Origin of the sequence: Jannaschia donghaensis, from assembly GCF_001403795.1 — a bacterium.
In the GTDB taxonomy this organism is placed as follows: Bacteria; Pseudomonadota; Alphaproteobacteria; order Rhodobacterales; family Rhodobacteraceae; genus Jannaschia; species Jannaschia donghaensis.
In genome coordinates, this window is the sequence record NZ_CXSU01000012.1 from 1,410,548 (window position 1) to 1,525,890 (window position 115,343).

Here is a 115,343-nt window from a genome sequence, read left to right on the forward strand (position 1 = left end):
GTGGCCCTCGGCGGGTCGATCTTGCTGACGTACGGCGCAGCGGCGCTTGACCTCGCCGATCCTGCGGCCTCGGTCTATCTGGCGACGGCATGGTCGCCGCTGTCGGTGATCGTGGGGGGGCTGTTGTTCGGATACGGCATGGCGATGGCGGGAAACTGCGGCTTCGGTGCCTTGGCCCGACTGGGGGGCGGCGACCTTCGCGCCTTCGTGATTGTCCTTGTCATGGGACTCTCCGCCTTTGCCGTCATGTCGGGTCCGTTCGCGGCCCTTCGCCTATCGCTTTTCCCGCTGGGAAACGTCGGTGAAAGCCAGGGCATCGCCCAAACGCTCTCCGCAATGACCGGCGCGTCGCCTGTGGCGATCGGGGGTTTGGCCGGTGTCGGCATCCTTCTGGTCTCTCTCGCCAATCTGGAATTCCTGCGGCAGCGCCGGTTGATCGCGGCGGGCGCGGCCGTGGCTGTTGCGATTGCGACCGGCTGGGTCGGCACCACCTATATCTCGACGACCGGGTTCGCCCCGGCCTCGGTCATCTCGCATACCTTCGCGGCACCGCTGGGCGGGACGATGCTGTGGCTGATGACCGCCAGCGGCACATCCATCGGGTTCGGCATCGGATCGGTGGGCGGCGTCCTGATCGGGGCCTTCGCCGGCAGCCTTCTGCGCGGCCACTTTCGCTGGGAAGCCTGCGAGGACCCCCGCGAATTGCGTCGCCAGATCGGGGGCGCGGTGCTGATGGGGGTCGGTGCCGTCCTTGCCTTGGGCTGCAGCGTCGGACAGGGATTGTCGGCCTTTTCGGTGCTGGCCTATTCCGCGCCGCTTGCGGCCGCGGCGATCATCCTTGGGGCAACCGTCGGTTTGCGGCAGTTGGTGACAGGGTTTCAAGTAGGCTGACGCCGGACCGAATGGGGCGCCGTCCCATTCTGAACGCGACGTCATCGAAGCACATCTAGACGCCCCCCGGACCTGGATCGTGCGCTTCGCCTTCGCAGTTTCGGCGACGTGCGATCCGGCAGCTTCCGATATGCGGGGGTAGGCCGTCGCTGCAAAGGGCCGACCGTCCTCGTCACGGATCCCCGACCCTCTCTTGACTGTCGTTGGTATGAAGGTCGCGACCTCTTGATGGCGGTGGCGCAAATTCGGCGGGACCGCCCGTTGCTTCGATAGAGGATCCAGCACCGGTGTTTTCCAGGACCGGGAACCGTTCGACACCGAAAATAGCATTCGCGCGCAAGCATTTGCATCGAGCCAGACTGAAAATCAGGAAGACCCCATCAATTATAAGGGCTGGCATAAATTGCCGGCGTCATGACCAGTCGGAGGTCGGCGACGGGACTTGACGCCGCGTCCGCTCCCGCCGGACACTGAGCTTCGTGACCCCCAACCCGGAGACCTCCCCATGAAAACGCTCGCCTTCGCACTTGCCCTGGTTCCCGCGTCGGTCGTCGCGGACCCGGCCCGGTATGAACTGGACCCTGCTCATACCACCGTCGCCTTCTTGGTCGACCACGTCGGCTATGCCGCGACGCTGGGCCTTTTCGCCCAGGTGGAGGGTGGATTTACCTACGACACAGACACACAGGCCCTGTCCGATGTGATCGTCACTGTTACCGCCGACAGCATCGAAACGCTCAATGACGCGCGCGACGAACATGTCCGTTCCGGCGATTTCCTCGACGTGGGGTCCCATCCGCAGATCGTGTTCACCGCCACAAACGGTGCACCCACGGACGCCACGACCGGTACAGTCGATGGGGCGTTGACGCTGTTGGGAAACACCCGCCCCCTGTCGCTGGACGTGACGCTCAACAAGGCGGACGCCTATCCTTTCGGACACAAGCGTTTCACCCTGGGCCTGACGGTCCGCGGCACCCTGAACCGCTCCGATTGGGGCATGGACTACGGCGTTGCGAATGGTCTGGTGGGCGACGAGGTGACGCTGATCATCGAAACCGAGGCGATGCGGATGGAGTGACGAGCCCCCCGTCAGCCTTTCACGGCACCCGCGATCAGGGCCGAAACGATCATCCGCTGCAGCGCCACGAAAACAGCCACGGCTGGCACCACCGCGATCAGGCAGGCGGCGGCCAGAAGTTGCGTAGTGGAGGCGGAGGTGGAGCCGGCGAAGTTGAAGATGGCAACGGAAATCGGCCAGTCGCCATCGCGTTCCAGCAGAATGAACGGCACCAGAAACTGCGACCAGTTCATCACCATCGCAAGGATGAACGCCGATGCGATACCGGGCCTGGCGAGCGGCAACGTGATGCGGGTCAGCACCTGAAGCCGAGACGCACCATCGACGAAGGCCACCTCCTCGATCTCGGCCGGGATGGCATCGAACGCCACCTTGAGCAGCCAGACCGCCAACGGCATCCCAAGCGCGCCATAGACCGCCACCACCGATGCATCGAGGTTGAGCAGCTCCAGCGCGCCCATCCAGCGATAGAGTGGGACGAGGATCACCAGCGGTGAAATCATCTGCACGGCCAGAATGCCGATCAACACCCCCTGCTTGCCGCGAAAATCCAACCGCGAACACGCATAGGCCGCCGGGATCGCCAGCACGACCGCAAGGCCACCGCCGAGCGCGGAGAGCTTCAGCCCGTTCCACAGGTAGGTCAGGAATGCAGGATCGGAGAGGATATAGGCGAAGTTGCCCAACGTCGGCTCGTGCGGGATCAGGCGCGCCGCCCCGCGAAACACCTCTGCCGGGGTGCGCAGCGACAGGCTGAGCAGCCAGACAAATGGGGTGGCAAAGAACACCGCCAGCAGGGCCAGCACGGCATAGGTCGCCAAATCGCCGACCCGCGCGCTCATGTCCGCCCCAGCCAGCCGTGGACCAATGCTGCAAGCGCTGCGCTGATCGTGAAAAGCAGCACCGCCAGAACGCTGCCCCCCGCCAGATCAAAATTGTAGAACACGGTGTTGAACGTGAAAAGCGCCAGCACTTCTGTCGCGCGCCCCGGTCCGCCCCCGGTCAGCGCCAGGATACTGTCGAAGGTGTTGAGCGTCTGGACCGTCACAAGCACCGTGTTCACCGCGATGGCCGTTCTAAGCAGAGGTAGCGTGATCGAGCGGAAGCTGCGCCACGCGCGCGCGCCGTCCAGCTGCGCCACTTCGTAAAGGGTGGGGTCGATGCCCCGGCGCGCGGCGTAGAAGACGATCATGGAAAAGGCCGTCCCCTGCCACAGGTTCGCGATCACCGCCGAGACCAGTGCCATCTGCGGGTCCGACAGCCAGGCCACCGGACCGAGCCCGACCCCGCCCAAAATGGAGTTCAGCGTGCCATAAGGTGCCTCGTCGAAGAGCATCTGCCAAATCAGACCGTTGGCGATGCCCGGCACGACCCAGGCCGCCAGGACCAACGTGCGAAACGCCGCCATGCCACGCAGCCCCCGCGCCTCCCCGCGCACGATCAGCAGGGCGATGGCCAGCCCAGCAACCTGCAGCGCGATCACGTTCACGGCCGTAAACACAAACGTCGTGCCCAGAACCTGCGGCAAGGCCGGATCGCCCAGCACCGCGCGAAACGCGTCCAGCGAATACCCGGACGCGCCCCGCACCAGCGTTGCATCGCTGAACGCCAACCGGACCACGTCGATGACCGGCACCAGATAGAACAGCGCCGTGAACGCGATGGCCGGCAGCAGCCACGGGAACGGCCGCCCGTCGGCGGGCGCGGGGCCGCGTGTCGTCACTGCCGGGCGTAGGCCGCGCGCGCTGCATCCCCGGCGGCATCAAGGGCGGCTTCGGGTGTCGCCGCGCCCGACAGAACGTCGCCCAGCAGGATCTGGATCTGGTTGGAAATCTCCGGATAGATCGCGGCACCGGGGCGCGCGACGCCGTTTTGCAGGGCTTGGGCGAACAGCTCGAACTCCGGTCCGTCGTAGGCGTCGTACTGATCGTAGAGCGCGGTGGAAGTCGGCAGCAGACCTTGGAGTGCATTGCCCGGACCGGCATAGATCTCCTTGGCGATCTGACCACACAGCGCCGCCTTTGCGGGGTCGTCCGTCATCGCCGCGATGGCCCAGCCGCCGGTGCCCGTAGCCCGCTGATCGACGGTCGGCCCCGGCAGTTCGGAGACGGCCCAGTTGGCGAAATCCTCGGGGGCGAGTGTCGTGCGCAGCTGCCCATACTGCCAGTTGCCACCCACGAACATCGACGCCGTGCCTGCGGCCGCCGCCGCGTTGAATGCGTCGTAATCGGTGATCGACGTCACCCGCTCAGGCGATGCGCCGCTGTCGACCAGATCCTGCACATAGGCGACGGCGGCGAGGAATTTCTCGCGGTTGTCGCCTTGATCGAACACCGGCGCGCCCTCCGCGTTCACCAGTGTGCCGCCTTGCGCCCAGAAGTTCGCCAGCCAGTCAAAGGCCGTCCCCTCCCACCTGCCGCCGTTGAAGAGCAGCCCCTCGCGCCCGGCCTCCACCGCCGTCAGGCCTGCGGCGCGCGCCTCCTCCCAAGTCTGGGGGGCATCGGGCACGACGGAGGTGTCGCGGTAGAGGACGCGCAGGTCGGTGAACCACCACCAGGCCAGCACGTCGCCCGCCTCGTTCACCACGGCGTCGCGCACATAGGGGAACAAGTCCGCCACCTCCGCGTCGGAGAAGACCGCGTTCATCGGGCGCAGCACGTCCGCGTCGCGGAACGTGGCCAACTGGCTGCTGTCGACCATCGCGCAATCGGGGCCGCGCCCGGCCTGCGCCTGTTGCAGCATCCGGGCCTGTTCCTGCCCGATGTTGCCGGTTTGCAGCTGCGTCTCAATCCGCCAGGCGGGGCGCGCCCGGATGAAATCGGAGAACAGCGCCTCGAACCCTTCCCGCGTGGCCGGGTCGCTGGAATAAAGGTCATAGGACGTCAGCCGGAACGTCAGGACGTTGGGCGCATCCGGCAGGCCCACGCGGGTGCGGGTGACCAGATCCTGCGCGGGGGACAATGTCGGGGCAAGCGCCATTGCGGCGGCGAGGGGAAGCAATTTCATGGGACGCTCCTGTCAGTCAGCGGTGTCTCGTAGATCGTCGTCAGCATGACGCGCAGGTCCTGCATCGGCAATGTCGCGCGGGCGGGGTCGGGCACCATGCCACGGGTGAAAAGCGCCTCTGGCAGACGGTTCAGCAGCCTGGGGTCGTCTGAAATGATGTGGATCGGCACGTCGGGCGAAGCGCCCTGCCCCGTCAACAGCGGCGCGGGTTGATGATCGCCCAGTACGATGAACAGCGCGCCGTCGCCGTCGCGCGCCACGTATTGCCCCATCACCTCCAGCGCGTAGTCCAGCGAAAGGGCGTATTGCGCCCGGATCGTATCGGGGTCCGACCAGACGACGCGGGGGGTGTCGCCCGCCCGGCGGGTGCCGTCGAAGACCGATCCGTCGCCGATATCGTCCCACGGCAGGATCTCCGGGAGGGGCGTCCACGGCGCGTGGGACGTGATGAGCGCGACTTCGACCATGTCGTCGCCCGGCCCCCGCAGCACCCGGTCCAGCACGGTCCAGGTGTACTGGTCCGGCATCGTCACCCATTCGAACGGCTGGCCGCGATAGCCCAATCTCGCGGCGTCCAGCGTGATGTCGTACCCGTACCAGGCGGCTTCGGGCCAATCGAGGGTGATCGCCGGCATGGCCGCCCCCACCGTCCACCCGGCCGCGCCGAACAGCCGGTTCAGGGAGGTGCGCTGCGAGGTCATCAGCCGATCGTAGCGGACCTGGTTGTCCACCCACAGACCCGACATCAGTGTTCCGTGGCTGAGCCAGCTTTGCCCGCCACGCGTCGGTGCCGCCAACCAGCCGCTGCGGGTCGACCATCCCGCTGCCGCCAGCCGATCCTCCACCGCCGCCAGACGCGGCAGGGCGGTGAGGGCGAATTCCGGATCCTCCAGAAACGATCGACCGTAGGATTCGACGAAAGCCAGGATCACATCGCGTCCCTGCAAGGCAGCGAAGGTCGGGGCCTGCTCCGACGCCGCACGCAGGTCTTCGGTGAACGCGGCCAGATCGTTGACGCCCGTTGCCATCCGCGTGACCTGCGCCGCCACCACCGGCGTCACCGCCAACGGGGCCCAGCCCGGCACCACGCTTGCCGCGCCCGCCAGCGCCAGCGCGCCCCCCGCCAGGCCCGCCCGCGCGACCGTGGGCACGCCGCGCAATCGCGTCAGGCACAACCACAGCACCCAGGCCACCCCTGTCACGGCCAGCACGACCGCCCCCACCGCCGCCGCCGCCTGCCCGCGCCCGATGCTCGACGCCAGAAGCGACCAGCCGGAGGTCAGCAGATGCAGGTCGAGCAGCGGATTGAACGGGCGGCTGAACGCCTGATACGTGCCCAGATCGGCGGCGCGCAGCACCATCAGAACGGTCGCCACCGCCACCAAGGTGCCGCGCAGCCAGCGGCCCGGCAGCAACGTCAGCGCCAGCAGGATCATCGGAAGTTCCCACGTGGGGCGCGCCAGCCGCGCAAGGCTCAGCCCCGCAGGATGCGACGGCATGACCAGGATAGCGTGCAGCAGCAGGATACCCGCCGCGGCCATGATCCAGACCCCGGCGCGCGTCATCCCGTACGTTCCGACACGGGCCAGACCCAGAAGATCAGCACCGGCAGAACCGACAGCATCATCGCCGCGCCGAACACGATGCCCGCCGCGATACCCGCCTGCGCGGTCGCCCCCGCGATAGGAAACAGCAACGCAGCCGCCCCCTCGCGCCAGCCCCAGCCGGCCACCGACAGTGGGATCAACATTGCCGTCAGGATCAGCGGCACCAGCAACAGCGTGGCTTGCGGACCCAAGGCCGTGCCAGTCGCCCGCGCGCAGGCAGCGAACGCCGCGACGTTAAGCAGTGCGGCCCCCAGCGACAGCGCGACCTGCGCCCCCGCGATGCGGCGCGTTGGCAGGCAGCGGCGCAGCAGATCCGCGATCCGGCCCCGACGCGCCGCGGCGAAGATGCCGGCGGCCAGCCCAATCCCTAACAGCACGGCGAAGATCAGACCGCGAAGCAGGCCCGGCGGCCAGTCAAACGCGCCGGGGGCGGCCAAGCCCCAGACCGCACCGGCCAGACCCACCACCAGCAGACCCACCTGACCCGCCACCCGCTCGATCACCACGGCCTGCGCCGCCGGCTTCCACCCTGTCCCGTCGCGCGACCGGACCGCACGGCTCGCATCGCCCAGCACACCGCCCGGCAGTGTTAGGTTCACGACCTGCCCGGTCAGATATTCCCGGATTGCCCAGCCCGCGCCGAACCGCAGGCCCAGGCACCGCGCCACCAATCGCCAGCGCAGCGCCATCAGAATCGTCTGACCCCAGAGACAGGCGAGCGCGACGCCGACCCACAGCGGATCGGCCCGCGTCAGCCGTGTGCCGATGTCGCCTGACCCGAAGGCCCAGAGCAACAGCCCGATCACGATGGCGGGAACTGCAAGGCGCAGCATATGCGTCATCGCCGCCGCGCCAACCAGCAGACGTCGACCGCGAACGACCAGACCAAGGCCAGCGTCGCCACCAGCGCCAAACCGCGCCCGAGACCGTCCGACACGACAGGTGCCAGCAGAGCCGTCAACACCCCGATCTGGACGACGCAGACGGCCTTGCGCCGCAAGCTGTCCGGCAATGTCGCGCCGAGCCAAGGCCAGATCAGCGTCGCTGCGACGAAGGCATAGCGCAGGCCCCCCAGGATCAGGATTTCGGGCCCGGCGCGACCCTGGACCAGCAGGATGCCCGCCAACACCGCGGCCAGCAGGGCGTCCACCTCCATATCGAAGCGCGCGCCGAAGGCCGAGGTCAGGCCCGCGCGCCGCGCCAGCCAGCCATCGACGCCGTCCAACGTCAGGGCCAAAGCGGCAAGCGCCAACAGCGACCATGCCGTCTGCGCGGGCACAGGCCCCGGCGGCCAGAGCGCTGCGGCCAGACCCGCCGTCAGCGCCAGGCGGATCAGGGTGACGATGTTGCATCCACCCGGTCGAACATGCGGATACCCCGCCGCCATTCCCGCCACCGCGATCGCCGCACCCACGACGAATACGGCCAGAGAGATCGCCGCGCCGGGTGCGGACATGGCCAGCGCCAGTCCGATCACGCCGGGCACGAGCATCGCCGCGACCGCAGCCAGCCAAGCCGCCGGACCGGCGTGTCGGGTGTTGATGTATCTGACCCAGTTCATGCGGCCCGTCCCCGCAATTCGACCCGGGCCGCCAAGGGCCGGTGGTCGGATGCCGCGTGGATCGCATCGGAATTCAGCGCCCGAGCATCGAACACGTCGGTCCCGTTGTCGGTAAGGATCCGATCAAGCGGCAGTAGGGGGCATCCGGCCGGAAACGTGCGCCGCACCGGCCCGGTCAGGTCCATCCCCATCATGGGCCGTGACAGAGCAATCCCACCCCAAGGCCGCCATTCGTTCAGATCGCCCAACAGGATCGTCTGCATCGGCGCGCGTCGCGCCAATACTTGCCCCACCGTGCGCAGTTGCACCGCGCGCAGCGCCTGTGCCAGCGACAGGTGGCATGACACGATGCGAAGGGGGTGCCCCGCGACCTCGACTTCGGCCAGAACGGCGGCGCGGGGACACCGGCCCGGCAACTCCAAGATGCGTCGGTCGCGCAGGGTCATCGCCGGATCCAGCAGAAGGATATTGCCCAGAAAACCGCCGCTTTGCGGGCCCCACCGCATATTGTCGCCATCGTGAACCGATTGCAGGCCGGTCATCCGACCCAATTCTTCCATGTTCAGAATAGCCTGGTGCGGGGCATCGTCCGAGTCCGCCTCTTGCAAGGCCAGGATGTCCGGCGCGGTCGGCACGATGGTGGATGCGATGGCGGCCATGGTTCGCGCGGCATTCAAATGCCCGTCCCGTCCGACGGATCGGTGCAGGTTCCACGTCACGCAGGCAAGGGACGAACGTTCCACCGAGTCATCCCTTCCCGTCTGCGACTTGGCGCGGCTGCACCGTTGTTTTCTTGGCTTTCGATTTAGAGCAGCGCCAAGGGGCGGCAATATCCACCCCGCACCGCGCGGCAGCCGCCGTGATCGCGCCGTCCCTGCGCAGCCGACGGGCAGAAGACATGCGGCGTCGTATCGTCATGCGCGATTGAAGGCGATGAAGCAGCGTTCGTTCCCGTCGACCGAGATACCTTGATACCTGCCACAGACGCGGGCCGGATCGTCCGCCGAAGAAACGCTTATGTAAGCGATTACAACATGAAGGAGGCCGAAGTTCAGAGCTGGATCAGCCATGGGCCTTCCCCGTTAGTGCAAAGCGACATCACGATCCACGCCACCAAACCATCCTTATATCGCGCGATCGGGGCATCTGGTTCTGGCGCGGCCTCAAGACTTGCAGGACGTGATACCTTCGCGTGATTTTCACCGATTGCCTGAACAGCGCGCCCGATGCCCGACGTGCGTTATGCCACCAGCATCTGCTTCTCCCTCAGCGCGCGATAGAGCCCGCCGTGCATCGTCATCAGCTCGGCCGGCGTGCCGTCCTCGACGATCCGACCCCGGTCGAAGACCAGGATCCGGTCCATGCGCTCCACGGTTGCCAAGCGGTGCGCGATCACCAGGGTCGTGCGCCCCTCCATCAGCCGCTCGGCCGCCTGCGCGACGCGCGCCTCCGCCTCGCTATCCAGGGACGAGGTCGCCTCGTCCATCACCAGGACGGGGGCATCGGACAGGAACGCCCTTGCGATGGCGACCCGTTGGCGTTCACCACCCGAAAGCTTCACCCCACGCTCGCCCACCGCCGTGCCGTAGCCTTTTGCCAGCCGGTCGATGAACTCCGCGGCCCCGGCCTTGTCGGCCGCGGCGCGGATTTCCGACATCGTCGCGCCGGGTTTGGCATAGGCCATATTTTCGGCCAGCGACCGGTGGAAGAGGATCGGCTCCTGCGGAACCAGCGCGATATGGGCACGTAATTCTGCCAAAGGGACCGACGCGATGTCGACGCCGTCCAGCGTGATCGCCCCTTCGGTCACTTCGTGCAGGCGTTGGATCAGCTTGACGAACGTAGTTTTCCCAGATCCCGAGCGCCCGACCAGCCCCACCTTTTGCCCGGCCGGAATGGCGACATGCAGATCGGTGAAAAGCGGCGTTTCTGCGCCTTCGTAGCCATAGGTTACGTGATCGAAGGAAAGCGCGGCGGCGCGGGGCGGCAGGCTGCGCGCCGGGGGGCGGGCCACGTCCATCTCGGCCGCATCCTCCATCAGTTCGACCATCTCCTCGGCGTCGTTCACGGCTTTCTGCAGATTGCGCACATGGTTGCCGATCTGACGAAGGTAGCCATCCAGCATGCCCAAGGCGGACACGGTGAACGCGATCTCTCCTGCGCCGGCGGCCCCCCGCGCAAAGGCCAGGAGTGCACCCCCAAGGACCAGCGCGCGCAGCAGCCAGAGGCTTGTATCCTGAACGAGGCCGGACCACGTTCCGCGCCGCCAGACGCGCCGGCTGCGGTGCGCCCATTTGCCGAGCACACGTGTCAGCCGTCTATCCTCGCGCGCTTCGGCGGCATGGGCCTTTACGACGGCGTTCGACGTGATGGCATCGGCCAGCGCGCCGGAAACACGGCTGTCCTGCGCATTGGCCAGGCGCGCTGCCGGAGCGACCCACCGGAGCGTCAGGAGAAGCGAGAGTGTCACGAAAACGATGGCCCCGAACAGAGCGACCAGTCCCACCTCGAGACGGAACGCAGTGAGCGTCGCGATCGTCCCGATCAGCACAAGCACGGAGGGCCCGAGTGCAAGCATAAGAAGGTCGCCCATGTCGTCGAGGGCCCAGGCCCCCCGCGTGATTTTGCGCACGGTGGAGCCTGCGAACGCGTTCGCATGCCAGCTTGCCGGCAGGCGCTGGACACGGGCGAAAGCCTCGGCCTCGACCTCCTGCATCGTCGGGATCGTGAGGTCGATGATGGCGAAATAACTGGCGATCTTGGTGACGATGGATAGCACACCAAGGATGAGCAGACCCCAGAAGGCCAGCCAGGGGGACGTGCCGTCGGCCACAGCGGCGACAAGCTGACCAGTCAGGACAGGGATCGAAACGTCTGCGCCGGTCGAAAGAAGTTGAAGCGCGACAATCGCCGCCAAACGGCCGGGCCGCCGGGCCCACCGCGTCGCCGCGAAAGAAAGGACGCGAGCGAACGCGCCGCGGGTCGGAGTATGAGGCATGAAACGTATCCCGGACGAATATCCGCGTCCTGCTAAGGGATGAGACGAAGCCAGGATCGAAGGACGCGATCGTGGCGTGCAATCTGACGGAGACGGCGGTGATCGCCCGTTTCCATCAGGGGGCGGCGACCCCGAAGCGGGGACCGCGGAAGAGTTCGAGAGTGATCGTCTTCATACTCGCCCTCCTTGCCCGGCGCGTGTCGTCTTGCGGAGACAATACTGGCCGCGGTCGCGGCAGGTCAACTCCAGTCCTTGGGATCGGCCGAAGCACGCAAGCACATTGGGTCGACAGTTGAACGCGCTTCCCGCTGCCGCAATGCAGTTTTGCCAAAATTCGAGAGGCCGGTGGGCTACCATGCCTTCGATTGCGATTTGCATCACCGGCGTCGATGCCGACGGCTTAGGGTTTTGGGCGTCGGCTTACTGCTCGACGCAGTACGTCTCTGGCACTCGGCCTTCGCCATGATCTGCGTATTCCGGTTCAGCCGAAAACGAGACCGCCATCGACGATGAGGTTTTGCCCCGTCACGGCACGGGCCCAGGGGCTGGCGAAGAAAAGGACGGCATCGGCAAGGTCTTCGGGCGTCGTGACCTGCCGCAACGGTGTATTTTGCGCGATCATGTCGAACACCGCATCCGGGGTGGCCGCACTCGCATCCGTCACACGCAGAAGTCCGCCCGACACCATATTGACGGTGATGCCCTTCGGCCCCAGTTCGGCGGCCGCCGTTCGGGTCAGGGCCAGAAGCGCAGATTTGGCCGCGGTGTAGTCGTGATAGGGAACGACCGGATTCTGCACAAGGTTGGAGCCGATCGTCACCACCCGACCGAACCCGTCGGCGGCCATCGTGTCCGTCGTGACGCGCAGCACGTTGAGCGCGCCGATGGCCGCCGTTTCGACCTGATGGGCGATGGCCGCGCCGTCCAGGGTCGCCAAGGTATCGCGCTCGTCGCCGTTGAAGGAATAGTCGGCCAGCGCGTTGTGCACGACTGTGGTGATCGGACCGAGCGTTTCGGTGATGGCACCGGCCATGGCGCGGACGGCGTCGGCGTCGCGTATGTCGGCTTCGAACGCGACGGCATTCGGGCCGATCTCGGCGGCCAGCGTCTCGGCCATGTCGCGGCTGCGGCGATAGTTGATCGCGACGCGCGCGCCTTCGCGTCCAAAGGCGCGCGCGATTGCGGCCCCGAGCCCCCGACAGCCGCCGGTGACGAGGACGGTTTGATGATCCAGAGGTAGAGTCATTCGAGGTTCTCCGTATGACGGGCGTGGAAATGATGGATGGGGCCGTGGCCGTGGCCGACCGACAGGTCGCCGGACGCGCGGATGGCGGCGGTGACGAATGCCTTGGCACCGCGCGCAGCGTCCTGCGGCGAGTGACCTGCGCCGATCAGGGTGGCGAGCGCGGAGGAAAGCGAGCATCCCGTGCCATGGGTGTTGCCTGTGTCGATGCGCGGCGCGGCCAGTTCCGTCACCCCATCCCGTGCGATCAACAAGTCGATCGCCGGCCCGGCAAGGTGCCCGCCCTTCAGCAGGACAGCCGTGGCCCCCATAGCCAGCAGGCGTGCCCCCTGATCACGCATCTGCCGGGGATCGACGACTTCGTCTTCGTCCAGCAGATCCGCCGCCTCGGGCAGATTGGGCGTCAGGATCGTGGCTTTCGGCACCAAAATGTCCCGCAAGGCGGCGACGGCGTCACGCGCCAGCAATCGGTCGCCCCCTTTGGCGACCATCACGGGGTCCAGCACAATCGGGGCCGCGATGCCGTCCAACGCCCTGGCGACGACATTGATGGTGGCAACATCGCCCAGCATCCCGATCTTGACCGCGTCGATGCGAATGTCGTCCCGGATGGCGGCGATTTGGTCTGCGATTATGTCAGGCGGCACGATCTGAACGGCACGCACACCGCGGGTGTTCTGCGCCGTCAACGCGGTGATCGCGGCCATCGCATAGCCAACGTTGGCGGAAATTGCCTTGATATCCGCCTGTATGCCCGCACCACCGGAAGGATCGGAGCCCGCGATCGAAAGGATGTTGGGGATCATGCCCTACTCCATTGGTCGACGATCGCGCGCGCCGCCGCTTCGGGATCGGACGCACGGGACACGGCCGAGACGACGGCCATCCCGGCGCATCCCGCCGTGCGAAGGGCGGGAGCGTCGACGGCGGTCAACCCGCCGATGGCGATGCACGGCAGATCCGTATCCCGCACGATGCGGGCAAGCTGATCGAACCCCAACGGTGTCGCATGATCCGCTTTCGAACGGGTCGCACGCACCGGCCCGACGCCCAGGTAATCGACGCAGCCCGGTGGAATTGCGGCAATCTGCGCGTGGTGTTCCACCGACAGGCCAAGCACCGCGTCGGGGCCGATCCGCGCCCGGATGGCGCGTGGATCGCCGTCGGTTTGACCGACATGCAGGCCGTGCGCCCCGACGGTTGGCGCAACCTCCACCCGGTCGTTGACGATCAGACGTGCGCCGAGGGGCACGATCCGTTCGGTCAATTCGCGCGCGAGAGCGGTGAAGGCGACGTCGTCCAGCGTCTTGTGGCGCAGCTGCACCCACCCGGCACCGCCCCGCACCGCCGCTTCGGCCTGATCGACGATGGAAAGCGCCGCCGTCGCATCGGTGATGAAACACAGGCGCGGTATCATGTCAGCGCGACCCGCGTCATCGCGTCCAACTCGGCCCCGGTCATCGCATAAAGCGCGTCGAGGAAAGCCGGCTGAAAACTGCCCGGACCGGACGCCGTCCGCCCGGCAATCTCCCCCGCGACACCGTAGTAAGCAAGGGCCGCAATGGTGCCCTCGAAGGCAGGGGTGGCCGCTGCGAAAGCACCGACCACGCCGGTCAGCGAACATCCCAGAGCAGTGATGCGCGGCATTATCGGATCGCCGTTCGATATATGCGCAGTCCGCGCCCCGTCCGTCACGAAATCCACCGGACCGGTAACCGCGACGACGGCCCCGGAGGCCCGCGCCAGGTCACGAGCCGCCCTTTGCGCCATCGCGACTTCATCGGCCGCATCTGCCCCGCGCCCGCGCGCGACCGCACCCGATAGGGCCAGGATCTCCGACGCGTTGCCGCGTATGACCGTGGGCGACAGGTCCAAAAGGCGCGCGCCGACATCCCGGCGCATCGCGGTCGCGCCGACCGCCACGGGATCGAGAACCCAGGGAATGTCACGTTCCACCGCCGCCCTGGCCGCCAGTGCCATACACTCCGCCCACTCGGCGTCGAGCGTTCCGATATTGATGGTAAGCGCGGCGGCGAGACCCGCGAACTCCGCCACCTCTCCGCGCGCATGAACCATCGCGGGCGACGCGCCAGCGGCCAGCATGACGTTGGCCATCACGTTCATGGCGACGTAATTCGTGATGTTCTGGACAAGCGGGGTCGCCGTGCGCATCGCGTCCAGATGCCGGGAGGGGTCGTTCATTCGCGTCTGTCCATATTCGGGCGGAGGACGCGATGCGGCACGGGAAAAACCGGCAGCCGACGCGCAACTTCCTCCGCCGGTATGAGCCGGGTCAGGTTCAGAGGGTACGTCTCAACCCGGCGGATGCCGGATGCCCCTGTTGCTTTAGCCGATCCTGTAGACGCTGCGATGAGGTGTCAATGGACCTTGTCGCGCGACTACGGCCGCGCTGCCCAGCACCCAGGAATGGCCCGAATGAAAGATGTGAAGGCTGGCTTGGGTTACGTCGTCATGGGTTTCGACTGGGCGGCAAGTAGGAGCCAAAGCAAATCCCAGAGGGATTGAGAACGAGGTGAATCGCCGGTCGGGAAAACGGGATGAATATCGAGGCGGCGATCTTCTTTGGTGTCCTCACATGGCAGGATGGGCTCGCGAGAGGATCGAAACGTTCAAGCCTCGCGCGGGTTGCCCGATCAAGATTGCCGCCGGCGAATATAACCTCGCCCTCGCCCTTCGACAGCACCTCCTCCACGGCGTCCGGACCGCGGGAACCGCCTGCCAGGCGCTTATCCACACCCATGACATCCGGCGCATGCCATTTTTGCAAACGTTATGGCTTCGGCCACAGTGGTCGCGGACGAGATGGCCCGCTTCCTCCGGTGCCATCTCCGGGTCCAGCGCAGTCAGGACGTTGTCTTCGACGACCAACACTTCGTGCATTCAAATGTCGCTTCGGATCTTCCACCGCACACTGCGGATACGCGTACAAGCAACCGGATCGTCCGATTTCAGCTGTCGAACAGCTCAGAGTTTTTCCACCGCTCGTCGGCTGAGATCGAGAAGCCGGCGTCGCTTGATCGATGCAAAGACCGGTCCGCGAAATTTCAACGGTTGTCCCAGAAGTCGGGCGGCATGTCATGAAGCTGCTGGGCGGCGGTATCATCGATCCAATCCTGCTGGTCGTCCATCGACCATGACGCGAATTCCGGTTGATCGGCCGCCATGGATCGCGCGCGGAGGAGTGCTTGCTGATACTTCAACTGCTCGATCGGCGCGTTGGGCACGATGGCATAAATGAACCTTGCACCCATCGCTGCAGCAATTTTGTCCATCTGGTTCAGCGACACGCCCCCGTCTTGCTCGCTCCGCTCCGCCTGATAGACCGCGTTGCGACTAACACCCTTGCGGATGGCGACCTGCTCCGCCGACATTCCAAGGGCGGTCCGCATGGCTGAAATCCAGCCTTTCTCGGGCGTTGGCGTATCCGCTACCTGTTCGGCAGTGCGGTCGAGCATGCGAGCTAGACGTCGGCGCTCGATGAAGTTCGGCATGAAGCATCCTTGGTCGTATTTCCGCCAACCTTGATGGCTACCTAGTTTCGACGGTACAGAATTACAACTATTTTTGCCTTCGCCAAAAATTTTGCACATATATAACTAAAAAATTACTCCATCCGTACTATATGAAATTGGAAGGAGATACGATGCTCGACCTGTTTTTGATCCCCGAAGCTGTACCGTTCTCGATTGCGCTGACGGTTGTTCTGGGCCTGTTCTTCCTGGAAGTCGTTGGACTGGTGCTGGGTGGCACTCTTCTGGGGCTCGGGGGGGAAAGTCCGGATATAGATGTCGATGCAGATTTCGACCTGACGGCTGACGTCGATCCGGGGGGCGTGACATCGGCAGACGTGCCCAATGACATGTCCGCTGCGCCGTCTGACATCTTGACGTGGATCGGCGCGCGCGACGTACCGGTCCTTATCTGGCTGGTGTCGTTTTTAACGATGTTCGGCCTGTTTGGCCTGTTAATCCAACTGCTGGCCATGACGACCATCGGCGCGCCGCTGTATACAGTGCTTGCGGTGATCATCGCCGCGATCCCCGCTCTGGCCGTTACACGAGTGATCGCGAATTGGGTCGCGCTTATCATGCCAAAGACAGAGACGAGCGCCATGCGCACGCGTTTCCTTGGCGGCCATCGGGGAACGATCACCCAAGGGACCGCCCGAAGGGGCCAACCGGCCGAGGTCAAGATCAAGGATCGACACCGCAACATCCACTACCTGCGGGTAGAGCCGTTGGAAGACGATGGCGTCTTCCCACAAGGCAGCGACGTCACGCTTATCCGAAAGCGTGGAGATAAGTTTTTCGTCATTTAACGGGCCGCGCGCGCGCAGCCTTCCACATCACGTCACAAGGATAATTCCATGGAGCTCATAAACATTCTGACCATCGCCGGCATCATCGTCGGCCTGCTGGTCTTCGTCGGCCTGATCATGGCTCGGCTCTATAAACGTGCGACACGCGAGACGAGCCTGGTCAAAACCGGGTCTGGCGGCAAACGGGTCATCATGGATGGCGGCACGATCGTGGTCCCGTTCTTGCACGAGATTGCCAAGGTCAACATGAAGACGCTTCGCCTCGAAGTCGCGCGGGTGAACGAACAATCGCTCATCACGAAAGACCGGATGCGCGTCGACGTCGGCGTGGAATTCTACGTCTCGGTCAATGCCACCGAAGACGGTATCTCGCGGGCCGCTCAGACTCTGGGCGACCGAACGTTCGACGTCGACCAGCTGCGCGAGATGATCGAGGGCAAGCTCATCGATGGTCTGCGTGCCGTTGCCGCCCAGATGACGATGGACGAACTGCATGAAAATCGGGCGAGCTTCGTCCAGGAGGTGCAGAACGCCATCTCCGAAGACCTGCTGAAAAACGGACTGGAACTGGAGGCCGTGTCGCTGACCGCTCTGGATCAGACCCCGTTCGAGTCGCTCGACGAGAACAACGCCTTTAACGCGGTCGGCATGCAGAAATTGGCCGCCGTAATCGCGACGTCGCGCAAACAGCGCGCTGAAATCACGGCAGAGGCCGATGTCTCGGTCGCCCGGTCCGAAATGGAAGCCGAAAAGCTGAAGTATCAGATCGACCGTGAGCAAAAAGAGGCTTCGATCCGACAGATTCAGGAGATCCAGACCCTTCAGGCGATGCAGGAAGCCGAGATCGCACGCAATCAGGAAGCCTCTGACCAGGCGAAAGATCAGGCGCGGATCGAACGTGAACGCGCCGTGCGAGCCTCGGAAATCGAGCGGGAGCGGACGATCCGAGAAGCCGAAATCGCCAAGGAACGCGAACTGGAAGTCGCCGATCAGGAGCGGCAGATCATCGTGGCCCGCAAATCGGAAGAAGAGAGCCAGGCCCGCGCGTCGGCCGACAACGCCCGAGCCGATGCCAAAAAGGCGTCGGAAGCGATCGAGACCGCCAGAGCCGTGGCAGAGGCGGAGCGCCTCAAGCGGATCTCTCTCATCGAAGCGGAGAAGGAAGCCGAGCGTCAGGCAACAGGGATTCGACTGGCGGCCGCTGCCGAAAAAGACGCAGCAAGCGATCGTGCGGCAGCCAAATTGGAAGAAGCGCAAGCAGATGCAAACGCGATGATCGTGAGGGCCGATGCCAAGAAGGCCGATTTGCTGGCGACGGCGGAAGGACAGACGGCGATCGCGAACTCCGAGAACGAATTGAGCGCAGAGATCATCGCGATGAAAATAAGGCTGGCCAGTCTGGAAGCCATGCCGTCGATCATCGCAGAAATGGTCCGGCCGGCCGAAAAAATCGACTCGATCAAGATCCATCAAGTTACCGGGATGGGTCGCGGAAGTGGTTCGGACGGGTCAGGTGTCGGCACAGGAACACCCGTCAATCAGGCGCTCGATTCCGTCCTTGGAATGGCGCTGCAGATGCCGGCGATGCAGGCTCTGGGCAAAGAGCTCGGGATCAGCTTGGAAAACGGCGTTGCGGGAGTTGCCGATGGGATTTTGAGCAAGCCAACTGCCACCGGTAATGGTCCGAGCGAACCAAGAAGAACGGAGAGTATGTCGGATTAGGCAAAGCGTCGGCAGACGCTGCAACGCTTGAATGATCCGATAAACGAATGAGTGCTGGGGCCCTTCCTTACACGAGGGCTCCGAAGCACGAAGTTCTGTTTGAGAGAAAGGGAGCAAGGCCAAAAGGTCCGACTCGAACCACTCGATTAAAAGATCTAACACGATCGCCTGCCAAGGTAATCCATGCTGAAGCGCATCTTTGCCGAAGCGGTCCTTCAGTCTTGGTAGCTTTGAGAGGCAGACGTAAAAGCTGGGTTGGGTGACAAAACGGACGTCCGTGCGATAGGCACGAGTGACGGCTGTCGGGAATGCTTCACAGTTAGAATATCTGATGTCAGCTATATCGAAGGTTAGAATGGACCGATGGAACCTCGAAGAAACCTATGAGACCGTAGCAGGTTCGGTTGCAGCCGGTTTCGCAGGTCAAGGCCCTGATCTGGTGCTGGCCCATGGTTGGCCTTGGTCTTCGTTTTCTTGGCATCGCGTCATCCCAAAGCTAGCGAAATCCTTCACCGTCCATTGGTACGATATGCCGGGCTACGGCAGGTCGGAAAAATCCAGCCACCAACGCACCTCTCTCGATGTCCAAGGTGAAGTATTCACCGAGATGATGGCGCATTGGGGCTTGTCGAAGCCGCGCGTTGTTGCCCACGATTTCGGCGGAGCGACAACGCTGAGGGCGCATCTGCTGCATGAATGCGAATTCGAGAAGTATGTGCTGATAAACGTGGTGGCGATGCGTCCCTGGGGATCAGAGTTCTTCGACCACATGGGCCAGCATGTCGAAGCGTTTCAGGGGTTGCCGCAACATATTCACAAGGCGCTCGTCACCGCATACATCCAAGGCGCTCTGGCCAACGACATACCCGAAGGCGATCTCGGCCCTTTGGTTGCGCCATGGCTTACAAAGGACGGTAGGCCAAGCTTTTATCGACAGTTCGCCCAAGCAGATGAGAAATACACCGCCGAGATTGAATCTCACTTTGGAGAGGTCCGTTGTCCTGTGAAGATTATCTGGGGAGAAGACGATCCATGGATACCGCTCGAAAGAGGCAGAGCTCTGCACAGGCTTATGCCCGAAGCAGAATTCACAATGATATCTGGCGCGGGCCACATGCCCCAGCTTGAGAAAGCCGCTGCGGTTTTACAAGAAGTGCTAGACTTCCTGCGATAATCCATAAGCGCAAAGGCCGCTATTCGGCTGCAACATGGCGTTGTGACCGAATGCTGTCGGGGATCGCAAAGCCGATCCGACATTTGGGAAACGGCTGAAGGGCACCAGGCGGTCATCATCTGGCGAGAGACCGTTTGCGGTGTCTATGTCCGGTCGCATCACGCTAGGGGGCGGATATCTGGCAGGTCGACACAAAGTCTGTTGACGGGCATGGCGAAGGTCGTCTCGCCGCCGATGTCCCAGTCGGAGAGCAAAGCGGCAAGATCGCCCAGCATCGCGTCCCGGGCATCATCGGTCAGGATGAATGCCGCGTAGAAAAAGCCCGCAGCTTCGCGCGCCACGAATTCTGCAGATCCCCGCAGTCGGACAACGTTGGTCTCAATGTTTATTTTCCCAAATGGGAAGGCTGTGCGGGCCAGGTCTACAAGGTCGTCCGCGCTGCGCACGCGGGGGTCGCCAAGTTCGATGCGGCCATAGGCGGGAAGCGCGGCCTGGACGTGGCCGTAGATCAGGTCGTGAACGGCCCGGTAGCCCGGTGCGGCATCCAGCGGGCCGTCGACAAGCGCGGCAAAGCGCCCGCCGGGTGCCAAGACGCGCGCGATCTCGTCCAGCACGGCTGCCACCGGGTCCATCAGGGTCAGCGCCCAATGGCAAAGCACTGCGTCGACCGACCCGTCCCCAAGATGATCAAGATGCTGTGCCCGCCCCTCGATGAGATCGGCCCGACCCTCGGGGAGCCGGGCGCGGGCCAGTGCCAGTTCGTCAGGCGACATGTCCACACCCAAAAGTCGCGCCCCTGAGGGCAGCCGCGCGTTCAGGATCGCCAGCAGCGCGCCGGACCCGCACGCCAGATCGAGCACGCTGCGATGGCGCTGGGGCGTAACCGCCTGGGCGAGCCATTCGTAGGTCGTCCGTCCCTCCGCGTCACGGCACTGCCCGGCGCAGGATTCCGTGAAGCCGGGATTTGCCCGGTGGACCGCGCGCAAATGGTCGCGCAGCGCGGCCGCATCGGGCGTTCCACCGCGCCCGACTGTGTCGGTCCACGAGGTCCGCAAAGAAGTATCGGTCATGTCGGGTCCTTCGGCGCGCGGCCGCCTAGCGTGTAACGGTGATCAGCCAGACGTCCTGAGGGAAGCGCCAGCCATCTGGATCGCGGCAGTCGGCGAGGTACGACGCAACCGGCTCGGTCGTGGTCATCGCCTCCAGCCCCGCGCGGTCGTCGAAGACGCAGCGTTGCAAATAGCCCTCGACCGCAGCGACATCGTCAGGTCCGGCAGCGCTATCGTAGCGCACGGTCTGCACCTCGGGGTCGCATCCCGTCTTGCGCAGCGCGTCGACGATGGCCTCGGCCGGGACGTAGGCCACGCCCTGAGGATCGAAGGCCGCCAGCCAGCGACGGTGGAATTCGATGTAGTGCCCGGCGGCCGCGCTGTGGGCGATCACGCCCAGCCCGCCCGGCGCGATGGCATCGACGAAGCGCGCCATCGCGTCGTCCAGCTCCGCCGCGGGCACGGCATAGAGCGCATGGGTCGCCCACACGATGTCATATCCCCCCTCGGGCGGCGCGAAGTCCTGAAGCGTGGTCTCGTGTTCGGCCACGACAATGAAGGGGGGCGGCAGGGCCGCGCGGGCTTCGGCCAGAGAAAATGCGGATGGGTCCAGAAGTGCGGTCTCGATCGGGCGGATGCTGGCCTCGGCCAGCCCGGCATGACGGACCAGCGCGTTGGGAAACTTGCCCGACCCGCAGGCCACGTCGAGAAGCCGCAGGGCCCGGTCCCCTGCCCGCGCCTGCGCGTCCTCAAAAAAGCTGCGCCAGTCCCGCGACTGCGCCAAATGACGATAATCGTCGGTGGCGAGGTGATAGAACGCGTCCATTCCGGCGCGTCCAGCTTCGGACCAATGCGCGTTCGACCGCGTCAGGATGTCGGTCATTGTGCGCCGTCCAACGGCACCGGCCAGCAGATCGGATTCAGCGGGCTTGCCGCGACCTCGCCCGGACCGACGCCCGGCATGAATTTTTGCCAGTCGCCCGACACCATGGTCGGCGCACCCACGATCCGCGCGCCATCGGCGTAATACGTGTTGGCCATCACGATCCGGCTTTGATCGGTGCGGTTGCGGGCAGCGGTGTGGAAGCTCAGGTTGTGGTGGAAACTGACTTCCCCCAACTCGAATGGCGTTTCATCGACGGCCACGCGGTTCTCGGCAAAGACCTTTGCGACGCCCTTATCGTAGCTCGTGCTCGATTTCTCAAAGGCCACGGCATCGACCAGGCGGTGGACGTCCAGCGGATAGGCGAAGGCCAGCGGCCCCATTGCCAACGGAATGGCCTGCGCGGGGGCCCAGGCGGTTACGACATCATTGGTATCGAGCGGGAAGTGGTGATCGTCGAAATGCCAAGGTGTTCGGCCGCATCCCGGCTGCTTTGAGAGCACATTGTCGTGGTAGAGCCGCACCGCCGGCACGCGCAGAAGCTCCGCGCAGATCTTCGCCACGCGGGGCGAAACGACGTAGGCGCGCAAAAGCGGATGGTCGGTCCAGATCATCTCGAGCGACAGAAACCGGTCGCGCACCCCACCGTCGGCACCCGCACCGAACACAGCCGTCAGCCGTTCGATCAGAAGCGCGCGCAGGCGCAGCACGGCACCGGGAGAGAAGACGTCCTTTAGCTTGATAAAGCCATTTGCCTGAAAGAAAGTGATGTCCGCGTCCGTCAGCACGTAGGGTTCGGCCAGTTCGGCCATCACGGTCGCGTCGTCGGGCAGCGGGATGTCGGGCAGCGGGGGGGCAACCTCGAAGGTCGTAATCTCACCTTCGTTGTCGGCAAGACTCACATACCAATCCCACCACGCTTGATTGTCTGCATCCCACGCGCCGCTGATGTCGGTATCGGACGATATGTCCGTCCCAGTATCGGGTCGGCCCGTGTGCCTGGCGGCGGCCATGTCTCTGGGTCCCTGCATCGCCGCCTCTCCTCATATCAATGACCATAGTTAGCGCGCTCGCGGATAAGGCAATTGCACGGTGCACTGTATCACTCACCTCGGGGTCATCCACCGTCGACGCACCCGTTTGACGGGACTAGCACGAGCAGGGCAAAACGCTCGTCTTCGTCGCGATGCAAAGGCTCGATCCGTCAATTCCGGTCTTGGGCCGGGCGGTCCGCGTCACACGCGTGTTTTTCCTTTTACAGACACGGTTCCGCTTTGAATTTTTCGGGCGCAATCAATAGTGCCCCCCCTCGTGGCGATCCGTGCCAAGGTAAGCCGGCGAAAGAATGCAGCGTGTCGACGACAGCAATCGGGCAGACGCGCTCGCAGGGCTTCCGACCTCCCAATCCGCTTTCCGCGCAGCCTTTTCAGCGTCAGAAAAGAAAGGTTTAGAGAAACCCGTAGTCCGGGACGACTGCCCAATTATGGTTCCAACGCATGTCGTTAATGGCTCAACTGGCACCCCGGTCGTCGACGTCTGGCTAGAGCGCGCGGCAGCCTGATTGAACGCTTTTTCTGTCACAACAATGGGGTCGCCAGGCGTTTGAAATGGCTCCTCCTCAGCCGCCTTCAGAGGAAGACAAACATCGGTGCCGCGTGCAGATCGATCGAAATGAACTGACAGTCGACCTGCGATGCGGCGCGGGGTCTTCCAAATGGCAGTATTGGTCCTTTTTTAAGGACGACCCGCAGCAGACCTTGGCCGCGGATCCCCATGTCGCGACGCAGCCTCCTTCAGTCAGACATTGACCGGCGAACCCGGCGACGGGGCTGACCCCGCATGAACTCGTCACCGCTCGGCAAGTCGATCGCGTAGGAATTATTGCCGCCGGGCTTCCACCCGAGAAGGCGGCCGGTGCCGTAGGCTATACCGCCGGGCATGCGGCCCGGTGCCTTGGAGCGCTTCGGTCGCCAGGCTGGGTGGTCCTCGAGGCTTCGAGATGTCCTGTACAGCTGTACGTTCCAGAGATCTTTATGGTCCTTCCTGCCGGACGTTATTGCGTGACTGCCGACAGATCGATCCGGAGGTGACGGATCGGCGACGTTCGGCGATCCCGCTCACGGAAACCACCTCGGATCGACCGCGCGGAATACGGCTCAATACCGGACGATTTCGGCATCATTTTCCTGACGCCCGACTGCGGCCGACCTAATCCGATCGCAACAACGTATCCATACGGTCCACGAATTCCGAACGCGAACGCCCCTTCGACCAGATGGCAGCCACATGTGGCGTTTGGCCGAACATCTTTTCCGACATCGCGATGCTGAGCAGAGGACCGAACACGACGTCGTGGACGGTCGTTTCGGGCAGGTCCCGGTGCGACCCAGCGGCGACGCAGGGCTGATATACATCCACCAATGTGGTCTGGAAGCGCGCGATAAAGTTGTCATGGAACCCTTCGGCGACCGCCGGAAAAGACTGTGCGGTCTCGGAGATGACGGTGGTCAATGCGCCGATCGAAGATCGCACCATCGCATCGTAGAACAGCCCAAGCGCGATGCGAAATCTGTCCGCAGGTGTTCCGTCCCCACGTTTCATCAAGTGGTCCACCTGCGCCAGCGATGCGGCCACGTCCGCCGAGAGCGCGGCGAGGAACAGCGCCTCCTTGGACGCGAAATGGTGGTAGAGCGACGCCTTGCGGATGCCCGCGGCTTTGGCGACCATGCTCATGGATGTGCCGGAATAACCGCGACTGAGGAATAATGCCAAAGCCTTCAGGGCGATGGCCTCGCGACGATCGTCCGGCATATCTTCATCGAAACGCGGCATTGACCCTCCAACATTTGGCCTAGTTCTTGACTCGGCTCCCGACCGTTCGGTAGGGCTCGCGGGAGCGTACGCCAGTCAAAGATATGGAGCAGTCGATGTCGAGACGAAATACCTTCGCGGCGATGTTCGTCATTGCGATCAGTTGGAGTTCTTTGACTGCGGTGGCCCAAAGCGATGTCACCCCGTCTGGAGATCCGGTCGCTCCGCGCGCGGTCCGCCTGATCGCACCGCTCGATGCCTCCGAGGCGAATTCGCGTCGCTTCTTTGGAAGGATCGCGGCCCGCGAGACCGTTTCGCTGTCTTTCGAGGTCGGCGGGCGCCTGGTGGATTTTCCCATCCTCGAAGGCAGTGCGGTCCCGAAGGGAAGCACCCTGGCCAGGCTTGACCAAGAGCCATTCGTTCGGGCGCAGGAACGTGCGGTCCTTGCATTGGAGCAAGCGGAGCGGGATGCGGAACGGGCTGGGACACTGGCGGCCTCGAACGTGACCTCCGAAGTACGCGCCCAGGATGCCCGCACCGCGCGCGACCTTGCCGACGTCGCCCTGCGCGATGCCCGCGAGGCCGTCGTCGATGCCGTCCTGACGGCACCCTTCGACGGGATCGTCGCCGCACGGATCGCCGAAACGTTTTCAAACGTCGAGCCGGGCCAGCCGATCCTGCGGCTCCACGACATGAGCCAGGTGCGCGTCGAGATCGAGGTGCCCGAGCGCGTTCTGCTGAACGTCGGTGACCCCGAGGCTATTTCCTTCTCCGGCACGTTGCCGAACAAGGTATCCGTTGATCTGAAACTGGTCGAGTTCGAGGCGCAGACCGGGCGCGTGGGTCAAAGTTTTCGCGTGGCGCTGGCCATCCCAGACGCGGCGGCGAGCGGACTGATCCCCGGATCGACGATGACGGTCGTCGCGCAGTTGCCACAGACGGACAGCGGCGCAATCCTGCCTCAGAGTGCAATTCTGGCCGAGGCCGGGGGCGGCTTCGAGGTTATGGTCTTCCGACCCGGCGAAGGAACCACTGGCACGATCGAGCGTCGGGCCGTCCGGGTCTTCGCCCCGCGCGGCAAGGCATTCGAAGTAGAAGGGCTGAAGCCGGGCGAGCGCATCGTCGCCGCCGGCGGACACCTTCTGCGCGATGGAGAGACGGTGCGCATCTACGACGGTCTGACGGTGGAGGAGCCGTGATGATCAAGGCCATCGCACGTTTGTCCGTCCAGCGCCCGCTCTATACCTGGATCATCATTCTGTTCGCCGCCCTGGGCGGCGCCTTCGGGTATCTCAACGTAGGCAAACTTGAGGACCCTCTCTTTACCCTGAAATCCGCGCTGGTCATCACGGCCTATCCCGGCGCAACCGCGGCGCAGGTGGCCATCGAAGTTTCCGAGCCGCTGGAGGCCGAAATTCAGCAGATGGGCGAGGTCAAGACGATCACGTCGCGCAACACCCCCGGCGTTTCGGTGATCGAGATCGAAATCGGGGATCAATACGATGGCGACGACCTGCCACAGATCTGGGACGACTTGCGCGACCGGGTGGAGAACGCACGCGGAATGCTTCCCGCCGGTGCGCTTGCCCCAACGGTCAATGATGACTTTGCAGATGTCTACGGCATCTACTACGCCGTCACCGCCCCCGGCTATTCCGACGACGATATCTGGGAAATCGCCTCCTTCCTGCGCCGCGAGGTGTTGACGGTCGACGGCGTGGCGAACGCGCAGCTTCTGGGCCTGCCCGAAGAAGCGATCTTCGTGGACATCGACAACCGCTTGTTGAGCAGCCTGGGCGTCCCGCCTGGCGCGATCCTCGGCGCGATTTCGACATCGACCGCAGTGGTGCCCACTGGCACGGCCGACCAGCCGGGCCGCGATCTCATCATCGAGGCCCCCCGCCCCGATGACAGCCTGGGAGAGATCGGGGCCCTGAGCCTCGGCGTGGACGGGGAAATCGTGAACTTGCGCGATTTCGCGGAGTTGTCGCGCGGGCGCATCGACAATCCGTCGCATATTGTACGCCACAATGGGGACGAAGCCTTTACCCTGGGCGTCGCGGGCCTGACCAGCCGTAACATCGTCGACGTCGGGCACGCCGTCGAAGATCGGTTGGCCGCCATCTCGTCGCAGTTGCCTGTCGGCGTCGAGATCGAGCCGATCTACGAACAGCATCAGGTCGTCGACGACGCTGCGGGCGAGTTCCTGCTGTCGCTGGCACTTTCGGTCGGCGTCGTGATCGGGGTTCTCCTGCTCTTTATGGGGTGGCGGGCGGCCGCCGTCGTTGGCCTGTCTCTTCTGTTGACGGTCACGGCGACATTTTTCGCGATGTACCTGTTCGATATCAAGGTGGAGCGGATCAGCCTCGGCGCGCTCATCATCGCGATGGGTATGCTCGTCGACAACGCGATCGTCGTAGCGGAGGGGATGCAACAGAAGATGCGCGGCGGGGTGTCGGCGGACCAGGCCGCCGAAGATGCCGCCGGCCGGACCGGACTGCCGCTTCTGGGGGCGACGGTCATCGGCATCATGGCTTTCGCGGGCATCGGCCTGAGCCCGGATGCCTCGGGCGAGTTTCTGTTCTCTCTCTTTGCGGTCATCGGCTTGTCGCTGATGCTTTCGTGGCTTTTTGCGGTGACTGTGACGCCGCTTCTAGGTCATTACTTTTTCGCCTCCGGCGGGCTGGAAGACGGGGCAGATGCTTATGGGGGCCCCGTATTCCAGGCGTATCGCGGCATCGTCCGTATGGCCCTGCGTGTTCGCTGGCTGGTGATCGCCGGGTTGATCGGGGTCACGGCGGCGTCGTTTTTCCTGTTCGGTCAGGTGACCCAGCAGTTCTTTCCACCCGCGTCCACGCCGCTCTTCTACGTCGAGTACAAAGCCGCGCAGGGTGGCTCCATTCACCAGACGGCCGACGATCTCGCCCGCGTGGAGGACTGGCTGTTGGCTCGCGACGATGTGTCGGACGTGACCATGAGCGCGGGGCGCGGTCTGTCCCGGTTCCTGCTCACCTATGCGCCCGAAAACCCGGAGCCGTCCTACGGAGAGCTCATCGTGCGGACGCCGACGGCCGAGCAGATTCCGAAGGTGCGCCAGCAGTTGGACCTCTTCGTGGCGGAGGCCTTGCCCTGGGCGACGGTCACCACCCGGCGGATCATCTACGGCCCCGCCGTACCGGCAGACATAGAAGCGCGGTTCTCCGGCCCCGATCCGGCGGTCCTGCGCCGTTTGTCACAGGAGGCGCTGGAGGTGCTGCGCACCGCGACGCCGAACCTGCACACGGAGACGATCGACTGGCATGAACGCGAAGCTGTCGTGCGCCCGACCTTTGCGACAGACAGGGCGCAGGCCATCGGTATCGCCCGCTCCGACATCGCGACCGGCATCGCGCTTGTCACCGATGGCATTCCCGCAGGGGTGTTGCGGGAACGCGACCGCCAGATCGACATCGTCGTCCGCAGCCAGTTGCCCGACGCGGACAGCCCCGCGAACGGGTCCAGCGCGCTGTTGGATCAGCCGATCTGGTCGCCGGCGACCGGAACCTATGTGCCGTTGGCTCAGGCTATCGACGGGTTCGAAGTGATCGCCCGCGACACCCTGCAATGGCGCCGCGACCGCCAGCCGACGATGACCGTCCAGGCGAATGTGATCGAAGGCCTGACGCCGCCCACTGTCTTCGCCGAAATCCGCGCGCCCATCGAAGCCATCGACCTGCCGGACGGCTACGCCCTGGAATGGGGCGGCGAATTCGAGAGCGCGGGCGAAGCGCAGCAGTCGTTGGGCCGCCAGATGCCGCTGAGCTTCGGGACGATGTTCCTCATCACGGTTCTGTTGTTCGGGGCATTGCGCCAGACGGCGGTCATCTGGACGATCGTGCCCATGGCCGTGAATGGGGCGGCGCTTGGCCTCTACTTCACGGGCCTCCCCTTCAGCTTCACCGCGCTGCTTGGGCTGCTCAGCCTCTCGGGGATGCTGATCAAGAACGCCATCGTTCTGGTTGAGGAAATCGACATTCAGAAGAGAGAGGGCCTGCCGCAATCGAAGGCCATCGTAGAGGCCTCCACCTCTCGCCTGCGCCCCGTCGTGCTGGCGGCGGCGACGACGATCCTCGGGATGGTCCCGCTTCTGTGGGATAGCTTCTTCGCGGCCATGGCGGTGACGATCATGGCGGGCCTCGGGTTTGCATCGATCCTGACACTGATCGGCGTGCCCGTTCTCTACCACACCTATCTGCGCGCCGAGCGGCGTGCGGAGAGTGCGGACGCCAAACGCCCACCTGACCACCCTGCGCAGCCTGAGCTTCCCCTCAAAGTCGCTGCGGAATAATTCCCACAAGGAGATCGGAATGAAAATCGACACCCTCCACGACCTCTACATTTTCGGCATTCAAGACAAGCGGACCGGCTGCGCCAGGACCTTCGACGGCATGAGGAGGATGCGCGATGCCGCGACCCACCCCGATGTCCGTGATCTGGTTGCGGGCGGTCTGGACGCGATGAACGGTGCGATGGAGATGTTCGACCGCATCCTCGACCGCCATGGCGCGCAGCCGTCGGAAACCGCGAACCAAGCTCTCCAATCGCTGGCCGAGGAAGCAACCGAGTGGGTGGATGGAAACTATGCAGACGACCGCCTGCGCGACCTCGCCATCGTCGAGAAGACGCGCAACATCGCCGCCTATCCCGACGCGGGCTTCACCGCGTTCCGCCAGCAAGCCAAGGCCCTCGGGTATCACGACGATGTGCGCGAATTGGGAGGTGAGAATAAGCCAGGAGGCGGAGATAACGACCAGGCCGCAATGATGGACCGGATCGAACGGGCCCTGCTCGAGGGCCTACGGTCTGCCGCCTGATCCCACATATGCGACCGACACGCGTTTGGCCGTCGCACGGCGGCACTGTTGAAGGAGATCCAAATGACGGGCTTCACCGAACAGAGCTTCGCGTTCCTCGAAAATCTCGCGGCGAACAATGACAGGGACTGGTTCCACGCCAACAAGGCGACGTTCCAAGAGAAGCTCGAAAGTCCTTTCTCGGACCTGCTCGACGCCCTGTCGAACCGGTTGGCTGATGCGCTCCGCCCCCTGTCGGGCGGCAAGTCCACGATGTTCCGAATGAACCGCGACGTGCGCTTCTCCGAGGACAAGTCGGCGTACAAGACCAATGTGTCGGGCCTGCTGACGCCATCGGGCACGAAGTCCGAGGGAGCGGGGCTCGTCTATCTGCACCTTGATGCAACCGGCGGGTTCGCCGCCGCCGGATACCACGCACTCAGCCCCAAACAGCTCCGCCCCATTCGCGAGGCGATGATCGAGCGGGCCAATGGGTTCGACAACGTGCTGAGCGTACTGAGCGATGCGGACAGGGTTTTGGAGGCGGAAGACGCGCTGACCGCCATGCCCAGGGGCTTTACGGATCACGCGGAGCATCGCCACGCCAATCATATCAAGCTCAAGTCGCTCATCGTGCGGCAAGACCTGCCGAAGGTCGCATGGACGTCCGGCGACGTGATGGACCGAGTGGAGGCTCTGGCACGGGACGCGATGCCGCTTCTGACCTTCGCGGAGCCCGCGCGGTGAATGCCACCGGATCGAGGACGCCAGCGGATGCGGATAGCGTCGAGCGGGTGGAAATTGCGTCCGAGCCTGCTCTGTGGGCCTGGCTCGAGGCGCATTATGAGCGAGACCGAGGCGTCTGGCTCGTGACATGGAAAGCCGCGCATCGGGACCGCTATTTGTCCCGCGATGCCGTACTGGACGCGCTGATTGCGTACGGATGGATCGACGGCCGGCGCATGAAGCTCGACGCCGATCGCACGATGCAACTCATCGCGCCGCGAAAGCAGCAGGCCTGGGCCGCGACCTACCGCGAGCGCGCCAATCGTTTGGAGACGGCGGGCCGGATGCGCGCGCCCGGACGCGCCGTTATCGCCCGCGACCGGGCCAGCGGGCTTTGGGACGCGATGGCCCATGTGGACGCGCTGGAGGATCCCGCCGATCTGATCCTTGCGCTGGAGGCACGGGACGCATGGCCGTGGTGGACGGATGCGGCCCCGTCCTACCGTCGCAACGTACTCCGCTGGATCGCGCAGGCGAAGGCCGACGCGACGAGGGCCAAGCGCGTAGCCATCGTCGCCGAGCACGCCGCGCGGGGCGAGAAGGTTCCCAATTATTGAAGCCAGACCCCTTCGGCAAAGACGGGCCGGCAGACAAGTCGCCGCCCCCGCTACGCACCATGACCAACTTCTCAAATGCAGATTGTTACCGTTTGCCCCCGACCCGAGGGCGGCAACAGGGCCGGTCACCTAGTGGATGCACGCCTGGCGTCCGTCCCGCGACGCGCGATGGATGATCTACGTTTGGATCTGTAGGGGCGGCGAGGGTTGGCCATTCTCGACCTCCATCCAAGGACGAGACGGCCGGAAGTCGAGCGTTCAGATGGCTGGAGCAGCATTTCGGGCGCGTGCGGCTGCACGCCGCAATCCTATACTTTCCGCGGCGTTTCGAAGAGGTTGACCTGTACGGAACGTTCGGGCGAGACGGTTCAACCGTCCTGATCGGATGCCCTTCGAGCCACTGGAACGTTTTACACTTGCGTCTAGAGGCTCTCGGAACAGCTTTCAGGACGTCATCATCATCAATGCAGCCGTCGGTTGATATTGCAGCTTTGGCCAATCTTGCTCGAAGCCGCCTTCCATGCGGCAGCGTATTAGCCGCGATGGTTGGCGGGCCGAAAATCTAGACAGACCATAGAGAACGGTCCTACGCGGCGCAGCAAACGTCAACTTCGGACCCGAACGTAGGCAATGTTGAAATTACCGCAGAGGTCCATTCGTGACAGAACATCGACATGCTCTGCGACACCGATTTTCATCCTGGAAAAGCTAAAGGCCAAGCGCACTAAGGCCTTTGTAATCGGCTGGCCTTGGCCCCTCCTCCCACAGAAACAGGCGGTCACTTTCGGCAATCGCGACATCGTTGATAGATGCATGGCGGACTGCCATGTAGCCGTCGGCGTCGAACTCCCAGTTCTCGTTCCCGTGCGCTCGAAACCACTGTCTGTTTTCGTCGTGGTATTCGTAGCAGAAGCGCACGGCGATCCGGCTATCGCTGTGCGCCCAGATTTCTTTTATCAATCTGTAGCCGCTCTCGATCGACCATTTCCGGATCAGGAAGGCCCGGACTTCGTCGCGTCCATTTATGAACTCCGACCGATTACGCCACCTCGTGTCAGGCGTGTAGGCCAGCGCCACCTTACCGGGGTCCCGCGTATTCCACGCGTCCTCTGCCATGCGAACCTTCTTGGCCGCGTCTTGAAAGCTGAACGGTGGCACTGGCATGCGCGTCATCGCGAATTACCAGCTATTGTAGCCAAGATACTTGCCCGACATCTCGACTTTGACCCGGTCGCCTTTGGGGTTCTCGATCCGAGTGACGGACATGTCGAAATCGATGGCGGACATGATGCCATCGCCAAACTTCTCTTGGATCAGGGCCTTGAGCGTCGGGCCGTAGACGCCGACGATTTCGTAGAAGCGATAGATACAGGGATCGGTCGGCACCGCTTGGGTCCAGATCTTGGTCGGACTTTCGACCAACAGGCTTTCCGCCTCCTGCGGCAGGCCCATGATACTGACCATCAGCTTGGCTTTTTCAGCCGGAAAGGCGTTCATGCCCATGGAGGCGGAGTGGGTCCATACGGGCGACATGCCGATTTTCTCCGCTATCTCTTCCCACGTTATGCCAGCCTGTTTCTTGGCCGACAGGATCATGGCGGTCGCGTCTTCCTTGGTCATCGTCGCGGTCATGCTCAGGTCTTTCATGTTGATCTCCTGCGGTCTCAGCTGTTGACGGCACGCAAGACCGTTTGGGTGTCCTCGGGGTCATCCGAGGGGGTTGTCTTGTCGATCCGTATGGTTGCGGGCTTGTTCATCTCTCCGGGCTGCATCGGCTGACCCGCCAGCTCTTTCGAGCGCTTGCCCAGGAACTGAACAAGGTGGTTGCGGATCGCGTAGTAATTCGGGTGCTCGACGATCTCGGTCCGACTGCGTGGCCTAGGAATCGTGATTTCGACGCTTTCGGCGACGCGGGCCTGCGGTCCGTTGGTCATCAGCAGGATGCGGTCGGCCAACAGGATCGCCTCGTCGATATCGTGGGTGATCATGAAGACGGTCTGCTCCATCTGGCCCCAGATTTTCAGAAGCTCGTCCTGGATCGTGCCCCGCGTGAGCGCATCTAGCGCACCGAATGGCTCGTCCAGGAGCAGCAACTTGGGGTGGTTGGCAAAGGCGCGTGCAATCGACACGCGCTGTCGCATCCCTCCTGACAGCTGACTGGTTTTGCGGTGGATTACGTCCCCGTCAAGTCCCACCATGGCGAGGAACTTCGTGGAGTGCGCCTCCACGTTGGCCTTGCTCCATTCCGGGTGACGCGCGGACACGCCGAAAGTGACGTTCTTGAGGGTCGTGAGCCAAGGCAACAGAGAGTAATTCTGGAACACCACCCCCCGATCGAGGCTCGGGCCCTTCACTTCCTGCCCGTCCATGATGACCGAGCCGGCGGTCGGGTCCGCAAGGCCGGCGAGAATGTTCATGATCGTGGATTTGCCGCAGCCGGAATGGCCCAGGATCACAACGAACTCGCCCTTCTCGACCCCGAAGGTGGCGTCTTCGAAGACCGTCATGTCTCCGCCTGCCCCGTCCGGAAAGCGCTGGGTGAGTTTCTCGATGCTCAGATACGGTTTCATGGACTTTCCCTTATTCGACGTAGGTGACGCGGCGTTGCAGGAAGCCGAACATCGCGTCGAGCATCATGCCGACAATGCCGATCATCAGGATGGAGAAGACGACGGAGGTCAGGTCGAGGTTGTTCCATTCGTTCCAGACGTAATATCCGATCCCGGTCCCACCGACGAGCATCTCGGCCGCGACGATGACCAGCCATGCGATACCGATCGAGATACGCATGCCCGTCACGATGGTCGGCGCGGCGGCAGGGAGGATCACGGTGAATGCCGTCTTGAGCGCGCCCAGTTCATGCGTGCGGGCCACATTGACCCAGTCGTCGCGAACGCCCGCCACACCAAAGGCCGTGTTGATGAGCATCGGCCAGATCGAGCAGATGAAGATCACGAAGATCGCCGACGCCTCGCTGTCGCCGATGATGAACAATGCCAAGGGCATCCAAGCCAGCGGCGAAATCGGACGCAGGACTTGGATGAAAGGATTGAGCGCCTTGTGAGCCACCGGCGACATGCCGATGAGGAACCCCAGCGGGATCGCCACGAGCGCGGCCAAGAAATAGCCAGTGAGCACGCGGTAGATGGAATACCCGATCTGAATGCCGATCCCCTTGTCGTTGGGGCCCGCGTCATAGAACGGGTCGCTGAGCTGCTCCCACGCCTTGGCGATCACGTCGCTTGGAAGCGGCACACCGGCCTTGGGCGCGCCGGCCCCGGTCAGTATCTCGTACTCGGTCAACTCTCCCACGGCCTTTTGCCCTGGGATCACGGCCTCCCATACGAGGAGGCCGACGACGAGCATCAGAACCGACAGCAGGGCGGCGCGTTGGTTCAGGGACAGGGACAGGGTGTACATCCCTTAGGCCTTCTTGATCGCAAAGCTGTCGACGTAGGCTTCGGGCGTCTCGGGATCGAAGGTCTTGCCCATGATCGTATGCGATTTGTAGGTGATGTCCGGCGCGTCGTAGCCCAGGTCTTCCATGACCTTTTTGCAATCCGCGGCCAAATAGACCCTTTCGGCCACGCCCTTATAATCCACGTCGCCCTCGATATAGCCCCACCGCTTCATCTGGGTCAGGATCCACACGCCCATCGAGTGCCAGGGAAACGGGTCGAAATCGATGCGATCGGGCACGCGTTTCACTTCGCCCAGACCGTCTGCATACGTTCCGGTGAGGACCTGCTCAATGACGGTAACGGGCTGGTTGAGATAATTCGTCGGCGCGATCGCCTCGGAGATTTCCTTGCGGTTTTCAGCGGCAGAGGCGTATTGCGTTGCGTCGATGATCGACTTGAGCAGCGCGCCCTAGGTGTTGGGCAGTTCGGTCGCGAAGGACAGCGGTGCGGCAAAGGCACAGCACGGATGACCTTCCCAGATGTCCTTGGTGAGGATGTGCAGAAAGCCGATGCCCTCGTAGACGGCGCGCTGGTTGAAGGGATCGGGTGACAGGTAGCCGTCGAGGTTGCCGGCCCGCAGGTTGGCGACCATTTCGGGCGGCGGCACGACGCGGATCTGGATATCGACATCGGGGTCCAGTCCGAATTCCGCCACGTAGTAGCGCAGCAGGAAATTGTGCATCGAGTACTCAAACGGCACGCCGAAGGTGAAGCCCTTCCACTGCTTGGGATCACGTTTGTCGAGATGCTCGTTGGAGAGCACGATCGCCTGGCCGTTGATGTTCTCGACCGCGGGCATGATGTAGGGTTCCGCGACCGATCCGGCACCCAGGGTCATGGCAAGGGGCATGGGCGTCAGCATATGGCTGGCGTCGTATTCACCGTTCAGCGATTTGTCGCGGGCCACGGCCCAACCGGCCGTCTTGATGACCTGCGCGTTCAGGCCATAGCGCTCGTAGAAGCCAAGCGGCTGCGCCATGATGATCGGGGTGGCGCAGGTGATCGGCACGAAGCCGATGTTCAGATCGGTTTTCTCGGGCGGGCCGAGATTATCGAGGATCGCGGCCTTGGCTTCGTTGAGCGGGAAGACCGACGCGAGGGCGGCGGCCATGGTCGAGCCCCCCATCATACCCATGAAGGACCGGCGACCGAGGTCGCTTTGCCCAAAGACCGAACGAACGATCGCGCTTTCGACGGCCCGCTCCAGCATACCTTCGGATGTTGAGAGGTCGATCTTGTCGTCGACGTCCGGCGTCACCGTCTTGCAGGTGTGACACCCACAGTCCGCTCCGTGACGCAGGTCGGTTTTTGAGGAGAATGGATCGCCGAGTGATTTCGTTGACATGCTGTGCTCCATCGTTGGTTGGATCGATGTTGCGTCGCGATATGACGCAAATGAAGAGACGTGCCGGAAAAACCATAATTTAGATTTTACAATTATTTTCGAGTGTTACGACGCATTCCCTAGATCAGTTTTTACGATATTTCGTAAATTACGATATTTCGTATTGTGCATAGCGCACCAATCGCGTGCGATCAGGCATGACCGACATCGATAATACTCATGATTCTGAACTGGCCGGCGCTTTCGGGCCGACCGTCCTGATTGACCTGGCCACCGATGAGATCCTTGCCGCGACGCCGGAAGCGCGCATCCTCTTTGCAGACAGCGCGTTGATCGGGTCCCGTTTCGCGCGGTTCGTCGCCAAGGGGATGCCGCATCTAGTCGTCTTCATTGCCGAAGTGCAGCATCGGGGCATGGCGTGGTCTCGCCGTATCACTTTTCAGACGGCCACTGGCGAGGCGCTGAATTGCGAAGTCACGGCCCGCGCGCTGTCACGCGATGGGCGCAAAATGCTGCTTATGCATGTGCTAGATCTTGCCAGACTTGAACGACACGCCACGCAGGCGGCTGCGGGCCACTTCTATGATGGCGGGTTGATCGAATGGCAAAGGGCCCAGACCTTCTTTTCCGATCTCGAACGGGAAAACCAGTTGATCCTGAATGCCGCCGGTGAAGGAATATACGGCGTCAACGCAGACGGTAAGACGACGTTCGTCAACCGCGCCGCACAAGAGATGCTCGGCTGGACCACCGAAGACCTGCTGGGTCGCGATATCCACGCCATGATCCATCACCACCACCTCAACGGCGAGCGCTATCCCTCCCACGAATGTCCGATCTATCAATCGTTCCGGTATCAACAGGTGAACCGGATCGAAGACGAGGTCTTCTGGCGGAAAGATGGCAAGCCGATCCGTGTGGAATATGTCTCGACCCCGATCTACGATGGACCCCAACTTGTCGGGGCCGTCGTGATCTTTCGCGACATCACAGAACGCTGGGAGAACGAACGCAAACTGCGCGAGGCGATGGATGAGGTCGCAGCCCTGCGGGACCAATTGGAAGAGGAAAACGCTTACCTTCAGGAAGCCATCAGCATCGAGCGCGCGCACCATGATATCATTGGACGATCTGACGCCGTTCGCCGCATCATCAAGCAAATCGAATTGGTGGCGCCCACCGATACCAGCGTCTTCATTCGCGGGGAAAACGGGGTCGGAAAGTCGCTCGTGGCTTCGGCCATTCACAATGACAGCACCCGCAAGCGCCGCCCGATGATCCACTTCAAGGCCGGGGCTATCACGCCAGAGAAGATTGAGAGCGAACTGCTGGGGCAAATGCGTGGTGCGTTTGCGGGTGCCCTGAAGGATCGGCCCGGAAAGTTGGAACTGGCCCATGGCGGGACGCTTTTCATCGACGAGATCTGTGACATTCCCATCGAACTTCAGGGTCATTTGCTGGATGCGATTCAGAACCGCGAGGTCACGCGTCTTGGGGATGATCGGGCCCGCAGCCTCGATCTGAGGTTGATTGCCTCGACCAGCCGCGATGTCGACCGGGAGATACAGGCCGGGCGATTGCGCCAGGACCTGCTTCTGCATCTCGGGGTGTTTCCCATCTATTGTTCGCCCCTGCGCCAGCGCACCGAAGATATCCCAATCCTGACAGCGCATCTGTTGCGTATCGCGTGCAAGAGGCTTGGCCGAAAAGTGCCAGTGATAACCGAAGGCGCGATGCGCAAGCTGCGCCACTACGATTGGCCCGGAAACGTCCGGGAATTGGCCAATGTGATCGAGCGCGGAGCAATCGTGTCGCAATCGGACAAGTTGCTGGTGGAAATCCAACAAGACGCGGCCTCTGCCGTTCGTGCAACATCAACACTTTTGACGGATGCCGATATCGAACAGATAACAATTACCAACACGATCGCCTGCATGAAAGAAGCCGGCGGGAGAGTTTCCGGAAAAACGGGTGCTGCGGCCCTATTGGGGATACGGCCAACGACGCTCTATTCACGGCTGAAGAAATTTGGCCTTAGCCAAGACGACTGGTAGGCCATCAAGTCTTTTATAAGTAGAGCCGATATGGTCATTCGGCATGTGTGGCCCAGAGCGTTGTCCAATATGAAATCCGCTGCTTTAGGCTCAGGACTCATAGCCAGAAAAGCACGGTAGCGGCGAAGGCGATGGCCGAGAGGAACACGGTTGGAGGTCTGTCGTAGCGGGTGGCCACGCGCCTCCAGTCCTTGAGGCGACCGAATATGATCTCGATCGTTGCCCGGCAGTGCATCGCGCAGCGATGTCACGAGAGGTGCGATTCCGTTTCCTGTAGCGTCGCTTTTCGTATTTGACGGGTTTGCCACGTGACTTTCGGCCGGGTGTGCAGGGCGTTATGCCCTTGTCCGCAAGGGCTTCGCGGAACCAATCTGCATCATACCCTCTGTCGCCCAAAAGCCAGTCTGCTGCTGGTAAACTGCTCACCAGAGCCCTTGCCCCAGTGTAGTCGCTGACCTCTCCGGCGGTCATGAAGAAGCGGATCGGACGTTCAACTGCATCCGTGACCGCATGCAGCTTCGTGTTCATCCCTCGGTTCGTCCGCCCTCCCTTTCAGGACATTTGCCGTGCAAATACCCTGCCGGGCAGTGATCAAACGACCACGCCCCCTTTTTCGACCGCAGACTGGAACCCGTGCGGTGCGCCTTAAGATAGGTGGCGTCCACTGCCCGGCAGGGCATCACGCAGTGATGTCCCGAGAGGGGATGGAGATCGTCCTGTTGTCAGAAGCTTCTGCTGGGAGCCCGTCCATGATCCTGGCAAATGCCCCCATGTCGCTCCACCGCTTCCACCGGTTGTAGAGGGTCTTGTGTGGGCCGTGCTCCTTGGGCGCATCGCGCAATCTCAAGCCATTGCGATTGATGAAGATAATTCCACCCAGGACACGCTGGTCGTCAACGCGTGGCACTCCATGGCTCTTCGGAAAGTACGGCCGGAGCCGCGCCACCTGAACGTCGCTCAGCCAACACAAGTCGCTCATGTCGTGCCCCGAAGTTTGGGAGCTTGAATCAGGCAGCCTCAGCAGCCGCAACCAAATCAATGGGTCCTGAGCCTAAGCGCTTGGGCCTCTCAAAAATCGGCTATGCAGACTTTGCTACCGTTTGGGTTAAGACGCCGAACGTCTGCTTTTCCAAGTGGGCGTACTCAAAGGAAAGTTCCGCCAGCCATGGTCCTGCCGTCGTAGACATTACCGTTCTTTGATCTTAGTTGTCACCTGCAGAACGAAGTGGGGTTTGGGCATGGATATGGACGTTCGCACACGTCACAACGTCCGCGCGACGGGACGGGGTTTGGATGCGCCGGCCATCGTGTTCGCGCATGGCTTCGGGTGCGATCAGAACATGTGGCGCTTCGTGGCACCCGCCTTCGAGGATCGCTTCCACGTCGTCCTCTTCGATCACATTGGCGCGGGCGGCTCCGATCTCTCGGCCTACGATCCCGAGCGCCACGCGAGCCTGGGCGGATATGCCGACGATGTCGTCCGGCTGATCGAGGGTCTCGGCCTGCGCGACGTCGCTTTCGTGGGACATTCCGTATCCGCGATGATCGGCGCGCTTGCCGCGAACCGATCGGAGGGTCTGATCGGCCGGCTGATTATGGTCGGTCCGAGCCCATGCTACATCGACGATGGAGACTACCGCGGCGGCTTCGCACAAAGCGAGATCGACGAGCTGCTCGAGGTACTCGATGCCAATCACATGGGCTGGTCCGCCGCGATGGCCCCCACGATCATGGGCAACGCGGACCGCCCCGAGTTGAGCGAGGAGCTGACCAATTCGTTCTGCCGCACCGATCCGGCCATCGCCAAGCAGTTCGCGCGCACGACATTCACCTCCGACAACCGGGCCGATCTCGAAGCCGTATCCGTACCCACGCTCGTGCTCCAATGCCGCGACGACGCGATCGCGAATGAGGAGGTGGGCCGGTTCGTCCACGAGCACATCGCCGGCAGCCAGTTCACGATGCTGGACGCGAGCGGTCATTGCCCGAACCTCTCCGCGCCCGAGGAGACGACAAAGGCCATCGCCGCCTTTGTCTGAGACCGTGGAGCCGGGCCAGGACGCCGAACCAGATCCGGCCGCGTTCTTCGACGACGCGCCCTGCGGGTTCCTGATCGTCGGGCCAGACTGGTCGATCCGGCGCGCGAACGCCCAACTCGAACAATGGATCGGCACGAGCCGGGGCGAGCTTGCCGGTCGTCATCTTCGCGATCTGCTCGACGTCGCCGGCCGCGTCTTTTTCGATACCCACTTCGCGCCGCTCGTGCGTCTTCAGGGTGCGTTCCACGAAGTCGCGCTCAACCTGAAGCGCGCCGACGGCTCCCGAATGCCTGCGCTGGTAAATGCCGCCGAACGGACGGGCGCGGACGGCGCGATCGAAGCCATGCTCGTGACCGTGTTCAACGCCAGTGACCGGCGCCGCTACGAGACCGAGCTTCTGGACGCGCGCAACGCCCTGCGCGAACTGAACGAGGACCTGGAGGACCGTGTACGCAAGGCCGTCAAGGCGCGTCTGGAAGCGGAGGATACGCTGCGCCAGGCGCAGAAGATGGAAGCGATCGGCAATCTATCGGGCGGCATCGCGCACGACTTCAACAATATCCTTCAGATTGTGTCCTCCAACCTGGGGCTCCTCTCCAAGCGCGTTCCGAAGGAAGGCGCGGACTTCCTGGCCAACGCACAGGCCGGCGTCGGGCGCGGCGCACAACTCGCGCAGCAGCTGCTCGCTATCGGGCGCCGGGGGCCGGTCGAGACGAAGGTCGTCGATGCAGTCGCTGTGATCGAGGGCATGCACGACCTTCTGGAGCGGACGCTCCGCTCCAGCACACGGACCTCATTCGACATCGCCCCCGGCGTGCTGCCGGTCGAGGTCGACGTCTCGCAGTTCGAGAACGCGGTCCTGAACTTGTGCATAAACGCCCGCGACGCGATGGAGGGCCTTGCAAATGGCGAGCTGTCCCTCGTCGTCCGGGATTGGCCGGCCGGCGCGACGGCCCTGCCCAAAGATCTCCACGGGCCGCATGTCGAGATCCGGGTCGTCGATACCGGCGCGGGGATGGACGCAGCGACGCTGGCGAAGGTGTTCGAGCCGTTCTTCACCACCAAATCCTCCGGCAAGGGGACCGGGCTGGGGCTTGCGATGGTCTATGGCTTCGCGCGTCAGTCGAGCGGTCAGGTCACGATCCAGAGCGCCGTGGGAGAGGGCACGGCAATCTCGGTCTGGCTGCCCCGGTCGCCCAAACCGCTGGACGGCGGGACCGTGCCGGAGCCCGTGCCCATCCGAGGGGGCGACGAGACCGTGCTTCTCGTGGAGGATGACGACGAAGTCCGCGAGGCGACGCGCTCCATTCTGGCCGATTTAGGGTACACGGTCCTTCTTGCGCAGAATGGGGCCGAGGCGCGGAGGTATCTGCGGGGTTCGGCGACTGTCGATCTGACGATCCTCGACCTCATTCTTCGCGACTCCGAAGATGGCATAGCGCTGATGCAGGAGTTCAAATCCAAGGCCAACGACGGCGGGCTTTTGCTGACGTCCGGGCAGGCGGACGCATTCGAAGACCGCCTTGATCCTTCGTTCGAGCTTCTGCGCAAGCCCTACGACGTCACAGCGCTGGCCGCCGCCATTCGGCGCGCGATCGGCACGGACGGGCGGGCGGCGTCGCAACAGGCCACGCCGCGCGCCGCCGATCTCCCCGTCTTGCCGACGGGCATGCGGGTGCTGATCGTCGAAGACGAGATCTTGATCCTGATGGCGGCGGTCGATCAGCTGCGCGACCTCGGGCACACCGTCTTCGACGCCAACTCGGGAGAGGCCGCCATGGAGGTTCTGCGGACGGCCGACATCGACGTGATGATCACCGATCTGGGATTGCCGGGCCTGGATGGCGGCGCGTTGGCGCGCGCGGCGCGGCAGTCGAAGCCGTCGATCGGCGTAGTGTTCGCGACGGGCGCTCACGACCTGCCGGACCTGCCAGGCGCCGCCGGCGTGCGCCTGAGCAAGCCCTACCGGGAAGAGGACTTGGCCAAGGCATTGGAAGCTGCACGACCGGAGCCGTGAGTGGACCTGCCCCGTCAGCTTAGACCGCCCGGCTCGACTTGGTGCCTTTCGTTCCGGGGTGCACATCCCAGACGCGTTTCACCATTCGAAATGGGTGCCGCGATATCGTTTGCGTCGCCCCATCGGTCAGATCCCGCTGCGCCGTATTTACCCAAGTTCGAGGCTTGCCACGGCGTAGAAATCTCGCGGAGACACGGTGACATCGCCGCGATACATGCGGACGGTCTCGAACTCGGGAACCAGGTTCAAGTCACGGCAGATCGCACCGAGGGCCGGCGCGGAGGCTGGCACATCGATCGTTAATTCGCCCGGCGCGCAGGCGGCGGCATGGGTCAAGAGCGCGCGCGCCTCGTCGGCATCGGAGGCGACGAGCGGTCCGATCTTGGCACCGCTCCGGCAACGGCGGACGGTGACGAACCCTCCATCCGGCCCGATCCAAGTCGTCCGGTGCTCCGAAGGTGCCAGCCACGCCATCATGTAGGCGCTCTTCGACCACCCCGATGCATGGGCTTCCCGACCCGTCAAAACCGGCAAATCGGCCGCTGTCGCTGGAACGGCACCAGTGCAGAGGTGCCCATCGGGCCGGCCGGAATAGCGCACCGTCGCTCCGGCCTCGACGAAGCCCGAGGCGCGGTAGTTTGCCAGCTGCGCTGGCACCCCGTCGAGTCCCACGATCCGGTCCCCTGCGTGACGTAAAGCATAGCGCCATAGATCATGCGCGATCCCATAGCCCCGTCGGTCGGGGCGGCAGAGATAGAGGCCGAGAAAAGCGAAACGCTCCGAATGGTTCACCACGGAGATTGCGGCAACTGGCACCTTCTCCTCGACCGCGACGAAGAAGCCGTCCGGGTCGGCAGTGCGAAAGGGGACGACATCGTCCAGACCGGGATTCCACCCCTCGGCCTCGGCCCAGTCGATAACCGTCTCCAACTCGGCGGGGGTCATCACGCGCCGGACGATTGCCCCACCGCTCATCGTGCCGGGGACGCAGGCGGTGCCGCAAGTGCGTCGCGCAGCGAAACGGGTCCGACCGGCCCCTCGCGCAGATCCAGAAGCGAGAGCAGGTCGACCAGATGGCCCTTCATCAACTCCTCGGCAGCCGCGCCGTCCTGGCACCGCATCGCATCGACCAGAGCATGGTGGGCGTGCTTCTCGCACATGGCCGTCTGGCGACGCCAGTAGAGCGCGATCACCAGCGCCGAACGTGCGACGAGCTGCCGGATGAAGGCCTCGATGGTGACCTGCCCGCTGATGCAGGCAATTTCGACATGGAAATGTCCGGACAGCATCAGGGCCCGCCCTTGTGCCCCGGCGGCGAGTGCGGCGTGCTCGTCCGCGATGTGCCGTTCCAGGCGGGCCAAATCGGTATGACCACAGCGACCGGCAGCGACCCGGGCCATTGTCGGCTCCAGCAGGGCGCGGGCCTCGAACACCTCGCGTGCCTCGCGCACAGACGGTTTGGCGACAAAGGCCCCGCGGTTGCGCTCGATGGTAACGAGCCCTTCGTGCGCCAACGCGCGTAGGGCCTGGCGCACGACCGTACGTCCGGCGCCGTAAATGTCCCCGACCTCATCCTCCGAAAGTTTCATGCCGGGCAAGACGCGGTGTTCATGGATGGCGGCAATCAGGTCGGCTGCGATCGGATCTGCGGCGCGCGCTGTGGCGCGATCATCTCCTCCACCCCCTGCGTGCCCGGCATCGTCCATCGCGGCTCTCCTCAGCATCCGCAGTGCCAGACCCCGGCAAAGCCGACAACCTCCTATTACAATGCCAACAATTCACAAAAGATCGTATACAATCGCTGCCGCCTTTTTCGACAACCGGACGCGACTCTGCATCTTAATGTGCCATCCCGCCGATCCCCCAAAGGCGAGGAGCGGGAATCCATCGCAAGCATCGTGCGTCCGGACAAAGCTGGTCCCAGCCACTGGGGGACATCATGCGATCCGATCTCGACCTCGAACTCGTGGGCCTGACCAAACGCTACGGTTCCACCACCGCTGTGGATGCCATAACCCATCTCTTTCCTGCCGGCACTTATGCTTGCCTGCTGGGCCCGTCGGGCTGCGGCAAATCCTCGACCCTTCGGATGATCGCCGGGCACGAGAGCGTCACCGAAGGTGCCGTGGTCCTAGGTGGCCGGGACGTCTCGCGGCTACCGCCGGCGCGGCGGGGTACGGCGATGATGTTCCAGAACTACGCGCTGTTCCCGCATCTCAGCGTTGTGGACAACGTCGCCTTCAGCCTGCGGATGAAGCACGTGGCCACATCCACTCGCCGTGCCCGCGCACTGGAGATGCTGGACCTCGTCGATATGACCCAGCTGGCGGAGCGCCTGCCCGCGCAACTCTCGGGCGGTCAGCAGCAGCGCGTGGCGCTGGCACGCGCGCTGGTGACGGAACCGCAGGTTCTATTGCTAGACGAACCGCTCTCTGCGCTCGATCCGTTCCTTCGGGTGCGCATGCGCGGCGAACTCCGACGCCTCCAGCGGGAGCTTGGGATTACGTTCGTGCACGTCACCCACAGTCAGGACGAGGCACTGGCGCTGGCCGATCAGATCGTTGTCATGAACGACGCCCAAATCGAGCAAGCGGGGGCCGCGCGGGACGTGTTCGACGCCCCCGCCACAGCCTTCGTGGCGCGATTTCTGGGGTCGCATAACGTGGTCGCCCTGCCCGACGGGATGGCGGCGATCCGTGTCGATGCGCTGCGGGTCACGGACGCACCGGACGCGCCGCTGCAGGGCCACGTCACAGGCATCGAATACCAGGGCACCCATGTCGCGCTGACCGCGCAGGTGACCGGCAAGCAGGAGGTCACAGTCCTTCTGACCGACGGGGATTTCTTCGGCGCGCCGAAGGATGCGGGCGAGGCCATCAGCTTTGTCTGGGAAGCCGCCGCCGCGCATCCGCTGCGCGGCGGCGGCCGGACAAATCAAATGAAACCAAACGGGGAATACACGACATGACCACGATCTCGAAGATCCGCTACTCGCGGCGTTCCATGCTCAAAACCGGGGGTGCTGCGCTCGCCGCCACGGCCCTGCCCGCGCCCATGATCTGGGGGCAGGAAAGCAAGAATATCGTTCTGCGCCAGTTCGGCACGGGGGTATCGAACCTCAACGACGTCGCCAACAAGGTGAAGGAGGATCTGGGCTTCACGCTGGAGATGACGGCCCTCGATTCCGACAGCGTAACGCAGCGGGCTGCCACCCAGCCGGGCAGTTTCGACATTGCGGATATCGAGTACTGGATCTGCAAGAAGGTCTGGCCCACCGGCAACCTTCAGGCAATGGATGTGTCCAGGATCGCCCGCTACGACCAGATCGTCGGCATCTTCAAGGACGGCAAGCTGCGCGACGACAGCGTGATCGCCCAGGGCACCGCGCCGCACACCGTGGGCTTCGTCCCCGAACCCGGCGCGACCACCTTCGCCGATGAACCGACGAACTGGATGACCCTGATCCCGACCATCTACAATGCCGACACGCTCGGGATTCGCCCCGACCTGATCGGACGTCCCATCCGCAATTGGTCCGAGCTTCTGAACCCAGAGTTTGCCGGCAAGGCGTCGATCCTCGACATCAGCTCGATCGGGATCATGGACATGGCCATGGTGTGCGAGTCGATGGGCGAGATCCAGTATGCCGACAAGGGCAACATGACCCGCGACGAGATCGATCGCACGATCGCGATCTTCACCGAAGCCAAGCGCGCCGGCCAGTTCCGCGCCTTCTGGAAGAGCTTTGACGAGAGCGTGAACCTGATGGCGTCCGGAGAAGTCGTGATCCAGTCGATGTGGTCGCCCGCCATCACGGCCGTCAAGTCCCGCGGCATCCCATGTGTCTACCAACCGCTGGAAGAAGGCTATCGCAGCTGGGGCGGCGGGATCGGCCTCTCCAGCGCGCTTTCGGGCATGGAGCTGGACGCGGCCTACGAGTACATCAACTGGTATCTCGATGGCTGGGTCGGCGGCTACCTCATGCGCCAAGGCTACTACTCGGCCGTGCCCGCCACCTCCAAGGACCACATGTCCGCCAACGAATGGGGCTACTGGTTCGAAGGCAAGGCCGCGACTGGCCCGATCACCTCGCCCGGCGGCGACGTGCTGGCCCAGGCCGGCGATGTTCGCGACGGCGGATCGTTCGAGGCACGCATGGGCTCGGTCGCCTGCTGGAACGCGGTCATGGACGAGAACCAGTACATGGTCCGCAAGTGGAACGAGTTCATCTCTGCCTGACGAGCCTTAGGTGCCCCGGCTTAGCGCCGGGGCACATCCTCCGTTCCGCCTCGAGGTTCATATGACCGACCACGCACGCATCAGCGCGCCGCGCCGTAGCCTTGGGCCGAACGTCGCCGGCTGGCTGCTGGTATCGCCCCTGGCGCTGGTATTATCCGCGTTCCTCGTATTGCCGGTAATCATGATCGTGGTCGTCAGCTTTTGGGGCACGACGGAGTTTTCGATCTATCCTGCGTTCCAGTTCGACAACTACGCCTTCCTATTCGGATCGGAGGTCACTTACCGCGTCTTCCTCAACACCTTCAAATACGCCGTGATCACTTGGGCCCTTACCCTGGGGATCGGCTTCACGGTGGCCTACTTCCTCGCCTTTCATGTCCGCACCCAGACCTGGCAGATCGCGCTGTTCCTTTTGTGCACGATCCCGTTCCTGACCTCGAACATCATCCGCATGATCTCGTGGATCCCGTTTCTGGGGCGCGAAGGCATCGCCAATTCGGCGCTGCTGTCCTGGGGGATGATCGACGCGCCGCTCGATTGGCTGCTGTTCAGCGACTTTTCGGTGATCCTCGCCTTCGTACATCTCTACACGCTCTTCATGGTGGTCCCGATTTTCAACACCATGATGCGCATCGACCGCAGTCTTATCGAGGCGGCCAACGATGCGGGTGCCAGCGGTTGGCAAACGCTGGCCTTCGTCATCGTGCCGCTGACCAAGCCCGGTATCATGATCGGCACGATCTTCGTCGTCACGTTGGTTATGGGCGACTTCATTACCGTGCGCTTCATGTCGGGCTCGCAATCGGCAAATGTCGGGCGCCTCATCTCGAACGACATCGCGCTGCTGCAATACCCCTCGGCATCGGCAACGGCAGTGGTGCTGCTGGTCGTGGTCTTGGTGGTGATCGGCACGCTGCTGCGCTTCGTCGATATCCGGAGGGAGCTGTAATGGGACCGCGCCCGCGCTCCTTCTACGTGTTGGCCGCGGTCTTCACCCTCTTCGTCGTGTTCCTTTACGGTCCCACCGTAACGATCGCGATCCTGTCGTTCCAAGGTCCGCAGGGGGGCCTTACCTTTCCGATGCGCGGCACGTCGCTGCACTGGTTCCGCGACCTGTTCGAACAGCAGGCCGTGGGCGACATCTGGGGGGCGTTTCGCCGGTCGCTGATCCTCGGGCTGATGGTTATGATCGTGACGGTCGTCGTATCGGTCATGGGCGGTTTGGCGTTTCGCAAGCGGTTCCATGGGTCCGGTGCTCTCTTCTATCTGATGATCGCCGCGCTCGTAATTCCGTCGATCCTGGTCTCGCTCGGCGTGGGCCTTCTTTTTGGACGCGCGGGCCTGCCGGTCCACTGGGCCACCAGCGGCTTCGGCGCGCAGCTGACTTGGACACTGCCTTTCGGCCTCTTGATCATGTTCGCCGTCTTCAACCGCTTCGACCCGGCGTTCGAGGAGGCCGCGCGCGATCTGGGCGCGTCCCCCTGGCAGACGGTCCGGCATGTGGTTCTGCCGATCATCGCGCCGTCGCTGATCGGCGTCGCGCTCTTCGGCTTCACCCTCAGTTATGACGAATTCGCGCGCACGCTGCTGACGGCGGGCAGCTATAACACTCTTCCGCTGGAGGTGTACGGCATGACCACCAACGTCACTTCGCCGGTGATCTTCGCGCTCGGCACGCTGACGACTGTGTTCTCGTTCGCGGTGATCGGCGTGTTCCTCGGCGGGGCGCTGGCGATGGACCGCCGGCGCAAGACCCGTGCGGGCGGGCGCTAGGGCCGTGGTGATTGCGATCCTGAACCCCAACAGCACTGCGTCGATGACCCGCGCCATGCTCGCCGCCGCTCGCGCCGCCGCACCCGATCTGGCCTTCGAGGGATGGACCTCCGAAGAGGGCCCCCCAGCCATTCAGGGGCCTGCAGATGGCAAAGCCGCCGCCGGTCCTTTGATCGCGTTGGCCAAGCGCGCGGCCGACGGGGGCGCGCAAGGGATCATCATCGGCTGTTTCGACGACACCGCCCTGCAAGCTGTTGTCGCCGCTGTTCCCTGCCCCGTCATCGGCATCGGTCAGGCCGCCTTCACCAACGCAGCATTGCGCCAATGGCGCTTCAGCGTAGTGACGACCCTGCCCGTCGCGGTGCCGGTGATCGAGGCCAACATCGCTCGCTACGGCTTTGCGGCGCATCTAGGACGGGTGCGGGCAGCAGACGTGCCGGTCCTCGCGCTGGACCACGATCCGGGGGCGGCCTGCGCGCCCATCCTGGCCCAGGCCCGTGCGGCCCTCGCAGATGAGGCCCCGCACGCCATCGTGCTCGGCTGCGCGGGCATGGTCGCGCTCACGGCGCGGATGCGCGCTGCTCTGCCCGTACCGGTGATCGACCCGGTCGAGGCTGCCGCGACCTGCATGCGTTGGCTGGTACCGGATGCGGCAAGCTGACTCGCCGAGATGGCCGGGGGTCGGTAAGCTACCGTTTGGATGGTCATGACGACGTGGCGATGATGGAAATGGCTGCATTGAACGGACGGTTCTAATGAGACAAGCGATTGCATCCCGCCCACCCAATAGTGCCAGTGAAGTGCGGCCTTGCAGACCGCTTGGGACCGTTCCGACCGAGTGTTCCCACGTACCAGCGGCGGAACCGTCCCTATTGAAATGGATATAGATCGTCACCTAGGCGTGGGTCGGATGACGTTTCGGACCGTGTGTTGGCTTAATCGGCCGGCCCTTGGGCAGCGTGCTCGACCTCGACACGCTGCGCAATCCGGGCCTGCAAGACACCGGCGTTGTCGCGATCGGTGACATGAACCTTGCAATGATCCTCGCCATCCGCGCGCGCTGGCTGGAACGCTGCCTCGACGGGCTCGACAAGTCCTACCGGCTGCACAGGTGGCTGGGGGTCACCGCCTTCGCCGTCCCGAAGATCCACTGGGCCATGGCGAACGGGCCATGCTGGCTGATCGACCTAGGGCTGCGCGAGAGGGCACCGCTAACGGTAGATCGGCGGGAGGCGCCCCCCTCGAGAGTCAAAATCGCTACGTGTATCCCGGTCGAAGCTCTGACCGTGCCCAGAAAGCTCAGCAGGACGAGTCCACCGGTTCTCTCCGCGCGAATAGGAGTCGGAATCGCCCGGTAAACAGCGCCGTCAAGTTCGGGATTATTCCGTAGGACAATGCCCCATCCGGCAGGTCGCGCGAAAAATTCGGGACCGAGATCGAACCTGCGCCGATGTCCACCACATGACCGAGATAGCGGCGACGATTGACCGGATCGTCCCGTGCGCAACGTCGAACTCGGCGTTGGTGCAATCCGCGCCCGTGTCAAAGCGTATCGTCGAGATGTAGGAGCATTCAGGTGCACCGATCCCCATCACGGCGGCAACCTTCGGCATTGACACGCGCGCTTTGGAGAACGCTGTTCGTCGGGGGCTTGCCGTGTGGGCGTTTTCACACAGTGCGCATAGACTTGAGAAAACCGATCTTGTTGAACCTGTCGACAGGGATGCTCGTTCACTAGACGACATAACGGCAACCCTCACCGGCACCCGTGCCATTTTTTACGCCTTGGGCATCAAGGACCGGCAGGAGGCGCTGATCATGGACAGTGATCTCGACTGGACGACCGCGCGGCCGATCATCCTCACCAACAGCCAGAAATCGCGGAGGTCCACGGTCCTGCGGGAGCCTTCATATTGGCGCAACGGCCTTGTCTCCCGACGCGATGTCGCGTGTTATCTTGTCAACGCCGTCGAGGATGGGCTCGACATTCGAACAGACGTTGTCCTCACTCGGTCCTGATCGCTATCGATCCTGCCATGACCGTCCGTCAAGGAGCCCGTGCCGACCCATGCCTGACCTCGCCCCGGAAAATGTTCAGGATTATCCACGCCCGCCCGCGCTCGAGCCTGTGCGCCAACAGCTGCGCATCGTGCTGAACGGTAAGATCGCCGCTGAAACAACGCGCGCATTTCGCGTCCTCGAAACACATCACGCGCCCACATATTATATTCCGCCCGAAGACGTGACGGCGGCGCTGACGCCCCTGCCCGGCACGACGTTTTGCGAGTGGAAGGGACGGGCCGCGTATTTCGATGTCCAGATTGACGGCAAAATGGCCCCTCGGGCGGCTTGGAGCTATGCCGCGCCAACGCGCGACTTCACGGCGCTGGCGGGGTATCTGTCTTTCTACGCCAGCGCGATGGACGCCTGTTTTGTCGGAGAGGACCGGGTGATCGCGCAGCCCGGTGACTTTTACGGCGGCTGGGTGACAGCGAACCTGCAAGGCCGGATCAAGGGCGCGCCGGGAACAGAGCATTGGTAGAGGTGGTGCCGAAGGTCGCAGTCGTGGGTGCCGGGATGTCGGGCCTGACCTGTGCGCGGGAGTTGATGCAGCATGGCGTGGACGTGACGGTTTTCGACAAGGGGCGTGGTCTGGGCGGCCGGATGGCAACACGACGCGCCGATGGCGGTTTTCAATTCGATCACGGTGCTCAGTATCTCACCCCGCGCAGCGCCGCTTTCACCGCGATGCTCGAGGATGCGGAGGCCGCTGGTGCCGTGGCGCGCTGGCAACGCGAAGGCAAACAGCCGGCATATGTCGGGGTCCCCGGGATGACGGGGCTCGCGAAGTATCTGGCGCACGACCTTGAGATCCGAAAGCAGACGCGCATTGACCGTGTCGTGTGCGCCAATAACCGCTGGCAACTGACTTGGGACACCGGCACCGAGATGTTCGATCGCGTAGTCATCACGACCCCTGCCCCCCAGATTGGTGCGCTTCTGTCCGATGAGGATCCTTTCAGCGGCGCATTGGCCACAGTGACGATGGATCCTTGTCTGACACTCATGGTCGGCCTTTCCGCGGATGTGGACCTGCCTTTCGTTTCCCGCCGCACCCCCGATCAGGATATCTCTTGGATCGTGTGCGATAGCGCGAAACCGGGCCGACCGGACGCAACCTGCATCGTGGCCCAGGCCAGCCGAGACTGGAGCATACGCCACCTAGAACTGGACCGGGATGTGTTTGCAAAACGGATGCTTGCGCTGCTGTCCGACGCCATCGGTGGCGACCCGATCGCGAACCCGGCTTACCTGTCCGGACACCGCTGGCGCTATGCCTTCGTGTCCCAACCGCTTGCACAGCCGTACTTGGCAAGCGCGGATCGGACCCTGTTCGCCGGTGGCGACTGGTGTCTCGGCGCGCGGGCCGAGGATGCGTGGACGAGTGGGCAGGCCATCGCGGACGCAATCGCTGAGGGCATATAACGATTTATCGGCCGCTACGCCTGAAACAACGGCGTCGACGCGGCAATGGCCCAGGCAAGGATCACCCCCGCCCCGAGGCCCGCGCCGATCGGCCCGCTCCTTTGCGCCAGCCACATGGCCATCGTGCCGTAGACAAGCCAGTAAAGCACCAGCACCGGAAGCACCGTGAAGACGAGGCCAAGCGCCGTCGGAGCGACGATCATGGCCAAGGTGAACGCGACCAGAAACGGCACGCGCAAAGCGATCCGAGCACCAAGGCCACGGCCCTGCACGAGGATGCGGTCTGCCAGCCCGAAGAGCAGCGTCGACGGAAGCAGGATAAGCGCGAGAGACAGCCGCGGCCCCATCGGCAGGAAGGCTGCGCCGTAACGATCCAGCGCAAGGGCGAATGCGCCCAGCCCCCAGACCACCAGCAGCAGGCCCGCGAAAAGATCGAGACCTGAAAACCGTGGAACAACGCGCAGGATCATCAGAACCAGAATGCCCCAGACCCCGAACGCGAGACCAAGTGCGCCGAACCCGGCCACCCCGAGCACCGGCAAGCCCGTCGTTGCAATGCCCCCTGCCCCGATAGCCGCCACGGATGCGGCCAATGCGGCGCGTCCGATCCCGGGCTGGTGCGGCAGATCGGTCGCCGGCAACAGCCGGACGAGCGGCTGGAACAGGATCAGGATCGAGAGCAGCAGCGCGGCGATCCATTTTCCAATCGCCACCGGGGCCGCACGATCGCCCAGCCAGCGCGCCGTTTCCGACAGGGTCAAGGGTGACCACAAAACACCCACGTGCCCGACCATAGGGGCACTGACAGCACGCCGCGCGACGGTTGCATTTGTGACGGTTTCGCCTTCCTGCGCGGGGCCGACCTGCCCCACCGCCGCAAGCGACACCTCGCGCAACCGGCCCTCGAAAGCGCCTGAGACGACGAGCAGACGTTCGGGATGCGTCGGCGTGATCGCATCCGAGTACATCGAAATCGCCACAACATCCTTGGTTTCTGGCAGACGCGCCGCCGCCCGCACGATCACATCCGTTGCCATCGAATGACCGACATAGGACACACGCGTCAGCCCGGTACGAAGCTGCGCCGCTTCGACGACGCCGAGTGTCTGCCTGACGAGGTCCTCGGTCGTACCGGTGAGCGTTTCTATGGCGGGCGACAGCGCCGCGGAATGACGCCCGTGACCGATATAGTCGAATGCAACGGCGGTATGACCCGCTTGAGCCAGAGTTAAAGAAATCGCCTCCATCATCTGCCGGGACCCGCCGAACCCATGGGATACGACGACAAGCGCGCCCTTCGAACCTTCGGTCGAATAGAACGTCGCCGGCGTTTGTCCCAATACGACATCCTCTATCTCTATCGACCATCGGGCGCTTTCGAGCCGGTAGATGGACCACAGGGCGAGCGTGAGGGCGAGTATCGTGATCACGAAGGAGAGGCTTGCGCGTTTCATGGGGATCAAGATGGAGTGGCGACCAGAGGTGGCGACTTTTTTCGAAGTATGGACGCTAGATGGCAAGATTATTTGGTGTTCTTCTGCTCGTTGCGGCTTTCCGTAAGATTATTTTGGAGTGGCAGAGCTAGGCTCAAGCCTCATAACCAGAAGAGCACGGTTGCGGAGAGTGCGATGGTCGAGAGGAACACGGCTGGAGACCTGTCGTAGCGCGTCGCCCCGCGCCTCCAGTCTTTCAGGCGCCCGTACATGATCTCGATCCCGTTGCGTTTTCTATAGCGGCGTTTGTCCATCGCCCGGCAGGGCATCACGCAGTGATGTCCCGAGAGGGGATGGAGATCGTCTTGTTGTCGGATGCCCGGGCGGCGAGCCCAGTCATGATCCGCGCAAACACCCCCGTGTCGCTCCACCGCTTCCAGCGGTTGTACAGCGTCTTCTGCGGACCGTACGCCCGTGGTGCATCGCGCCCGCGCAAACCATTGCAGTTGACGAAGACAATCCCGCTCAGGACGCGCCGGTCATCAACGCGTGGCACCCCAAGGCTGTTGGGAAAATACGGTCGAAGCCGCTCCGTCTGACCTTCGCTCAGCCAGTACAAATCGCTCATGTCGTGCCCCCGAAGTCCGGGAGATTGAATCAGGCAACCTTGGAAGCCCCAACCAAATCAATGGGTCCTGAGCCGGATGATTCAAAAGTCTTCGTTCAAGATCACGTTGTCCTGCACGGCGCGATACATCTCCTTGTGTTCTTCCCAGTAGCCGCTGACCTTCAGACGAACAGTGATCGGCCCTTCCTCGATATTCATGAAGTAAAACCCGTGATATCCGGGAAATGGGGCGGTGAATGAACCGTGCTGGGCTAGGCCTTCGCCCCGTGAATAGGCCATTTCAAAACCCTCGGGGTAGTTGGCGGCATCTTCGCTCGATGGATGTCCGTGAAAGTCGTAATAGACGCCGTCACCGACCGCATTCAGAACCTCCCAAGAATACACCAGTGTGGTGTCTGCGGGCAGGACAAACTTGTACTCGACCTCGCCGAAATCCTCGATCTCGATGTCAATCACCTTGGAGCGGAAGGGCGCGTCTTCCAGGTGGATCAGCCCCTGGACGGAAGTGTTGATCAGGTCGGCCGTCGGGTCGTAGTCACCGATGTTGAACTCCAGAGCTCCCTCGAACGGGGCCCCCTCGGGGGTATCCTGCGCGAGGGCCGTCAGGCCCAGCTTCGACCCGAGGCCGGTCGGGTCGATCCCGTATTCCGCGGGCAGGACGGCACCGATCAGCAGCGCACCGCCGACCATGGCCCCCATGATGAGTTTGCGTATCTGCGTCATGGCAGCCCCTCCTTCATGTGGTGAAAAATCCGGCCGCCTGCACTGCGAACAGGACAAGTCCGGCCGTGAACAGGATGACGTTCGCGTTCGTCGCGATCTGGGTGAAATCGGGCCGCTGCCGTAGCCACGACAGGCCGCCGAACAGTACCGTCAGGGCAAGCACTTGCCCGATCTCGACGCCCGCGTTGAAGGCCAGCATGTTGCCGATCAGACCATCGGGCGACAGCGACAGGTCCTGCAACTTGCTCGACAGGCCAAGCCCGTGGACAAGGCCGAAACCGAAGACCGCGGCCTTTGGATCGATCCCGCGAATGATCCGAAGGTTCTCCAGCGCCTTGTAGCAGACTGACAGGCCGATGATCGCATCGACCGCGTAGGTGTTCACCTGAAATCCCGACAGCACCCCAATGAGCAGTGTGACCGAATGGCCCAGGGCGAACAGGCTGACGAAGGTGACGACGTCGCGCAGCCGTCCCAGGAAGAAGATCACCCCGGCCAAGTAGAGCAGATGGTCGTAGCCCGTGACCATGTGCTTCGCTCCGAGATAGAGGTAGGGTCCGATGTGCAGGCCCGACGCCCCGGTCAGGAACCCCCGGTCCCCGGCCCCGACGCCATGGGCCGCGGCGCCGACGGCCAACGCCGGGACCAGCCCGCAGACCAAGATTGCGGATCTACAGGTCTTCGACATAGGGAATGAACCGCCCGAGGACGATGACGCTGCACCAGAACGCGAGGGACAGAACCGCGACCGTCCGCGCCCCGCCCGCAAGGTCGGCGGAATCGACACCCGCCGCCATCTGCGGCTTGATCCGTCGCACGAAGTAGGCCGTGTTCAGACCGGCCAGCGCGATCATCCCCATTTTTGCCCAGAACGCGACGTTGACGAGGTATCGGTCCGAGTCCCCCACGAGGAAGAGAAGCCCCGTGACCAGATTTATCGCGAAGCCGATCGGGGCGAAGCGGACGAAGAGATCGACCCGTTGCATCGGTACTCTTCGCGCCACCCCGACCATCCGCAAGTCGACCACCAGGAGCGCTCCGAACAGCAGGCTCAGGCCGATGAAATGTGCCATCTCCAGCATCGGGAAGACGTAACGGTTGTCCATCACCAGCCCGTTCAGGGCCGATCCGTTCAGGGTGGCGATCACCCAGTTGAGCAGCGTTTCCATCGTTGCGACCCCTAGGACATGTAGCCGATCAGGCGGCCCGAGATGATTGCGGCGATCCAGGTGGCCATCGCCAGCCCGGCCAGGCTGCGGTGGACCGGCGACACCTCGTCCATCCGCGCGATGCAGATGCGGACGAGGTACCACGTCAGCAACAGGCCGACCGCGACCAGCGCGAGCTTGATGCGGAAGGCCCAGTTGAAGAACAGCATCGACGCCCCGCCCAAGAAGAGGGCCGCACCCGACAACAAGTTCAGGAGGAAACCGCCAAGCGCCACGCGCCAGTAGGGTGCCATCGCCGTGACCGGGATCGCGGGCGCAAAACCCAACACCCGGATCGTCAGCATCAGCGCGATGCCGACCATCGTGGCCATCCCGATCGCGTGGAGCGACAGCACGATGGGATACCCCCAGAGGGTGCCGGACACCGTTGTCCCGATAAAGGAATCTTCCAGCCAGAAGAGGGTTTCCATGTCGCGCGCCTCCGCCGTTCCATTGTCGCCGCATAACCGCCACGCGGGCACCCAAGCGGGCTACTCCGTCCGCTCGTTCGTGAGGTCTTCGCAGTCGTAGGGCCGGTAGGCGTCCGTCGTCAGTACGACCTCGTCCACCCCTTCGATCGGTGCCTCGAGGTAGAGCGGATCGATGAAAGCATAGTCACGGGTCAGCACTGTGCCGTCGTCGCTCAGCGTGAAGCGTTCGGTGACGGTCAGCTCGGTGCTGTTCTTGACCGGCTGCGGACCGCGGCCACCTTCGGGGCGTTCGGGGTGTTCCGGTCTCTCGGCCGCCTCCGCACTGTTCGGCAGGACGCCCGCACGCCCCCCGATGGGTGCCATGATCCAACCTTCATCGAATCCGGTCGTCGTCACGACCAGCGCGTCGCTGTCCCAATTGCCCACCGAATACCCCGCGCGGCTGGGCTCAATCGCGTCCGGTGTGTCACCGTCCAGGTGAATCGTACGCACCAGATCCATGAACCCATAGGTCAACGTGATCTCCGTCTCCGTCTGCTCGACGGCGTTCACCATGCCGTTGAACACCCAATCCATGACGATGTTCGTGGGCTGACAGTTGAAGCGCGGGTTTTGCTCCGGGCTCGCATCCGCGATTGCCGCCTCACCCGCGTCGGTGAGTGTCACACTGGGCCGCCCTCCGCCGCGTTCCCGGGGGTTTGCCACCGCCCAGTTGCCGTCGATGTTGGGCGTCCCATCCGCGCGGACGACCTCCCGTTCCGCGACGTCGAGCGTGCCGTCCTCACCGAATGTACTCTCGCGATTGGCCGTCACACCATTGGCGAACGTTATCTCGTTCATGTGACAAGTCGTCGGATCGTCACGGTCGGGCGAGCCCTCGATGGTAATCTCGCTCCCAATCTCGAACATCTCCTCGGTCCAGCCGCTGCGCCGTAACAGCGACCCTGACGTCAATTCGCAGCGCATGTTCGTCATGTCGCCGCCCTCGTCGGCGACGTCGAAATAGACGTAGGCGTGGGGATTCACGAGGCTGATACGCGTGATCGTTCCGGTGACTTCGTAACTTTGGCTCATATCGAACTGACCGCTGACGCCGTGGTGGGCCAGTACGGTGAGTGGAAAGACAGATAGGGTCGCGGTCAGCCCAAGGGTTTGCAAACTCGGCATGGTTTCAGGTCCTCATCTGGAGTTGGCAGCCGTTTGGCCGCTGCATTCACAGGTATTTCACGGATGAGGAGGCGTATTCCGTCGCTGGACAGGCGACGACGGGCGTACATCGCGGGCGGAATATCGCCCCCGTTTGAAGTCACATGCGCTAGTTGGGCGGGAATTCCATGACGACCTCCCGCCAGAGGAGTTCGTTTGCGCTGACGCCAAAAACGTAGGGTTGTGGCCGCTGAACGTCCCAAAGTTGATCTTGATTTACGGGCTGCCCATTGCCTGTTGTGCGGACCCTGGCGGCCATTGCCCGCGGGCACCCAAAGGTCTGCGCATCTTCAGAAATGATTTCCACGATTAGTAAGCCCCTCGCGAAAAAGCAGCTAGAAAAACGGATCAAGTCTCAGAGAGCGAAATGCGCTGATCCATCGACCGGATACAGAGATGAAGCGTCTTCCGATGTCATTATGGACCTGCGTAGGTGGTTGTGCTTTTCTTTACCTAACGGCAAGGAAGGACACATAATGAGAGGTCTGACGATCGCGACGATGGTCTGCTTGTGGGCCAGCGCAACCTTGGCCGATTGGCAGCTTGCTCCGCAGGGGGGTTGGATTTCGGACCGCCCGACGGCCCGAGGCTCTGCCGAGAACGACGCCTTCGTTCTATCGCTCACCTGTCGCGAAGGCGCTCCATTTCTCTTTACGCTCGGCTACCCGGCGCGGGCCGGGGAAACCCGCGAGGAAGCCTTCGTGGTCGAAGTCGACGGCCGTAGCTTCGAACCGTTCGGAGAGCATTACCCCCCTGACGGTCTCTGGACGGCGACCCCAAGTGCCGACCTGATCGCGGCGCTGAAGGCGGGCAACGTCGCCCGGGTGGCACCACCGGATCAGCAGCCCCAGATTATTCGGCTCCGCGGATCATCTCGGGCCATTGAAGGTGCCTTGGCGGATTGCGCGCTGGTGTCGGCGAGCGATGTGCCCTCCGCGGCCGATCAAGATGCGCCCGGCGAGGTGCCATATGGCACGACCGTTCAGTTCGGCCAGCTGATCGCTTCGACGTGCGGCGGTGGGTATAGTCTCGCGGTAGGGGCCGAGGAAACCGCCGATCTTGACGGAGACGGGCGGGAGGATGTCGTGCTCGACTGGGCCGGTGTCACGTGCGACGACCGTACAAAGGGACGCGGTGCGGGTTTTTGCGGCGCAGCTCTCTGTCGGATCGATGTGCTGCTGACCGGCCCCGGCACGCATCAGCAGATGATGGGTCTCAAACCTCGGTTCGTCAGGCGGATCTTCGATAAGGTCGCATTGCGAACCACCACGACGGGGGCCACCTGCGGAGGCCCGACACAGATCTGCGAGGTCGACTGGCGGTTCGATGGCCGGAAGCTGGAGGCAACGCGATGAGGTCTGCTCTGGTCGCCGTCGCGCTCTGTGTCGCTAGTCCGATTCAGGGGCAGGAACAGGTTGAGCTTCTGGTCCATGGGGCCATGATCGAGAGTCCGGAGGGGACGCCGTTGGCGACCGCCACATGGGTCGGAGATGTCCCGGAGGCAGGTTTCTTTCTCACATCGAATGCGGTGCTGAGCGCAGATGAGCCGTGTTTGCGGTATTGGGCCGACGGCCCCTGCAGCCCACTTAGACCCGGCAGCAAGGCTGCATCGGCACTTGAGGGGATGGCGTGGATATCGGTCGCGGCGCTTGAAACGGAAAGTCAGGCCAAGTTCGATGCCAATCCGATAACCGCCATGCCCATGGTCGGATCTTTCGACCCGGCGACCGATCCCCCGGTGGCGGTCTTCGTCACGCAGAACTCCTTCGAGGGGTGGGAGGTGCCGGTCTCGCCCGTACCTATCTCCGGCGGCGCGGGTGACCTGTTGACGCTCAGGAACCCTGCTCTCAGCGGGTTCACTCTGGGCGCACCGGTCGCCACGGTCGAGAAAGGCCTGATCGGCGTCGTCGTCCGGGCAGCGGACGGTGCGGCGCAGGTGGCCGGACTCTCCACCGTGGTGGATGCAGCCGTATCGGAAGGCATTCCAGTCTTGAGCACGATGCAGTCCCTGAGTGTTGAAGACGGGGGCTTGCCCCCGCGTATCGAGAGCGAGATGGGGCGCGTCGTCGTCTTTGCCGACTGGGGAAGCCTCGGCTGGATCGGCGGTTACTACGGCCCCTCGATGGGAGGTGGCTTTGACGAGACGTTTGTGGCGACGATCGAGTTTTCGACATGGAACATCGCGTCCGACGGTCAGGCGACATTCTATGCCGGGAGTGACAAAACCCTGCCGCTGATCCCGGCAGGTCAATCGCTTGCGGCGACGCGTGGCGGGCCGACGTCCGATCACATGGCGACCTGCATCGTGCATGCGACGCCCTCCTCGGCAGGGCGACGCGCGTTGGTTGTGCAGCTCTGGCGTCTGATGCCGCATCTGGGGACGTCGCAGTCTGGGGGAAGACACTTCGAAGACGCATCGGTCGTCGTCACAGACTGGGCAGACGGAGACACCGCTTGTGCCGATGCTCTCGGGACCCTGGATGAAGCGCGGCTTGCAGTGTTGTTCGGGCAAGCCCCTCCTGCCCCGCAAGAGGCTGCCAAGGAGGCCGAGGAGGCGACGGCGATGCAAGTCGAGGCAGTTTCGAAGGTCCTGCCTTCTGAGGGGCAGGGCAACTCCGCCTCCACGGCGACTTGGCAAGAACTGCCGTTATGGGAGGCGACTGGTCTCGCGGCAGTGCAAATCCCGCTCGGCGAGCGAAGCCTGATCGTCGGATGCACGGAAAGCCGTGAGTTGGCCGTGGCACTGATCCTGGCCGAAGGTGAGGTATTATTCACGATCGCTGGCATCCCTGCGCAAGAGAGTGGGATGAACCAAGGCACGGCCTACGGATTGTTCGCCGCAGGTTCCAAGGATCGACTGATCCGTGGCGCGCTTGAGTGGGATGACGAAGGCGGCCCTCAAAAGATCGCGGGGCCGCCAGAATCGGCTCTCATCGGTGAGTGTTAGGGTACAGAGATTGGTCAGCGGCCCAACGCTTCAGCTCCTGAAAACGTCGCGGATGGCTTGATGTGGGGCGCTGATGTCTGATCGATTGTAAGTCGCCCGAACTCTTTCTCGGCGTTCTTGTATGGCATGGCGGTGGTGGGGGCGGCATTAAGGGTGCTCCGGGTTCTTGCGAGCAGGCCCTGTCTGATGACCGACGTGATATCCCCACTTGAATGGACCGTCCTCGACCCGACGCCGACGCTCCGCCCGGGCCACCAGCAGAATATAGCGATCACGGAGGTATAACCGGTCGGCTTGCCGTTCCGACCACAGGCGCGTGAAGCTCGACCGCCGAAATGCACCCGTCCCCCGAAGCCGCCGCTCTGGGGCACCGCGGCATCGGTGCTTCTGGGCTCGAAACCGACTTCGGAGGTGGCGCAGCATCTTGGCAACCGGACCGGGTTGGGGCTCAACCGGACGGCGCGAAGCAGAGATGGACGCTGTGATGCGGGAAACTTTGGGCATTAATCCTATGTTCTTCCTCATGAGTTTAGCTGACCGTATCTTTCGCCCGTTCGAGACCCTCGTCCGCCCTTTCGACCTTCCCGTCAGCCCGATGCCCGGCAGCGGGGTCTGGGCCTTGATCTGGCATTTTGCCCGGCTGTTCCGCGGCGTGCTGATCGCGGTGAGCGTGCTGTCTGTGATCTCTGCCGGGATCGGATTGACCGTTGTCTGGGCCCTCGCCTTCGTGGTCGACGGCGTGACGACGCAAGGCGCTGCGACGTTCGTGTCCTCCGAGGCATGGATGCTCGGCGCGTTGATCGTGCTCTTTGCGGTGATCGACCCGCTTGTCACCTTCGTGCGCGGGGCGTTCATGGCGCAGACGGTTCAGGTGCTGTTGCCGGCCGCGATGCGTTGGCAGTCCCACAAGGCGGTCGAGAGGCAGGACGTCGCGTTTTTCGAAGATGTCTTTGCGGGACAGGTCGCCAGCCGCATCGGTCAGGTCACCGGTGCCGTCCAGCGGTCGATGATGATCGCGATGCAGATGGTGCCCCGCGTCGTGGTGTCCTTTGGCGGGGCCGCGGCGCTTCTTGTCGCGCTGTCGCCGATGCTGGCCCTGCCGGTGGTGGTCTGGATCGCCCTGAACGTCGTGCTGGCCTGGTTCGCCGTGCCCGTCTATGCCGCGAGATCGCGCAAGGTGGCCGCCGCCACCAGCCGGGCGACGGGGGCAATGACGGACGTTTACTCCAACATCGCGATGGTCAAACTTTTCGCCGCCGAAGACAGCGAGGCCGGGGCCATCCGCAAGGTCATCGGCCAGACCATCGACACCCAGCACCGCGAAAACCGCGCCTATGTATCGACCGACGCTCTGGTGCATCTGCTCAACGTGTCGCTTGTCGTGTCGATCTTCGCGGTGGGTCTCTGGGGGCTTGTCGTTGGGTTCGTCACACTGGGCGACTTCGTTGCGGCTGCCGCGATCGCGCGCACGCTTTCGGCGTCTTCGGGGATGTTCATTGGTTTGGGGCAATCGATCAGTCGTGCGTACGGGACAATCGCCGACGCGATGCCCATCATGACCACGCCGCCCACCCTCACGGACGCGCCGGATGCGCCCGACCTGTCGGTGCCCAAGGGGGGCGTCACCTTCGACAACGTCACCTTCGGCTATGGCGACGCCGACCCGGTGGTCCGCGATCTGTCGCTGGACCTGGCCCCCGGGGAGCGGGTTGCGCTTGTGGGTCTTTCGGGCGCGGGCAAATCGACGCTCGTGTCGTTGCTGATGCGGTTACGCGACGTCGACGCCGGGCAGATCGCCGTCGACGGCCAGGACGTGCGCGGCGTGACGCAGGCGTCCCTGCGGCGTCGCATCGGCGTGGTGACGCAGGACGTCGATCTGCTGCACCGGTCGATCCGCGACAACATCCGGTACGGTCGCCCGGACGCCACGGATACCGAGGTCGAGGCCGCAGCAGAGGCAGCACAGGCGATGGAGTTCATCCGCGATTTACGCGACGACAAGGGACGCCGCGGGCTGGACGCCTACGTCGGCGACCGGGGCGTCAAACTTTCGGGCGGTCAGCGGCAGCGCGTGACGATCGCGCGCGCCCTTCTGAAGGATGCTCCGATCCTGATTTTGGACGAGGCGACAAGCGCGCTCGACAGCGAAGCCGAGGCCGCGATCCAGGTCAATCTCGATCGGCTGATGGCGGGCAAGACGACGCTGGCGATCGCCCACCGCCTGTCGACCATCGCGGCAATGGATCGCATTGTGGTGTTGGAAGACGGCCGGATCGCTGAGGTTGGCACCCACGAAGCACTGCTGGCGATGGGCGGGCTCTACGCCAGGCTCTGGCAGCGGCAATCGGGTGGCTTCCTCGCACGGGATATGCCTACTGCCGACGCAGCCGCCTGATGCCGGTGGGACACAAACCGCCCACCGCAAACGTTCACGGACGGCCACAGCGCTGCGGCGCGGGTTTCCCAAAGCGATCATTCGCTTGGCACGCAGCACTGTATAGATACGGATGAAAGCTCAACGGGACGAAGTAGCCTTCCGGCTTGTCAGGTCGAAGGTTCACATCCGCTCGGTACGTTCCTAAGAACCTGGCCTAGCGCATCGCTTAAAACAGACTGAGGAAGGTGTGTAAGAAGACTAGAAAACTCAATATTTTGACAACAGAAAAACCCTTGGACGGCTCTGCGCAAAAAGGTCACGTCTGACGAGATGTGTAATTTGATCTGTGAACGAGATATCGACCCGTCCACCACAAGTGAGTTCTACTCTCCAAAGAAATACTAGCTGAGCTCTCGATAGAAGACGCATAACCATGAAAGTCGAAATACGAGCAGCATGGGGATCAGTTATTCTATCCCTCAGCGGCGGCGTATGGGCAGTTTTCAGATACGATGAATAAGGCGATCTATGAAATACTGTGACGGTTGTGGTGCCGTCGCACTTTCTGCGCCACCGGAATCAAAGTGGACTATATCGGCGGTCTGACACCCTTTAGTCGCAGGTGGTGTTCTGGGGTCTACGATAGCCGGTTTTACGACATCTATCAAAAGCTTAAAAGATATTGGCTGGGATGGTAGGATTCGAACCCAACCCCACGTTCCTTCTTAAAGCCTTGATAAAGAGCAGCTTAAAGTCTTATCCGAACTCCATGTTTCGCGTTGATTGATATCACGTGTGATACTCGGAGCCAGTCGATTCAGCCATTTTGTTGGCGAATGGGTTGTAAAGCGCGACACCCGCCTCCCCTGCGTTTCGTCAAATCGCGCCAGTAGCGTTGGTTGCGGGAGCTTGCAGCCATCGTCAATTGCCGAAGATTTTCTGCTGACTTCTTACCGATGTGAACGGAGATCCTGACGGCGGCTCAAGGTCAGCTCTGCGGAACCAGGACTAGGCTCAGGACTCATAGCCAAAAGAGTACGGTAGCGGCGAGGGCGATGGCCGAGAGGAACGCGGTTGGAGGTCTGTCGTAGCGGGTGGCCACGCGCCTCCAGTCCTTGAGGCGACCGAATATGATCTCGATCGGTGCCCGGCAGTGCATCGCGCAGCGATGTCACGAGAGGTGCGATTGCGTTTCCTGTAGCGTCGCTTGTCCGTTGCCCGGCAGGGCAGTGCGCCGCACTGTCACGAGACGGGTATTTGACGGGTTTGCCGCGTGACTTTCGGCCGGGTATGCAGGGCGTTATGCCCTTGTCCGCAAGGGCTTCGCGGAGCCAATCTGCATCATACCCTCTGTCGCCCAGAAGCCAATCTGCTGCTGGTAAACTGCTCACCAGAGCCCTTGCCCCAGTGTAGTCGCTGACCTCTCCCGCGGTTATGAAGAACCTGATCGGCCGCCCGACTGCATCCGTGACGGCATGCAGCTTCATATTCATCCCTCCCTTCGTCCGCACTATCAGACGACCGCGCCCCCCTTTTTCGACCGTAGACTAGGAGCCGTGCGGTGCGTGTTCAGATAAGTAGCGTCGATGGAGATCGTCCTGTTGTCAGAAGCCTCTGCTGCAAGCCCGACCATGATCCTGGCAAATACCCCCATATCGCTCCACCGCTTCCATCGGTTGTAGAGGGTCTTATGTGGGCCGTACTCCCTGGGCGCATCGCGCCATCGCAAGCCATTGCGGTTGATGAAGATAATTCCACTCAGGACACGCTGGTCGTCAACGCGTGGCACTCCATGGCTCTTCGGAAAGTACGGTCGAAGCCGCGCCATCTGCGCTTCGCTCAGCCAGTACAAATTACTCATCTTGGGCCTCCGGGTTCGGGAGCTTGAATCAGCCAACCTCGGTCGCCGCAACCAAATCAATAGGTCCTGAGCCTAGTAACTGGCCCCTTGGGCTGCCTACGTTGATAACCGGAGAGGTAGGTCGACAATCGGCTGAACTGGTACACCTTGCCACTCGGCTTGCCACGACAATGCAAAAGCATCACCTGCCCAATGTCGCAAACGGCTAATCCTCTAAGGAGTCTGCTATGACCACGCTCGTTCAAGATGTCTCGAAGCTCACTGATCGCTATCAGACGACCGTACCGAGCGGCGTACGCAAGCAGCTGAAATTGGGAAAGGGCGATAAGATTCGCTACTGCACCGAGCCGAGCGGCCGAGTCTATATCGAGCGCATGCGCGCCGAAGAGGCAGATCCCGCGCTCGGTGCATTCCTCGATTTCGTTGAAGCTGATATAAAGGCGCATCCGGAACATCTCCGGGCGTTCGACGGTGCCTTGCATGACCGTCTCAAAGCACTGGTCGGAGACGCTGACGTCGATCTCGATGAGCCGCTCTCGCTCGAGGATGAATGACTCGCGGTGCCGCGTTCGCTGAAGCGCCGCTCGTCGTCAACGGATGGTCTATCTATGCCCACCCGGTCTTTTTTGACCAGCTCGAAGGGCTGATCGAGGAGGTCGAAGTGCGCAAGGTGCGCGACTCCAAAAACTGGTACAAGAAGAACTGTACGAAGCGGCTGGCGGCAATTTTCAAACTGGCAAACTGGGCAATACCAGCTGAACCGAGCGCCCCGGCGTTCCGGCACGGTGATACTCGTGGCGATTACCGGAAGCACTGGTTCCGAGCAAAATTCTTCCAACAGTGTCGACTGTTCTACCGGATCAACAGCGACGCAAAGGTCTTAGTGCTTGCATGGTGAACGACAAGAAGACCTTGCGAAAGTATGGCAGCAAGACCGATGCCTATGCGACCTTCAGAGGGATGCTGGACGGTGGCAATCCGCCAGATAATTTCGACGCGCCAATGAAAGAGGCAGTGAGGGCGGCGGATCGGTTCGGGAAACGCCTCAAGAGTACGCCTGACCACTAACGAGGGGATTGGGGAAGCTCCGATGCCACCCGGCTGTCATGCCCGCTTGTTGCTGCACATATCGGGCCGATTCCAGATACTCATTGGCGTGCTTCAGCCGGATGAAAGCGGACCTAATTGAACGGCAGGACTGCGGGACGAAGCACCAAGTCGCTGCGCTATGGACGAAGGTCCGTTTCCCATCGCCATACCAGCGGGACGTTTCAGCCTGGATCGCGATTGATGGATCACAGATGCCGCGGGTCATAGGGAGTTGCGTCCCGTAGTCGGCCCATCATGTGTGAGTCGATCAGGACGCCCGCCCTTAGGACGTCGCCACGCTTGGTGCCTTCCACCTCGAAGCCGTGCCGTTCGTAGAGCTTGACCGCAGCAGCGTTGTCGACATTCACGGTAAGCTCCAGTCGCCGCAGCCCCAGCCAGTTATCGGCAAGATCGACAAGCGCGGAGAGGATGGCCGTGCCATATCCTCGCCCGACATGGTCGTCGTGGACGAACATGAGGATTTTACCCATGTGAGCCATGCGCCCACCGTTTGGCATGAGTGCGCCGTGCGCGATCACCTCCCGGTTTAATCCGTCCCCTTCGATCGTCCCGACGAGCAAGTGGTTGCCCGAACCGGAAGAGAGACGGCGCTCGAAGAGCGCCATGGGCGTGTATGGCAGTCGTAATGTGCCGTCCCGCACGCCGGGCAGGTTTGCCAGCGCCGTCAGCGCAGAGGCGTCGGCAGCTTCGGCCGCCCGGATGCAAAGCGTCGGATACGTGTTCATTGGCGAAGGTCTATCAAGCAAACGTCACCTCGGCCATTGGAGTGCGCCTAGGCGAGACCCCGCATGAAACATGCAGCACGTTCCAGTAGGGTCCATTAGGGAATTCGAGACACTATCCTAAGCAAATCTGGAGCCCACCAGAACGTCCTGACCTCCCGGCCCAAACCGGCCGTCCAAGTGTCGTGTTGGATGCTGCGGCGCGGCCCGTCAAACCGGACCTTGGTCATTTGCGTAGAATTTTCAAAATGCGAACGACGGCGACGAGGACGCGGCTGCTGTGGGACTAGCGGAGGATAGGCCACAATAAAGACGTTGGGGCCGGTCAACGCTCCCGAAGTAGTCCAGAATAGATTTTTCTGTCATACCTGTACTCACTTTGTATCTTAGGTGTTCAAAGCCAGGGTACCAATTTCATCGAAAAGCAACATGTTGGCCTTGCTGCGGATACCCTCTTTTGCGTACCCCATCGGGACCTGGCCGCTAAAAACGAGGTAGTCCTCCAAAGTAGGATCGGATATCTTGGTAAATTTTCTTAGCTCATCAAGACTTGCGCGCAGGGCGGACGCTCGGTTGAGATGCTTGAGCAAGAGGTCCGGCTTGCCCTTTGCATCCAGTTCACCTCGAAAACTTGACAACTGTTCGGCAATTTCCCCAGGCGTCTGGCGGTACATAAGATCTTTGCACTCAATAGCAATCACGCGGCGGCTTTGTTCGTCCCATGCAAGGACATCCACATCACCTAGCTTCTTAATGTTACCGAGCGTCTCATCCTGAGATCGACCCAAAATCTGTGTAAGGCCAACGTCTGACTTTGCAGTCCAACCCAATTCACGGAGCCTTCCAGCCACTTGATCGTTGAAGCTAGTTTTATCCTTTGTCGCACCATTCCAACGCAGCATTTCCTTCGTGCGGATTTGTATTTCGCGAAATTCTGCATCCCAGTACCTAGTGAAAGTATATTTCCCCCCGTCGCCGACCATCCCCGGCCAAAGATAGATCTCAGGATCCTCAGCGTCGTCGAGTTGGATCAGTGGACGCCGAAGGACACTTAGCAGACGACGGAACTTCCAAGGTTGGCGATCCAGATCTGTAAATCCTTCAGGAGCGACCCTCCAGTCTGATCGTGGGAGCAGAGAAAGCTCATGAAAGATTTTATTCAAATGCGGCTCCAGTTCCGGTCTCAGGTCCAGAACCTTCCGCGTAAGCTCCGACTTTCGAACCACAAAACACGCTTTCTCCTCGGCTAGCCCCACCTCTTCACAAGCAACTACAAAAGCTCCATGTGCTTCAATAGGGAAGCCAAGTTCGCATTCCCAAGCCTTCGAAAACTGCTCCTTTTCTGCCGCAAACTTCTTTTCCGGCTCGCTAATCTTCTCCTTAGGTGCCGAGAAGTGATCTCCATAGCCTTGAATGCTTCGCTCAACCCTGGACGTCATGCCAGCTTGACCGAACGGGACGACAACCTCCTGGAAAAAGTCGTGGTTTGCAAGCACATCGCCAAGCGCGGCCACCATAAGTGCTGGTTCCATCGCGCCGTAGTGAATTGCGTCAGACCATCCCCCAAATTCAATAATCTCAATCATCATCGCCATGGACTTTGCGAGATCAAACTCGCCAAACGCATCGCCATCGTCGAGACCGCAAACGCAATTAGCAACTTCGACTAGAACACGCGATGACTGGAAGACTGCGTTAAGCTTCGACTGGTGCTTGAGTATTTCCTCCAGTGCGCGTCCTTTGTCCTCGTGCAATGCACTGACAGCAGCGGCGGTTCTTTTCCAAGTCTCTTGGTCGCACATTGCAGCTTCATGGTTAGTGATAAGCCTTTGCAAAATAGACTTCTTCTCAAACTTCCTTAAGAAATTGATCAGTTTATTTTCAAGAAATTCAACTAATTGGCGTAGATAGGCCGTACACTCCGCTTTTCCTTGCACGGTTGCGCCCAGTTTGCGGTCACGGACCTTCCAACCAAGGAAAAGCTTCAGTGTGCCCGTGTCAGCATCGTTTATGAATACTGGTTTTCGAGGGAGTTTGTGATGTACAAAATCGCGAAAACTCACTGCTGGGAAGGCGTGCGTTTGACGCACACGGTTGTTGGGAACAATTGAGTTTATCAGATCCTCAAACTGCTCTGTGGGCAACGGCTCAGCTGCGAGTTGAGAAACGCCGAGGCAAGCTGCCCGCACCCACTCTCTTTCGGCAACATTATCTTCATTGAAGAAGGCGTCTTCAAATCTCCTATTAGCTTTCACAGTTACTACCGCTTCGTCGGTTTGAGCGCTTACTGAAAAAGTTTCCCTCAGCTCATTCTCTGAGAACGGCTTAGGCTGCTCTGCCAGGCCAGCCATTGCACCATCAAAGGTTGCATTGATTTGCAATCGATTTGGCGGTTTGTGCTGTTCTTCAAGTACACCAAATGCTTGGGCAATTCGAGGCAACCATGTTGACAGCATCCTCCAACGTTCGAAGATCGCATCTCTCGGACTACCCTCAACACCACTTACCTGAGTCCACCATTCGGTGCCTCGATCCTCGAACAGCAAAGCCGGAAGGCTCTCGTTGCTTAGCATGTCTGCGTACAGAGAAATGGATTTGTCTTCTTCGCTCAACGAACTGGATGTGCGTCTGACCAAAGTCCAACTGCCATCAAGCTTGCAGGCAGAATGAACATCGGCTTCTTGCTTTGTTTGATGTCGCAATGTGCGCAGTGCGTTCTGATCGACCATGATCAAACAGGCACCTCCGTCTCCCAAGGCATCTGGAACCTGATTGTGCGGTACCAAGTGGCCGCCAAGTTGCTCTCGCCAAGCTATCAAATTGAGTAGGCCATTGATATTAAGTAGTTTAATTCCAGCTTCCGAAACCTGTCGTTCAGCATCCTTCAGTCGCCATAGTGAAATCGGCGCAAAGCTATTCTTGTTCGAAAGAGCCTCAAAGTCGTGCACAGAGAGAAAGTCCACGTCCCAGTCTTCATGTTCTAAGACGCTGACATCATGCATGATGCCTCGTCCGACCCCACAGCCTACTACTAGGATTATGCCTGATTTAAAGTCATCGCCTTTTTCGGCTTTCGCTTTGGCCAGCTTGATGTGATCGAGGATCGCGGCGGATGTAGAGGGCTGATTCTTATCCCATCCGCCAAACCCTGTTTTTTCGAAGCCACGCAGATTATCCATGAAAAACAGAATGTGAAGCGCTCTCCCGTCGTCCACCCAGCGAAACACACTTGCCATGAGAGTGTCGCCGGCGGGCTTGAATTCTAGCTGAACTCGACCAAATTCTCCGAGAAAAGGTATCAATTTCAGTCGCTTTGAGTATTCATGGGCTAAAGCTTTTAAGAAGGTGTCAAGCCCGTAGGCTTTGACGACCATCTCGAAAACAAGGCGGCGAATGCTGCCGCTGACTGCGGTCGGAAGCATCAAGAAAGTATTGCCGCCCTTATTGCACACGGGGCAACGTTCGAGATCGTTGTGGAGTAGACTCTGTTTGAGAAGTTTTGCTCTTGCTGATGGATTAAAACCAAACTCGCCAAGGTCGTCGAGCTTTATACCCAAATCATCGAGATCAGCCGAGCTGAACGTAAGGCACTTTCTCAGATCCGATATTCGTTCAGCGTCTTGTGGAGTGAGCTTTGCTTGAGGCATCTCATTCCCCAGCTGGTTTCTGGACAAACCGGCGCGTTTGCAGGCTTCATCTGACAAGGTCAACAGTGCGTAGACCGGATCCCTGATCACATCGTAGCTTTCGTTCTTGGGAAAACTGTCGACCATCTGCATGAATACCTGTAGGAAGTATCCAGCTCCTTCACTTAGTCCCTCAAGTACGAGGAAATTGCCACGCATAGTGCTGATGTTGCTTACGAACACATCCTCAGCTGGATCCTCTTGTCTAGCGACGATGCCCTTTTCCATGTCCCCATAAAGTCTGCGGAAATCCTTCTGTTTGAGCCTGGTTTTGCCGCGACCAAATGCCAAAGCCAAATTGACCAAGGTCTCGATCCGATAGGTCGAACTCTGGAGGTTTTCATTTAGCAAAAGAGCGGCGAAGGAAAGTGCAGTAGCGAGCGGGTCCGAACTTTCCAGGGCAGCAAAGGTACCTTTGTATTGCTTTCTTAAATCTTTAAACGCACCAGTGTTTTGGTTCTCTTCAAGTCTTTTTGGCATAGGCGATAGAGGAAACATAAATTCTGCCACTAGATTGGAGGACACGAGCACTACTATTACACGAGTGCTCGCAAGAAAATAAGCCCTTTGTAGCTATTAATTCTTTTCGCCTGCAATCAGGGGTATGCGAATGGCTACTTTGGAACCTCACCGAATTACATTGCGCACCGCAGCGAAAGTCCGGTTTCCGCCCTTCGATACGGCGTATGTGCGTTGCGTTTTCTACTGAATCGGCTAGGGATTTACACTCCTGGGCTAAGCTTCTGTCATGGGTAAACGGCATCGCTGATCGGGGGCGGCAACCGTCGGGCAAGGGCAGTGCTTACTCAAAGGCCTCTTACCGCCCCCAGGAACCGATACTCGCCTTTACGAAGATGGACCGCTGCGACGGTGCCGTTTCGATAGCTACCGCCATCCACATTGATGCGACCGACGGTTCCGAGTTTGTCGAGATGCGTCGACAGTTCCGAACCATCTTCGAACGACCTTGTCCATGGTGCAGTGTGCCCATGAATCACGGCGCGTGCGTTGTAACGCGTCCAACCCTCCGCCCATGCGGCCCAATCCCCCCGGATCCATGCCCAGTGATCATGATGAGGACTTGAGGAATTGGCAGCGTCAAGCGTTAGGGGCTGAGCGAGCCACCCCTCTGGGTCTTTTGCCTTGTGGTGGACGCCTGCGTGAACAACGAGAATCTCTCCGCAGCGGTGATGAGACGGTGCTGAACGAAGCCATGCCTCGTAGCCGCTCGGCAGGGCAGCACGAATAGCGCGTAGGCCGTCTTGCGGCGAGAGAGTCCCGTACAGATCGATTTCCTTCAACATAGATCCACCGCCGTTGGACAGCCATGCATCGATCGGGTCCGCGAACCCGTGCCAAGACGTTCCGTCACCCGTCACCTTCGGTCTATCGAGGTGCGCTAAGGCCTCGAAGAGAAGGCCCTCATGATTGCCGGGCAAGAGGATGCCACCTTGAAGATGGATGCGCTCCCAACCTGTCCTGACGCTCCCAAGACTGTCCGGACCTCGATCGATGAGGTCGCCGAGCTGGATGACACGCACATCGTCGAGATGATCGAGCAGCGAACCGAGAGGTTCCGTCATGCCATGAACATCTCCAATGACGGCTATGTCTTCGTCCAGCGAGAGGTCGTGCGGATACCACCGAGTCTCCAAGATCCTAGCCATGATGTACCTCCGGCCAAAACGATAGCCGGTAACCGCAAGCTACGGGAAGGTGAACGTTCTAGCCTATCTACAGACCCCCGGCGGGGAGCGTGCAGGGACACTGACCTTGACCTGCCCCCCGCGAAAGCCCCCATCATGATGTAGAGTCTGCCCAACCCTGAAGGAGCAGACGAACGCGGAGGAGCCGCTTTCCCTCGACGCAGATTATCGGGATGATCAAGGAGCAAGAGGCAGGCATGCCGACTGCGGAGGTTTGCCGCAGGCACGGGCTTATCCCGGCAACGTTCTACAAGCTGAAATTCAAGTATGGCAGCATGGAGGTGTCGCAGGCCGCGAGGCTGAAGGCGCTGGAGGACGAGAACGCCAAACTGAAGCGGCTGCTGGCCGATACGATGCTGAACAATGTGGTTCTGAAGGATCTTCTGGGAAAGAACTGACGACGCTGACCAAGCGGCGAGAGGCAGCGCTCAGAGTGGTGCGGGATTGCGACATCTCGCAGCGCCGGGCCTGCCGGACTGCCCTAAGATCCGCAAGGAGATGCAGTCGATCGGCGGAAAGCGGGCCCGTGGAACGCGTTCCCCGATGCCGGAGGCTGCGCATCCCAATGCGCGCTGGTCTCTGGACTTCCTTGCTTACAGCTTCGGAACATTCGGGAAACTCCGCATTCTGGCGGTGATAGACAATTGCAGCCGCGAAAACCTGTGCCTGATTGCTGACACCAGCATCTCCGGCGCACGAGTTGCACGTGAGCAGGATGCGCCGGTGCGGATCTACGGTAAACCCGGATGTAATATCAGCGACAACGGGACAGAGTTCACGAACCGGGGCATTCTGAGGTAGGCCAATCAGAACGCAATGGCTTGGCACTATATCGACTCATGGAAGCCGCAGCAGAACGACTTTATCGAGTCATTCAACGGCAGCCTGCGCGACGAACGGCTGAACGAGGAGATATTTGATACCCTGGACGACACCCGCCGGAAACTGGCGCTCTGGCGTTACGATTACAACACCGTCAGGCCGGACTCATCGTTCGGGAACAAAACACTGCCGAAGCGCGCCTCACGCCTGAGCAATTTGAGAGGTCCGCGACCGGCGCGCTTGCCAAGCCCGAAACCGACGACTACCAAAATCAAACCTTAGACTCTCGTTATGAACGAGAGATCAGCGGGGGGCAGGTCACTGCAAGGTTAGAAAACTAAGAAAAAGGTAGGTTTGCCGGTCAAGCCGAAGTATCGCCATCCCGAGAATGAAGCGATGACCTGGAGCGGACGCGGGCGGCAGTCGGCATCTTTCAAAGATGCCATGGAGGCCGGCAACAAGCCAGAGAGCATGCTGATCGGCGATCTTTGATGCCGGCAGTTTCAAACATTCATCCGAAGCGAACTGCCGTTATTCATGCATGACTGATGTCGACAAACTCTTAAATTGCTGCCTGTCAGTCGATCTGGAGGTAAACCCTCAGACTGCGAAAGTCTTCGCGTTTGCCGCTGTTTCGGCAGGCGCGACCCCTGAAGTGGTTTCTAGTGGGACAGATATGGCTGCCGATCTGGATCGGCTTGAGAGACAGCTGGTCGATTATAAGCATCTTCTCGGTCACAATGTTCTTCGCCACGATCTCGAACACCTCGTCGCAGCGCGTCCTCGACTGGCAGAGATCATCGAAGCCCCGATCGATACACTTTGGTTGAACCCCCTCGCCTTCCCGCGCAATCCGTACCACCGGCTTGTGAAGCACTATCAGGACGGCCGCCTCCAAGCAGGTCACGTAAATGATCCAGAGCTTGACGCAAAACTGGTCTTTGATGTCTTGGCGAACCAGCTTGTTGCCCTGCGGGAGATGCACGTCGAGACGCCGGATACCTTGGCTGCATTTCATTTCCTCGCGACGCGCATGGAGCGTTCGGGCGGCTTCGATGCGGTCTTCACGTCTGTCCGAAGGGCACCGGTTCCGGATAAGGCGGACACGACGGCCGCGATCCACCGCCTGCTCGATGGCAATGCGTGCGGCAAGCGGCTTCAACAAACATTAGGACGCCTGGAGGACCGGCGTCTTGGGTGGCCGATCGCCTATGCACTTTCATGGATAATGGTCGCAGGCGGCGACTCCGTGATGCCGCCGTGGGTCCGCGCGCAATTTCCGGAAGCCGCGATCATTGTGCGCCACCTTCGCGACACGTCTTGCAAGGCTCCAGATTGTGCGTGGTGCGCCAAGATGAACGATCCCGTTCAGGCGCTCGATCGCTGGTTCGGGTTCGAAGCGTTTCGCCCTGCCCCGGTCGACAAAACGGGCCGCCCGCTTCAGGAACGGATCGTCGACGAGGCGATGAGCGGCACGAGCGTACTCGGCATTCTGCCAACTGGTACTGGCAAGTCCGTTTGCTACCAGATTCCGGCCCTCTCGCGATTTGACAAGACAGGGGCGCTGACTGTGGTGATCTCGCCTCTCGTCGCCCTGATGGCCGATCAAGTGCAGGGCATGGAACGCGCGGGCATTTCCTCAGCCGTGACGATAAACGGCATGCTATCCATGCCTGAACGGCAGGACGCGCTAGACAAGGTTCGTCTTGGCGAAGCGGCGATGCTGATCATCTCTCCCGAACAGCTGCGGAGCGTCTCCGTCCGGTCCGTGCTCAAGCAGCGGGAGATCGGCCTCTGGGTCCTCGACGAAGCGCACTGTGTCTCAAAGTGGGGCCACGACTTCCGACCGGACTATCGATACATAGGTCGCTTCATCAAGGAGTTTTCGGGCGATCAGGACTCTGCACCCGTGCTCTGCCTGACGGCGACCGCGAAACCCGACGTGGTTCGGGACATCCGGGAGCACTTCATGACACGCGTCGGAGTGGATCTCCTCCTTCTTGATGGCGGCGCAAGCCGGACGAACCTGACATTTGGCGTTCAGGAGACCGGACGTAACACGAAGCTCTCGGACATTCTGGACGTCATCGCCGATAAGCTGCCATCTGAAGGAGCATCGGGGGCCGTAGTCTATTGCTCATCCCGGCGTGAGACCGAACGGGTGGCCGACTTCCTCAAGCAGCAAGGAATGTCCGCCGAGCACTTCCACGCCGGACTGACGGCGGAGGTGAAGAAGGACATCCAGGAACGCTTTCGTGTCGGTGAACTCCGAATTATCGCCGCGACCAACGCTTTTGGCATGGGTATAGACAAGCCCGACATTCGTCTGGTCGTCCATGGCGATATCCCCGGATCGCTGGAAAACTACCTCCAGGAGGCAGGACGCGCCGGGCGCGACCGCGATGCCGCGAGTTGCGTCCTGCTTTACACGCCCGAAGACGTGGAGCGACAGTTCTCGTTGACGGCGCGGTCGCGGCTTGCGCGTCATGAGATCGGAGCCATCCTGCGGGCGTTGCGCCAGATCGACGAGAAAACGCGGAAGTCTGGCACTGTCGTCGCAACCCCCGGTGAGATCGTTCGTGCCGAGACGGATCATGAATTCATCCGGGATACGTCGACCGAAGACACGCGCGTGAAGACGGCCGTTTCCTGGCTGGAGGAAGCAACGCTCGTCAGTCGGGAGGAGAACCGGGTTCAGGTCTTTCCGTCCTCTCTATTGGTGCGAACGATCGAAGACGCCCGCGCCCTGTTGAAGGCAGCGAATATTACCAGCGCACAGCAGAAGGCGTTGCTGGCCATCGTAGGCCATTTGATGAACGCTCCACCCGACCAAGGCATTTCCACGGACGAGCTCTGCGGCGCAAGCAGCCTCGCGCCATCGCAGCTCTCGAAAGCGATGGCCGATCTCGAACGCCTCGGGATCGCACGCAACGACATGGCGGTGACAGTGTTTCTGCACGTCGGCGTCGAAGGACAGTCGACGGCGCGACTTGCAGACGCCTTCGCGCTTGAGAAAGCTCTCGTCGCGGCGATGCAGGAAGCTGCCCCGGACGCGGACGCCTCCACAGGTCACCCCCTTCATCTGGCTGAGACGTGTCAGGTTCTGCGCAACGCCGGCCATTCTCAGGTCCGTCCGGACCTCGTTGAAAAGCTCTTGCGCGGCATGACCCGGGACGGACGGGACCGGGACGGCGGGCGCGGCAATATCCGGTTGCGTAAGGCCACCCGAAACACGCTCCACGTCCACCTTGAGAGGTCCTGGGGCACCGTCGAGCAAGTGGCCGAACTGCGGGCTCAGGCCGGCGGTCTCCTTCTCGCTCATCTGGCGGGGAAACTCGCGAAGGGGACCCGTGGCAAGGACCTTCAGGTCGAGACCACCGTCGGAGACCTCCTCGCGGCGCTAACATCGGATGCCTTGCTGGCGAGCAGTGGTATCAGGGACATGACCAAGATGCTCGAGCGCGCGCTGCTCTGGATGCATGAGCAGGGTGTCGTGACACTCGGCAAGGGCCTGACGGTGTTCCGCCCTGCAATCACGGTGTTGATGAACCCGAAGGGCGGACGGTTCACGCAGGCAAATTTCCTGCCGCTCGAAGAGCACTATGCCGAACAGACCATCCAGACCCACGTCATGGCGGCTTATGCCGAAGCCGGCTTGGAAGATATGAAAGCGGCCGAAAACCTTTCGCATGACTACTTCACGCGCGAGAAGGACAGCTTCCTCGACCGCTGGCTTCCCGGAAAAAGCACCGAGATCCGCCGGCAGACCTCCAGTGCGTCCTGGAAGAGGATCGTCGACGATCTTGGCAACCGCGTGCAGCAGGACATCGTGGCCGACGACCGCGAGCAAACGAATGTCCTCGTTCTCGCCGGTCCCGGATCGGGAAAGACGCGTGTCCTCGTCCACCGCATCGCTTACCTGCTCCGGATCAAGCGGGAGGACCCGCGCGGCATCCTCGTGCTGACCTACAATCGTCACGCGGCCGCCGAGATCCGCGCGCGCCTGCGACACCTCGTCGGCAACGATGCGACCGGGGTGACGATCTCTACATGCCACGCCCTTGCGATGCGGCTCGTCGGTGCAAGCTTCGTGGATATGGCAGCAGAGGGGCGCGACTTCGACGCGGTTCTGGCGGAGGCGACACGGCAACTTACGGGAGACGGTCTGAGCCGGGCCGAGGCGGAAGCGCAGAGGGACGCGCTGATGCAGGGCTTTCGCTGGATCCTCGTCGATGAGTATCAGGATATCGGCCCGGCCGAGTACGGCCTGATCTCCGCTGTGGCCGGGCGGTCGCTGGAGGATCCTGACCTGAAGCTGAGCCTATTCGCGGTCGGCGATGACGATCAGAATGTCTATGCCTTCAAAGGCGCAGCGGTCACCTACATCCGCAAGTTCGAGGAGGACTACCGGGCCAAGCCGACGTTCCTCGTCGAGAACTACCGCTCGACGCGCCATATCGTTGAGGCCGCCAATGCGGTGATCGGCGAGGCTCCGGGTCGCATGAAGGACGGGCACGATATCACCGTGAACGCTGCCCGCAGGATGGAGCCCGCAGGTGGCAGGATGGCTGCGGCCGATCCTGTCGCTCACGGCAGAGTCCAGCATTTTCAAGTATCGCCTGGGGACGTACCGCAAGCGATTGCCGCCATTGATGAGCTGATACGCCTTTCACGTCTGGATCCGGATTGGAATTGGACGCGTGCCGCTGTCATTGCGCGAAACTGGAAGTCTCTCGCACCTGTCCGTGCTTACGCCGAAAAACTGGGCACTCCCGTCGAAATGGCGAACGAAAAGCTGCCGAGCATCTGGCGGCTTCGCGAGATGCAGGCAATCGTCGATGCCCTGCGCGGCGACCCCGCAAAGATGTCCGGTATCGATGATCTCCTGGTCCTGCTGAACCGGCAGGCCCCGAACCGTTGGACCAGGCTCATCGCGACCGGCATCGCCGACCTCGCGCGGGAAATCGGCAGTCAGGTGATGCCGGTCCCCGACGTGATCGAATGGCTGGCGGAATGGGCCCGCGACGCACGCGGCGAACAACATGGCCTGCTTCTGCTAACGGCCCACCGCTCGAAAGGTCTGGAGTTCGACCATGTCTGTATCCTGGACGGGGGATGGGACAGGACATCGAAGGGCGAGGATGCCGAAGCCCCGCGGCGTCTGTTCTATGTGGCGATGACACGGGCGCGGAAGACACTCGCCATAATGGCCAGCGGACGGCACCGGTTTCTTTCGAAGTCGGGAAGGACATTTCTTAAAAGGGACTACGCACCCGCCGACCATACTTTGATCCCGGCAGGGTCAGAGTACTTGGCTCCCTCCCTAACGACGGTCGACCTGTCGTATGCGGGCCGCCTGCCCGTCTCCAATCAAACCCATGCGGCTGTTCGAAATAGCGTCGTCGGCGACCGGATCGAATTGAGGGTCGTCGATGACAGGTGGCTCATCTTTGACACCCGTGGTGACATTCTCGGGCGGATGGCAAAATCCTGGTCGCTGCCGAAAGGCACGACAGCCTCGGACGCGAAGATCGGCGCGATCATCAGATGGCGCAAATCGGATTGTGGCGAAGACTTCCAGTACGGCATCAGACAAGACGCCTGGGAAACCGTCCTGCCGGAATCGTCGTTTCACCGGAAAAAGTGATTGTTTCATCGTTCGCTTTCAAACATCCCATGAAGCAGGAGTATCGTAGCCATATGTGCCATGTGTCGGTGGATGGAGGCAGAATGGGGTCGATGTCTAACTCTTCGATTGGAAGATTTGGAATGGCCGCCGAATAGTTCAGGCGATACCAAGCAAATATGACAGATCCCGCGCAACCCCTTGTGCCCCCCGTACCCCGGGAGACGGCGCTCTCCCTTCTTTCGCGTCTGGCTTCTCGTCTTCAGATCGATCCGACCGAGCTTGCTTTCGAGATCGGTATCTCGATCAAGAGGGTCGCAAACGTCGATCGGATTGCACTCAAAAAGTTGGTTGCCGTCGCAGGGTTCAACGAGACCGTTGTCGAAGACTTGGCCACCTGGTCTGGCGAGGCGATCGGCGACGTTCGCATGCGGTTCCGCGATGAAATCTTCGTCACACGGGCACTCCGCGGATCAACGGTCCGCGGCTGTCCGACCTGCCTTCGCGAAGATGCCGAACGACATGGCGGCCCGGCGCTGGAGGCCATGGCGATGCGGGGCGATTGGCAGCTGCGGTATCAACACGTCTGCATTCGCCACCGGCGGCCTTTAGTCCTATTATGGAAAGCCGAGACTGTCTTGGAACGACGTGACATGCGGGCGCAGTTGCGAGCGATCCAGGCCGATGTGATATCGGGAGCATTGGACGCATCGGCCGCCGATCCGTCCGGCTATGATATCTGGCTTGATGTGCGGCTAAGCTATGGCCAAGACGATACCGCACTCTCGGCATATGGGACTTACGCGGCCGCCGAGTTCTGTCGGCTCCTCGGAGGTCAGCTTCTTCGCCTGGATCAATGGCCTGTTGCTCAGGATGAAGAACTCCTCCGGGCCAGAGCCCGCGTGGGCTTTGACGTCGCCTCAAAAGGAGACGCTGAGATCAGGCAGGCTCTCAAAGCCCTCACCGCCCTCGCCACCGATGGTCAACATAAGGCCAAACACGTCTTTGGTGAAATGTACGAAGTCTTTTCCCGGGACCTGGCTGGTGAGCCGGCGTTCGACGCTTTCCGGGACCTCGTCCGAGACCAGATAATGGAGACTTGGCCTATCGCAGGTGGTGAGACCGTCATTGGTACGGTGACCGGCGAACGCAGACTGCACTCTGTTCGCAGTGCCTCAGACGAAACGGGGATGATACCAAGCGTGCTGCGCGAATTGCTGGTGGCGAAGAACGCCATCGATAAGGCCGACCCCCGTCCAGATGGTTTGGCGACTTTTGACGCACAGGCGTTCAAACCTCTTCTCGATGACATTCCAAATCTCGTGGGCCGACGTGAGATGGAGCGTCATATGGGGACATCTATCACGCAATTCGAAGCACTAGTTCGAGAGGGCTTGATCTTCCCTGTCACGAACCGGGCGGGGTTTCGGGCCCCTTGGTTTCCGTCGGATGGAAGGGCGTTCGTTGATGGGATCCTCAATTACGCGGCCCCCGTGGGTCCGTCACAGGACGGCTGGGAACACATTTCACGGGCGGCCGCGCGCATGCGAACGGGTCTGCGGTCCCTGCTCAAGGCGATAGAGGCAGGATCGGTTCGATGTGGAAAGCAGGATGGTCTTGCAGGCTACGCATCGATCTTCGTAATGCGGTCAGACGTGGAGGATCTTGCAGGTTCACCTGCTGGCGCTACGGATGATCGGCCGAAGACGGTTCCTGAATTCGCGCGGATTCTGGGCTTGAGGGCCCATCGGAACTTTGAGCGGCTGGTCAAGGATGGCCATACACCGGCGACGAAGATGGTGAACCCTGCGACAGGACATAAGGCACTGTACATCAACCAGAAAGATGCTGACGCATTTCATGCACGGTTCGTGACGGCGTCGATCCTTGCGCAGGAAAGTGGGACGACATGGCGGGCCGTGCGCACGGACCTTCTTGCGCGGGGAGTTGAAAAATTTCAGAGCGAGGGGCGACAGTACGGACTGGTGTTCCTTAAAGTTGACGTCGAAGGTGCACGGGCGTGACGGCGGGGCGTAGAGTAGCCATGATGAAGTGTATGAACTGCTTGGTTTCCCGAGCTGACGGGGTTCAACAAAACCTGAGAGGTTCTGGATGGCCAGTGGCCTTGATGGGCGGGAAGCAGAAATTCGTTACGGTACAGCATAGAAGGCCGAAGGCTCAACAACCAGGCGGTCCGAAGACGGAGTTCAACGCACTTTCCTTCAATCATAGGTTGCCGTGGGTAATTAGCGGGCAATAGACCACTTGAAGACACAAAAATTTGGGTAGCGTCCTCTTTTACGTTCATCTCTTCAGGAGTCCTCAAGAATTGATTTGCTTTAACAAGTTGTTCACCCGAGCAGTATGCGCTTTGCCACATCCAGCCACGCCTCAAGGGTTTCATGCTGGATGCTTAGATACCCAATTATTGGGATGCCTATGGAAACGATCAGCTTTCCAAAGCTTGTTCCATGAGGTCCGATGTAGTCGATAAACGGATTAGCTTTTACGGATGCTTGCTGCACGTCATGATCCGTAACGGTTGAAGGATCCATTCCCCGTTCGAGAGCCAGTTCTATGCGGGCTTCCTCGAACCTATACCGATACCATCGATTCAGCACAAATGATCTATACCCCGAGTAAAACACAAGCGATAAAATCAAAGCCAGAATTAACGCAGCTTGCGCGGAATAGAACTTGCTAGAGCCGACATTAATACCGGTTCCTATCGTCCACAATATGAAGAATCCAGAACTTATCCAAGCGGTCCAGGAAAAGTCCCGGTAATCAAGTAATGCTCGCTAGCCAACCCAATAGAGTGATGACCCAAGATTGCATTCTTAGGGGTCACGCGGCCCGTTCCGCGTATAAATGTTGCTAGGGCGAAGCCAAGCCCGAAATAGACGGGAACGTATGCGAGTGCGTCAAAAAGCCATGAAAGATCACCTTGGAGGCAATAGCTACTCCAAGTAAAGAAATTTTTCGTTTCAGGAAAAACAGACGTACTAAGGTATCGGGCTTGATCTACTAGAAACAATGCTAGCCCTGCGACCAGAGTCCACTTCGTCGAATACACTTCGGGATGTTCCGCAAGTAGTGGCTGGCTTTTAGAATATACAAGGAATATCAAAAGAAAAGTTGTCAGAAGCAGGACTAGCTCTACCAAGAAAACAGGTTGAATCCCACCGATTGTGATTGCATTCGGATCAGCGTTGCTCGCGATATGTTCGAGCTGACTTGTACACGACCCGAACTGCGTCATTCCGAATGCCCTGGTTCCTTCCGCTATCGCTGCACGGATAGCGGGCTCATCAATAACACTTGCTATCGGACTCGCTAGCAGTTGGAAGATGTTTAGAATTAAAGCGGTGCAAAGGCACCAGATCGGCCATGTCTGTCGCATTCCGCGCCCCCTACCGTAAAGGTAACTATGAGCGCGCGAGCTACCTACGGCAAGTTATCAATTTATGATAACGTATGTGGACCCTTATTTTTTGAAAACTCTTAGGGCATGTTGACAAGATAGTGCGTGCAGAGCCGGATGCAGGCGATGGGGACGAAGCCTGGTAAACTGGTGGCGGTCTCACGGGGCGGACAGCCGACCTTCGCAGCAGCAGCGAGCCCTCCAAGCTTCGAGGTTGGAAGCCGATATTCAGACCACCTCGACGCGGGCTTGGCGCTGCACCGCCGCAAGGCGACTTCGAGGCAGGAAAGGTCCGCTTCGAGCCCATCTTGCAAGAATGCTGCTTTTCCGCCAACGTCTGCTATTGCGAAATCGAATTGACGTACTGGCGACCAGTGCGGTGGAGGACAAGCAGTCATCTCTTATGTTCAAAGATATGCAGCGCTCATAGGAGCTGTCATCATCGCCCTTGGTTTTGTTCCAGTTCCACTGACAGACCCAACACTGCCAAAAGCGACTTGGCTGGGATGGTCGATTGCTGGTTTGCCTCTGATGCCATTCGCCATTTTAGCGCTTTCTGTCGTTAGTCGCTGGAGAATGCCGGTAGTTTTCGCCGTAGTCCTTGCCCTGGTGATATTGAGCGCCGGGGTGTTCGTGACTTTCATTTCTATGGCATTGGCTGTAGGCGGAACAGAGATGACCATTCTACACGGGACTGCTCTGACGCTGGCCTGTGTTACATCCATTCTGTTGGTTTCAGCCGTTGGGCAAAAGGCTTGGTCAGTTGTCTTTGGTATTTTCTTGTTTCCTGTCTTGGTCGGAGTTTGGTCACTAGCGGTGGTCCCACTCGCTTACTCAAGCGCTGTTGAAATCTCTTCGAACCGTCCATTCTGCATTGGGGAGCACAGCCCTATAGACAAAGAGCTGCATGCAATCATGGGATTACGTGGATTATCTTTCTACACAACTCGGTCTGGCTACAAAATTGGAGACGCTTGGTATTTTCACGGTCTGCTTCTGATCGAAACCGAAGGCGAAACCAATGTTTACAATTGGTCACCTCGTCGGATGGCTTTTCAAACCGTCGAGCGACCCAGATTGCTAATTGCAAGCCCATTTGGGGCCTGCGAACCTCGCAAGGGATTTTTTGAAAGACTCAGCTTGTTTTAGAGGTGCCCGCACTAAACAGACCTTGCTGGCCGGATGTCGAATGGCCGCTTCGTCCGCACTGCCGACCTTCACCAACGTTCTAAAACGGTCGTTTTTGGGAGACTGCGAATGTGGGTTCCAAGCCCAAAGAGGCGCTAGGATTCCTGATCAAGTTTGGGAATGTCTGATTGATGCCGAATACCCAATTGGTCGATTTCACAGGACCAGCGGGCCAGACGGGACCAATCATTTGCATCGTTTTTAACGCAGGTTCCGTCAGCAATTAGGTTATCGTCTTGGCCGTCGATATCTGGGTCGTCTTGATAAATATAGACGCTAAGCCCCTCTGAGAGCTGAATTACGTTTCCCTCAGAATCCAATTTGGAATCTGTTTTAGAAAGCAAAACGCGCTTGTCGCTTTGCATCTCGTTGAAATCCACATAAAGGCGTGGACGATCCAATTTCATGGGCATTTGCGTACCTGAATTAGTTTAGATGGATTAGAGTAGGTCCATAGATAACTGGAAACGTCCAACATTTCAAAGGGTCGCAAAGTCCGCACAGCGGACACGTGACCTACTGCGCAATCGACGACTGTCCGCTTCGGAGAAGCTGCATCGCAGCGTAGGTCCCGACGGCTAAGGACCGCTAAGGGCCGGGGAGTGGTGTCGCATCTGGCCAGCCATTGGTGCTGAATAATTCCGCCCGACTAATTCGGTATTGAAGCAGCCCCACAATTCCTTTTCACTGGAATTCTCACCCGTCGAATTGCGAGGTAGTGGCCCATATGGTCAAGTTCAATGAAGTCGTTCCAAGCGCAAACGACCTGATGGGCGTCAAGGCCGTCTGGGGAAGATCGGAAGAAGCTGTAATGTGCTTCGGGTCGCGAGGAGATGCTGCGAAGAAGGACAAAGGTCATTACTCGCAGGCGAGGATCACGGCCGAAAAAGCGCAGGAGCAGCCTTACTTCGTCACAATTGGCGGTGGTAAGCATATACCTGAGGGGTTGCGAGGGCGAGCGATTGAGTTAGTCCGCACTACTGGTGCGTACGGCGAAACGACAGCTTTCGTCAAAGGTACCTCGCTGCGAACACGTCTTGAACAATGGCCGGTCGCAGTTGTTCTTTCTGAAGTCTATGCAATTGACGGCGAACCGTTGCTGGTCGACGAGCTGGGTTTCGACGACATGAACATCCTTGCAAACGCATATGACCGAGTCATGCGGTACTCCGAACAAATTGAAGCATTGTGGAGCGCTTTGAAGGATCGCAATGTTTCCCGCAGATGGGAGGTGCAGCTACCTTCCGGCTTCCGCGATCCCGGTAGCGTGAAGCTTATCGGCACCTTGTATCCTAAATTAAACATCAAGTCGTCCGAGGGAAAAAAAGTTTGGAAGCTGTCGAAGGCAATCGAACGTGACGCGAGTTTGAAACGCGAGGTGAAGGCCCAAAACCGGGCGAAGAATGGCGGCGCGCTCTGCTGCGAGGCTTGTGGCTTCAGCGATATGTCGGACGGAATGTTCGACGCTCATCACCTCCAGCCCCTTGCTGCTGGCGTCCGCGAGAGCCGTGTCGATGATCTGATTGTGCTTTGCCCAACTTGCCACAGATGGGCGCACGTAAAAGCGCCAGACTTGCTTTCTCCACTTACAGCCTCCGAGGTGGCAGAGGCGCTTGAGTGCCAGCTCTCAGACTGAGACAGTCGACACCTAAGAAACCCTCATCGTAGACGCGATAATTCATCCGGTTAAGGTCTGCTTTGGGAATCCGAAGCGTAGCATCTTTAATCTTAATTAACGGCGGCTTTGGGCCGGGTCGTCACCGATACGATCCAAGTCTGATAACGAGATGCTACGGCTGCTCCGATAATAGCTTCGAGCCCTCTTGGACCGATGCTTCGCCGAAGATGAAAGGCATCAGAAGCTACTCACCTTTTTCACTCACATGCACAGACCAATCCCACACTATTCTCGAACTGCATCTCACATCCTAGCTCAGAAATTCTTGCGTAGACTTCGCTAACTCTCTCGTCAATTTCATTGCGGCGCAATTTAGCGAAGTACGCCCCATCAATTTTGAAATATTCATGAAATCGTCTACCAACGTTTGTCATTCCAAAAATGTGACCTGCGTATTCACCGCCCCAACCCGACTCGACGCCACTCCGATAGACCTCACGGTTCACGGAGTTCCCAATGTTGACATTCGCAATCCACAAGTCGCCCCCGTTCCTTAAGACGTAGCCAATCGACTCCCAATCAGAAATTGGACTAAAGACTGCCCGACACTCCGAGATTGCAAACCTCATAGCCGCTTGTTGATCGAAGCTAGAGATTTGCGCTCGAGCATCGGCTAACTCTTGCTGAAGAGCAGAGATTTGACCACGAGCAGATGATACTTTGCTCTGGAGGACCTCGTTACCAGCTTGCAAAGATACGTTTGCAGCCGAGATTTGAACTAATTGTTCTTGAGTACTTCGCAGCGTTTCTTGTAGGGTCCCTGCTGTTTCATTTTGATCAGCCTGCACAAAAAACGACACAATCATAACTGCTAAAGCTGCAAAGGCCGCACAACCGTAAACCAAAGTTTTCACCCAGCCTTCGACAACATTAGATACCAATGAAATCAAGGTTGCCGCGAACGCTAGAATGATAAGTAGGTATGTCATTGCTTCGCCACTCAATGAATTTTGTTGCCAGACAACGGCCGAAAAATGAATCTTGCTATCTGTCAACCACTGAAAGAACGGAGCAGCTTGAGCAACTGTTAGTCAACCCTCGTAGAAAGCGGGCGCTTGCGGAGGCGCGGCGAAAGGCAACTTCGTCCGCGGTGCAGGCATCCAGCATGTCGATAATGCTGCGCTCATGGGTCAATGTCCGTTATGCTGGCTGCGGATGCAGCATAGCCGAAGGTTGGTCAATGTCCGAAATGGGCCGCCCTTGAAGGCGACCCGAAGTAGCTAGATTTCTATGGCCTCGGCGATTGCTAGCGCGTCCTCCAGCTCGACGCCTAGGTACCGGACTGTGCTGTCCATCTTGGTGTGTCCAAGCAGAAGCTGAACCGCCCGCAAGTTGCCTGTCTTCTTGTAGATCTGAGTCACCTTTGTTCGCCTCATCGAATGCGTGCCATATGCGCTCGCCTCTAGACCGATTGATGTGACCCAATCGCGGACGATCCGAGCGTACTGGCGTGTCGAGATATGCAGTCGCTCGTGGAAGCAGCCAGGCCAAAGGTACTCGGAGCCAACCATGAGCTCGTCTTCCATCCACTTCTCGAGTGAGGCGCATGTGCCTTCGGTTATCTCAAAGCGCACGGGTTTCTGTGTCTTGCTTTGCAGGACGGAGGCGCGCTCCTTGATCTGACCTGATGCCATTACATCCACGACTTTCATCTTCACCAGGTCACAGCCGCGCAGCTTGCTGTCGATCGCCATGTTGAACAGTGCGAGGTCGCGATGGTTTTCGGCCAATTCAAGTCGAACACGGATTGCCCACACATGCTTTGGCTTCAGCGGCCGTTTCTGGCCAACGATGCGGCCTTTATTCCAGGCTGGGCGAAGTGCGCGAATGGCTGGTAAGTTTGGTGTTTCCATGACTGATCCTCCGATCCGCCATGCCCTCCACAACGACAACCCGACGTTGACGAGGCACCATATCACGGGATTGCTGCGCGGCTCACGAGGTCGGCAGTGAGCCCTCTTCGAACAATGCTGCAACGGGCGCGAATAGCGGCTTTGCGGATCGTGCTGCGACTGCCGAATGGCGTTCAAATTGGCTCTAGACCCGCCTCGGCTGCCGTTCCAAATGCTGCGACCGACCCGTATGTGACGGCGCGACCGTTCCACTCGGTCATTTCGCGGGGGTGCACTTAAAGACACAGGCGTGGTGTATGCGCATCTATTTACTGCCTCTGCGTCGAATTGTGACCCAACGATTACTCCTTCACTGCCGCGAGTCTGCGGATGGTTGTATCCCATTATCTTGAACGTATTCTCCTGAGTCGGTGGCGCGGGGTTTGAAAGGTCAAGATGAAGGATACCTCTAGTGTAGGGCGGTGGCTCGCTGTCTGCGCGTCCGGCGTGATCGGAATTGCGGCAGGCCCCACGATGGCCGAGCCCTATGTTCTACCCGACGGTACGCAGGTTGCGGCCCTCGAACAGTTCCGCGAATGCGACGCGTGCCCCGAGATGATCGTCCTGCCAAAGGGTGCGTTCGAAATGGGCGCACCGCCGGAGCAGTCGATACTCTTGACCTACATGCGGGAGCGGCGTGGCGAGGACGTGCCGGGGCTGAAGCACGAGGGGCCGGTGCACCGAGTCGAGATCGACCGCGCGGTCGCCATGGGGCGCAACGAGGTGACCTATGACGAGTTCCTCGCCTGTATCGCGGCGGGGTGGTGTTCGCATCGGCCCGATCCGGCGGTCATCATGCTCGGAGGTGACTACATGGCCACGGGGCGGCACCCGGTTATCAACGTCTCCGCCGAGGACGGGATGGATTACGCGGCGTGGCTGAACGGCTTGGTCGGTGCGCCGGTTTATCGGCTGCCGACCGAGGCGGAGTGGGAATACGCGGCGCGCGGTGGCACGGACCGGCGCTTCGCCGAAGGCGACGTGCTACGCCACGACCAGGTGCGGTTCTATGAGGAGGGGGTGCAGGTTACTTACCAGCAGCACCCGGTGCCGGTGGATGAACTGGACGCGGAAAACGCGTGGGGCCTGCGCCACATGTCTGGCAACGTGCAGGAGCGGACGATGTCCTGCTACGCGTTCCGCCATCTCGGCCTACCGACGTCGAGCGCTTATCTGGACCACGCCCGGAGCACCCCCGACTGCCGGTTCGTCACCAAGGGAGGCGCGTACAATTCGGGACCGGACTCCGCGCGGCCCGCATCACGCGGGCATGCGCGGAGACCTGAAGTTCGGACCAGATATGCGGGGTTCCGGCTCGTCCGGGAGGTGGAGTGAGGCCCGAGAAACGGATCGTGGGTCAAGAGGGATGATCATAAGATGAGCGGCATTCCAGGACGCTACATGGGGCTCGCGGACGTCCCGCCGGTCATCATTCCGGTGGGCGGGCTGACCTACACGGTGAGCGGTTCTACGGAGGCGTTCCAGAACGTCTACACGATCAACGCAACCGTCGGTGTCAGGGTGCCCGACTCCGGGGGCACCGGAACCGTCGGAGGTGCGGTCGGAATTTCTTCGGAGTGGGGACCGCAGGGCCGTAACTTCGACTCCGATATCGTAATAGATGCCGGGGTCAGCGCTACGTTCGAGAACAACCCTATTCCGCTAACGAATTTTCAGCTCGATGGCGATCAGGTGCTCGTGACGGTAGGTCTCCCCGGATCGACGCAGACATTCGGCTTCACGCGCGAAGAGCTTGCTAACGGGGTCGCTGCCGACAATCTTGCAGATTCGGCCCTTAGCAGACGTTGGGCATGGCCTTGGGATGCTGCGGTCGCACCCCGAATTACGGACATTGGTGCAACTCGCAGCATTCTCGACGCGTGGATTACCAGGACGCGAACGAAGACTGCTTTTCATAAAACTTCTGATGTCGTATTCTTCTACACATGGCAAAACGTGACGATTTTAGAGCTCCCGTAGTAAGAACAATTGCGCAACGTGCAGGTTACCGTTGTTCAAATCAGACATGTTTGCGCCCGACAATTGGACCAGACGGCGCTGACGAAAGCGCCAGCATTGGTGTTGCCGCGCACATTACTGCCGCTGCTGAGGGCGGGCCGAGGTATGATCCTACTTTGACTGCCGAGGAACGAGCCGCTGCCGAAAATGGTGTTTGGCTCTGTCAGACCTGTAGCAGGCTAGTAGACGTGGATGTCACCAGTCATTCCATTGGTCAGCTTAGAGAGTGGAAAACCCTAGCTGAGATGCGTGCGTATCTAGGCATTCGCGGGTTTGCGATTGTAGTGTCCCGGAGCTTTCAGAAGCTTGAAGACAAGATGCCAATCCTTCTTGCGGAAATGCGAGACGATATAACTGGCTCGCCATTCACTCGTGAATTCATTGTCGGTTCCAAGAAATGGTCCTACAATGGCGACTCAGAAAACCCGGTTTTCTCTTATCATTTCGAAGACCACGATAACTTGAAGCCGATGCTGAAAGTGATGCAAAATTATAATGCAATCATTGAAACGACGTACAACAATGTCGACCGATTTGAGCTTACGGAAGACTTCGCAGAATATCTCCTGTTGCCGGTTTAATTTGATCGCTCAAGGTTCACATTCGACCCTAGTTACCTACGCGCTGTTTTGTGTTTATAAAGAGCTACTTTAGCTGAATCGCAGAAATTTGGTAAAATGGATTTTTGCCGCCACTAGATCGGTCGTAGCATTTTCGCCTGCCAAGTAGTCCCGCCCGTGACGGACGGCCCAGAGGGGACGTTCACGTTGGCCAACTGCGCCGCAGTGCAGCTTTCTCAAAGCCGCCATTGGCTGCTGTACGAGATCGGGCGCAGTCTAGTGGACGAAGCTCTCGTCACAGCAATCATGGAAAGGGATCACAGCAGATCAGTGCTGCGACTCCTACCCCTGCGCCACGGAATTTTCACGGAAGCAAATACATGAAGCAATATCATTGAAAATCGAGTACGTCGCGATGGAGTCTTCGACCGCGTTCAACGCACGCCAACATATATTGAAGTCAATTTGACCGACGCTCCATTTTGAGCTTGCTCGGACTGACATTTCCGGTAACGTTCCGACTGAAAAATGAGTAAATACATGAACCTACAGGCCCTTTTCGTCGCCGTCTTTTCGTTGATGGCAACCTCGGTTTTTGCCCAGCCCGTCGAGACGACTCAGCCCCGCGGTATGAGTAGTGGGCATTCTCAACTCGCCGCGCAGGCTCGCAGCCATGAGCAGCGCGTTGGTCAGGCTGTTTTCCGGGCTCCGGCAGACATCGCCAAGAAAAATTGGCGCGGCAAGTACGAAAAAGAGCCGCTTGGAAACATGACCGGATCCGATCTTCGAAACCTCCTGAACAACCGGTATTTTATCTACCGGTCCAACGGAAGCCGCGACGGCGATTTCTTCGTGACCTACTTCCAGAACGACACGGCCTTTCGATGCTACGTCGGTCGCCGTGATATGGAACAGGTCTACGTCAATTACGGTCAGTCGGTCATGGGAGAAGGCCTGACTCTGGAAAACAAGCCCGGACAGGCATGGCGTACTCGCGCTATCGTATACGATGCCACCACGGGCCAGATACGCTGGGGCGTCGGTGACCGGAAAGATTTCTACGGCTGGGTGCAGAACGAGTATCCGGACTTCGCGTCGAACTCCTGCCCCGGCCTTCCGCGTGCTGCTTCGGTCAACAGTGTTCAGTCGAGCACCCGCGACTTCCGTGCGAACGCCGCCGCCGCTCGACCCATTCGCGGGGCCCGCACCATCTTCCAAGGTGTGACCAACAGCCCCCTGACGGCAGAAATGTATGTTTATCTTTATCCCTATGAATAAAAGGCTACACCCAAAATCAGATCTCAGGTGCCCCTTTCCGTTCTTCGTCGCGCTCCATGGCCGTACGATATCGACCCACATACGAACATCGACGCGCGCATTCAGAGCGATGTGCATTATGTTTGTATTCCCTTCATGGGCAGGCCCGGGAAGACGTGCAAATCAGCCAGAAATATCTCCCGGTTTGATCCGCGCGCTTTACATCTGATCTTTAAACATTCAACAATGATTGGTGCGGCGCGTTATCTGGCGCCTAAAATGGAATTATCCCTACAGCAATTAATAAATAATTAACCTGCACCGCTTTAATTGACCGACTCTTAGCTGCCTTTCGTGCGAAACGCGTTTAGCGACCACTTATCGCCACGAGGCGTGGCATTTCGACCATTGCTCAGTGACGGTAGCAGCGAGAAAATTAACTATTTCGGATAATTCTATCCTTGATGGAGTTTCGCTTACTCACGGACATCTGTAGGTTCCAGTAATACCTCTCGCTGGAAGACGTTTCCTTGTTCTCCTCCGGCCACTATTCAAATTAAAGCATTGGGAGTTTTGGCATGGATGCAACCAGAATACTGAAAAAATTCAAAGAAGCTCAGCATAGCTTGGTTATTCAGAACTCAGATTTTTCATTGTCGGTAATGCGTGAAATGATCGCTGGTGGTGCTGTTGACGTGAGCCCACATTATCAACGCCGTGATCGATGGGGCAGGGTTAAGCAGTCTCGCCTTATCGAATCTTTTATCCTAAATGTCCCAGTGCCTCCAATTTTTCTTTCAGAGCACGAATACGGCACGTACAGCGTGATCGATGGGAAGCAACGATTAACTGCCATAAGTCAATTTCTGAACCAAGAATTCCCGCTCGAGGGCTTGGAGAGCTTTCCGGAACTGAACGGCCTACGCTTTGATAGTCTACCTCGTGAGATACAAAATGGTTTGATAATGCGGCCATACCTCCGAGTAACAACTCTTTTGAATCAGTCAGACCCAGATTTAACCTACGAAGTGTTTTTGAGACTAAATACTGGAGGTGAGAGCCTCACTGCTCAAGAAATAAGAAATGTGGCTTTTGATGGCCCTTTCAATGAGGGAATAATTGAGGCCTCATCACATCCGTTACTAATGCAAGCTCTTAAGTTGAAACCCGATCGCCCCGCTAAGGACATGAACGATGTCGAGATGGTGTTACGGTTTCTCTATATGAATTTTGGCAAGATCCACAGTAATTTCATGTCTCGAGGCATGGATGAATTCATGAAAGATCATAAGGGCGAGTGGCCATATGTGTACCAATCAGCGTTTGAAACCAGTATAAGCCGCTGCTTTACCCTGTGGGGTGAAAATGCCTTTCGAAAGCCTGTAGAAGGGGGATGGAGATCTCAATTTATAGCCCCAATGTTCGACGCTGAGATGTTCGGTTGCTTCCATCTTTCAGAAGAAGAGTTCTCAGTTCTCTCGCAGAAGCCAGATGTAGTTCAAGCCGAAACTAAAGCGCTGTTTGCAGCGGACAGCAACTTTGTAAAGTCGATTACACAATCCACAAACAACCTGTCCGCCATCAATCTAAGACTGGATACAATGCTGAATTTCCTGCGGGGAATTGCAAATGAGTGAAGCGAGAAGCCAGCTCTTTCAAAGACTAAAGGCACTCGAACTGGGGATTGAAAATCCAAGCATAGCGCAGCTTACGACGACCGAAACCAATCACAACCAAGTGGCTTCCCTTTTTCGGCAAGGAATGGCAGTAGTTGCCTTTGTAGCACTGGAAGACTTCATTAAGAAACGAACCTCGGAAGCTATGAGTCAAATTAGCCAGTGCGGGATAGCGTTTCCAGACCTTCCCGAAAAACTCCGAAAAGCATCAACCCATGGTGCCATTAATTCAGTCGCATTTCAGCTAAAGATCAGGCCATCAGAGGAACGAGAAAGTTACGCTCAAGATGCCACTGGCTCCATATTCTCGACGGTTAATGAAAACTATAGATTGTATGAACACTCTTTTGGCTTTGACGCCTCCAATATAAGCGCTGACACGATTTCCCCTTTTCTAACTGCTATTTGTGTTCCCGCGACATGGCAGCAACTGACTTCCTTGGCAGCTGAACTGGAGCTTGGTTTAGATCTTAGATCAAGATTTACGTCGAGCGCGGCCCTCAGGCACAAGGCGGCCCATGTTCCAAATGCCAACATTGCTGTAGGAGAACTTGAAACGCTTAGGAAAAATTGCATCGCAATCTCTATATGCTTTGATGCCCTCACAGAAACAGCTCTTCACGCGTTCCAACGCCGTGATCAGCAGGTTTTGTATCGTGGTCGATCAATAGAGAGTTCTGACGTTTTGTACTGCAAGATTAAGTTCCTTGATGGAAAGTGGAAGGTAACGCCAAAAGGTCATGCACGGACCTATCGCTCATTTGCCAGCAAAGCTGATGCAGAGAGTTTTATTCTCCAAAAGGCGTGGGAGAAACCTTGCTGCGCAATATTCTATGATGAAAATCGCTTTGCTTCACATTGGAAGGTCATCAGTTAAATTGAGGCCAATTAAAAAATCGCCGCGCGCCCGGTTTTCCAACTAAAAATCAAATGTACAGAAATGGCAGTTAGCTGATCTTTCTAAGGTGTGCTCTTCCTCCGCATAGCTGCCATTGGTGCGGAACGCAGCGAAGGTCAGCTTCCCGCCCACTTCAACCAATCTCGTCAGATCACGCGCGTCCTGCTGCCTCGACCGTTACCGAGGGCTCAGCGGTCGAGACGTCCAGTGCTGTCGCCACCGGCGACCCTAGTGCAGCGTGCAGGCGGGCGCGTTGGAGACGCCATCCTCGCACGCCCTCCGAAGCAAGCGCGTGAGATCCGCGATCCGATCCGCATTGAGGTCGCGCTCCCTCTGAAGCGTCAGCGCGATGTCGATGAGAGCCTGCTCGTGGCGTGCCAGAACATCAGACGCCCGTCGTGCACCTGTGGACAGATGCCGTTCGACGCGACGGCGCAGGCCTTCTGGAAGACGCAGACGCTCATGGGCTGGAATCGGCGCGTAGATCAGGTGATCGGCGAGGCCCCATTCCGTCTCGATTTTCAGGGCGATTGCCGTTGCGACTTCCAGGTCGGAGCCGTCCCCGTATCCTGCTCCGTGTCCGATGCTGCCGAGGATCAGGCCTTCCGCCGCGCGCCCGGCCAGAACCGCCGCCATGCGGCGGTCCAGCACGTCGCGGGTCAGCCGCTGCGGCAGGTCGACTTCGACTTCTCCGCCCCGGGCGGTGATCCGCGCGCCGCGTGGCGGCGCCAGACCAAGAGCGGCGGCGACGACGATGTGACCGGCTTCGTGAACGGCAGTTTCCCAAAGCGCCGCCGTGGTCTGCTTCGGGGCAACGCGCTCCGCAGCTGCCTCCAGATCGGTTTGGCACAAGGGCGCATTGCGATGCCTTGCGAAGCCACGCGCCCCGCGAACCACGGCAGCGATGTCCGCGCCGGTGCAGCCGAGCAACTGATCGACGATAGGACGGGTGTCGACCTTGCGGCTCTGCGAACCCAAGTGCCCCTTCAAGATCGCGGCCACGCCGGTCCGGTCAGGGAGCCCTAGCCGAAGGTGTCGATCGAACCGACCGCTGCGGACGATTGCCGGGTCGACGCGATCGGGATGGTTCGTCGCGCCCACGACGATCACGCCGGGCGCATCGGCGAGGCGCGTCAGATCCGTCAGCAAAGCGTTGACGACGCTGACACCGTAGCGGCTTCCGTGGCGGTCGCCGCCATCGCGGCGAGAGAAGCTGTCAAGTTCGTCCAAGAAGAAGACGGACGGGGCCTGTTCGATCGCTTCATCGACGCGCGCCGCCATCGCCTTGAGGTAGTCCCCCAGATGGCCCGCCGCCTGACAGGCACCGTAGGACGTCGACACGAAGTGCAGATCCGCTGACCCGGCAAGCGCCGCCGCGGTCAACGTCTTGCCCACGCCCGGCGGGCCACTGAGCAGGAAGCTGGACGTCACGTCGGACCAGTCGAGCCGCCCGGCCCGCCAGGCCTCCACGTCCGAGACCAGCGCCTCCAATTCGGCGCGCACGGATGGCTGGCCGTGGAGATCCTCAAGCGTCTGGCCCTTTGATCCCGGACCCTCCGCGCAGAGCTCTGCAAGCCGCCATGCCGCGCGGATCGGCGAGGCCTCCATCAGCGCCCGCCGCCAGAGGATCGGCGCAAGGGTCGCCGCTCTCCCCGCCGGGGGTAGTGCGGCGCGGATGGCGTCTTCGGCAAGACAGCCGGTGTGCGAGTGCGTCGCCCTCAAAACCTCGACCACGTCGTCGGCCGTCAGCTCTGGCCAAGGCAGGATTTGCACGGGCAGTCGACGGGCGATGTCGGGAAGAGCCTCGGCCCCGCTGGCAAGAACCAGCATCGGCGTGTTCTTGGCGACCGCCCCGTCGAAGTCTTTCCGTCGCCGCTCGATCTCGCGCTGCGCGACGATCCTGTCGTCGCGCCTGCCCGACGCGACGGGGTCGTCCATTCGCAGGACGGCCAGCGAAGGCTGCATTTCAGACCGGCCGGCGAGCTTGAGATAGGTCGGGACGATGTCCTCAAGCGCATTGTGCAGCGCGTCCCGCTGCGTCGACGATCGTACGGGGATCAAAGTGATCGCACCGAGCACGAGCAGGCCATCGAGGGTCCCGTCCGACCCGAGGCTGCGGACAAGGCCGCAGGCCGCGAGAAGATCTCGGATCGGAACGTCCTCGATCGGGCCGGACGTGTAGATGCCGGCGGCCCAGGGATCGTCGCCGCGCTCGATGAGTGCGGCAAGCTCTTCCGGCGCAAGGTCTTCGGCGACCGGCCGGTGGAACTTCCGGTTGGCGAAAGCGGCCTGGAGCGGGGACTTGGACGGTGTCGTCGCATTGGCTTTGGCCTCTTTGTCGGCGTCGTTCCGCGACCGCGCCGGGTCTTGCTCCGCGTCGGGCAGCACCTCGCCCGTTACATGGAAGGTGTCGTTACGGCGGACCACTTCGCGCAAAAGCCGGCGTTGAAGATCGAGGGCGGCAGGAGAGAGTGCGCCCGCAGGCGCAGTGAGAAGATCGGTCATGGGAATAGTCCTGAGCAGGTAGGTCAGGCGGCGCAGGGCACCGCGGCATCGGAGGCATCGCCGGTCAGGTCGATGCCGATGCCTATGAGCGCCTCTTCGAGCGACGCGCGCGGGGCGGCGCGCAGGCTCGGGATCGCGGAGACGGGAATGCGGAAGTCCGGCCGCAGTTCGTGCGTGAAGAACACGGCATTGTCGGCCAGGCACACAAGCGCCAGGACGTCGAAGTCATCGGCCCCGTAAGCGCGGACGCCCTGCGGCGTGCCGCGATACCCTTTCCCCACGTGGAAAGAATATGCGCCGTTGCGCGGCAGGCTGCACGTCTTGATCTGCATGCGCGTCAACCCGCCGGGCGTGTGGACGAGCCGGTCGGAGGCCAGATTGCCCGGCACGTGCATCGGCAACAGCCCGTGCCGGAGGAGCAAGCTGTCGACGAGCGACTCACCGGCACTGCCGATCAGGACGGCATGTTCGCAGATCACGGACCCGGGGATGTCGGGGTAATCCCACAGAGAATGTGCGGCTTCGACGCACGTGGGCACGCGCGGCAGGTCAAGACCCGCCAAGGAGAGTTGGACGGCCATGAGAGCCTCCTCGAATGATGTCGATGAATGGCGAAGGAGCGCCCTGCCCCGCGCGAACGCGGGCAAGGCGCGGGCGCCGATCAGGCCGCCATCGACCCCGGATCATCGGCATATTCGGGCACGAAAGGCGTCTGCCGGATCGACAACCGGTAGAGCCACGGCAAGGCCGCGGCGATCAGATGATCGACGGGCGAGCCCGCAGGAACGAAGGACCGCATCACCATGACATCCGTCACAGCTCCGAAGAGATCATCGCGGCATTCGATGCCGTTGAGTGACAGAACCGCGTCGACGCGTTCCGCGACCTCGACAAGATCAGCGGAGGCCGGGGCATTGCTGTTGGCGCGCAGGAAGGCAGACGTCGCGGCTTCGGCGCGGTGCCATGCGGAAATGGCCGCGTCCTGTGCGCATTCGACATCCGCGCCCTCCTCGAGCGCGATCGCCTCGAGATGCTCCTCGGATTCGACGACGTCTACGAGGGACAGGATCACGTCGTAAAAGCTATCCATCGCAAAGACGGTGGGTTCAGTACCGGAAGCCGGGGTCGTATAGGTGGCAGCAGCCATGATGATCTCCTACGGATCGTTGTGGTGAGGGCGGTGTAGGAGCTCGAACTCCCGCATCGCCCGATAGCGTACTATCTGGATATCGCCATATATCTATTAATGCAAGAAAAAAGTTTTCGCGATCTGGATGTATTTCGATAAGGGCGTCATAATCAGCTGGTTTAGAGGCTGAAGGAGAGAAGAATGGCACCCCCGAAGCGCGACACTCATCCGGTTATGTTGAAGCTTCACCGGCGCATCATTGACGCGGTCGACGACCTTCGCCGCAAAGACGATCAAGCGCCCAGCCGCCCCGAAGTCATCCGGCAAATCCTGCGCTCGCATTTGAAGGACAAAGGATACGATGTCAGCGAATGGGATGACTGACTGGATTTGGTGAATAGCTTCAGATTATTTTTCCGACTGCTCTTTCGATACCTGTGGACAACCTCGGACGGCCTCGGCGCGCTTCTGTAGTGTGATGTCGGACACGACACCACGCGACAAACAGAAGGACGCGCACCATGCCCATCACTCAGGAAGACGTCGACAGCGCCTGCGAACAGCTCACCGCCGGAGGGGAGCGGACGACCATCACCGCCGTCACCGGCCTCGTCGGCGGTGGATCCACCGGAACAATCCGCGGAATGATTAAAGTCTGGGAAACGGCGCATGCGGAGCGGACCGCTCTGCGGCAGATCCCCGTTCCAGACGCGATCGCTGACGACATGTCCATCAGCCTGGCCCGCCTCTGGCGCGATGCGATGGCGCATGCGACGGCAGGGCATGAGGCAATGCGCAGGGATCTCATTGCAAGCCGCGCCGACGCCGAGACAGTCGAAGTGGAGCTCCTCGGCCGGATCACGGTGCTGGAAGACGCCCTTGCCGCCAGGGAGCGCGAGACCGCCGCTCTCCTCGCACGGCAGGCGACCTTCGACAGCGACCGGACCGAGATGGCCGACCGGGTCATCAGTGCCGAGACCGCCAAAGCGCGCGCCGAAGCCCGTGCCGAGACCAGCGCCGCAGAGGCCCATGCTACGAAGACGGAAGCAGCGGCCGCACTGACACGCGAGGACAGGATGCGGGACGAGCGGGACGCCGCGCGGCGTGATGCCATCGCGCAAATCACGGCGATCGAGGAGCGGCTCAAAGCGGCGATGACGCGGCGGGATGCGGCAGGATGTGAGGCCTGACGATATAATGTCCGAGACTCGCAGGGGTGGGAACGAAGGCACGACTGGCACGGGCCAGCCGATCTCTCTGCGCAAGCCCGGAGATCCGGAGTGCAATCGTGATGACGGCCTGAGTACCGCAGGCGGCATGCCCCCGGAGGGACCCGAGCCTGAATTATAGAACTGCCAAGCGTGCCTGCGGACTGCCGCCAATCTCTCATCGAGTGGACCTTGCCAGCGGACCGTCGGTCGACGTTGGCTGGCCGCGCGGCGGGCAGTGCAACGCGCCTGACCGCGTCCACAGTCAGCACCGATGGAGACAGCGTCAGACGTCCGGCCCCAGCGACACGTCCCTCTCGAGTTCCTCCCCGTCCCGCCGCGCGTCCACCGTCAGGTCGTCGCGCAGAAGCCAACGCCTCAGCGCGACGGTAAGACGGTCAAGACGAGACAGCTTCGCTTCGATCTTGCGTTCTTGCACCAGGAAGCGCCGCGCGAGTTTCAAGAGCCTTTTCTTGAGGCGTTGCGGTGCAGCCTGAAGAGGCTTCGGGTCTGCCATTCGCAGACCACCATCGTCCCGAAGCTTCATGGAGCCGTCTTCCAGGCTGGAGACCACGGCATCCACCGCTTCGAAGCTGACCTCCGCCTCCGCCAACTTCGCTCGTGCACACCGCTCTTGGGCATCAAGCGCCCCGGCCCGAGTTTCGTTCGCCGCCCGATGCGCCGCGATCCTCGTCATCGCCTCTTCGAGTTTCGCGATGACATCGGCCTGCTCGGCTTCTTTCTTCGCCAGCCGCGCCTGATACACATCGAGCCGCTTCTCTTCCTTCGCGTTCAACTCGGCTTTCGCCCTGAGCTTCGCGAGATACTGGCGCGTCTTTGCGGCGGAAGCCTCCAACTCTGCCTCGTCCTTCCGCAGCAGCTCCACCTCAGCCTTCCTGGTTTCGATCTCTGCGGGCAGATCCTGGTGCAGCTCCCGCACGCTTCGGTTCAACGTATCGGCGTAGTCCGCCCCCGCATTGATCCGGGACCACTTCTTATGCCCGCGTTCGATCCCCGGGCAAAACCGCCCCATGATGTCCGCCGTCAGATCCTGAAGCTCGGACATGACCTTGAACGTCGCCACCTTGCTGATGGGCGTACCCGCATCGTCGTAGCCCCGCAGCTCGTAGTGCGCGTGGATCGTGGTCTCATCGAGATGGACGACCAGACCCTCCAGCCTCGTCCCAAGCCGATCCGCCACGGCCGTCGCCAAGGCGAGGAACGCGGCGTCCTGCGTTTCCGCTTCCAACCGCTCGAACATCGCGGCCGCCTCGTGCCCGAAGGTAATGATGCCTGCGGTCACGATCGCTGCGTTCGATTTCATCCTTCGCCGAGCACCCCCCTTGTCTCGAAGGCCCACGACCTCCCGCCGGATCTCGGCGATCGGCCGGGGAACGAACAGCTCTCGATTCCAGTGCGACCGCGCTTCGTCGACGTAGTTCGGCTGAGGTCCCTTCCGGGAGTCGTGACGACGCTGGCCATGAGCCTGGGACCGGGAGCGTGCCTTCAGACGGGTCGATGCCGCGCGTGGGTTCGCGTCTGCGGCGCCAGTTTTCGATGGATGGGTTACGGCGGGGAGAGAGACATTCTTGTTCATGCCCAGATGATCGGGCGGGTCAGTGAAAGTTCGCACTGATGATTAAGGGCGCCCCGGTCGTTGTTGTGGATATCCCCGTTTTCCCGGCGGCGTGGTGGAGCGGCGCAACGCTCCCGGACCGAAGATCCTCCCGAGGCCACCCGCCTGCATTGAAGATGCGGCGGCGGAACAGCTCTTCCCCTTCGGTCCGTTAAGAAGAGCGAACCCCGGTCGAACTAAGCGCTGCGCCTGAACCTACTAGACATAAGCAAATCTCTGCGAGATTTCCTTATGTCTCTCCGGTGAAGGGGACTGCTGCGCTCCCCTTTCAAAACCCCAAGCTGAAGGGACCCAGCCCCTTTTAAAACCCTCGGGAGGATCGCGCCGCTTCGCGATGCAAGCCCCTGCCCCGACCAGCAGCCTGCTGGACCCGTTCGCCTCCGGCCTACATTTTCGACTACCGTCCCGATTTCGTTTCTCCCCGTAGTGAAATAGCCAGTCAGTAATCATTTCGACATGGGCGTGTTCTTTGATCTGACAGGTTAGAACCAGTCGGGAAGACTGTTTACGACTTCAGTCAGCTTGGCGAGGTCGACCTTCTTCGTGTATCGGCCATCTGTTTCTCCGTGTGGGGTATGACCAACTAGGGTAGTGACGAACAATTTCGGAATATTTGGATCATGACGAAGCCGGGTGACTACGGTGTGCCGGAAGGAATGGAACGTCTTTCGCCGCCCGCCGTCCCCGAGCACGCAGTTTTTGGACTCGGTCCACTTCTTGTATAGGTTTCCGCCGAAGGTCTCGTTTACCGATTTCGGCGCGAGTTCTGGAAAGAGGTCCACCTCTCCCTCAATCCGCAGCCGCGCGACGTATTCTAGAAGCCCGAGATCGATAAGCCTGCGATGAAGCGGGATGTCTCTTTCTGCCGCTGGATTCTTGAGGCGTCGGTTGCCGTTGGGTTGAAGACGAAGGAAAGGGATCGGCCCACTATCGTTGACCTCGGCCAGCTTCATGCCCATCAGCTCCTCGCGACGTGCCCCGCTGTACGCGGCGAGAAGCGGCCCCCAGTAAAGGCCATCCTGAATGATTTCGCATCCTGGCAGATTACGACGACCGGCACTTTGGCATCCTTTCCAGACCGTGTGCCGAGACAACGCGGCAAGGTCCTCCTCCGTGAACGGTTCCCGAACGGAACGTGCATCTCGTCGATCGGTCGCCCTCAGATCGCTCAGATAGAGATCTTCGGCCGGACGCATTCCTCGACCTCGCGCATATTTCAACAGCTTCTGAAGATGGCCGATGTTCCGATTGATCGTGTTCGCGGCAAGACCCACTTCGTCGTCCGGCAAATCCTCTCCACGTTCGATCAGTTCGCTGATCGAACGATCGCGATCAGCCTTGCTCCGACCATAGACCTTCGGGAGACACGCCAGCGTATCGACGTAATGGCCGCAGTCGGCCTGTGTCAGATCGCACATCGGCTTGTCCCCTGTGATCTCGATGAACTGAGCGAGAACTTGTCGGGTCTGACGACGATCCTTGGCGACGGACTTCTCGGCCGCGTCCGTCGTCGCAGGAGGAAATAACTTGCCGATCATGGCGTCGGCAATCTGGCTGAGAAATTCGCGGTCATCCCTTGCTTCAGGCACTGCTCTGATAACGGTTTTTGAACTGTTTACTTCGCATGGCTGCGGACCCGGGATTGCTCTTGAACCTTCCGACCAAGCACCGCCACCAGGGGTATCGGCATCCGACATGGGTGCGACCGAAGCACGTGCACCGTTCGGTGATGTCAATGAAAGGGAACTTGCCGTCCCGCCGAGGCCAGTTGCCCGCCCTATGTTACCCTCTCGAATTCCGACACCGGGACTGATCATTGGACCCGTAGCCCGAACACGATCCATCGTGCTTAAAGCTTCAGCCTGGCCGGACAGATGAAGGCATTGAAGCAATCTTGTTTCGCGATCATCGGATGGATGACGACCGATAGTTTGCAAGGTCGCGCGCTCAACTTCAGCCCTCTGCTTCGGACATGCGATCCAATCCACCAATCGCCCAAGCTCTTGTCCTACAGCTGCGATCTCTTCCGGGTCGTAGCCTTCTTCCCATAGCCGTCTTTCATCATGAGCGAGAAGGATTGCCGCCGTCCCGCGAGCCGAAACAATTTCCATCGCAGCTCGACGGACACGCTCCGAAGACGCACGGGCGATCCAATCACTCGGAGACTGATCCAGTGGTTCCGCATACCTCTCCGCACGGATACGCGAAATCTCGGCCGTCACGATCGCGGCGAGGAAGCGCTGGGCTTCGGTATGGGAAAGGTGTCCGTTCATTACCTGAGCAAGATACACCTCGGACCTCCATGTGAGGAGAGAGGCGAGCCCAAGACATGTGGATAGCTCCCGTGTCCGCAAACTAACTTGCAGAAATTTATTACTTTTTTCTGCCCGCTTGCGGCACGCGCCGCCGCCAGACGTAGACTGCTCCGCGCCGTTGAACATATGTCGGTAGCCGCATCTGACGTTCTCCCATGGGGAGGTCATCGAAGACGTAAGATGCGCAGGATCGGTCGGCTGTATCGCACCCGTGTCTCACACCCATGAATCGCAGTGCGGTGTTCTGGGACCGACAGCGGCCGTTTTTCCGATTATTATCAGAGACCTAAAGAGAGATTGGCTGGGATGGTAGGATTCGAACCTACGACCTGCGGTACCAAAAACCGATGCGCTACCACTGCGCCACATCCCAACCGTGGGGCCGAAATAGTGGACCACGGATCGGGCCGCAAGGGAAAAATCCGCCCCTTGCAGGCCCGGTTGGTCAGGTCCGCGCGGTGCGGATCAACGTCAGGATGTCGACCGCCGCGGCGGGAATGTTCGTCCCCGGTCCAAAGATCGCAGCGACACCGGCATCCATCAGAAAATTGTAATCCTGTTGCGGGATGACGCCCCCGCAGATCACGATAATCTCCCCTGCCCCGGCGGCGTTCAGCGCCTCGATCAGCTTGGGCGCAAGCGTCTTGTGCCCTGCCGCCTGACTGCTGATCCCGATGACGTGCACATCGTTATCAATGGCATCCTGCGCGGCCTCTTCGGGCGTCTGGAACAGGGGGCCGACATCCACGTCGAATCCGATATCGGCAAAGGCTGTGGCGATAACCTTGGCCCCGCGATCATGTCCGTCCTGCCCCATCTTCACCACCAGCATCCGGGGGCGTCGACCTTCGATCTCGGCGAAATTTTCCACGTCCTTCTGGATCGCGGCGAAATCCGTGTCGCCTTCGTACGCTGCCCCGTAGACCCCGGCGAGGGTCTTCACCTCCGCCCGGTGACGTCCGAAGACGTTTTCCATCGCGGTGCTGATTTCACCGACGCTCGCCCGGTGGCGCGCCGCCTCGACCGCCGCCGCCAGAAGGTTGCCGCCGTCACGCGCGCGCCGCTCAACTTCGGCCAGTGCCGCATCACAGGCCGCCGGATCGCGCTCATCACGCATCCGCTTGAGACGTGCGACCTGGCTTTCGCGCACCGCGTCGTTGTCGATGCTCAGGATGTCGATCGGGTCTTCCTTGTCCTTGCGGTACTTGTTGACGCCGACGATCACCTCTTCGCCCTTGTCGATCATGGCCTGTCGGGTCGCCGCCGATTCCTCGATCCGCAGCTTGGGCATGCCCGAAGCCACGGCCTTGGTCATACCACCCATTTCCTCGACTTCCTCGATCAGGTTCCACGCCGCTTCCGCCATGTCGTGGGTCAACTTTTCGACATAGTAGGACCCGGCCAGCGGATCGACGACATTGGTGACGCCGGTTTCTTCCTGCAAGATCAACTGGGTGTTGCGTGCGATGCGGGCCGAATGGTCGGTGGGCAGGCCAATCGCCTCGTCCAGCGAATTGGTATGCAATGACTGCGTCCCACCCAGAACCGCGCTCATCGCCTCATAGGCGGTGCGCACGACATTGTTGTACGGGTCTTGCTCCGCCAGGCTGACGCCGCTGGTCTGGCAATGGGTCCGCAACATCGACGACTTGGCACTCTTCGGCTCGAACTCCGCCATGATCCGCGACCAGAGCAGGCGCGCGGCCCGAAGTTTCGCGGCCTCCATGAAGAAGTTCATGCCGATGCAGAAGAAAAAGCTCAGGCGCGGGGCGAACCGGTCGACATCCATACCGCGCGCGATGGCCGTCCGCACGTATTCACGGCCGTCGGCCAAGGTGAAGGCCAGCTCCTGCACCAGGTTCGCGCCCGCTTCCTGCATGTGATAGCCGGAGATGGAGATGGAATTGAATTTCGGCATCTCGTCGGCGGTGTATTCGATGATGTCCGCGATGATCCGCATCGAGGGTTCGGGCGGATAGACGTAGGTGTTGCGGACCATGAACTCCTTAAGGATGTCGTTCTGGATCGTGCCCGACAGGGCCGCACGATCGACGCCCTGCTCTTCCCCCGCGACGATGAAACTCGCCAGGATCGGGATGACCGCGCCGTTCATCGTCATGCTGACCGACACCTTGTCCAGCGGGATGCCGTCGAACAGGATCTTCATGTCCTCGACCGAGTCGATGGCGACGCCGGCCTTGCCCACATCACCGACCACGCGGGGGTGATCGCTATCGTAACCGCGGTGCGTCGCCAGATCGAAAGCGACGGACACGCCCTGCTGACCACCCGCAAGCGCGCGCTTGTAGAACGCGTTGCTTTCCTCGGCGGTGGAAAACCCCGCGTATTGCCGGATCGTCCATGGGCGACCGGCGTACATCGTGGCTTTCACCCCGCGGGTATACGGCGCTTCGCCGGGCATCGTCCCCGTGTGTGTCACATCCGACAGGTCGGACGGACCATAGACGGGGGTGACGTCGATGCCTTCCAGCGTCTTCCAGGTCAGATCGTCGACGGACCGGCCCCGAAGCTCCGCTTCAGCCAGTTGCGCCCATCGCTTCTTGTCGTCGGTCTCGGCCATATCTCGGTCTCCTGTCGCGGAACGGCCCCTCTGCGGGGGATGTCGTTGCGGGGGTCTCCATTTCGATCAGGCCGTCCGCGCCATCGCGCAGCCAGGCAAGATCGTCGTCATATCGGCCGCGAAGCGACGCACGCTCATCCGGCGAGAACGGCGCGTAATGACCCGCCACATCGGGCAACCGCGTCACACACCCTTCGTCCAGCAGGCGCGCCTGCAGCGTAGCACAATCGGGCGATGCGTTGAGCCGAGCCACGTTGCGAACCTGCGGCACTTCGCCCGTCAGGCGGTGTACCGCGGCGTCGGCGCGTGTGGCCATATCCTCGTGCGTCCAAACCGTCAGCCGGGCGTGCGGCAGGGCCGCCGCGACATCGGTGACGACCGCGCGCCAACTGCGCCGGGTCCGCAGCACGGCATCCAGCGTGGCACGATCGGGCGCCGCGAAGCCGCGCGTCATCAAACAGGCGAAGGCGCTGGTCCACCAGGCGTCGGGACTGCGGATCGAAAGCACGACATGATCGATACCAGGAATGGCGGCGGCCACCCGATCCAATCGCGTGGTGACCGTCGGGTAAAGTCTGCACAAAAGCAGGTTTTCCCGAAGCCCGCCCAGCAGATTTTCGTCGCTGAGCACGATGCGATGCGTACCTACCGTGGCCAATTGCGCGCGAAGCATCGCGATGCGGCCCGCTGCGCGGTGCGCGCGCACATTACGTCGCGCGTCGATGCGGCCCGGGTCGCCCCCGATTCCACCCAACATCCCGCCCCGCGTGCGATCCGGCCCCCACGTCGCGATACCCCGCGCGGCAAGATATTCATCGTTCCGGCGTAACAAATGCTGGACGGCAGTCGTCCCGGTTCGGTGCGCGCCCAGGTGCAGCGTAACGGGGGGAGTGGCAGTCAAATGTGGCATGTCGGATCCCTTCATGAACCCCGCCGTCCTACACTCAAAGCCCCTGACACTTGGTTAAATGCGACATTCACGCCAAATTCGCGGCAATGCGACATGCGGTCCTTCGTCAATGGCCGAACCCCGCCTATATAGGGTGAAACAATTCGGACGGTGAACATGCGCCCAACCCTGACCGCGACTTTTGCAGCCCTGACCCTGGCCTGGCCGGCATTCGGTGCCGATGCGCCAACCCTTGCGGACCAATGGCGCGCCGACCCCGGACAAGTCTTCGACGCCGCCGAGATCGATATCGACGAGTTGCAGTGGATCGCCCGGCCCGTCGTCGTCTTCGCCAATTCGCCCCGCGACCCGTCGTTCGAGGACCAGATGGTAGAGCTTCTGCGCGACCTGCCGGAACTCATCGCCCGCGACGTGATCATCATCACCGACACCGACCCGGCCAATCCATCGGCCCTGCGCACCAAACTGCGCCCGCGCGCGTTCATGCTGGTGCTGATGGGCAAGGACGGCGAAGTGAAGCTGCGCAAACCCCTGCCCTGGACCGTGCGGGAATTGTCGCGGTCCATCGACAAGATGCCCATGCGCCAGCGGGAGATCGGCCGCGACCGGCAGTAAACTCCGGTCGGCGATATTGGCGTCGCAGGTCTCACTCGAATTCCAGGATCACGTCATCCACGGCAAGGCTGTCGCCCGCCGCCGCATTTACCTTCGACACCACGCCCCGCTTCTCGGCGCGCAAGATGTTCTCCATCTTCATCGCCTCCACGACGGCCAGCGCCTGACCTTCCTGCACCTCATCGCCCTCGGCCACGTCAACCCGCACGATCAGGCCCGGCATCGGGCATAGCAGCAGTTTTGACGTATCGGGCGGCAGCTTCTCGGGCATCAAGGCAGCCAATTCCGCCTGACGCGGCGTGCGCACGTTGACCTTCAGGTCCGCGCCGCGTGTGCGGATGCGGAAGCCCTGGCTGATCTTGCTGACCTTCAGAACGATGACCTCGCCCGACACGGCGATGCGGGCCAACATGTCGCCGGGGGTCCACAGACTCTCGCAGCGCAGGATCTCCCCGTCGATCGTCACGTCGGCCCCGTCGCGGTCCGCGTCGATCGTGGCCTCGAAACGGTGACCACCCAGCGTGACGACCCAGTCGGCCCCGACCTTGCGTTCATGGTTGTCCATCCGTCCCGACACGCGGGTGCGGCGAATTTCGGCGACGCGGTGCATCGCGGCACAAGCAGCGGCAATGCGCTTGAGATGCACCTCCGCCAGGTCGACACCGTTGAAACCGTCGGGAAACTCCTCCTCGATGAAGGCGGTCGTCATCTTGCCCGCGACGAATTTCGGATGGTCCATCACCGCACTGAGGAACGGAAGGTTGTGGCCGATCCCTTCCACCTCGAACCCGTCCAGCGCGTTGCGCATCCCTTCGATCGCAGCCGCACGGTCTGGGCCCCAAGTGCACAGTTTGGCGATCATCGGGTCGTAATACATGCTGATCTCGCCGCCCTCGAAAACGCCGGTGTCATTTCGCACGACCGGGGCGCTTGGCACCACGCCCGGCTGATACTCCGGCGTTTCGGCGGGCGGGCGGTAGCGGGTCAGACGACCGATGGACGGTAGGAACCCGCGGTACGGATCTTCTGCATAAAGCCGACTTTCCATCGCCCAGCCGTTCAATGTCACGTCGTCTTGTCCGAAGGACAGCGTTTCGCCATAGGCCACGCGGATCATGTGTTCGACCAGATCGACCCCGGTGATCAGCTCCGTCACCGGATGCTCAACCTGAAGCCGGGTGTTCATCTCCAGAAAATAGAAGTTGCGGTCCCCGTCGACGATGAACTCGACCGTACCCGCACTGGCGTATCCGACGGCATGTGCCAGGGCGAGCGACTGCTCTCCCATCGCCTTGCGTGTTTCGGGGTCGAGGAACGGCGACGGCGCCTCCTCCACGACCTTCTGGTTGCGCCGCTGGATCGAGCATTCCCGCTCCCCCAGATAGACACCATTACCGTGCTTGTCGCACAGGATTTGGATCTCGATGTGGCGCGGCTGGGTGACGAACTTTTCGATGAACATGCGGTCATCGCCGAAACTGGCCTTGGCCTCGTTCTTGGACGCCTGAAACCCTTCGCGGACCTCGCTCTCATCCCAGGCGATGCGCATGCCCTTGCCGCCGCCGCCCGCACTGGCCTTGAGCATGACCGGATAGCCGATTTGACCGGAAATCTCGATCGCCTCGTCCGCGTCCGCGATCAGGCCCATGTGGCCGGGCACCGTGCTGACGCCGGCCTCCTGCGCGATCTTCTTGGACGTGATCTTGTCGCCCATGGACGTGATCGCGCCCTTGGGCGGGCCGATGAAGGCCACGCCCGCCGCCTCCAGCGCTTCGGCGAACTTGGGATTTTCGGACAGGAAACCATAACCGGGATGGACCGCCTCTGCCCCGGTCTGTTTTACGGCGTCCATGATCTTGTCGATCACGATGTAGGATCGGTTCGCCTGAGGCGGGCCGATGTGCACCGCTTCGTCCGCCATCTTCACATGCAGCGCATTGCGATCCGCGTCGGAGTAGACAGCGACCGTCGCGATGCCCATCCGCTGCGCCGTCTTGATGACCCGGCAGGCGATTTCGCCGCGGTTCGCGATCAGGATTTTCTTGAACATGGTCCCTCCCCCGCCGGTCTGACGCCGGCTCCGAATACGAAAGGGCCACCCGGTCGGTTGACCGGGCAGCCCTTGATGGTGGTGCAGTGCCCCTTGCGGGGCGACAGATCAGAAGTCGTTGGACAACGCGCCGCCGGCGGCGCCGATTCCGGCCCCCGCGATGCATTTGCCGTCGCTGACGATCTCGCCGACGGCACAACCGACGACGCCGCCGATGGCAGCACGCTCAAGGTCGGTGCCGGCGTTGCAGGCCGACAGGCCGGCAACGAGGACGAGAGCGGGAATGATGAATTTGCGGTGCATGGAAAATCTCCGGATTGTATCGTGCGGTGGTATGACGATTGCGGCCCCTGTGCGGAACCGCAATATCGATCGGATTGGCGAATAGACCCAGCGTTCTTCAGGTCCGTGGACCCGCAGCAGACTGCGCCCACAAAGGCGAACGTCCTGCTGGACGGTCGGGAATTTGAATTGGCTCCTGCTCGGTCTTTTCTTTTTTGTTTAGCAGAGCATACCCGGATCCGATCCATCGACAAGGCGAAAGAAAGTCCGGTCGCCGGGTTGGCTCGAAAGCCGGCCCGCCGACCGGACAGGGAAGGGGTACGTTTCCACTCACGATCGAACGGATGGTCATGGGGAACATCCGCAGGTGACCGCAATCGGACCGTGCGCCCTGCGTCCACCATGGCAAAGCGCCACGGACCGACCCCGCGCCAATCGGCACAGGTTCGCGCAAGTCTGGAAACAATCGGCGGGAACACGCTCAATCGTCGACCCAATCGTCATCTTCGGATGGGGCAGACGACGCGAAGACATCCGGAAAACTTGCCTCGGCGGCCTTCAGGTCGACGCGAAGCAGGGCCTCGTAATCAGCGGGGTCGAACGGATCCTCGGCTGGCAGCACCTCGCGTCCGAACAACCACGACAGGCGGCCGGCATCCAGATTGCCCCGCTCGAACGGGGCGTCGCCGAAATACTCGACCAGTGCTTTCAGGAACGCTGCGTCGGCCTGGCGGTCCACCGACTTGCGGTCCCGGAACCGCTCGCGTCGAGTGATCGCGGTCACACCCTTGGGATTGCCGCGGCGAATGGTGAACTGGAAATCAGATCCGGTCAGACGACCGGGAAAGCCACGGTGCTTCAGCATGCGCGCACCTCCGAAGATATGCGGTTGCGAAACGGGGTGGAATTCAGGGCGGGGTCTGCCCCCCGCCCTGATATCGTATCAGAACTTGCCGGTGACGGGCTGGACCACGACGGGGGCCGGCTCGACGATAACGATTTCTTCCGGCTCGGGGTTCGAGAGGAAGCAGCCCGACAGGGCCGAAAGCGCGGCCACGGCCACGGTGAGTTTGAGGATGCTCGACATCTTGGTCTCCTGACGTTGACGGGCGACGCCGGGGGTTCAATCCCGGCGTCGCCCGTGATGACAGCCACGTTGGTGCGGCCTGTGGAAAACCTAACAGAACAATTCTCGTCCCGATATGCCTGCCTCAGAAATGCCCCAGTTGCGGCAAGGTCTTGTGTCGCCCCCGCACCAATGCCGGCAGACAGCCGGATTGCGTCGAATTCGTGGACGACCTTCAAGCGGATCTTCGCTTGAAAAACGGCCAGACCCACACGCATGCAGGGGTCTGGCCGTGTCCAGGCCGACGCGCGGCCGGGAATTTCCCGACCGCCCGTCGAAGGGTCGTCAGAACTTGGTCGAAACGGGCTCGGGCTGGACGGGCACGATGATGACTTCTTCTTCGGCGGGTGCGCCACAGGCGACCAGCGTTGCGGTGACGCCCAGGACGGCGAAGGCTTTGACGAACGTTTGCATTTTTCTCTCCAATTATGCGGGGTGACATGGCAGAATCGTTTGCCATCCCCAGCGGACGCCAAAGTGCAGGTCCGCGTCGCGTCCCACAAGCGTCTGATTTGCAAAAGCGTCTGCATCAGAAATCAGACGGCGAACATTCGCCGTTTTCGATCGTATAGACGCCGAAATACTGGGTGGCCGCCGCGTCCGTGGTGCCCCGCGCGACGGGCCGGTCCATCAGGGTGACGACCACGGTATCGGCACGCGCCGCCGGAAGACGCGCCACGGGGATTGCGTGCGTCGTACAAAGCCAGTCCAGATCGGTGAAAGCCGCATCGGCGTCGACGGTCCCGCCGTCGCGCGCGATCTGCGGGGCGATGAATCGGAACACGGCCTGCGTGCCCGCCCCCTCGACCCGTTCCCAGACCACTTCCCACAGGACCAGCGGCTGGCCCGACGGCAGGGCATTCTGCGCCGCAGCCATTCCGCCCCACGACAACGACAATGCCGCCGCCAAGATCAGGCGGCGCGCAATGCCTCGATTAGCTCGTCCTTGGTCATGTCCGAGCGTCCGTCCACGTCCAGCTCCTGCGCGCGGTGATACAGATCGTCCCTGCGCCACTTCTCGTAGGGGGGCGACTTGCCGCCCTTCTCGGATGGCGACATGTTTTCGTTGGCCTGAGCATTGGCGATCCGGGCCGCCTTCTGCTTGGATGCGCCATCCTCGCGCAGGGCCTGATAGGTTTCGTCGTCCTTGATGCTGGGTCCGTGATCCTTGGGCATAAGTTTCTCCTTTCGGATCGAACGCCGCATCTCTCCAACTTGTTCCCGTCATCGGTGACCCGCCGATTTCAGCCAGGCTGCACGCGTGGCCGGATCGGCAAGCATCGCCGCGATCCGCCCCGGCACATCCGTTGGCATCCGCCCCGCAACCGCGCCGCCCGCACGAACCGCCACGCCCTGCGGCCCTCGCGTCACCGACACAATCGGTGCGAAACCCCGCAGGCGCTGCAACATCCGCCAAAGGTCCTGACGCACGGCATGGGCCAGCCGCCGTCGCCCCATGTCCGGCAACCGCGTCTCGGCCGCCACGTCCCAAGCGATCGGCAGCCGCCGCGCCAGGACGAAGGTCGTCCCGTCGTCCCAGATGTGCCAGCCACGTTTGTCCGAACTCCATGATCCGTCCCTCAAAGCGGGATCAGGTCGTGCTTGCGCCAGGGCCGGTCCTGCCGCTTGCTGCGCAGGGACGCAAAGGCCCGTGCGATACGCTTGCGACTGGCCGAGGGCACGATGACCTCATCGATGAAGCCCTTCTCAGCCGCGACGAACGGGTTGGCGAAGCGGTCTTCGTAATCGGCCGTCCGCGCCGCGATCTTCTCGGCATCGCCCAACTCGCTGCGGTACAGGATCTCAACCGCGCCCTTGGCCCCCATCACCGCGATTTCCGCCGTGGGCCAGGCATAGTTGAAATCACCCTTCAGATGTTTCGACGCCATCACATCATAGGCCCCGCCATACGCCTTGCGCGTGATCAGCGTCACCTTCGGCACCGTCGCTTCGCCATAGGCGAACAGCAGTTTGGCCCCGTGTTTGATGACGCCGCCGTATTCCTGACTGGTGCCGGGAAGGAACCCCGGCACATCGACCAGAGTCAGCAGCGGAATTTCGAAGGCGTCGCAAAACCGCACGAACTTCGCCGCCTTGCGCGAGCTGTCGATATCCAGACATCCGGCCAGGACCATCGGCTGGTTCGCCACGACACCAACGGTGCGCCCTTCAATGCGGATATAGCCGGTCAGGATATTCTTGGCGAAATCGGGCTGGATCTCGAAGAAATCGCCTTCGTCCGCCAGCTTTCCGATCAGCTCCTTCATATCGTAGGGCGAATTCGGATTGTCCGGGATCAGCGTATCAAGGCTGTCCTCGATCCGGTCTGGGCTGTCAAAAAACGGCCGCACCGGTGGCTTCTCGCGGTTCGACAGCGGCAGGAAGTCGATCAGGCGGCGCGTCTCGGCCAGGGCCTCGACGTCGTTCTCGAACGCGCAATCGGCGACGCCGGATTTGCGGGTGTGCGTGGCGGCCCCGCCCAGCTCCTCGGCCGTGACGACTTCGTTCGTCACCGTTTTCACCACGTCCGGCCCGGTCACGAACATATAGCTGCTGTCGCGCACCATGAAGATAAAGTCGGTCATCGCCGGCGAATACACCGCACCGCCCGCGCAGGGCCCCATGATGACGCTGATCTGCGGGATGACGCCCGATGCGTCGATGTTGCGCTGGAAGACTTCGGCATAACCGGCCAGCGACGCCACGCCTTCCTGAATGCGTGCGCCGCCGGAGTCGTTCAACCCCACGACCGGCGCGCCGTTCTGCACGGCCATGTCCTGGATCTTGCAAATCTTCTGCGCGTGGGTTTCCGACAGCGACCCGCCGAAAACCGTGAAATCCTGCGAAAAGACATAGATGAGCCGTCCGTTCACCGTGCCCCACCCCGTAACGACACCGTCACCGGCGGGGCGGTCCTTTTCCATGCCGAAGTCGGTGGCGCGGTGGGCGACGAAGGTGTCGAACTCCTCGAACGATCCTGCATCCAGCAGCAGCTCGATCCGTTCGCGCGCCGTCAGCTTGCCCTTGGCATGCTGCGCCGCGATCCGCCTCTCACCTCCGCCCATCCGGGCCTGTTCCCGACGGGTTTCCAGCTCGCCCAGAATATCCTTCATGCCGCGTCCTCCGTGTTGGGTCCGGTCTATCGGTTGTGCCACAGCGCCGAAAGAGCGATATGGAATATTTGCAAATCACTCGATGAACATGCCGGAGTATTTGCAAAGCTGCGAAGGTTCTCCGATGCCTGGTCGCAGGGGGCGATCGCCCCACCTTTGGTCTGACCGCGCTGCACACCCGCCTGTGCATCGACGGGGGCAGACAGCGACATCCTAAAGGCGTAGCGCACGACCATGACCATTCTGACGGAACCACAGGCGACCGCCACGCGGACGCCACCGCATATCCTGACGCTCGTCGCCCTGGTGGGCACGTCGACGCTTGCGATGAACGTCTTTCTGCCCTCCCTACCCGCGATGGCCGAATATTTTGCCGCCGACTACGGGCTGATCCAGCTTTCGGTGGGCCTCTATCTGGGGGTGAACGCGGTCCTGCAGCTGTTCGTCGGCCCCATCTCGGACCGATACGGCCGGCGCCCCGTCATCCTGACCGGAATCGCGCTGTTCCTGTTGGCCACCGTCGGCTGCCTGATGGCCACGACGGTGGAATCCTTCCTGTTCTTCCGCATGGCACAAGCCGCGATCGTCGTGGCCATGGTCCTCAGCCGGGCGGTCGTCCGTGACCTCTATCCGCAGGACAAGGCCGCCTCGATGCTGGGCTACGTCACGATGGGCATGTCGATCGTGCCCATGATCGGGCCGGGCATCGGTGGCGTCCTGGAATCGCAATTCGGCTGGCAGTCGAACTTCTGGCTGCTGCTCATTGTCGGCGCGGCCCTCTGGCTGCTGACCTACATTGATCTTGGCGAAACCGCCCCAAAGGCTGGCGGCACCTTTCGCGATCAGGTTCGCCAGTATCCCGAACTCCTTACGTCCCGGCGGTTCTGGGGCTATTGCGCCGCGTCGGCCTTCGCGTCGGGCGCATTCTTCGCCTATCTGGGCGGCGCGCCCTTCGTCGGAACTCAGATTTTCGCCATGACGCCCGAGACGCTGGGCTTGTTCTTCGGCGCGCCCGCCCTGGGCTATTTGATCGGAAACGGCATTTCGGGGCGCTTTTCGCAGCGGGTCGGGATCGACCGGATGATCCTGATGGGGGCCGTCGGCCAGGCGTCGGGCCTGTCGCTGCTGACCGTGCTGACCCTGGCGGGCTTCCAGACCCATTGGGTTTTCTTCGGCTTCATGACCTTCGTTGGCCTTGGCAACGGCATGGTCATTCCGAACGCGACGGCCGGGATGCTGTCGATCAAACCGCATCTGGCCGGCACGGCGTCCGGTCTGGGCGGGGCGATCATGATCGGCGGCGGCGCGGCGTTGTCGGCCGTGGCGGGCTGGCTGCTGGGCTTTGGCGGCGGGGCCCTGCCGCTGGTCCTGTTGATGGCTGCATCGGGTCTCTGCTCGGTCGTGGCGATCGCGCTGACCATCCGACGCAATCGACAAATCGCGGGCTGACACCGGATTGCAAAGGCTGCTAATCCCCTTTGCAAAGGGGGACCAGGGATGGCTGTACGTAAACTCTACGCCGGGGCCAAGCTGCGGGAGGTGCGAACGCGCATCGGTCTGACGCAGACCGACTTCGCCGTCCGCCTTGGCATTTCCCTTCCGTATCTGAACCAGATGGAGAACAACAACCGCCCGGTCTCCACCGCCGTCGTTCTGGCCCTGGCGCGCGAGTTTGGCTTCGACGTGACCGAACTTGGGGCCGGAGACGACGAACGATTGGTGTCCGACATGCGCGAGGCACTGGCCGATCCGGTCTTCACCGATGCCGTGCCGATGGCCGACCTGCGCCTAACCGGGGCCAACGCCCCCGCGCTGGCCCGCGCGTTCCTGACCCTGCACCGCGCCCACCGCGAAGGGGCGGAGCGTCTTGCATCCCTTGACGCAGCACTTGGCTTATCCGGAACTCTTGCCCCCTCTCCTTGGGAAGAAGTGCGAGACTTCTTTCACTATTGCGATAACTACATCGACACCGTCGATCGCGCGGCCGAGGCTTTTGCGACGCACCTCGGTCCCGACCTGGACACCGGCCTTGCGACGTGGTGGTCGGATCGAAATGTCGCCGTGACAGTCGCGGATGCGCCGCGCCTGCGTCAATACGACCGCGCTGCGCGTCATCTGTCGCTGTCGACCCGCGCAAGTGCGGCGACGAACCGATTTCAGCAACTGCATCAAGTGGCCCTGAATTCGCAGGCCGACCTGCTCGACGCAACGCTCGATCTGGCCCGGTTCAGCAGCGACGATGCCCGCGCCATCGCCCGAACCGGCCTTGCCAATTACTTCGCCGGGGCCGTGTTGATGCCTTACGAAGCGTTTCGCGCCGCCGCCGATGCTATGCGCCACGATCTTGAACGCCTGGCCCGGCAATTCGGCGCCTCGCTCGAGCAGGTCGCCCATCGCCTGTCCACGCTGCAAAGGACGGGGGCCAAGGGGGTGCCGTTCTTCTTCGTCCGCGTGGATCAGGCCGGGCAAATCACCAAACGCCATTCCGCAACGCGCCTGCAATTCGCACGCTTCGGCGGGGCCTGTCCGCTTTGGAACGTCCACGCGGCCTTCGCCACGCCGGGCCGGTTCCTGCGCCAATTGGCGGAAACGCCCGACGGGGCGCGTTATTTCTGCCTGGCGCGCGATATCTCCAGCTCCGGCGGGGCGTTCGGCGCGCCGACCCGCCGCCACGCCATCGCCCTTGGCTGCGACGTGCGGCACGCGCCGCGGATCACCTATGCGGACGGATTGGACCTGTCTGCGACGTTCGAGCCAATTGGCATTTCCTGCCGCATTTGCGAGCGCGTCGCGTGCCATCAGCGCGCGGTTCCGCCGCTGGAACGTCCGTTGAAAATCGACCCGGACGACCGTGGCTTGCTGCCTTACGACTTGTAACGGCGTGCCGCATCTGGCCTCTATGAGTGGAACTTCGGAGGACGCCATGGAACTGACGGGAACCCGCACGATCGCCGCCCCGCGCGAGGTGGTCTGGGCCAAACTGAACGACGCGGGCACATTGCAGGCCTGTATTCCCGGCTGCGAAGAATTGACCGGCACACCCGAGGACGGGTTCCAGGCGGTGGTCAAACAGAAAGTCGGTCCGGTGAAGGCCACGTTCAAAGGGGCCGTGACCCTGTCGGACGTCGTGCCGCCCCAAAGCTACCGCATTGCAGGCGAGGGCAAGGGCGGCGTCGCAGGCTTTGCCAAGGGCGGCGCGGACGTCACCCTGATCGAAGTGCCCGAGGGGACGGAGCTGACCTATGCGGTCGACGCCAAGGTCGGTGGCAAGATCGCGCAGCTCGGTTCCCGCCTGATCGACAGCTTCGCGGCGAAGATGGCCGATGCGTTCTTCGAGAATTTCAAGTCAGAGGTCGAGGGCGCGGACGGCCGGGAAGACTGATCCAAGTCAACGTCGCCCCGTAAGGCGCTGATACGGCTAAGATCGGGTCCGCCGCCATCCGGCCGCCCGCGCATCGGCTTCGCTGCAAAACCACCGCTCGCCGCTGCGTTCCGCGATGCGGGTCCGGGCGTAGTAGCGATCTCCGGGCAGGTGATAGATGCGGCCATTGTCGCTGATGTTGCCCTTGATCGAGCACGGCCCCGCCGAAGCGTCATCGGTGTTTCGCACGGCACGCCGCTGCGCGCGCCAAGCCGCCGGATCCATCATGTCATAGGCCCAAAGACCGCGCGCGTTCCGCTTCGCGTCCCGTTGCTCGTTCAGATAAGTCCGGTTGTCGCGGTAGACGCGGGCCAATCCACGGCGGACGAGGTCGGCGTTCACGTCGACACCTCCGACGTGACACGTCGCCAGGGCGCGGTCGTAGCGATCCGTCGCCGTGACGTGGCATTCCGCCATCCG

General features: G+C 61.3%; 99 protein-coding genes, 1 tRNA gene, 5 pseudogenes and 1 riboswitch (1 of these 106 cut by a window edge). Of the genes and pseudogenes, 45 read left to right on the forward strand and 60 right to left on the reverse strand.

The genetic code is table 11. The features are described from left to right. On the forward strand, positions 1 to 891 hold an 891-nt coding region (locus JDO7802_RS16240), incomplete at its 5' end, for a YeeE/YedE family protein (protein WP_055086965.1). Between the two features lie 505 nt (positions 892 to 1,396). Next, on the forward strand, positions 1,397 to 1,972 hold the full coding sequence (locus tag JDO7802_RS16245; protein ID WP_055086966.1) for a YceI family protein: 576 nt from the start codon (positions 1,397 to 1,399) through the stop codon (positions 1,970 to 1,972). Between the two features lie 11 nt (positions 1,973 to 1,983). Here the strand turns inward: JDO7802_RS16245 and JDO7802_RS16250 are convergent, their stop codons facing one another. The 14 genes from JDO7802_RS16250 to JDO7802_RS16310 all read right to left on the reverse strand — a co-directional run bounded on the left by JDO7802_RS16250 (position 1,984) and on the right by JDO7802_RS16310 (position 15,899). Further along, positions 1,984 to 2,814: a carbohydrate ABC transporter permease gene (locus JDO7802_RS16250; RefSeq protein ID WP_055086967.1), complete on the reverse strand. Its 831-nt coding sequence runs from the start codon at positions 2,812 to 2,814 to the stop codon at positions 1,984 to 1,986. Continuing rightward, positions 2,811 to 3,695 carry a carbohydrate ABC transporter permease gene (locus JDO7802_RS16255; protein WP_055086968.1) on the reverse strand — a complete coding sequence of 295 codons (885 nt, stop codon included), beginning with the start codon at positions 3,693 to 3,695 and terminating at the stop codon, positions 2,811 to 2,813. Before JDO7802_RS16255 ends, JDO7802_RS16250 begins: the two co-directional genes overlap by 4 nt. Then, the gene (locus JDO7802_RS16260) at positions 3,692 to 4,978 is read right to left on the reverse strand and encodes a type 2 periplasmic-binding domain-containing protein (RefSeq protein ID WP_055086969.1); all 1,287 of its coding nucleotides are present in this window, start codon (positions 4,976 to 4,978) and stop codon (positions 3,692 to 3,694) included. Before JDO7802_RS16260 ends, JDO7802_RS16255 begins: the two co-directional genes overlap by 4 nt. Beyond that, a complete protein-coding gene (locus tag JDO7802_RS16265) occupies positions 4,975 to 6,543 on the reverse strand; it encodes an LTA synthase family protein (protein ID WP_055086970.1) in 1,569 nt (522 codons plus the stop codon). Before JDO7802_RS16265 ends, JDO7802_RS16260 begins: the two co-directional genes overlap by 4 nt. Beyond that, positions 6,540 to 7,418 carry a lysylphosphatidylglycerol synthase transmembrane domain-containing protein gene (locus JDO7802_RS16270; protein WP_187298162.1) on the reverse strand — a complete coding sequence of 293 codons (879 nt, stop codon included), beginning with the start codon at positions 7,416 to 7,418 and terminating at the stop codon, positions 6,540 to 6,542. The genes JDO7802_RS16265 and JDO7802_RS16270 overlap by 4 nt, the downstream gene beginning before the upstream one ends. 5 nt (positions 7,419 to 7,423) lie before the next feature. After that, positions 7,424 to 8,146, reverse strand: a complete 723-nt coding sequence (locus tag JDO7802_RS16275; RefSeq protein ID WP_083481204.1) for a CDP-alcohol phosphatidyltransferase family protein — start codon at positions 8,144 to 8,146, stop codon at positions 7,424 to 7,426. Next, a complete protein-coding gene (locus JDO7802_RS16280; RefSeq protein WP_055086972.1) occupies positions 8,143 to 8,889 on the reverse strand; it encodes an endonuclease/exonuclease/phosphatase family protein in 747 nt (248 codons plus the stop codon). Before JDO7802_RS16280 ends, JDO7802_RS16275 begins: the two co-directional genes overlap by 4 nt. Positions 8,890 to 9,386: 497 nt before the next feature. Continuing rightward, entirely contained in the window at positions 9,387 to 11,144 is a 1,758-nt protein-coding gene (locus tag JDO7802_RS16285; RefSeq protein WP_055086973.1) for an ABC transporter ATP-binding protein, read from the reverse strand. A gap of 481 nt (positions 11,145 to 11,625) precedes the next feature. Then, positions 11,626 to 12,390: a 3-oxoacyl-ACP reductase gene (locus tag JDO7802_RS16290; RefSeq protein ID WP_055086974.1), complete on the reverse strand. Its 765-nt coding sequence runs from the start codon at positions 12,388 to 12,390 to the stop codon at positions 11,626 to 11,628. Continuing rightward, entirely contained in the window at positions 12,387 to 13,193 is an 807-nt protein-coding gene (gene thiD / locus JDO7802_RS16295; RefSeq protein ID WP_055086975.1) for a bifunctional hydroxymethylpyrimidine kinase/phosphomethylpyrimidine kinase, read from the reverse strand. Before thiD ends, JDO7802_RS16290 begins: the two co-directional genes overlap by 4 nt. After that, on the reverse strand, positions 13,190 to 13,804 hold the full coding sequence (gene thiE / locus JDO7802_RS16300) for a thiamine phosphate synthase (RefSeq protein ID WP_055086976.1): 615 nt from the start codon (positions 13,802 to 13,804) through the stop codon (positions 13,190 to 13,192). Before thiE ends, thiD begins: the two co-directional genes overlap by 4 nt. After that, complete coding sequence (gene thiM, locus JDO7802_RS16305) at positions 13,801 to 14,589, reverse strand: hydroxyethylthiazole kinase (protein ID WP_055086977.1); 789 nt, start codon at positions 14,587 to 14,589, stop codon at positions 13,801 to 13,803. The genes thiE and thiM overlap by 4 nt, the downstream gene beginning before the upstream one ends. 51 nt (positions 14,590 to 14,640) lie before the next feature. Further along, positions 14,641 to 14,737: riboswitch (TPP riboswitch) on the reverse strand. A 120-nt stretch (positions 14,738 to 14,857) separates the two neighbouring features. Further along, positions 14,858 to 15,148 (reverse strand): hypothetical protein, encoded by a 291-nt coding sequence (locus tag JDO7802_RS18060; RefSeq protein ID WP_144430645.1) that lies wholly within the window; start codon positions 15,146 to 15,148, stop codon positions 14,858 to 14,860. 304 nt (positions 15,149 to 15,452) lie between these two features. Next, positions 15,453 to 15,899: a helix-turn-helix domain-containing protein gene (locus JDO7802_RS16310; protein ID WP_055086978.1), complete on the reverse strand. Its 447-nt coding sequence runs from the start codon at positions 15,897 to 15,899 to the stop codon at positions 15,453 to 15,455. A 152-nt stretch (positions 15,900 to 16,051) separates the two neighbouring features. Here JDO7802_RS16310 and JDO7802_RS16315 point away from each other — a divergent pair, with 152 nt between their 5' ends. The 3 genes from JDO7802_RS16315 (at position 16,052) to JDO7802_RS16325 (ending at position 19,622) form a co-directional block, all read left to right on the forward strand. Continuing rightward, complete coding sequence (locus tag JDO7802_RS16315; protein ID WP_055086979.1) at positions 16,052 to 16,726, forward strand: YqiJ family protein; 675 nt, start codon at positions 16,052 to 16,054, stop codon at positions 16,724 to 16,726. Between the two features lie 48 nt (positions 16,727 to 16,774). Beyond that, complete coding sequence (locus JDO7802_RS16320) at positions 16,775 to 18,448, forward strand: flotillin family protein (RefSeq protein WP_055086980.1); 1,674 nt, start codon at positions 16,775 to 16,777, stop codon at positions 18,446 to 18,448. A 355-nt stretch (positions 18,449 to 18,803) separates the two neighbouring features. Continuing rightward, positions 18,804 to 19,622 (forward strand): alpha/beta fold hydrolase, encoded by an 819-nt coding sequence (locus tag JDO7802_RS16325; RefSeq protein WP_055086981.1) that lies wholly within the window; start codon positions 18,804 to 18,806, stop codon positions 19,620 to 19,622. Positions 19,623 to 19,780: 158 nt separating this feature from the next. Here JDO7802_RS16325 and JDO7802_RS16330 read toward each other — a convergent pair whose 3' ends face one another. The 4 genes from JDO7802_RS16330 to JDO7802_RS18725 all read right to left on the reverse strand — a co-directional run bounded on the left by JDO7802_RS16330 (position 19,781) and on the right by JDO7802_RS18725 (position 24,386). Further along, positions 19,781 to 20,692, reverse strand: a complete 912-nt coding sequence (locus tag JDO7802_RS16330; protein WP_055086982.1) for a class I SAM-dependent methyltransferase — start codon at positions 20,690 to 20,692, stop codon at positions 19,781 to 19,783. Between the two features lie 25 nt (positions 20,693 to 20,717). Beyond that, a complete protein-coding gene (locus JDO7802_RS16335; protein ID WP_055086983.1) occupies positions 20,718 to 21,554 on the reverse strand; it encodes a class I SAM-dependent methyltransferase in 837 nt (278 codons plus the stop codon). Beyond that, positions 21,551 to 22,585 carry a phytanoyl-CoA dioxygenase family protein gene (locus JDO7802_RS16340; RefSeq protein ID WP_222836414.1) on the reverse strand — a complete coding sequence of 345 codons (1,035 nt, stop codon included), beginning with the start codon at positions 22,583 to 22,585 and terminating at the stop codon, positions 21,551 to 21,553. The genes JDO7802_RS16335 and JDO7802_RS16340 overlap by 4 nt, the downstream gene beginning before the upstream one ends. Positions 22,586 to 23,762: 1,177 nt before the next feature. After that, positions 23,763 to 24,386: a TetR/AcrR family transcriptional regulator gene (locus JDO7802_RS18725; protein ID WP_055086985.1), complete on the reverse strand. Its 624-nt coding sequence runs from the start codon at positions 24,384 to 24,386 to the stop codon at positions 23,763 to 23,765. 95 nt (positions 24,387 to 24,481) lie between these two features. Here JDO7802_RS18725 and JDO7802_RS16350 point away from each other — a divergent pair, with 95 nt between their 5' ends. From JDO7802_RS16350 to JDO7802_RS16370, 5 genes are all read left to right on the forward strand, one after another. Further along, positions 24,482 to 25,564 (forward strand): efflux RND transporter periplasmic adaptor subunit, encoded by a 1,083-nt coding sequence (locus tag JDO7802_RS16350; protein WP_187298163.1) that lies wholly within the window; start codon positions 24,482 to 24,484, stop codon positions 25,562 to 25,564. Next, the gene (locus JDO7802_RS16355) at positions 25,564 to 28,692 is read left to right on the forward strand and encodes an efflux RND transporter permease subunit (RefSeq protein ID WP_055086987.1); all 3,129 of its coding nucleotides are present in this window, start codon (positions 25,564 to 25,566) and stop codon (positions 28,690 to 28,692) included. The genes JDO7802_RS16350 and JDO7802_RS16355 overlap by 1 nt, the downstream gene beginning before the upstream one ends. A 19-nt stretch (positions 28,693 to 28,711) precedes the next feature. After that, entirely contained in the window at positions 28,712 to 29,218 is a 507-nt protein-coding gene (locus JDO7802_RS16360) for a DUF892 family protein (protein ID WP_055086988.1), read from the forward strand. Between the two features lie 63 nt (positions 29,219 to 29,281). Further along, positions 29,282 to 29,944, forward strand: coding sequence for a DUF2461 domain-containing protein (locus JDO7802_RS16365; protein ID WP_055086989.1), 663 nt, complete (start codon positions 29,282 to 29,284; stop codon positions 29,942 to 29,944). Positions 29,945 to 29,991: 47 nt separating this feature from the next. Beyond that, positions 29,992 to 30,540: a YdeI/OmpD-associated family protein gene (locus tag JDO7802_RS16370; protein ID WP_222836415.1), complete on the forward strand. Its 549-nt coding sequence runs from the start codon at positions 29,992 to 29,994 to the stop codon at positions 30,538 to 30,540. Between the two features lie 708 nt (positions 30,541 to 31,248). Here JDO7802_RS16370 and JDO7802_RS16375 read toward each other — a convergent pair. From JDO7802_RS16375 to JDO7802_RS16395, 6 genes are all read right to left on the reverse strand, one after another. Beyond that, a complete protein-coding gene (locus JDO7802_RS16375) occupies positions 31,249 to 31,713 on the reverse strand; it encodes a nuclear transport factor 2 family protein (RefSeq protein ID WP_055086991.1) in 465 nt (154 codons plus the stop codon). Between the two features lie 6 nt (positions 31,714 to 31,719). Next, entirely contained in the window at positions 31,720 to 32,187 is a 468-nt protein-coding gene (gene cynS / locus JDO7802_RS16380; RefSeq protein WP_245624210.1) for a cyanase, read from the reverse strand. Between the two features lie 17 nt (positions 32,188 to 32,204). After that, positions 32,205 to 33,110, reverse strand: a complete 906-nt coding sequence (locus tag JDO7802_RS16385) for an ABC transporter ATP-binding protein (protein ID WP_055086992.1) — start codon at positions 33,108 to 33,110, stop codon at positions 32,205 to 32,207. A 10-nt stretch (positions 33,111 to 33,120) separates the two neighbouring features. Continuing rightward, positions 33,121 to 33,960, reverse strand: a complete 840-nt coding sequence (gene ntrB / locus JDO7802_RS16390) for a nitrate ABC transporter permease (protein WP_055086993.1) — start codon at positions 33,958 to 33,960, stop codon at positions 33,121 to 33,123. Between the two features lie 3 nt (positions 33,961 to 33,963). Then, positions 33,964 to 34,239, reverse strand: coding sequence for a hypothetical protein (locus JDO7802_RS18620; protein ID WP_245624211.1), 276 nt, complete (start codon positions 34,237 to 34,239; stop codon positions 33,964 to 33,966). 171 nt (positions 34,240 to 34,410) lie between these two features. Further along, on the reverse strand, positions 34,411 to 35,346 hold the full coding sequence (locus JDO7802_RS16395; RefSeq protein ID WP_245624212.1) for a CmpA/NrtA family ABC transporter substrate-binding protein: 936 nt from the start codon (positions 35,344 to 35,346) through the stop codon (positions 34,411 to 34,413). A gap of 197 nt (positions 35,347 to 35,543) precedes the next feature. Here JDO7802_RS16395 and JDO7802_RS16400 point away from each other — a divergent pair, with 197 nt between their 5' ends. Further along, positions 35,544 to 37,400, forward strand: a complete 1,857-nt coding sequence (locus JDO7802_RS16400) for a sigma-54 interaction domain-containing protein (RefSeq protein ID WP_055086994.1) — start codon at positions 35,544 to 35,546, stop codon at positions 37,398 to 37,400. Between the two features lie 97 nt (positions 37,401 to 37,497). On the opposite strand, the pseudogene JDO7802_RS17750 reads toward JDO7802_RS16400, so the two are convergent. Further along, a pseudogene (locus JDO7802_RS17750) lies at positions 37,498 to 38,379 on the reverse strand (IS5 family transposase). 259 nt (positions 38,380 to 38,638) lie between these two features. Between JDO7802_RS17750 and JDO7802_RS16415 the strand changes: the two are divergent. Continuing rightward, positions 38,639 to 39,439, forward strand: a complete 801-nt coding sequence (locus JDO7802_RS16415; protein ID WP_245624213.1) for an alpha/beta fold hydrolase — start codon at positions 38,639 to 38,641, stop codon at positions 39,437 to 39,439. After that, complete coding sequence (locus JDO7802_RS16420) at positions 39,432 to 41,456, forward strand: hybrid sensor histidine kinase/response regulator (RefSeq protein ID WP_055086995.1); 2,025 nt, start codon at positions 39,432 to 39,434, stop codon at positions 41,454 to 41,456. Before JDO7802_RS16415 ends, JDO7802_RS16420 begins: the two co-directional genes overlap by 8 nt. A 147-nt stretch (positions 41,457 to 41,603) precedes the next feature. On the opposite strand, the gene JDO7802_RS16425 is transcribed toward JDO7802_RS16420, so the two are convergent. Then, the gene (locus JDO7802_RS16425; protein WP_055086996.1) at positions 41,604 to 42,431 is read right to left on the reverse strand and encodes a GNAT family N-acetyltransferase; all 828 of its coding nucleotides are present in this window, start codon (positions 42,429 to 42,431) and stop codon (positions 41,604 to 41,606) included. Beyond that, on the reverse strand, positions 42,428 to 43,162 hold the full coding sequence (locus JDO7802_RS16430) for a GntR family transcriptional regulator (RefSeq protein ID WP_144430646.1): 735 nt from the start codon (positions 43,160 to 43,162) through the stop codon (positions 42,428 to 42,430). The genes JDO7802_RS16425 and JDO7802_RS16430 overlap by 4 nt, the downstream gene beginning before the upstream one ends. A gap of 233 nt (positions 43,163 to 43,395) precedes the next feature. On the opposite strand from JDO7802_RS16430, the gene JDO7802_RS16435 reads away from it, so the two are divergent. From JDO7802_RS16435 to JDO7802_RS16475, 9 genes are all read left to right on the forward strand, one after another. Beyond that, entirely contained in the window at positions 43,396 to 44,424 is a 1,029-nt protein-coding gene (locus JDO7802_RS16435; RefSeq protein ID WP_055086998.1) for an ABC transporter ATP-binding protein, read from the forward strand. A gap of 5 nt (positions 44,425 to 44,429) precedes the next feature. After that, on the forward strand, positions 44,430 to 45,695 hold the full coding sequence (locus JDO7802_RS16440) for an ABC transporter substrate-binding protein (RefSeq protein ID WP_144430708.1): 1,266 nt from the start codon (positions 44,430 to 44,432) through the stop codon (positions 45,693 to 45,695). Positions 45,696 to 45,756: 61 nt separating this feature from the next. Continuing rightward, positions 45,757 to 46,644: an ABC transporter permease gene (locus JDO7802_RS16445; RefSeq protein ID WP_055087000.1), complete on the forward strand. Its 888-nt coding sequence runs from the start codon at positions 45,757 to 45,759 to the stop codon at positions 46,642 to 46,644. Continuing rightward, positions 46,644 to 47,468: an ABC transporter permease gene (locus JDO7802_RS16450; RefSeq protein ID WP_055087001.1), complete on the forward strand. Its 825-nt coding sequence runs from the start codon at positions 46,644 to 46,646 to the stop codon at positions 47,466 to 47,468. The genes JDO7802_RS16445 and JDO7802_RS16450 overlap by 1 nt, the downstream gene beginning before the upstream one ends. Positions 47,469 to 47,475: 7 nt before the next feature. Then, positions 47,476 to 48,129, forward strand: a complete 654-nt coding sequence (locus JDO7802_RS16455) for an aspartate/glutamate racemase family protein (protein WP_275934870.1) — start codon at positions 47,476 to 47,478, stop codon at positions 48,127 to 48,129. Between the two features lie 298 nt (positions 48,130 to 48,427). After that, positions 48,428 to 48,826 (forward strand): ferric reductase-like transmembrane domain-containing protein, encoded by a 399-nt coding sequence (locus JDO7802_RS16460; RefSeq protein WP_144430647.1) that lies wholly within the window; start codon positions 48,428 to 48,430, stop codon positions 48,824 to 48,826. Positions 48,827 to 49,094: 268 nt separating this feature from the next. Further along, the gene (locus tag JDO7802_RS18625; RefSeq protein ID WP_245624215.1) at positions 49,095 to 49,487 is read left to right on the forward strand and encodes an NAD(P)H-binding protein; all 393 of its coding nucleotides are present in this window, start codon (positions 49,095 to 49,097) and stop codon (positions 49,485 to 49,487) included. Positions 49,488 to 49,536: 49 nt separating this feature from the next. Beyond that, on the forward strand, positions 49,537 to 50,010 hold the full coding sequence (locus tag JDO7802_RS16470; RefSeq protein ID WP_055087005.1) for a DUF427 domain-containing protein: 474 nt from the start codon (positions 49,537 to 49,539) through the stop codon (positions 50,008 to 50,010). Positions 50,011 to 50,033: 23 nt separating this feature from the next. Continuing rightward, positions 50,034 to 50,954 (forward strand): NAD(P)/FAD-dependent oxidoreductase, encoded by a 921-nt coding sequence (locus tag JDO7802_RS16475; RefSeq protein WP_275934871.1) that lies wholly within the window; start codon positions 50,034 to 50,036, stop codon positions 50,952 to 50,954. Positions 50,955 to 50,968: 14 nt separating this feature from the next. Here the strand turns inward: JDO7802_RS16475 and JDO7802_RS16480 are convergent, their stop codons facing one another. The 7 genes and pseudogenes from JDO7802_RS16480 to JDO7802_RS16515 form a co-directional block, all read right to left on the reverse strand. Continuing rightward, a complete protein-coding gene (locus JDO7802_RS16480; protein ID WP_055087006.1) occupies positions 50,969 to 52,408 on the reverse strand; it encodes an alpha/beta fold hydrolase in 1,440 nt (479 codons plus the stop codon). Positions 52,409 to 52,548: 140 nt separating this feature from the next. Beyond that, positions 52,549 to 53,015: pseudogene (locus JDO7802_RS17760) on the reverse strand (transposase). Positions 53,016 to 53,096: 81 nt separating this feature from the next. Continuing rightward, complete coding sequence (locus JDO7802_RS16495) at positions 53,097 to 53,738, reverse strand: hypothetical protein (RefSeq protein ID WP_055087008.1); 642 nt, start codon at positions 53,736 to 53,738, stop codon at positions 53,097 to 53,099. A gap of 13 nt (positions 53,739 to 53,751) precedes the next feature. Continuing rightward, positions 53,752 to 54,375, reverse strand: a complete 624-nt coding sequence (locus tag JDO7802_RS16500) for a HupE/UreJ family protein (protein WP_245624216.1) — start codon at positions 54,373 to 54,375, stop codon at positions 53,752 to 53,754. 34 nt (positions 54,376 to 54,409) lie between these two features. Beyond that, a complete protein-coding gene (locus JDO7802_RS16505) occupies positions 54,410 to 54,907 on the reverse strand; it encodes a DUF6644 family protein (protein ID WP_055087010.1) in 498 nt (165 codons plus the stop codon). A gap of 11 nt (positions 54,908 to 54,918) precedes the next feature. Continuing rightward, a complete protein-coding gene (locus tag JDO7802_RS16510) occupies positions 54,919 to 55,377 on the reverse strand; it encodes a hypothetical protein (protein ID WP_055087011.1) in 459 nt (152 codons plus the stop codon). Between the two features lie 60 nt (positions 55,378 to 55,437). Then, positions 55,438 to 56,544, reverse strand: a complete 1,107-nt coding sequence (locus tag JDO7802_RS16515; RefSeq protein ID WP_055087012.1) for a DUF6152 family protein — start codon at positions 56,542 to 56,544, stop codon at positions 55,438 to 55,440. 335 nt (positions 56,545 to 56,879) lie between these two features. Between JDO7802_RS16515 and JDO7802_RS16520 the strand changes: the two genes are divergently transcribed. From JDO7802_RS16520 to JDO7802_RS16530, 3 genes are all read left to right on the forward strand, one after another. After that, a complete protein-coding gene (locus JDO7802_RS16520) occupies positions 56,880 to 57,938 on the forward strand; it encodes a hypothetical protein (RefSeq protein WP_144430649.1) in 1,059 nt (352 codons plus the stop codon). Positions 57,939 to 58,207: 269 nt separating this feature from the next. Further along, complete coding sequence (locus tag JDO7802_RS16525) at positions 58,208 to 59,530, forward strand: hypothetical protein (RefSeq protein WP_187298165.1); 1,323 nt, start codon at positions 58,208 to 58,210, stop codon at positions 59,528 to 59,530. A 511-nt stretch (positions 59,531 to 60,041) separates the two neighbouring features. After that, complete coding sequence (locus JDO7802_RS16530) at positions 60,042 to 61,925, forward strand: ABC transporter ATP-binding protein (protein WP_245624217.1); 1,884 nt, start codon at positions 60,042 to 60,044, stop codon at positions 61,923 to 61,925. Between the two features lie 1,003 nt (positions 61,926 to 62,928). Here the strand turns inward: JDO7802_RS16530 and JDO7802_RS17765 are convergent. Further along, positions 62,929 to 63,768, reverse strand: a pseudogene (locus JDO7802_RS17765) (IS5 family transposase). Positions 63,769 to 63,995: 227 nt separating this feature from the next. Between JDO7802_RS17765 and JDO7802_RS16545 the strand changes: the two are divergent. Both JDO7802_RS16545 and JDO7802_RS16550 read left to right on the forward strand, forming a co-directional pair. After that, positions 63,996 to 64,322 carry a type II toxin-antitoxin system PrlF family antitoxin gene (locus tag JDO7802_RS16545; RefSeq protein WP_055087016.1) on the forward strand — a complete coding sequence of 109 codons (327 nt, stop codon included), beginning with the start codon at positions 63,996 to 63,998 and terminating at the stop codon, positions 64,320 to 64,322. Further along, a pseudogene (locus JDO7802_RS16550) lies at positions 64,319 to 64,836 on the forward strand (type II toxin-antitoxin system YhaV family toxin). The gene JDO7802_RS16545 and the pseudogene JDO7802_RS16550 overlap by 4 nt, the downstream one beginning before the upstream one ends. Before the next feature lie 227 nt (positions 64,837 to 65,063). Here the strand turns inward: JDO7802_RS16550 and JDO7802_RS16555 are convergent. From JDO7802_RS16555 to JDO7802_RS17770, 3 genes are all read right to left on the reverse strand, one after another. Beyond that, the gene (locus JDO7802_RS16555; protein WP_055087017.1) at positions 65,064 to 65,603 is read right to left on the reverse strand and encodes a GNAT family N-acetyltransferase; all 540 of its coding nucleotides are present in this window, start codon (positions 65,601 to 65,603) and stop codon (positions 65,064 to 65,066) included. 383 nt (positions 65,604 to 65,986) lie between these two features. Beyond that, positions 65,987 to 69,811 (reverse strand): anti-phage protein Upx-like protein, encoded by a 3,825-nt coding sequence (locus JDO7802_RS16560; protein WP_144430651.1) that lies wholly within the window; start codon positions 69,809 to 69,811, stop codon positions 65,987 to 65,989. Between the two features lie 281 nt (positions 69,812 to 70,092). Beyond that, positions 70,093 to 70,953, reverse strand: coding sequence for a metallophosphoesterase (locus JDO7802_RS17770; RefSeq protein WP_083481209.1), 861 nt, complete (start codon positions 70,951 to 70,953; stop codon positions 70,093 to 70,095). A 212-nt stretch (positions 70,954 to 71,165) separates the two neighbouring features. On the opposite strand from JDO7802_RS17770, the pseudogene JDO7802_RS17775 reads away from it, so the two are divergent. The 4 genes and pseudogenes from JDO7802_RS17775 to JDO7802_RS16585 all read left to right on the forward strand — a co-directional run bounded on the left by JDO7802_RS17775 (position 71,166) and on the right by JDO7802_RS16585 (position 79,464). Continuing rightward, positions 71,166 to 72,155: pseudogene (locus tag JDO7802_RS17775) on the forward strand (integrase core domain-containing protein). A gap of 13 nt (positions 72,156 to 72,168) precedes the next feature. Continuing rightward, positions 72,169 to 72,306 (forward strand): H-NS histone family protein, encoded by a 138-nt coding sequence (locus JDO7802_RS17780; RefSeq protein ID WP_083481210.1) that lies wholly within the window; start codon positions 72,169 to 72,171, stop codon positions 72,304 to 72,306. A 49-nt stretch (positions 72,307 to 72,355) separates the two neighbouring features. Further along, positions 72,356 to 77,461, forward strand: coding sequence for a RecQ family ATP-dependent DNA helicase (locus JDO7802_RS16580; protein WP_055087021.1), 5,106 nt, complete (start codon positions 72,356 to 72,358; stop codon positions 77,459 to 77,461). A 158-nt stretch (positions 77,462 to 77,619) separates the two neighbouring features. Beyond that, entirely contained in the window at positions 77,620 to 79,464 is a 1,845-nt protein-coding gene (locus JDO7802_RS16585) for a TniQ family protein (protein ID WP_055087022.1), read from the forward strand. A gap of 327 nt (positions 79,465 to 79,791) precedes the next feature. Here JDO7802_RS16585 and JDO7802_RS18065 read toward each other — a convergent pair whose 3' ends face one another. Beyond that, positions 79,792 to 79,995, reverse strand: a complete 204-nt coding sequence (locus tag JDO7802_RS18065; RefSeq protein WP_144430652.1) for a hypothetical protein — start codon at positions 79,993 to 79,995, stop codon at positions 79,792 to 79,794. A 1,400-nt stretch (positions 79,996 to 81,395) separates the two neighbouring features. On the opposite strand from JDO7802_RS18065, the gene JDO7802_RS18070 reads away from it, so the two are divergent. Then, on the forward strand, positions 81,396 to 82,013 hold the full coding sequence (locus JDO7802_RS18070; RefSeq protein WP_144430653.1) for a hypothetical protein: 618 nt from the start codon (positions 81,396 to 81,398) through the stop codon (positions 82,011 to 82,013). 134 nt (positions 82,014 to 82,147) lie between these two features. Here the strand turns inward: JDO7802_RS18070 and JDO7802_RS16590 are convergent, their stop codons facing one another. Next, positions 82,148 to 82,459: a hypothetical protein gene (locus tag JDO7802_RS16590; protein ID WP_144430654.1), complete on the reverse strand. Its 312-nt coding sequence runs from the start codon at positions 82,457 to 82,459 to the stop codon at positions 82,148 to 82,150. 320 nt (positions 82,460 to 82,779) lie between these two features. Here JDO7802_RS16590 and JDO7802_RS16595 point away from each other — a divergent pair, with 320 nt between their 5' ends. After that, positions 82,780 to 83,688 carry an HNH endonuclease gene (locus JDO7802_RS16595; RefSeq protein ID WP_083481211.1) on the forward strand — a complete coding sequence of 303 codons (909 nt, stop codon included), beginning with the start codon at positions 82,780 to 82,782 and terminating at the stop codon, positions 83,686 to 83,688. Positions 83,689 to 83,927: 239 nt separating this feature from the next. Here the strand turns inward: JDO7802_RS16595 and JDO7802_RS18075 are convergent, their stop codons facing one another. Further along, positions 83,928 to 84,725: a hypothetical protein gene (locus JDO7802_RS18075; protein ID WP_144430655.1), complete on the reverse strand. Its 798-nt coding sequence runs from the start codon at positions 84,723 to 84,725 to the stop codon at positions 83,928 to 83,930. A 225-nt stretch (positions 84,726 to 84,950) separates the two neighbouring features. Then, complete coding sequence (locus JDO7802_RS16600) at positions 84,951 to 85,583, reverse strand: tyrosine-type recombinase/integrase (RefSeq protein ID WP_055087025.1); 633 nt, start codon at positions 85,581 to 85,583, stop codon at positions 84,951 to 84,953. Between the two features lie 513 nt (positions 85,584 to 86,096). Between JDO7802_RS16600 and JDO7802_RS16605 the strand changes: the two genes are divergently transcribed. The 6 genes from JDO7802_RS16605 (at position 86,097) to JDO7802_RS18085 (ending at position 92,011) form a co-directional block, all read left to right on the forward strand. Then, positions 86,097 to 86,957 (forward strand): formylglycine-generating enzyme family protein, encoded by an 861-nt coding sequence (locus JDO7802_RS16605; RefSeq protein ID WP_187298167.1) that lies wholly within the window; start codon positions 86,097 to 86,099, stop codon positions 86,955 to 86,957. 42 nt (positions 86,958 to 86,999) lie between these two features. Continuing rightward, positions 87,000 to 87,602, forward strand: a complete 603-nt coding sequence (locus tag JDO7802_RS16610) for a hypothetical protein (protein ID WP_144430656.1) — start codon at positions 87,000 to 87,002, stop codon at positions 87,600 to 87,602. Then, a complete protein-coding gene (locus tag JDO7802_RS18080; protein WP_144430657.1) occupies positions 87,569 to 88,222 on the forward strand; it encodes a hypothetical protein in 654 nt (217 codons plus the stop codon). Before JDO7802_RS16610 ends, JDO7802_RS18080 begins: the two co-directional genes overlap by 34 nt. A gap of 507 nt (positions 88,223 to 88,729) precedes the next feature. Continuing rightward, positions 88,730 to 89,479: a hypothetical protein gene (locus JDO7802_RS16620; protein ID WP_144430658.1), complete on the forward strand. Its 750-nt coding sequence runs from the start codon at positions 88,730 to 88,732 to the stop codon at positions 89,477 to 89,479. Between the two features lie 557 nt (positions 89,480 to 90,036). Then, positions 90,037 to 91,095 carry a DUF262 domain-containing protein gene (locus JDO7802_RS17785; RefSeq protein ID WP_083481212.1) on the forward strand — a complete coding sequence of 353 codons (1,059 nt, stop codon included), beginning with the start codon at positions 90,037 to 90,039 and terminating at the stop codon, positions 91,093 to 91,095. Then, positions 91,088 to 92,011: a HEPN domain-containing protein gene (locus JDO7802_RS18085; RefSeq protein WP_144430659.1), complete on the forward strand. Its 924-nt coding sequence runs from the start codon at positions 91,088 to 91,090 to the stop codon at positions 92,009 to 92,011. Before JDO7802_RS17785 ends, JDO7802_RS18085 begins: the two co-directional genes overlap by 8 nt. Before the next feature lie 249 nt (positions 92,012 to 92,260). Here the strand turns inward: JDO7802_RS18085 and JDO7802_RS16630 are convergent, their stop codons facing one another. From JDO7802_RS16630 to JDO7802_RS16640, 3 genes are all read right to left on the reverse strand, one after another. After that, positions 92,261 to 94,537, reverse strand: a complete 2,277-nt coding sequence (locus tag JDO7802_RS16630; RefSeq protein ID WP_055087031.1) for an AAA family ATPase — start codon at positions 94,535 to 94,537, stop codon at positions 92,261 to 92,263. 23 nt (positions 94,538 to 94,560) lie between these two features. Continuing rightward, on the reverse strand, positions 94,561 to 95,100 hold the full coding sequence (locus JDO7802_RS16635; RefSeq protein WP_187298168.1) for a PDDEXK-like family protein: 540 nt from the start codon (positions 95,098 to 95,100) through the stop codon (positions 94,561 to 94,563). A 98-nt stretch (positions 95,101 to 95,198) separates the two neighbouring features. Then, complete coding sequence (locus tag JDO7802_RS16640; RefSeq protein ID WP_055087033.1) at positions 95,199 to 95,684, reverse strand: hypothetical protein; 486 nt, start codon at positions 95,682 to 95,684, stop codon at positions 95,199 to 95,201. 183 nt (positions 95,685 to 95,867) lie between these two features. On the opposite strand from JDO7802_RS16640, the gene JDO7802_RS16645 reads away from it, so the two are divergent. Together JDO7802_RS16645 and JDO7802_RS16650 are read left to right on the forward strand one after the other, a co-directional pair. Then, a complete protein-coding gene (locus JDO7802_RS16645; protein ID WP_055087034.1) occupies positions 95,868 to 96,050 on the forward strand; it encodes a hypothetical protein in 183 nt (60 codons plus the stop codon). A 137-nt stretch (positions 96,051 to 96,187) separates the two neighbouring features. After that, the gene (locus JDO7802_RS16650; RefSeq protein ID WP_055087035.1) at positions 96,188 to 96,856 is read left to right on the forward strand and encodes a DNA-binding protein; all 669 of its coding nucleotides are present in this window, start codon (positions 96,188 to 96,190) and stop codon (positions 96,854 to 96,856) included. Between the two features lie 304 nt (positions 96,857 to 97,160). On the opposite strand, the gene JDO7802_RS16655 is transcribed toward JDO7802_RS16650, so the two are convergent. From JDO7802_RS16655 to JDO7802_RS16675, 5 genes are all read right to left on the reverse strand, one after another. Beyond that, a complete protein-coding gene (locus JDO7802_RS16655; RefSeq protein WP_144430660.1) occupies positions 97,161 to 98,471 on the reverse strand; it encodes a plasmid recombination protein in 1,311 nt (436 codons plus the stop codon). A 521-nt stretch (positions 98,472 to 98,992) separates the two neighbouring features. Further along, the gene (locus JDO7802_RS18090) at positions 98,993 to 100,783 is read right to left on the reverse strand and encodes a site-specific integrase (protein WP_144430661.1); all 1,791 of its coding nucleotides are present in this window, start codon (positions 100,781 to 100,783) and stop codon (positions 98,993 to 98,995) included. 340 nt (positions 100,784 to 101,123) lie between these two features. Then, positions 101,124 to 101,198, reverse strand: a tRNA-Gln gene (locus JDO7802_RS16665). Between the two features lie 72 nt (positions 101,199 to 101,270). Then, on the reverse strand, positions 101,271 to 103,406 hold the full coding sequence (scpA, locus tag JDO7802_RS16670; RefSeq protein ID WP_055087038.1) for a methylmalonyl-CoA mutase: 2,136 nt from the start codon (positions 103,404 to 103,406) through the stop codon (positions 101,271 to 101,273). After that, positions 103,363 to 104,163: a hypothetical protein gene (locus JDO7802_RS16675; protein WP_222836416.1), complete on the reverse strand. Its 801-nt coding sequence runs from the start codon at positions 104,161 to 104,163 to the stop codon at positions 103,363 to 103,365. Before JDO7802_RS16675 ends, scpA begins: the two co-directional genes overlap by 44 nt. A gap of 309 nt (positions 104,164 to 104,472) precedes the next feature. Between JDO7802_RS16675 and JDO7802_RS16680 the strand changes: the two genes are divergently transcribed. After that, complete coding sequence (locus tag JDO7802_RS16680) at positions 104,473 to 104,931, forward strand: DUF4174 domain-containing protein (RefSeq protein ID WP_055087040.1); 459 nt, start codon at positions 104,473 to 104,475, stop codon at positions 104,929 to 104,931. Between the two features lie 31 nt (positions 104,932 to 104,962). Here the strand turns inward: JDO7802_RS16680 and JDO7802_RS16685 are convergent, their stop codons facing one another. From JDO7802_RS16685 to JDO7802_RS16715, 9 genes are all read right to left on the reverse strand, one after another. Beyond that, entirely contained in the window at positions 104,963 to 106,981 is a 2,019-nt protein-coding gene (locus tag JDO7802_RS16685; protein WP_055087041.1) for an acetyl-CoA carboxylase biotin carboxylase subunit, read from the reverse strand. A 108-nt stretch (positions 106,982 to 107,089) separates the two neighbouring features. Beyond that, positions 107,090 to 107,284, reverse strand: coding sequence for a YMGG-like glycine zipper-containing protein (locus JDO7802_RS16690; protein WP_055087042.1), 195 nt, complete (start codon positions 107,282 to 107,284; stop codon positions 107,090 to 107,092). 460 nt (positions 107,285 to 107,744) lie between these two features. Then, entirely contained in the window at positions 107,745 to 108,128 is a 384-nt protein-coding gene (locus JDO7802_RS16695; RefSeq protein WP_055087043.1) for a hypothetical protein, read from the reverse strand. A 78-nt stretch (positions 108,129 to 108,206) separates the two neighbouring features. Next, positions 108,207 to 108,350 carry a hypothetical protein gene (locus JDO7802_RS18345; RefSeq protein ID WP_187298169.1) on the reverse strand — a complete coding sequence of 48 codons (144 nt, stop codon included), beginning with the start codon at positions 108,348 to 108,350 and terminating at the stop codon, positions 108,207 to 108,209. A 324-nt stretch (positions 108,351 to 108,674) separates the two neighbouring features. After that, the gene (locus JDO7802_RS18730) at positions 108,675 to 108,803 is read right to left on the reverse strand and encodes a hypothetical protein (protein ID WP_275934864.1); all 129 of its coding nucleotides are present in this window, start codon (positions 108,801 to 108,803) and stop codon (positions 108,675 to 108,677) included. A gap of 115 nt (positions 108,804 to 108,918) precedes the next feature. Continuing rightward, positions 108,919 to 109,281, reverse strand: a complete 363-nt coding sequence (locus tag JDO7802_RS16700; RefSeq protein ID WP_144430663.1) for a DUF6497 family protein — start codon at positions 109,279 to 109,281, stop codon at positions 108,919 to 108,921. A 20-nt stretch (positions 109,282 to 109,301) separates the two neighbouring features. Next, a complete protein-coding gene (locus tag JDO7802_RS16705) occupies positions 109,302 to 109,565 on the reverse strand; it encodes a DUF7218 family protein (protein ID WP_055087045.1) in 264 nt (87 codons plus the stop codon). A 48-nt stretch (positions 109,566 to 109,613) separates the two neighbouring features. Then, entirely contained in the window at positions 109,614 to 109,973 is a 360-nt protein-coding gene (locus tag JDO7802_RS16710; RefSeq protein ID WP_055087046.1) for a hypothetical protein, read from the reverse strand. Continuing rightward, positions 109,970 to 111,502, reverse strand: a complete 1,533-nt coding sequence (locus tag JDO7802_RS16715) for an acyl-CoA carboxylase subunit beta (RefSeq protein ID WP_055087047.1) — start codon at positions 111,500 to 111,502, stop codon at positions 109,970 to 109,972. The genes JDO7802_RS16710 and JDO7802_RS16715 overlap by 4 nt, the downstream gene beginning before the upstream one ends. A gap of 234 nt (positions 111,503 to 111,736) precedes the next feature. Between JDO7802_RS16715 and JDO7802_RS16720 the strand changes: the two genes are divergently transcribed. Genes JDO7802_RS16720 through JDO7802_RS16730 form a run of 3 tightly spaced genes read left to right on the forward strand, consistent with a single transcriptional unit; the run spans position 111,737 to position 114,884 of the window. Next, positions 111,737 to 112,951 carry a multidrug effflux MFS transporter gene (locus JDO7802_RS16720; RefSeq protein WP_055087048.1) on the forward strand — a complete coding sequence of 405 codons (1,215 nt, stop codon included), beginning with the start codon at positions 111,737 to 111,739 and terminating at the stop codon, positions 112,949 to 112,951. A 48-nt stretch (positions 112,952 to 112,999) separates the two neighbouring features. Next, positions 113,000 to 114,379, forward strand: coding sequence for a helix-turn-helix domain-containing protein (locus tag JDO7802_RS16725; protein ID WP_055087049.1), 1,380 nt, complete (start codon positions 113,000 to 113,002; stop codon positions 114,377 to 114,379). 46 nt (positions 114,380 to 114,425) lie between these two features. After that, entirely contained in the window at positions 114,426 to 114,884 is a 459-nt protein-coding gene (locus tag JDO7802_RS16730) for an SRPBCC family protein (RefSeq protein WP_055087050.1), read from the forward strand. 36 nt (positions 114,885 to 114,920) lie between these two features. Here the strand turns inward: JDO7802_RS16730 and JDO7802_RS16735 are convergent. After that, positions 114,921 to 115,343, reverse strand: part of the annotated coding region (locus JDO7802_RS16735; RefSeq protein ID WP_055087051.1) for a thermonuclease family protein (this coding region is incomplete at its 5' end). Its footprint extends 88 nt past the window's final position; 423 of its 511 annotated nt are in view.

What these genes read in the sequence shown, in the direction of transcription:
- JDO7802_RS18345 (WP_187298169.1), bottom strand. Translation starts at nt 108,350, where the DNA reads ATGTCGAGCATCCTCAAACTCACCGTGGCCGTGGCCGCGCTTTCGGCC.
- JDO7802_RS16725 (WP_055087049.1), top strand. Translation starts at nt 113,000, where the DNA reads ATGGCTGTACGTAAACTCTACGCCGGGGCCAAGCTGCGGGAGGTGCGA.
- JDO7802_RS16385 (WP_055086992.1), bottom strand. Translation starts at nt 33,110, where the DNA reads ATGAAACCGTATCTGAGCATCGAGAAACTCACCCAGCGCTTTCCGGAC.
- JDO7802_RS16690 (WP_055087042.1), bottom strand. Translation starts at nt 107,284, where the DNA reads ATGCACCGCAAATTCATCATTCCCGCTCTCGTCCTCGTTGCCGGCCTG.
- JDO7802_RS16450 (WP_055087001.1), top strand. Translation starts at nt 46,644, where the DNA reads ATGGGACCGCGCCCGCGCTCCTTCTACGTGTTGGCCGCGGTCTTCACC.
- thiD (WP_055086975.1), bottom strand. Translation starts at nt 13,193, where the DNA reads ATGATCCCCAACATCCTTTCGATCGCGGGCTCCGATCCTTCCGGTGGT.
- JDO7802_RS18725 (WP_055086985.1), bottom strand. Translation starts at nt 24,386, where the DNA reads ATGCCGCGTTTCGATGAAGATATGCCGGACGATCGTCGCGAGGCCATC.
- JDO7802_RS16445 (WP_055087000.1), top strand. Translation starts at nt 45,757, where the DNA reads ATGACCGACCACGCACGCATCAGCGCGCCGCGCCGTAGCCTTGGGCCG.
- JDO7802_RS16630 (WP_055087031.1), bottom strand. Translation starts at nt 94,537, where the DNA reads ATGACCGATCTTCTCACTGCGCCTGCGGGCGCACTCTCTCCTGCCGCC.
- JDO7802_RS16610 (WP_144430656.1), top strand. Translation starts at nt 87,000, where the DNA reads ATGAGCGGCATTCCAGGACGCTACATGGGGCTCGCGGACGTCCCGCCG.
- JDO7802_RS16400 (WP_055086994.1), top strand. Translation starts at nt 35,544, where the DNA reads ATGACCGACATCGATAATACTCATGATTCTGAACTGGCCGGCGCTTTC.
- JDO7802_RS16480 (WP_055087006.1), bottom strand. Translation starts at nt 52,408, where the DNA reads ATGAAACGCGCAAGCCTCTCCTTCGTGATCACGATACTCGCCCTCACG.
- JDO7802_RS17770 (WP_083481209.1), bottom strand. Translation starts at nt 70,953, where the DNA reads ATGGCTAGGATCTTGGAGACTCGGTGGTATCCGCACGACCTCTCGCTG.
- JDO7802_RS16325 (WP_055086981.1), top strand. Translation starts at nt 18,804, where the DNA reads ATGGACCGATGGAACCTCGAAGAAACCTATGAGACCGTAGCAGGTTCG.
- JDO7802_RS16525 (WP_187298165.1), top strand. Translation starts at nt 58,208, where the DNA reads ATGGCGTGGATATCGGTCGCGGCGCTTGAAACGGAAAGTCAGGCCAAG.
- JDO7802_RS16435 (WP_055086998.1), top strand. Translation starts at nt 43,396, where the DNA reads ATGCGATCCGATCTCGACCTCGAACTCGTGGGCCTGACCAAACGCTAC.
- JDO7802_RS17785 (WP_083481212.1), top strand. Translation starts at nt 90,037, where the DNA reads ATGGATGCAACCAGAATACTGAAAAAATTCAAAGAAGCTCAGCATAGC.
- JDO7802_RS18090 (WP_144430661.1), bottom strand. Translation starts at nt 100,783, where the DNA reads ATGAACGGACACCTTTCCCATACCGAAGCCCAGCGCTTCCTCGCCGCG.
- JDO7802_RS16275 (WP_083481204.1), bottom strand. Translation starts at nt 8,146, where the DNA reads ATGAACTGGGTCAGATACATCAACACCCGACACGCCGGTCCGGCGGCT.
- JDO7802_RS16510 (WP_055087011.1), bottom strand. Translation starts at nt 55,377, where the DNA reads ATGGAAACCCTCTTCTGGCTGGAAGATTCCTTTATCGGGACAACGGTG.
- JDO7802_RS16285 (WP_055086973.1), bottom strand. Translation starts at nt 11,144, where the DNA reads ATGCCTCATACTCCGACCCGCGGCGCGTTCGCTCGCGTCCTTTCTTTC.
- JDO7802_RS16350 (WP_187298163.1), top strand. Translation starts at nt 24,482, where the DNA reads ATGTCGAGACGAAATACCTTCGCGGCGATGTTCGTCATTGCGATCAGT.
- JDO7802_RS16655 (WP_144430660.1), bottom strand. Translation starts at nt 98,471, where the DNA reads ATGAACAAGAATGTCTCTCTCCCCGCCGTAACCCATCCATCGAAAACT.
- JDO7802_RS16355 (WP_055086987.1), top strand. Translation starts at nt 25,564, where the DNA reads ATGATCAAGGCCATCGCACGTTTGTCCGTCCAGCGCCCGCTCTATACC.
- JDO7802_RS16250 (WP_055086967.1), bottom strand. Translation starts at nt 2,814, where the DNA reads ATGAGCGCGCGGGTCGGCGATTTGGCGACCTATGCCGTGCTGGCCCTG.
- JDO7802_RS18730 (WP_275934864.1), bottom strand. Translation starts at nt 108,803, where the DNA reads ATGCAAACGTTCGTCAAAGCCTTCGCCGTCCTGGGCGTCACCGCAACG.
- JDO7802_RS16685 (WP_055087041.1), bottom strand. Translation starts at nt 106,981, where the DNA reads ATGTTCAAGAAAATCCTGATCGCGAACCGCGGCGAAATCGCCTGCCGG.
- JDO7802_RS16730 (WP_055087050.1), top strand. Translation starts at nt 114,426, where the DNA reads ATGGAACTGACGGGAACCCGCACGATCGCCGCCCCGCGCGAGGTGGTC.
- cynS (WP_245624210.1), bottom strand. Translation starts at nt 32,187, where the DNA reads ATGAAAGACCTGAGCATGACCGCGACGATGACCAAGGAAGACGCGACC.
- JDO7802_RS16265 (WP_055086970.1), bottom strand. Translation starts at nt 6,543, where the DNA reads ATGACGCGCGCCGGGGTCTGGATCATGGCCGCGGCGGGTATCCTGCTG.
- JDO7802_RS18080 (WP_144430657.1), top strand. Translation starts at nt 87,569, where the DNA reads ATGGCAAAACGTGACGATTTTAGAGCTCCCGTAGTAAGAACAATTGCG.
- JDO7802_RS16695 (WP_055087043.1), bottom strand. Translation starts at nt 108,128, where the DNA reads ATGCTGAAGCACCGTGGCTTTCCCGGTCGTCTGACCGGATCTGATTTC.
- JDO7802_RS18065 (WP_144430652.1), bottom strand. Translation starts at nt 79,995, where the DNA reads ATGGATCCTTCAACCGTTACGGATCATGACGTGCAGCAAGCATCCGTA.
- JDO7802_RS16320 (WP_055086980.1), top strand. Translation starts at nt 16,775, where the DNA reads ATGGAGCTCATAAACATTCTGACCATCGCCGGCATCATCGTCGGCCTG.
- JDO7802_RS18060 (WP_144430645.1), bottom strand. Translation starts at nt 15,148, where the DNA reads ATGGGTGTGGATAAGCGCCTGGCAGGCGGTTCCCGCGGTCCGGACGCC.
- JDO7802_RS16425 (WP_055086996.1), bottom strand. Translation starts at nt 42,431, where the DNA reads ATGAGCGGTGGGGCAATCGTCCGGCGCGTGATGACCCCCGCCGAGTTG.
- JDO7802_RS16290 (WP_055086974.1), bottom strand. Translation starts at nt 12,390, where the DNA reads ATGACTCTACCTCTGGATCATCAAACCGTCCTCGTCACCGGCGGCTGT.
- JDO7802_RS16515 (WP_055087012.1), bottom strand. Translation starts at nt 56,544, where the DNA reads ATGCCGAGTTTGCAAACCCTTGGGCTGACCGCGACCCTATCTGTCTTT.
- JDO7802_RS16595 (WP_083481211.1), top strand. Translation starts at nt 82,780, where the DNA reads ATGGTCAAGTTCAATGAAGTCGTTCCAAGCGCAAACGACCTGATGGGC.
- JDO7802_RS16580 (WP_055087021.1), top strand. Translation starts at nt 72,356, where the DNA reads ATGACTGATGTCGACAAACTCTTAAATTGCTGCCTGTCAGTCGATCTG.
- thiE (WP_055086976.1), bottom strand. Translation starts at nt 13,804, where the DNA reads ATGATACCGCGCCTGTGTTTCATCACCGATGCGACGGCGGCGCTTTCC.
- JDO7802_RS16245 (WP_055086966.1), top strand. Translation starts at nt 1,397, where the DNA reads ATGAAAACGCTCGCCTTCGCACTTGCCCTGGTTCCCGCGTCGGTCGTC.
- JDO7802_RS16585 (WP_055087022.1), top strand. Translation starts at nt 77,620, where the DNA reads ATGACAGATCCCGCGCAACCCCTTGTGCCCCCCGTACCCCGGGAGACG.
- JDO7802_RS16335 (WP_055086983.1), bottom strand. Translation starts at nt 21,554, where the DNA reads ATGACCGACATCCTGACGCGGTCGAACGCGCATTGGTCCGAAGCTGGA.
- JDO7802_RS16530 (WP_245624217.1), top strand. Translation starts at nt 60,042, where the DNA reads ATGTTCTTCCTCATGAGTTTAGCTGACCGTATCTTTCGCCCGTTCGAG.
- JDO7802_RS16430 (WP_144430646.1), bottom strand. Translation starts at nt 43,162, where the DNA reads ATGGACGATGCCGGGCACGCAGGGGGTGGAGGAGATGATCGCGCCACA.
- JDO7802_RS16555 (WP_055087017.1), bottom strand. Translation starts at nt 65,603, where the DNA reads ATGAACACGTATCCGACGCTTTGCATCCGGGCGGCCGAAGCTGCCGAC.
- JDO7802_RS18085 (WP_144430659.1), top strand. Translation starts at nt 91,088, where the DNA reads ATGAGTGAAGCGAGAAGCCAGCTCTTTCAAAGACTAAAGGCACTCGAA.
- JDO7802_RS16330 (WP_055086982.1), bottom strand. Translation starts at nt 20,692, where the DNA reads ATGACCGATACTTCTTTGCGGACCTCGTGGACCGACACAGTCGGGCGC.
- thiM (WP_055086977.1), bottom strand. Translation starts at nt 14,589, where the DNA reads ATGAACGACCCCTCCCGGCATCTGGACGCGATGCGCACGGCGACCCCG.
- JDO7802_RS16505 (WP_055087010.1), bottom strand. Translation starts at nt 54,907, where the DNA reads ATGGAAACGCTGCTCAACTGGGTGATCGCCACCCTGAACGGATCGGCC.
- JDO7802_RS16360 (WP_055086988.1), top strand. Translation starts at nt 28,712, where the DNA reads ATGAAAATCGACACCCTCCACGACCTCTACATTTTCGGCATTCAAGAC.
- JDO7802_RS16600 (WP_055087025.1), bottom strand. Translation starts at nt 85,583, where the DNA reads ATGGAAACACCAAACTTACCAGCCATTCGCGCACTTCGCCCAGCCTGG.
- JDO7802_RS16545 (WP_055087016.1), top strand. Translation starts at nt 63,996, where the DNA reads ATGACCACGCTCGTTCAAGATGTCTCGAAGCTCACTGATCGCTATCAG.
- JDO7802_RS16720 (WP_055087048.1), top strand. Translation starts at nt 111,737, where the DNA reads ATGACCATTCTGACGGAACCACAGGCGACCGCCACGCGGACGCCACCG.
- JDO7802_RS16675 (WP_222836416.1), bottom strand. Translation starts at nt 104,163, where the DNA reads ATGTTGGGTGGAATCGGGGGCGACCCGGGCCGCATCGACGCGCGACGT.
- JDO7802_RS18070 (WP_144430653.1), top strand. Translation starts at nt 81,396, where the DNA reads ATGCCATTCGCCATTTTAGCGCTTTCTGTCGTTAGTCGCTGGAGAATG.
- JDO7802_RS16645 (WP_055087034.1), top strand. Translation starts at nt 95,868, where the DNA reads ATGGCACCCCCGAAGCGCGACACTCATCCGGTTATGTTGAAGCTTCAC.
- JDO7802_RS16315 (WP_055086979.1), top strand. Translation starts at nt 16,052, where the DNA reads ATGCTCGACCTGTTTTTGATCCCCGAAGCTGTACCGTTCTCGATTGCG.
- JDO7802_RS16260 (WP_055086969.1), bottom strand. Translation starts at nt 4,978, where the DNA reads ATGAAATTGCTTCCCCTCGCCGCCGCAATGGCGCTTGCCCCGACATTG.
- JDO7802_RS16365 (WP_055086989.1), top strand. Translation starts at nt 29,282, where the DNA reads ATGACGGGCTTCACCGAACAGAGCTTCGCGTTCCTCGAAAATCTCGCG.
- ntrB (WP_055086993.1), bottom strand. Translation starts at nt 33,960, where the DNA reads ATGTACACCCTGTCCCTGTCCCTGAACCAACGCGCCGCCCTGCTGTCG.
- JDO7802_RS16715 (WP_055087047.1), bottom strand. Translation starts at nt 111,502, where the DNA reads ATGAAGGATATTCTGGGCGAGCTGGAAACCCGTCGGGAACAGGCCCGG.
- JDO7802_RS16375 (WP_055086991.1), bottom strand. Translation starts at nt 31,713, where the DNA reads ATGACGCGCATGCCAGTGCCACCGTTCAGCTTTCAAGACGCGGCCAAG.
- JDO7802_RS16620 (WP_144430658.1), top strand. Translation starts at nt 88,730, where the DNA reads ATGAGTAAATACATGAACCTACAGGCCCTTTTCGTCGCCGTCTTTTCG.
- JDO7802_RS16590 (WP_144430654.1), bottom strand. Translation starts at nt 82,459, where the DNA reads ATGAAATTGGATCGTCCACGCCTTTATGTGGATTTCAACGAGATGCAA.
- JDO7802_RS16270 (WP_187298162.1), bottom strand. Translation starts at nt 7,418, where the DNA reads ATGCTGCGCCTTGCAGTTCCCGCCATCGTGATCGGGCTGTTGCTCTGG.
- JDO7802_RS16340 (WP_222836414.1), bottom strand. Translation starts at nt 22,585, where the DNA reads ATGCAGGGACCCAGAGACATGGCCGCCGCCAGGCACACGGGCCGACCC.
- JDO7802_RS16415 (WP_245624213.1), top strand. Translation starts at nt 38,639, where the DNA reads ATGGATATGGACGTTCGCACACGTCACAACGTCCGCGCGACGGGACGG.
- scpA (WP_055087038.1), bottom strand. Translation starts at nt 103,406, where the DNA reads ATGGCCGAGACCGACGACAAGAAGCGATGGGCGCAACTGGCTGAAGCG.
- JDO7802_RS16605 (WP_187298167.1), top strand. Translation starts at nt 86,097, where the DNA reads ATGGCCGAGCCCTATGTTCTACCCGACGGTACGCAGGTTGCGGCCCTC.
- JDO7802_RS16395 (WP_245624212.1), bottom strand. Translation starts at nt 35,346, where the DNA reads ATGTCAACGAAATCACTCGGCGATCCATTCTCCTCAAAAACCGACCTG.
- JDO7802_RS16650 (WP_055087035.1), top strand. Translation starts at nt 96,188, where the DNA reads ATGCCCATCACTCAGGAAGACGTCGACAGCGCCTGCGAACAGCTCACC.
- JDO7802_RS16680 (WP_055087040.1), top strand. Translation starts at nt 104,473, where the DNA reads ATGCGCCCAACCCTGACCGCGACTTTTGCAGCCCTGACCCTGGCCTGG.
- JDO7802_RS16495 (WP_055087008.1), bottom strand. Translation starts at nt 53,738, where the DNA reads ATGACGCAGATACGCAAACTCATCATGGGGGCCATGGTCGGCGGTGCG.
- JDO7802_RS16640 (WP_055087033.1), bottom strand. Translation starts at nt 95,684, where the DNA reads ATGGCTGCTGCCACCTATACGACCCCGGCTTCCGGTACTGAACCCACC.
- JDO7802_RS16520 (WP_144430649.1), top strand. Translation starts at nt 56,880, where the DNA reads ATGATTTCCACGATTAGTAAGCCCCTCGCGAAAAAGCAGCTAGAAAAA.
- JDO7802_RS16310 (WP_055086978.1), bottom strand. Translation starts at nt 15,899, where the DNA reads ATGCCGAACTTCATCGAGCGCCGACGTCTAGCTCGCATGCTCGACCGC.
- JDO7802_RS16470 (WP_055087005.1), top strand. Translation starts at nt 49,537, where the DNA reads ATGCCTGACCTCGCCCCGGAAAATGTTCAGGATTATCCACGCCCGCCC.
- JDO7802_RS16705 (WP_055087045.1), bottom strand. Translation starts at nt 109,565, where the DNA reads ATGCCCAAGGATCACGGACCCAGCATCAAGGACGACGAAACCTATCAG.